This is a genomic window from Sporomusa termitida (genome assembly GCF_007641255.1).
Taxonomy (GTDB): Bacteria; Bacillota; Negativicutes; order Sporomusales; family Sporomusaceae; genus Sporomusa; species Sporomusa termitida.
On sequence record NZ_CP036259.1, the window covers coordinates 3,967,573 to 4,082,915 of the forward strand.

General features: G+C 49.2%; 106 protein-coding genes, 1 pseudogene and 1 CRISPR repeat array (2 of these 108 only partly in view). Of the genes and pseudogenes, 25 read left to right on the forward strand and 82 right to left on the reverse strand.

What is annotated here, in order from left to right:
- The 7 genes from cas3 to SPTER_RS18640 form a co-directional block, all read right to left on the reverse strand.
- Positions 1–2,162: the 5' portion of a CRISPR-associated helicase Cas3' gene (gene cas3, locus SPTER_RS18610; protein WP_144351760.1), read on the reverse strand. The gene continues 499 nt to the left of window position 1, outside the view; only the first 2,162 of its 2,661 coding nucleotides appear in the window; the start codon lies at positions 2,160–2,162; its stop codon lies off the left edge, out of view.
- Between the two features lie 58 nt (positions 2,163–2,220).
- On the reverse strand, positions 2,221–3,018 hold the full coding sequence (cas5b, locus tag SPTER_RS18615) for a type I-B CRISPR-associated protein Cas5b (protein ID WP_144351761.1): 798 nt from the start codon (positions 3,016–3,018) through the stop codon (positions 2,221–2,223).
- Between the two features lie 2 nt (positions 3,019–3,020).
- The gene (locus tag SPTER_RS18620) at positions 3,021–4,001 is read right to left on the reverse strand and encodes a type I CRISPR-associated protein Cas7 (protein WP_246105357.1); all 981 of its coding nucleotides are present in this window, start codon (positions 3,999–4,001) and stop codon (positions 3,021–3,023) included.
- The gene (locus SPTER_RS18625; protein WP_144351763.1) at positions 3,973–5,817 is read right to left on the reverse strand and encodes a hypothetical protein; all 1,845 of its coding nucleotides are present in this window, start codon (positions 5,815–5,817) and stop codon (positions 3,973–3,975) included. Before SPTER_RS18625 ends, SPTER_RS18620 begins: the two co-directional genes overlap by 29 nt.
- Before the next feature lie 21 nt (positions 5,818–5,838).
- The gene (locus SPTER_RS18630) at positions 5,839–6,543 is read right to left on the reverse strand and encodes a CRISPR-associated endoribonuclease Cas6 (RefSeq protein ID WP_144351764.1); all 705 of its coding nucleotides are present in this window, start codon (positions 6,541–6,543) and stop codon (positions 5,839–5,841) included.
- A 759-nt stretch (positions 6,544–7,302) separates the two neighbouring features.
- A complete protein-coding gene (locus tag SPTER_RS18635; RefSeq protein WP_144351765.1) occupies positions 7,303–8,532 on the reverse strand; it encodes an ATP-binding protein in 1,230 nt (409 codons plus the stop codon).
- A gap of 245 nt (positions 8,533–8,777) precedes the next feature.
- A CRISPR array of direct repeats spans positions 8,778–9,911; the repeat unit is 29 nt; unit sequence GTTTCAATACATCCATGTTACGGTCAAAG.
- Between the two features lie 480 nt (positions 9,912–10,391).
- Entirely contained in the window at positions 10,392–10,943 is a 552-nt protein-coding gene (locus tag SPTER_RS18640; RefSeq protein ID WP_144351766.1) for a hypothetical protein, read from the reverse strand.
- A gap of 426 nt (positions 10,944–11,369) precedes the next feature.
- Between SPTER_RS18640 and SPTER_RS18645 the strand changes: the two genes are divergently transcribed.
- Complete coding sequence (locus tag SPTER_RS18645) at positions 11,370–12,620, forward strand: NAD(P)/FAD-dependent oxidoreductase (protein ID WP_144351767.1); 1,251 nt, start codon at positions 11,370–11,372, stop codon at positions 12,618–12,620.
- 333 nt (positions 12,621–12,953) lie between these two features.
- Here the strand turns inward: SPTER_RS18645 and SPTER_RS18650 are convergent, their stop codons facing one another.
- Positions 12,954–15,191: a TonB-dependent receptor gene (locus SPTER_RS18650; RefSeq protein ID WP_144351768.1), complete on the reverse strand. Its 2,238-nt coding sequence runs from the start codon at positions 15,189–15,191 to the stop codon at positions 12,954–12,956.
- Positions 15,192–15,609: 418 nt separating this feature from the next.
- On the opposite strand from SPTER_RS18650, the gene SPTER_RS18655 reads away from it, so the two are divergent.
- Positions 15,610–16,425, forward strand: a complete 816-nt coding sequence (locus tag SPTER_RS18655) for a helix-turn-helix domain-containing protein (protein WP_144351769.1) — start codon at positions 15,610–15,612, stop codon at positions 16,423–16,425.
- 297 nt (positions 16,426–16,722) lie between these two features.
- Here the strand turns inward: SPTER_RS18655 and SPTER_RS18660 are convergent, their stop codons facing one another.
- From SPTER_RS18660 to SPTER_RS18670, 4 genes are all read right to left on the reverse strand, one after another.
- A complete protein-coding gene (locus SPTER_RS18660) occupies positions 16,723–18,261 on the reverse strand; it encodes an ATP-binding protein (RefSeq protein ID WP_144351770.1) in 1,539 nt (512 codons plus the stop codon).
- Positions 18,262–18,834: 573 nt separating this feature from the next.
- On the reverse strand, positions 18,835–19,002 hold the full coding sequence (locus SPTER_RS24865) for a hypothetical protein (protein WP_170233324.1): 168 nt from the start codon (positions 19,000–19,002) through the stop codon (positions 18,835–18,837).
- On the reverse strand, positions 18,974–21,223 hold the full coding sequence (locus SPTER_RS18665; protein WP_144351771.1) for a heavy metal translocating P-type ATPase: 2,250 nt from the start codon (positions 21,221–21,223) through the stop codon (positions 18,974–18,976). Before SPTER_RS18665 ends, SPTER_RS24865 begins: the two co-directional genes overlap by 29 nt.
- A 149-nt stretch (positions 21,224–21,372) precedes the next feature.
- Positions 21,373–21,999 carry a hypothetical protein gene (locus SPTER_RS18670; protein ID WP_144351772.1) on the reverse strand — a complete coding sequence of 209 codons (627 nt, stop codon included), beginning with the start codon at positions 21,997–21,999 and terminating at the stop codon, positions 21,373–21,375.
- 293 nt (positions 22,000–22,292) lie between these two features.
- Between SPTER_RS18670 and SPTER_RS18675 the strand changes: the two genes are divergently transcribed.
- The 7 genes from SPTER_RS18675 (at position 22,293) to SPTER_RS24870 (ending at position 32,383) form a co-directional block, all read left to right on the forward strand.
- Complete coding sequence (locus SPTER_RS18675) at positions 22,293–23,060, forward strand: hypothetical protein (RefSeq protein ID WP_144351773.1); 768 nt, start codon at positions 22,293–22,295, stop codon at positions 23,058–23,060.
- A gap of 302 nt (positions 23,061–23,362) precedes the next feature.
- The gene (locus SPTER_RS18680; RefSeq protein WP_144351774.1) at positions 23,363–24,316 is read left to right on the forward strand and encodes a DUF362 domain-containing protein; all 954 of its coding nucleotides are present in this window, start codon (positions 23,363–23,365) and stop codon (positions 24,314–24,316) included.
- Positions 24,317–24,318: 2 nt separating this feature from the next.
- Positions 24,319–25,677, forward strand: coding sequence for a 4Fe-4S binding protein (locus SPTER_RS18685; protein WP_144351775.1), 1,359 nt, complete (start codon positions 24,319–24,321; stop codon positions 25,675–25,677).
- A 284-nt stretch (positions 25,678–25,961) separates the two neighbouring features.
- Positions 25,962–26,582, forward strand: a complete 621-nt coding sequence (locus SPTER_RS18690; RefSeq protein WP_144351776.1) for a ferritin family protein — start codon at positions 25,962–25,964, stop codon at positions 26,580–26,582.
- A gap of 215 nt (positions 26,583–26,797) precedes the next feature.
- Positions 26,798–27,031: a hypothetical protein gene (locus SPTER_RS18695; RefSeq protein WP_144351777.1), complete on the forward strand. Its 234-nt coding sequence runs from the start codon at positions 26,798–26,800 to the stop codon at positions 27,029–27,031.
- 96 nt (positions 27,032–27,127) lie between these two features.
- Positions 27,128–32,191 carry a heavy metal translocating P-type ATPase gene (locus SPTER_RS18700; RefSeq protein WP_144351778.1) on the forward strand — a complete coding sequence of 1,688 codons (5,064 nt, stop codon included), beginning with the start codon at positions 27,128–27,130 and terminating at the stop codon, positions 32,189–32,191.
- Between the two features lie 39 nt (positions 32,192–32,230).
- On the forward strand, positions 32,231–32,383 hold the full coding sequence (locus tag SPTER_RS24870) for a hypothetical protein (protein ID WP_170233325.1): 153 nt from the start codon (positions 32,231–32,233) through the stop codon (positions 32,381–32,383).
- A gap of 37 nt (positions 32,384–32,420) precedes the next feature.
- Here SPTER_RS24870 and SPTER_RS18705 read toward each other — a convergent pair whose 3' ends face one another.
- From SPTER_RS18705 to ddlA, 4 genes are all read right to left on the reverse strand, one after another.
- On the reverse strand, positions 32,421–32,960 hold the full coding sequence (locus tag SPTER_RS18705; RefSeq protein ID WP_211367323.1) for a hypothetical protein: 540 nt from the start codon (positions 32,958–32,960) through the stop codon (positions 32,421–32,423).
- A 128-nt stretch (positions 32,961–33,088) separates the two neighbouring features.
- On the reverse strand, positions 33,089–34,582 hold the full coding sequence (locus SPTER_RS18710) for a flotillin lipid rafts scaffold protein FloT (protein ID WP_144351779.1): 1,494 nt from the start codon (positions 34,580–34,582) through the stop codon (positions 33,089–33,091).
- On the reverse strand, positions 34,579–35,121 hold the full coding sequence (locus SPTER_RS18715) for an NfeD family membrane protein (RefSeq protein WP_144351780.1): 543 nt from the start codon (positions 35,119–35,121) through the stop codon (positions 34,579–34,581). Before SPTER_RS18715 ends, SPTER_RS18710 begins: the two co-directional genes overlap by 4 nt.
- 255 nt (positions 35,122–35,376) lie before the next feature.
- Complete coding sequence (ddlA, locus tag SPTER_RS18720; protein WP_144351781.1) at positions 35,377–36,474, reverse strand: D-alanine--D-alanine ligase; 1,098 nt, start codon at positions 36,472–36,474, stop codon at positions 35,377–35,379.
- Positions 36,475–36,870: 396 nt separating this feature from the next.
- Here ddlA and SPTER_RS18725 point away from each other — a divergent pair, with 396 nt between their 5' ends.
- Complete coding sequence (locus tag SPTER_RS18725; protein WP_144351782.1) at positions 36,871–37,500, forward strand: flavodoxin family protein; 630 nt, start codon at positions 36,871–36,873, stop codon at positions 37,498–37,500.
- Between the two features lie 78 nt (positions 37,501–37,578).
- On the opposite strand, the gene msrB is transcribed toward SPTER_RS18725, so the two are convergent.
- From msrB to SPTER_RS18745, 5 genes are all read right to left on the reverse strand, one after another.
- A complete protein-coding gene (gene msrB, locus SPTER_RS18730; RefSeq protein WP_144351783.1) occupies positions 37,579–38,079 on the reverse strand; it encodes a peptide-methionine (R)-S-oxide reductase MsrB in 501 nt (166 codons plus the stop codon).
- A complete protein-coding gene (locus tag SPTER_RS24875) occupies positions 38,037–38,213 on the reverse strand; it encodes a hypothetical protein (protein ID WP_170233326.1) in 177 nt (58 codons plus the stop codon). The genes msrB and SPTER_RS24875 overlap by 43 nt, the downstream gene beginning before the upstream one ends.
- A gap of 10 nt (positions 38,214–38,223) precedes the next feature.
- On the reverse strand, positions 38,224–38,586 hold the full coding sequence (locus tag SPTER_RS18735) for a hypothetical protein (RefSeq protein WP_144351784.1): 363 nt from the start codon (positions 38,584–38,586) through the stop codon (positions 38,224–38,226).
- 81 nt (positions 38,587–38,667) lie between these two features.
- Complete coding sequence (locus SPTER_RS18740) at positions 38,668–38,967, reverse strand: YtxH domain-containing protein (protein ID WP_144352980.1); 300 nt, start codon at positions 38,965–38,967, stop codon at positions 38,668–38,670.
- A gap of 482 nt (positions 38,968–39,449) precedes the next feature.
- A complete protein-coding gene (locus tag SPTER_RS18745; RefSeq protein ID WP_144351785.1) occupies positions 39,450–40,256 on the reverse strand; it encodes a D-alanyl-D-alanine carboxypeptidase family protein in 807 nt (268 codons plus the stop codon).
- Positions 40,257–40,472: 216 nt separating this feature from the next.
- On the opposite strand from SPTER_RS18745, the gene SPTER_RS18750 reads away from it, so the two are divergent.
- The 8 genes from SPTER_RS18750 (at position 40,473) to SPTER_RS18785 (ending at position 49,154) form a co-directional block, all read left to right on the forward strand.
- Positions 40,473–41,405, forward strand: a complete 933-nt coding sequence (locus SPTER_RS18750) for an ABC transporter permease (RefSeq protein WP_144351786.1) — start codon at positions 40,473–40,475, stop codon at positions 41,403–41,405.
- Between the two features lie 3 nt (positions 41,406–41,408).
- Positions 41,409–42,320: an ABC transporter permease gene (locus SPTER_RS18755; protein WP_144351787.1), complete on the forward strand. Its 912-nt coding sequence runs from the start codon at positions 41,409–41,411 to the stop codon at positions 42,318–42,320.
- 3 nt (positions 42,321–42,323) lie between these two features.
- Positions 42,324–43,328 carry an ABC transporter ATP-binding protein gene (locus SPTER_RS18760; protein WP_144351788.1) on the forward strand — a complete coding sequence of 335 codons (1,005 nt, stop codon included), beginning with the start codon at positions 42,324–42,326 and terminating at the stop codon, positions 43,326–43,328.
- The gene (locus SPTER_RS18765; protein WP_144351789.1) at positions 43,318–44,295 is read left to right on the forward strand and encodes an ABC transporter ATP-binding protein; all 978 of its coding nucleotides are present in this window, start codon (positions 43,318–43,320) and stop codon (positions 44,293–44,295) included. Before SPTER_RS18760 ends, SPTER_RS18765 begins: the two co-directional genes overlap by 11 nt.
- A gap of 242 nt (positions 44,296–44,537) precedes the next feature.
- The gene (locus SPTER_RS18770; protein ID WP_144351790.1) at positions 44,538–45,317 is read left to right on the forward strand and encodes a serine hydrolase; all 780 of its coding nucleotides are present in this window, start codon (positions 44,538–44,540) and stop codon (positions 45,315–45,317) included.
- Between the two features lie 12 nt (positions 45,318–45,329).
- Positions 45,330–46,931 carry a peptide ABC transporter substrate-binding protein gene (locus SPTER_RS18775; protein ID WP_144351791.1) on the forward strand — a complete coding sequence of 534 codons (1,602 nt, stop codon included), beginning with the start codon at positions 45,330–45,332 and terminating at the stop codon, positions 46,929–46,931.
- Positions 46,932–47,048: 117 nt separating this feature from the next.
- A complete protein-coding gene (locus tag SPTER_RS18780) occupies positions 47,049–47,999 on the forward strand; it encodes a S66 peptidase family protein (protein ID WP_144351792.1) in 951 nt (316 codons plus the stop codon).
- A gap of 30 nt (positions 48,000–48,029) precedes the next feature.
- Positions 48,030–49,154 (forward strand): amidohydrolase, encoded by a 1,125-nt coding sequence (locus SPTER_RS18785; RefSeq protein ID WP_144351793.1) that lies wholly within the window; start codon positions 48,030–48,032, stop codon positions 49,152–49,154.
- Between the two features lie 377 nt (positions 49,155–49,531).
- Here SPTER_RS18785 and SPTER_RS18790 read toward each other — a convergent pair whose 3' ends face one another.
- From SPTER_RS18790 to SPTER_RS18815, 6 genes are all read right to left on the reverse strand, one after another.
- Entirely contained in the window at positions 49,532–50,368 is an 837-nt protein-coding gene (locus SPTER_RS18790; protein ID WP_144351794.1) for a class I SAM-dependent methyltransferase, read from the reverse strand.
- Between the two features lie 51 nt (positions 50,369–50,419).
- Positions 50,420–51,499 (reverse strand): ABC transporter substrate-binding protein, encoded by a 1,080-nt coding sequence (locus SPTER_RS18795; RefSeq protein WP_144351795.1) that lies wholly within the window; start codon positions 51,497–51,499, stop codon positions 50,420–50,422.
- A 42-nt stretch (positions 51,500–51,541) separates the two neighbouring features.
- A complete protein-coding gene (locus SPTER_RS18800; RefSeq protein ID WP_144351796.1) occupies positions 51,542–53,545 on the reverse strand; it encodes a TonB-dependent receptor in 2,004 nt (667 codons plus the stop codon).
- Positions 53,546–53,575: 30 nt separating this feature from the next.
- Positions 53,576–54,391, reverse strand: a complete 816-nt coding sequence (locus tag SPTER_RS18805) for an ABC transporter ATP-binding protein (protein WP_144351797.1) — start codon at positions 54,389–54,391, stop codon at positions 53,576–53,578.
- 21 nt (positions 54,392–54,412) lie between these two features.
- Positions 54,413–55,444 (reverse strand): FecCD family ABC transporter permease, encoded by a 1,032-nt coding sequence (locus tag SPTER_RS18810; protein ID WP_144351798.1) that lies wholly within the window; start codon positions 55,442–55,444, stop codon positions 54,413–54,415.
- Between the two features lie 126 nt (positions 55,445–55,570).
- Positions 55,571–56,263 carry an energy transducer TonB gene (locus SPTER_RS18815; RefSeq protein WP_144351799.1) on the reverse strand — a complete coding sequence of 231 codons (693 nt, stop codon included), beginning with the start codon at positions 56,261–56,263 and terminating at the stop codon, positions 55,571–55,573.
- 480 nt (positions 56,264–56,743) lie between these two features.
- On the opposite strand from SPTER_RS18815, the gene SPTER_RS18820 reads away from it, so the two are divergent.
- Positions 56,744–56,992 (forward strand): hypothetical protein, encoded by a 249-nt coding sequence (locus tag SPTER_RS18820; RefSeq protein WP_170233328.1) that lies wholly within the window; start codon positions 56,744–56,746, stop codon positions 56,990–56,992.
- 161 nt (positions 56,993–57,153) lie between these two features.
- Here the strand turns inward: SPTER_RS18820 and SPTER_RS18825 are convergent, their stop codons facing one another.
- The 4 genes from SPTER_RS18825 to SPTER_RS18840 form a co-directional block, all read right to left on the reverse strand.
- Positions 57,154–57,699 (reverse strand): hypothetical protein, encoded by a 546-nt coding sequence (locus tag SPTER_RS18825; protein WP_144351801.1) that lies wholly within the window; start codon positions 57,697–57,699, stop codon positions 57,154–57,156.
- A 64-nt stretch (positions 57,700–57,763) separates the two neighbouring features.
- Positions 57,764–58,882: a [Fe-Fe] hydrogenase large subunit C-terminal domain-containing protein gene (locus SPTER_RS18830; RefSeq protein WP_246105358.1), complete on the reverse strand. Its 1,119-nt coding sequence runs from the start codon at positions 58,880–58,882 to the stop codon at positions 57,764–57,766.
- Positions 58,825–59,346 carry a hypothetical protein gene (locus SPTER_RS18835; protein ID WP_144351802.1) on the reverse strand — a complete coding sequence of 174 codons (522 nt, stop codon included), beginning with the start codon at positions 59,344–59,346 and terminating at the stop codon, positions 58,825–58,827. Before SPTER_RS18835 ends, SPTER_RS18830 begins: the two co-directional genes overlap by 58 nt.
- A gap of 51 nt (positions 59,347–59,397) precedes the next feature.
- Complete coding sequence (locus SPTER_RS18840) at positions 59,398–61,347, reverse strand: TonB-dependent receptor plug domain-containing protein (RefSeq protein WP_246105359.1); 1,950 nt, start codon at positions 61,345–61,347, stop codon at positions 59,398–59,400.
- Between the two features lie 150 nt (positions 61,348–61,497).
- Between SPTER_RS18840 and SPTER_RS18845 the strand changes: the two genes are divergently transcribed.
- Positions 61,498–62,181 (forward strand): Crp/Fnr family transcriptional regulator, encoded by a 684-nt coding sequence (locus SPTER_RS18845; protein ID WP_246105360.1) that lies wholly within the window; start codon positions 61,498–61,500, stop codon positions 62,179–62,181.
- Between the two features lie 67 nt (positions 62,182–62,248).
- On the opposite strand, the gene SPTER_RS18850 is transcribed toward SPTER_RS18845, so the two are convergent.
- The 6 genes from SPTER_RS18850 to SPTER_RS18875 all read right to left on the reverse strand — a co-directional run bounded on the left by SPTER_RS18850 (position 62,249) and on the right by SPTER_RS18875 (position 69,452).
- Positions 62,249–62,596 carry an MmcQ/YjbR family DNA-binding protein gene (locus SPTER_RS18850; RefSeq protein ID WP_246105361.1) on the reverse strand — a complete coding sequence of 116 codons (348 nt, stop codon included), beginning with the start codon at positions 62,594–62,596 and terminating at the stop codon, positions 62,249–62,251.
- 423 nt (positions 62,597–63,019) lie between these two features.
- Positions 63,020–63,490: a universal stress protein gene (locus SPTER_RS18855; protein ID WP_144351805.1), complete on the reverse strand. Its 471-nt coding sequence runs from the start codon at positions 63,488–63,490 to the stop codon at positions 63,020–63,022.
- A gap of 116 nt (positions 63,491–63,606) precedes the next feature.
- Positions 63,607–65,157 carry an HAL/PAL/TAL family ammonia-lyase gene (locus SPTER_RS18860; protein ID WP_144351806.1) on the reverse strand — a complete coding sequence of 517 codons (1,551 nt, stop codon included), beginning with the start codon at positions 65,155–65,157 and terminating at the stop codon, positions 63,607–63,609.
- Positions 65,158–65,220: 63 nt separating this feature from the next.
- Positions 65,221–66,762, reverse strand: coding sequence for a BCCT family transporter (locus tag SPTER_RS18865; RefSeq protein ID WP_144351807.1), 1,542 nt, complete (start codon positions 66,760–66,762; stop codon positions 65,221–65,223).
- 429 nt (positions 66,763–67,191) lie between these two features.
- Positions 67,192–68,850, reverse strand: coding sequence for a sigma-54 interaction domain-containing protein (locus tag SPTER_RS18870; RefSeq protein WP_144351808.1), 1,659 nt, complete (start codon positions 68,848–68,850; stop codon positions 67,192–67,194).
- Between the two features lie 47 nt (positions 68,851–68,897).
- A complete protein-coding gene (locus SPTER_RS18875) occupies positions 68,898–69,452 on the reverse strand; it encodes a helix-turn-helix domain-containing protein (RefSeq protein ID WP_144351809.1) in 555 nt (184 codons plus the stop codon).
- Positions 69,453–69,614: 162 nt separating this feature from the next.
- Between SPTER_RS18875 and SPTER_RS18880 the strand changes: the two genes are divergently transcribed.
- Complete coding sequence (locus SPTER_RS18880) at positions 69,615–70,319, forward strand: AzlC family ABC transporter permease (protein ID WP_144351810.1); 705 nt, start codon at positions 69,615–69,617, stop codon at positions 70,317–70,319.
- Positions 70,316–70,621 (forward strand): AzlD domain-containing protein, encoded by a 306-nt coding sequence (locus tag SPTER_RS18885; RefSeq protein ID WP_144351811.1) that lies wholly within the window; start codon positions 70,316–70,318, stop codon positions 70,619–70,621. Before SPTER_RS18880 ends, SPTER_RS18885 begins: the two co-directional genes overlap by 4 nt.
- A gap of 21 nt (positions 70,622–70,642) precedes the next feature.
- Here the strand turns inward: SPTER_RS18885 and SPTER_RS18890 are convergent, their stop codons facing one another.
- The 16 genes and pseudogenes from SPTER_RS18890 to dapF all read right to left on the reverse strand — a co-directional run bounded on the left by SPTER_RS18890 (position 70,643) and on the right by dapF (position 86,708).
- Complete coding sequence (locus SPTER_RS18890; protein WP_144351812.1) at positions 70,643–71,926, reverse strand: nickel pincer cofactor-dependent isomerase, group 22; 1,284 nt, start codon at positions 71,924–71,926, stop codon at positions 70,643–70,645.
- A 144-nt stretch (positions 71,927–72,070) separates the two neighbouring features.
- Positions 72,071–73,360, reverse strand: coding sequence for an MFS transporter (locus SPTER_RS18895; RefSeq protein ID WP_246105362.1), 1,290 nt, complete (start codon positions 73,358–73,360; stop codon positions 72,071–72,073).
- Between the two features lie 138 nt (positions 73,361–73,498).
- Positions 73,499–74,185, reverse strand: coding sequence for a hypothetical protein (locus SPTER_RS18900; RefSeq protein ID WP_144351813.1), 687 nt, complete (start codon positions 74,183–74,185; stop codon positions 73,499–73,501).
- 46 nt (positions 74,186–74,231) lie between these two features.
- Positions 74,232–75,533 carry a (Fe-S)-binding protein gene (locus SPTER_RS18905; RefSeq protein ID WP_144351814.1) on the reverse strand — a complete coding sequence of 434 codons (1,302 nt, stop codon included), beginning with the start codon at positions 75,531–75,533 and terminating at the stop codon, positions 74,232–74,234.
- 3 nt (positions 75,534–75,536) lie between these two features.
- Positions 75,537–76,919: an FAD-binding oxidoreductase gene (locus SPTER_RS18910; protein ID WP_144351815.1), complete on the reverse strand. Its 1,383-nt coding sequence runs from the start codon at positions 76,917–76,919 to the stop codon at positions 75,537–75,539.
- A 14-nt stretch (positions 76,920–76,933) separates the two neighbouring features.
- The gene (larAH10, locus tag SPTER_RS18915) at positions 76,934–78,229 is read right to left on the reverse strand and encodes an NPN-dependent 2-hydroxyacid racemase, LarAH10 family (RefSeq protein WP_144351816.1); all 1,296 of its coding nucleotides are present in this window, start codon (positions 78,227–78,229) and stop codon (positions 76,934–76,936) included.
- 58 nt (positions 78,230–78,287) lie between these two features.
- On the reverse strand, positions 78,288–79,580 hold the full coding sequence (locus SPTER_RS18920) for an MFS transporter (RefSeq protein WP_246105363.1): 1,293 nt from the start codon (positions 79,578–79,580) through the stop codon (positions 78,288–78,290).
- Positions 79,581–79,846: 266 nt separating this feature from the next.
- Entirely contained in the window at positions 79,847–80,398 is a 552-nt protein-coding gene (locus SPTER_RS18925) for a 2-oxoacid:ferredoxin oxidoreductase subunit gamma family protein (protein WP_144351817.1), read from the reverse strand.
- Complete coding sequence (locus tag SPTER_RS18930; protein ID WP_144351818.1) at positions 80,398–81,147, reverse strand: thiamine pyrophosphate-dependent enzyme; 750 nt, start codon at positions 81,145–81,147, stop codon at positions 80,398–80,400. Before SPTER_RS18930 ends, SPTER_RS18925 begins: the two co-directional genes overlap by 1 nt.
- A 2-nt stretch (positions 81,148–81,149) precedes the next feature.
- Positions 81,150–82,217 (reverse strand): 3-methyl-2-oxobutanoate dehydrogenase subunit VorB, encoded by a 1,068-nt coding sequence (locus tag SPTER_RS18935; protein ID WP_144351819.1) that lies wholly within the window; start codon positions 82,215–82,217, stop codon positions 81,150–81,152.
- Positions 82,218–82,232: 15 nt separating this feature from the next.
- Positions 82,233–82,436, reverse strand: a complete 204-nt coding sequence (locus SPTER_RS18940) for a 4Fe-4S binding protein (RefSeq protein WP_144351820.1) — start codon at positions 82,434–82,436, stop codon at positions 82,233–82,235.
- An 80-nt stretch (positions 82,437–82,516) separates the two neighbouring features.
- A complete protein-coding gene (locus tag SPTER_RS18945) occupies positions 82,517–83,860 on the reverse strand; it encodes an acetyl-CoA hydrolase/transferase family protein (RefSeq protein ID WP_144351821.1) in 1,344 nt (447 codons plus the stop codon).
- 336 nt (positions 83,861–84,196) lie between these two features.
- Positions 84,197–84,373, reverse strand: coding sequence for an FCD domain-containing protein (locus tag SPTER_RS25975; RefSeq protein ID WP_144352985.1), 177 nt, complete (start codon positions 84,371–84,373; stop codon positions 84,197–84,199).
- Positions 84,374–84,444: 71 nt separating this feature from the next.
- Positions 84,445–84,933 (reverse strand): annotated as a pseudogene (locus SPTER_RS18955) (FadR/GntR family transcriptional regulator); the annotation flags it as partial.
- 332 nt (positions 84,934–85,265) lie between these two features.
- Entirely contained in the window at positions 85,266–85,751 is a 486-nt protein-coding gene (locus tag SPTER_RS18960; RefSeq protein WP_144351823.1) for a GNAT family N-acetyltransferase, read from the reverse strand.
- Positions 85,752–85,925: 174 nt separating this feature from the next.
- Entirely contained in the window at positions 85,926–86,708 is a 783-nt protein-coding gene (gene dapF / locus SPTER_RS18965) for a diaminopimelate epimerase (protein WP_211367324.1), read from the reverse strand.
- Here dapF and SPTER_RS24880 point away from each other — a divergent pair.
- Positions 86,697–86,891 (forward strand): hypothetical protein, encoded by a 195-nt coding sequence (locus SPTER_RS24880; protein WP_170233329.1) that lies wholly within the window; start codon positions 86,697–86,699, stop codon positions 86,889–86,891. The two genes, dapF and SPTER_RS24880, sit on opposite strands and share 12 nt — an antisense overlap.
- 134 nt (positions 86,892–87,025) lie before the next feature.
- Positions 87,026–87,934, forward strand: a complete 909-nt coding sequence (locus SPTER_RS18970; protein WP_144351824.1) for a LysR family transcriptional regulator — start codon at positions 87,026–87,028, stop codon at positions 87,932–87,934.
- Between the two features lie 95 nt (positions 87,935–88,029).
- Here SPTER_RS18970 and SPTER_RS18975 read toward each other — a convergent pair whose 3' ends face one another.
- The 28 genes from SPTER_RS18975 to SPTER_RS19110 all read right to left on the reverse strand — a co-directional run bounded on the left by SPTER_RS18975 (position 88,030) and on the right by SPTER_RS19110 (position 113,272).
- Entirely contained in the window at positions 88,030–88,845 is an 816-nt protein-coding gene (locus SPTER_RS18975; protein WP_144351825.1) for an ABC transporter ATP-binding protein, read from the reverse strand.
- 11 nt (positions 88,846–88,856) lie between these two features.
- Entirely contained in the window at positions 88,857–89,876 is a 1,020-nt protein-coding gene (locus tag SPTER_RS18980; RefSeq protein WP_211367325.1) for a taurine ABC transporter substrate-binding protein, read from the reverse strand.
- Between the two features lie 84 nt (positions 89,877–89,960).
- Positions 89,961–90,773: an ABC transporter permease gene (locus tag SPTER_RS18985; protein WP_144351827.1), complete on the reverse strand. Its 813-nt coding sequence runs from the start codon at positions 90,771–90,773 to the stop codon at positions 89,961–89,963.
- Positions 90,774–90,978: 205 nt separating this feature from the next.
- A complete protein-coding gene (locus SPTER_RS18990) occupies positions 90,979–91,368 on the reverse strand; it encodes a thioredoxin family protein (RefSeq protein ID WP_170233330.1) in 390 nt (129 codons plus the stop codon).
- Positions 91,369–91,402: 34 nt separating this feature from the next.
- Positions 91,403–93,412 carry an alkaline phosphatase family protein gene (locus SPTER_RS18995; RefSeq protein WP_144351829.1) on the reverse strand — a complete coding sequence of 670 codons (2,010 nt, stop codon included), beginning with the start codon at positions 93,410–93,412 and terminating at the stop codon, positions 91,403–91,405.
- A 307-nt stretch (positions 93,413–93,719) separates the two neighbouring features.
- Positions 93,720–94,475, reverse strand: a complete 756-nt coding sequence (locus tag SPTER_RS19000; protein WP_144351830.1) for a response regulator transcription factor — start codon at positions 94,473–94,475, stop codon at positions 93,720–93,722.
- The gene (locus SPTER_RS19005) at positions 94,472–95,671 is read right to left on the reverse strand and encodes a histidine kinase (protein ID WP_144351831.1); all 1,200 of its coding nucleotides are present in this window, start codon (positions 95,669–95,671) and stop codon (positions 94,472–94,474) included. Before SPTER_RS19005 ends, SPTER_RS19000 begins: the two co-directional genes overlap by 4 nt.
- Positions 95,672–96,102: 431 nt before the next feature.
- Positions 96,103–96,393 (reverse strand): ethanolamine utilization microcompartment protein EutM, encoded by a 291-nt coding sequence (gene eutM, locus SPTER_RS19010; protein WP_144351832.1) that lies wholly within the window; start codon positions 96,391–96,393, stop codon positions 96,103–96,105.
- A gap of 21 nt (positions 96,394–96,414) precedes the next feature.
- Positions 96,415–97,056 carry a phosphate propanoyltransferase gene (locus SPTER_RS19015; RefSeq protein WP_144351833.1) on the reverse strand — a complete coding sequence of 214 codons (642 nt, stop codon included), beginning with the start codon at positions 97,054–97,056 and terminating at the stop codon, positions 96,415–96,417.
- A gap of 1 nt (position 97,057) precedes the next feature.
- The gene (locus SPTER_RS19020; RefSeq protein ID WP_144351834.1) at positions 97,058–98,539 is read right to left on the reverse strand and encodes an acetaldehyde dehydrogenase (acetylating); all 1,482 of its coding nucleotides are present in this window, start codon (positions 98,537–98,539) and stop codon (positions 97,058–97,060) included.
- A gap of 78 nt (positions 98,540–98,617) precedes the next feature.
- Positions 98,618–99,289 (reverse strand): BMC domain-containing protein, encoded by a 672-nt coding sequence (locus SPTER_RS25980; RefSeq protein ID WP_211367326.1) that lies wholly within the window; start codon positions 99,287–99,289, stop codon positions 98,618–98,620.
- A complete protein-coding gene (locus SPTER_RS19030) occupies positions 99,290–99,991 on the reverse strand; it encodes a cupin domain-containing protein (RefSeq protein WP_144351835.1) in 702 nt (233 codons plus the stop codon). It lies immediately after the preceding gene.
- Positions 99,992–100,049: 58 nt separating this feature from the next.
- Positions 100,050–100,598 carry a BMC domain-containing protein gene (locus tag SPTER_RS19035; RefSeq protein WP_144351836.1) on the reverse strand — a complete coding sequence of 183 codons (549 nt, stop codon included), beginning with the start codon at positions 100,596–100,598 and terminating at the stop codon, positions 100,050–100,052.
- Complete coding sequence (locus SPTER_RS19040) at positions 100,591–101,928, reverse strand: 4Fe-4S dicluster domain-containing protein (protein WP_144351837.1); 1,338 nt, start codon at positions 101,926–101,928, stop codon at positions 100,591–100,593. The genes SPTER_RS19035 and SPTER_RS19040 overlap by 8 nt, the downstream gene beginning before the upstream one ends.
- A gap of 21 nt (positions 101,929–101,949) precedes the next feature.
- Positions 101,950–102,210, reverse strand: coding sequence for a EutN/CcmL family microcompartment protein (locus SPTER_RS19045; protein ID WP_144351838.1), 261 nt, complete (start codon positions 102,208–102,210; stop codon positions 101,950–101,952).
- Entirely contained in the window at positions 102,207–102,518 is a 312-nt protein-coding gene (locus SPTER_RS19050) for a BMC domain-containing protein (protein WP_144351839.1), read from the reverse strand. Before SPTER_RS19050 ends, SPTER_RS19045 begins: the two co-directional genes overlap by 4 nt.
- Before the next feature lie 19 nt (positions 102,519–102,537).
- Positions 102,538–103,380, reverse strand: a complete 843-nt coding sequence (eutJ, locus tag SPTER_RS19055) for an ethanolamine utilization protein EutJ (RefSeq protein WP_144351840.1) — start codon at positions 103,378–103,380, stop codon at positions 102,538–102,540.
- Complete coding sequence (locus SPTER_RS19060) at positions 103,368–104,039, reverse strand: cobalamin adenosyltransferase (protein ID WP_144351841.1); 672 nt, start codon at positions 104,037–104,039, stop codon at positions 103,368–103,370. Before SPTER_RS19060 ends, eutJ begins: the two co-directional genes overlap by 13 nt.
- An 85-nt stretch (positions 104,040–104,124) precedes the next feature.
- Positions 104,125–104,580, reverse strand: a complete 456-nt coding sequence (locus tag SPTER_RS19065; RefSeq protein ID WP_144351842.1) for a EutP/PduV family microcompartment system protein — start codon at positions 104,578–104,580, stop codon at positions 104,125–104,127.
- Complete coding sequence (gene eutS, locus SPTER_RS19070) at positions 104,577–104,930, reverse strand: ethanolamine utilization microcompartment protein EutS (RefSeq protein WP_144351843.1); 354 nt, start codon at positions 104,928–104,930, stop codon at positions 104,577–104,579. Before eutS ends, SPTER_RS19065 begins: the two co-directional genes overlap by 4 nt.
- Before the next feature lie 41 nt (positions 104,931–104,971).
- Complete coding sequence (gene cutD / locus SPTER_RS19075; protein WP_144351844.1) at positions 104,972–105,955, reverse strand: choline TMA-lyase-activating enzyme; 984 nt, start codon at positions 105,953–105,955, stop codon at positions 104,972–104,974.
- 35 nt (positions 105,956–105,990) lie between these two features.
- Positions 105,991–106,281 (reverse strand): hypothetical protein, encoded by a 291-nt coding sequence (locus tag SPTER_RS19080; protein ID WP_144351845.1) that lies wholly within the window; start codon positions 106,279–106,281, stop codon positions 105,991–105,993.
- A gap of 2 nt (positions 106,282–106,283) precedes the next feature.
- Complete coding sequence (locus tag SPTER_RS19085; RefSeq protein WP_144351846.1) at positions 106,284–107,294, reverse strand: DMT family transporter; 1,011 nt, start codon at positions 107,292–107,294, stop codon at positions 106,284–106,286.
- A gap of 78 nt (positions 107,295–107,372) precedes the next feature.
- Positions 107,373–109,841, reverse strand: a complete 2,469-nt coding sequence (gene cutC, locus SPTER_RS19090; RefSeq protein WP_211367327.1) for a choline trimethylamine-lyase — start codon at positions 109,839–109,841, stop codon at positions 107,373–107,375.
- Between the two features lie 113 nt (positions 109,842–109,954).
- Positions 109,955–111,091 (reverse strand): 1-propanol dehydrogenase PduQ, encoded by a 1,137-nt coding sequence (locus SPTER_RS19095; protein ID WP_144351848.1) that lies wholly within the window; start codon positions 111,089–111,091, stop codon positions 109,955–109,957.
- Between the two features lie 13 nt (positions 111,092–111,104).
- Positions 111,105–112,604, reverse strand: a complete 1,500-nt coding sequence (locus SPTER_RS19100) for an acetaldehyde dehydrogenase (acetylating) (protein WP_144351849.1) — start codon at positions 112,602–112,604, stop codon at positions 111,105–111,107.
- A gap of 49 nt (positions 112,605–112,653) precedes the next feature.
- A complete protein-coding gene (locus SPTER_RS19105) occupies positions 112,654–112,944 on the reverse strand; it encodes a BMC domain-containing protein (RefSeq protein ID WP_144351850.1) in 291 nt (96 codons plus the stop codon).
- 28 nt (positions 112,945–112,972) lie between these two features.
- A complete protein-coding gene (locus SPTER_RS19110) occupies positions 112,973–113,272 on the reverse strand; it encodes a BMC domain-containing protein (RefSeq protein WP_144351851.1) in 300 nt (99 codons plus the stop codon).
- 550 nt (positions 113,273–113,822) lie between these two features.
- Here SPTER_RS19110 and SPTER_RS19115 point away from each other — a divergent pair.
- The gene (locus SPTER_RS19115; protein ID WP_144351852.1) at positions 113,823–114,737 is read left to right on the forward strand and encodes a phosphotransferase; all 915 of its coding nucleotides are present in this window, start codon (positions 113,823–113,825) and stop codon (positions 114,735–114,737) included.
- Positions 114,738–114,984: 247 nt separating this feature from the next.
- On the opposite strand, the gene SPTER_RS19120 is transcribed toward SPTER_RS19115, so the two are convergent.
- Positions 114,985–115,343, reverse strand: the 3' portion of a protein-coding gene (locus SPTER_RS19120; protein ID WP_170233331.1) for an MFS transporter. 808 nt of this gene lie beyond the right edge of the window; the window shows 359 of its 1,167 coding nt (coding positions 809–1,167); its start codon lies beyond the right edge, outside the window — the gene reads right to left on this strand; it ends in the stop codon at positions 114,985–114,987.

A 115,343-nucleotide genomic window follows, 5' to 3' on the forward strand; every position in this document is an offset into this window, starting at 1 on the left:
CCGCTAAAGTCCTTGTCCTGCAACATTTTCTGACAGCTCTCGGTTTGCAGATCATAGGCCGTACGCTGGTCGTCGCGATAGATCAGTGTTGTTTTTACCATATTAAAAAAGTAAGCGTGGCAATCCGGACGCAGGCAGGAACGGTTGATCCGCCCCAAAAACTGCTCTTCACTGTCAAGCATGGAACTATCCTTGAAGCCAATATCCATATCGATATCAACACCCGCTTCAATCACCTGCGTGGCCACAACTATGACATCTGGCAAATGAAAAATGCCTTTTTCATCCTTGCCAAGCTGTTTTAAAACCTCTTTTCGCAATAAATTGCTGTCATCACCTGTCAGCTCAAATAAAGGGCTGTCCAGCTTCGCTGACTGCAGGCAGCGATAAAAACTTCTTGCAGCAGCCTTCGTAATAAATTCAATTAGTAAACGGGTAGATTTTCCCTGATCGCGCCGTTCTTTGAGTCTTTGCAGTACTTCTGCCAGCAATTCCTCTTCCGTTATTACTTTTTTCTGGAGAAGTTCAAAATGCAGCTGCACCCGCTTGCAAAATAACGGGTGTTGAAAGTACAACTCCCGCTTAGCAACCAAAGAGCAGGTGTCGCTTTCTCCTTCTACCAGCGAATCCCAATTGGGCAAAGTGGCTGACATGATGATGACTTTCATATTTAACAGTTTAGCAAAGGATTGCAAAAAATGAATGATTTCCTTCCAGATTGCATTTTTATAGCTTTGGATCTCATCTAAAATAACAACACTGTTGCACAAATGCGTAAACGCCAAATTTGACTCTCTTCCCAGCCCGAACAAATAATTAAAAAAGTTGACATGAGAAGTCAGCATCACCGGATATTGCAGCATTTGCCGCTGCAGCAATACCGACTTATAGTCAAAGTCCGGCTCCGTTTCTCCATTGCCAGTTTCAGCAGTCTCTTCCTTTTTGCTTATAATCGGGGTTATTGAATTGATTACAGGCATGGGATATTGGTTGCGCAGCTCATCAGGAAAAATCTTATCTAAGATCAGCTTAGTCTGCTCAATCAATGCATTAAAGGGAAACACATAAATTAACTTATTAAGCCCTAATTCGCTGTTCAGCAATTTTAATCCTAAATTAATCGACATATACGTCTTGCCCGAGCCTGTAGGTGCCTCCAGATAATATAACTGCTTATCCAGATTGCGCAGCAGCTCTGTTTCTGTATCTAAAAACAAAGCTGACCGCAATCGATTAATAGAACTAAGCGTTGTAGTTTGCGGATTATTGCGCAATGCTTGTACACCGCGATAGATTGCGGTATTATAAAAGGTCTCAAGTACAGGCCGAAGTTCCTGCTTCTTGCTAAAATACTGAAACTCCAGACTTTTTTCTGCATCATAGGCATAGGTTGCATAAAAATCACAGGCGGCCATTGTGGAATATAACAATTTCGTTAACACATAAAAAGGGAAAGGCGAATGTGTATCAGTGAACCGTTGATATCTGTTCTTTAATAGCTCTCCAGTGATATCTCTGCGCCCGGCCGAATCGCGGGAACAGACTCTCTCTTTATACCGGTAGTAATGCACATAGCCAGGATAGCGCTGAATTTTTTTCTGCAACAACTGCAGTTGTTTTTCAAAACTGGTTTCCTCACCATCCGCATCTTCTGCATTCGCCAGATATGTATGGTGTCGCGAAATAACATAGGCAAATACGTATAGCACGTGCTTCATAAAACTGCCTATCAGCGCATTGTCTCCGGGAAACTCAATTTCATCAAGCTCGGCAAGATAAATATCCAGGTACAGCAACGCCGATAGGAGTGCGTGATTAGAATCACCTGGCAGAGATAGCTTTTCTATTTGCTGATTGCCCATTTTTTTCTTTTGAAAGACGGGATTGATTTTACCCAAATCATGTAAATATATGGCTTGCCGAAAACATTTGACAATCCAATACTGGGCCGCAAGAGGCAGCGGTTCGTCCTGCACGGTCAGGTTTGCTACAGTTCTCTGAATGGCCGATGATAATCCGTTGTGCTCAGAAAGCTCATCCACATAGTGGAGCACTAAATCGGAATGCTCCACCAGTGATTCCGCTTGTTTTCCCGTTCCCTTCTTCGCCGTATGCGCCAATAATATCTCAGCGCCGTCAATCAGATAGTCTCCAATTCCCATAGAGGAAACTCCTTTCTAAAGTAATATCCGGGATGCCGCATTACATCCCGGATAACCGTTATATAAAATATAACACACGCTCCCCGTCACAATACAAATTACGATAATCGTCTTCACTAATGGAAGCTTGATCAATCTCATGATTGGTTACTACCAGGGAATGGAAAACATACCCGTTGTTTTCTGCATTTAGGGCAACTGGCATAAGTTCTTTGAAAAAGCTTTTGCCTTGACCAGGCTTTATTTCTCCCCTCACTTTATAAGCAAGAGCATCACTGCGGTGCAGTGAGTCAATAAACTTCACCTGTCCGGCCTGACTAAGCTCCACCAGCGCCGGCTCTGTTATCGCTGCCGGATGATCGTTTTTTCCCAGATACGGCATATATACACTTTGCGACTGCAGTAAGGATTCGGCCAGCTTCTTAAAAATACCGGCTGCCAGCCCAGCATCATCGGCTACATAAATTGTCCAATGCGGTTTTTCCAGCCATTGTTCCCGCACATTTAAGACTTTGCCTTCTTCCTGACTGGCATAACCGACCGTATTATTGAAGATCTGAAGCTTTTTAGCAAAATAGCCGCGATCGCCATGAGGTACGATACTGATCCTGGCCTGCTGAAATACTTCGTAAAATTCGGGAAACACTTGAACTTCTTTTGCCTGTTTGCGATTAGTAGTTAACGGATAATTAGCATCATACTGCTGCATATAGCCACCATGACCGAGTATTGCCCCCAGCAGCCCGAACAAGGCTATTTTATGGATATGGCTATACGTAAAATAGGCATAACTATTGACGTCTGGTTTCTTAAAAAATGCCGTTTCGCCTTTTAATTCAAACCGAAGTGCCCGCATGGTTACAGCGCCGCCCTCGTAATAATATTGTAACGCTTGAGGCCGTCAAGCTCTAAAAGAACTTCTGCTGCATAAGGATTGATGTAGAGTTCAATTTGCTCAACCTGCTCCTGAATGCCTGCCACTATCGGGGCGATTGCCGACAGATCATACATTGTTTTATCCTCTTTTTTACATACCGTAACGTAAGGGTCCAGATTAGGCAGATAGGCTAGCGCATTCTCCTTTAATACAATAAACAGGCTAAAAGCATTTTCGCTGCCGGACTTACTGTTTGTCTGCAGGGCAGTGGCCCCCAGCAAAGCGCCCTCTTTGAAGGCGGCGTAAGCCTCCTGGGTATAGCCCTGAAATTCATCTAACCCTGGCAACCCAATATAACTTTCATAATGGTTCGGACTTACTGTAAAAGGATAAATATAATGCGCTTCATCGACCATGATTTTTTTGCCAATCGAAGTGGCATCCTTGTCCAGACTCTTCTCATTGGAGTTGCGAAAGGGTGATAAGATATCCTGTACTTCCACATTGGTCTCCTCATACTTATTAAAACCTTGTCCAATTTGCACGGCACCGGTTAAGCCAATATTCTGTCCTTCCACCGCAAACGTAGCGCCGAAATTCATAACGTCAACGCATGCGAATAATCGTTTCAATACAATCGTCGAATCCTTGGCCACACTTTCACCAAATAATTGCTGATATCGCTCCTGCAAATCCCGGGGCTGCAGTTTTTCGCCTTCTTTGCCCTTCCCTAATTTGTAGGAACGAATATACAGCACCTTTTCTCCGTTTAATTCCCACAAACGCTTTATACTATATTTCAAGGCTTTATCGCTGCCGAAAATATTTCCGTCACTCGTTGTCTTCGGTAATCCCGTAAAATCAGCATTCCAATTGGCCATTCTGCTGACAATACCGATTAAGCCAATAACGCGCTGCTTCATTTTTATCATCTCATTCCACTCCCTTAACTGTTTTTTCAAACAACAAATTATATGCAAAAATCCCTGCCAATAACAGTTCCCGGGCACTGCCTTGATTATCGGTTTCCGGCACATAACCCAGCACTAGGGAAAAGGCCTGATTGAACCGGTGATAACCGGAAAAAATCTCATGCTTATAAAGCATATACGCTTCTTCCAGGCGTTTCTTCAACTGGTGCCCATTTTTTGCCCGCAAGAAAGGCTCATACATCTCGCCGGTTATTTTTTGCGCCCTGGACTGACTAATTAAATAGTGAGCCAATTGGCCGGCCATAAAATAAAACTCTTCATCATTTGCGCATACAGCAAGCTCCTCACTTACCAGCTTGTTACGCAACGCCTCCATTGTGCCTTTAATGCGGTCTGCCATTACTTTTCCTCCCTTATCATCGATTGCCATTTGGATAGATAAACGCAGATTGAAAGCATCGCCAAGCTCTGCCATACGTGATGTTTCCACATGGACCAATTGCTCGACCAGCAACCGCAACGTCACTTTGGCAAAAATCCCCTGTAATGAAATAGTTGTCCCCTTATAAAACCAATCATGAAACGCCTGTCTGCTTTGCAAATACAAAGCGGCCATAAGAGCGGTAAACTCCCCGGCCTTTACATCCGGCTCGTTGAATATAAACGAATTATTCATGCGGCCACGAAAGAATCTACTGCTAATCGTTTTTTGCAAGGCTTCCGCATCTTGAATGGTTCCGTAATATTTTTCATCACCAGCAGGATCTTTTAGCTGCAAAATATTAAGCCACTCTACTTGTACCGTTGTCGTTGGCGGAAAAGGAACATTCTCAAAACCGTAGAGTTCATTATACTTTCCATCCATATAGACATGAAAGGTACCTTCCGGTGGTACATAACCGGTTGGCGGAATAAACCCTGACTCATAGCCGATTTTATTGGTGGCATAGGGGGGCTTAGCCGCTGCCAGCCATTCGGTAGTCTGCTTGGCCAGCGTTGCCTGCTGCAGGGTAACCCGTTCAGGGGCCTGGCTGCCCATTGTTTTGTGCTCCAGAAAGGGCTTTTTACTGTTCATTGTCATATCAATGTTTGGCAGCCCGACAAGTTCTCCAGCTACCAATTGGTTATAGTCGTTGCTGTTAAAAATCTTGGGGATGGTATACAGTACATATTCAAAGGCATACATTCGCTCACAAGCAAGGGTTGGGGCCGATGAATCGAAAGTAAAAAACAGTTTCACATAATTTTTAAAAGAAAGTTGTCCGATATATTCCGTTAGTGCTGCAAGATTGGAGTAATACCACTTCGTAATTTCTTCGATTAACTGCAGCCGTTCAGAACTCTCCAGATAAGTCAGCATGACTGCATATTCAGAAGCCTGAAAGAATTGACGATTATCTTTGTCATTTTTGTTTTTCGGTATCATTTCCAACCATTTTTGACGCACCGGGTCGCGGCCGGCGGCTAGTAAGTAACGATTTATATTTTCTTCTGCAGTATATTTACCGCCCTGTTTTTCTCCCAGAAAAACCTCCTTTTTCATAAAAAGAGCAAAGGGATTATTGCTATGTACTTGCTTCTTGGGATCAACCGGCTTATTCATGTCCACTAAGGAAGATAAATAATCCCGGCATTTAAACCAATTGAGCAGTTCAATATTTTGCGGTTCTTCCTCTTTACGGACAATGGTTACATGATTTTTCTCGAATGCGGCTGACTGACTTTCCCAGTCCTGCTTCAGCTTCAACCGGATATAAACACCCTCTTTTAGCTTATAGTTATCCTGAATGATCGCGGGAAACTTCTCCTGCGCTTTTTGAAAGCCCACCGCCAAATCTCTGATCAAAAAAATTCACCTCCTTTTGCTTCATTTGAGGTATTTCGCTAGACAGAAGCCTGCGCCAAGAATCGATCCCTTCTCTGCTAACCCGGAACCCATAACTACGTTGGCTAATTTTTGCGCATATTCATCCTCATGAATAAGCAGATGCAGCTTATTGCCCAACAATTTGCGACCTTTGTAAGCAGTCGCCAGTGGCTTGCGGTTCTCAATGGTAATGCCTTGAATAAAGGTCTGCCCCGCTTGTACCAGGGTGTCAGGATAAAGTGATTTAAATTTCTTTTCCGCATTAGCCTCAAGCCGCTGGATCAATAATTCAATATTGTCTTCCGGTGTCCAGGGCTTTTGATTCTCAATTGTCACAATCGCCGGTGTAATCGTAAGCAGTTCCGTAATGTGCCCTAGCCGTCTTGTTCGCTGTTCACAGGCAACAAGTTGAAAATAGTCGCTTTCCCGGCATTTTTTCAGGCACTGATGAATACGGTTTAAGGTGTCTTCAATTGAACTGCGAATCGTCAGGACGTATATCCGCCCTTGCTGGTAGATCCCGTCTTTTTCTGTGGGATAAAGGTTGCTAAATACAAAATGCTTATAGATTTTGTCATAATGGGTTTGTTTGAAAAGAGGATCGGTTAGCTGGGCCTGACTAATCCAGTTCCCAATCGGTTCCTGCATCTGTAAATGATGTGTTGATTTTTTCAGCAGTACTGTTAGCTTTAATTCGAAAAGCAAATTCTCTCCTCCTTATCTAAATTTAATTTCATTATATTTAGGTTTTTAAAATTATATTATTATAATAGCAAATATACCATAATTTAGCAATACAATTTTCTGATTTTTCTTTTTCTTATTATAAAAAAACTCCTATATAGCGAAAGTTCGCCACACAGGAGTTTTTAAATTAACATTTAAAACAATACACTACGTGTTACGGTTAATAGCAACAATATTACCTTATCCAAACCTACTTATAAGTTTCAATACATCCATGTTACGGTTCATTAATACGCATATCTGAAACTGCTCCAGCCTCACTGCGCTTATACCAATCTTATCAAAACCACGGTATAGTGTAAATGGGATGAGCGCACACTCATCCCAAACTGAATAAGGAGGTGAATACCGTGTGGATTTCTCCACGAGTGATTGCCTGGTTAATTATCGCCATAACGATAATGTTACTTAAACCATTAGCACTCACAATTTGGCTCAGGTAGCCTCCCTATTTCAAAGGCAAAGCGCGCCTGTTAGCACCAGGGGCATTTTGCTATATTAATCTTTGTCTATTATACCCTATTTATGTGAGATGTAAAAGTAATTTCAAGACGGCGCACATTCGCAGCATTCTGGTGAGTAAATACTGGGAAGCAAAAAGAACGTCCCCACGCTTCGTCTACGCTGTTTTTAGAACAGGGTTATACATTTTATAGTACCCCTAAAAATTGGGGTACAACGTCTTGATTGTGAGAGTAAATACCGCAATACTTCAACTTATATCCCCCAAATAGGCACAATCAAATTTTGGCTGTCAAACGCCGACAGTCGATCAGTAGTACAAAGCACAGCTCCTATTCCGCGCTCCAAAGTAGCCTTGTCAATCACCCCAAACACACGAGTGAGCTGGCTTTGCGGCGTGGCGGTTTTCTTGATTTCCATGGGGTATAGCTTGCCGCTGTCCTCTAGTAGAAGATCAATCTCCTTAGTGTCCTTATCCCGATAGTAATAAATAAAGGCCTCCCAGCCGCAGTTCTGATAGCTTTTGACAATCTCAGATACCGCAAAATTCTCAAGAATCGCACCACTCATGGCACCGTTCATCAGGGTATCACTGTCACTCCATTTGGTCAGGTAGGCCACCAACCCGCAGTCATAGAAATAGAGCTTTGGCTTGGTTACCATGCGTTTAAGCATATTGCTGGAATACGGGTGAAGATAGAATACAATGCCCAGTCTCTCTAAAATCCCCAGCCAGTTTTTGGCGGTAATCTGGTCAATCCCGGCAGCGTCAGCAATGGTCTTGTAGTTGAGCATCTGTCCGCACAGGGCTGCGGCGGCCGTGATGAAATCCATAAACTTGAGCGAATCAATGGCACCGGAAAGCTCTTTTACATCCCGGTCTATATAGGTACTGATGTAGCTGGAATAAACTGCTCGATAGTCGCTATGCTGCCCGCTGATGAGGGCAGGCATGCCGCCTCTGAAAATACGCTCATAAAGTGCAGGCGTATCAATCGGGGTGCGCTCCTTTATTCGCTGTGACAGCTGCTCCAAAGCCAGCACAAAAGGTGCAGTGGCAGCACCATAGATCTCCGCCTGTGACAGGGGAGCCATATGCAGCAGGCAGACGCGCCCGGCCAGCGACTCCTGTATCCCCTCCATCAATTTGAATACCTGCGAACCAGTCAACCAAAAGTCACCGGCCCGTCGGTTCTGGTCAACGTGTATTTTGATATAGGTAAACAGCTCCGGTGCATACTGTACCTCATCGATATACACCGGCGGCTTGTGGATTTGCAGGAACATCTTCGGGTCATTCTTCGCCATTTGGCGCTCCGTCAAATCATCCAGTGTCACATACTCCCGTCCTATGTTTTCCTCCGCAGCTAGTTTTTGCAGCATGGTTGTCTTGCCAACCTGCCTTGGACCGGTAAGTAGCAGTGCGGGAAACTCCTTACTAAGGTGGAGAAACGTATCCTCCATTGCTCTATGTATATAATTCATGAAATCACCTCATCGTCTAAAAATAAAGTTTATTACATTATAGCCGAAACACGTCTCGTGGTCAATGAATTTTCGGCTATTGGTAAGCGCATAACAAGAAAGTGGCTAGACAAAAAAATAAAACCGGCTTCTCATTTGCCGGTTTTGTTCGAAGATTTGCAAACTGTACCTTCTGTAAAGCAGTTTCAATACATCCATTACGGTCAAAGAGGCCATTTGGAAGTACATAATCCGGGAGATATCTAGTTTCAATACATCCATGTTACGGTCAAAGTTATAAACATAAGCATTGCCCCACGGATCAACAATGTTTCAATACATCCATGTTACGGTCAAAGCTGTTTCTGCCGTTAGGTTATATATCGATATCTCCGGTTTCAATACATCCATGTTACGGTCAAAGACAACTGAGTGGCCCTATACTTTTGCCATTTTTAAGTTTCAATACATCCATGTTACGGTCAAAGACGTGGTATCCCGTAATTCATTCACTCCTTTCCGCAGTTTCAATACATCCATGTTACGGTCAAAGAACAGTCGGCTGCCCCTTGAGAGATGATTTTATTGCGTTTCAATACATCCATGTTACGGTCAAAGATATCGGCAGGTGATGAAAATGTACGGCGAACACTGGTTTCAATACATCCATGTTACGGTCAAAGGAATTTTAACCCATCCATTGACCGGAGTTTAAACAGTTTCAATACATCCATGTTACGGTCAAAGGCCTACTTCGATTAACATATAATCACTCCCATGCCTTGTTTCAATACATCCATGTTACGGTCAAAGAAGTTAACACGCCATTTTTAATGGATATTTTAATGTTGTTTCAATACATCCATGTTACGGTCAAAGATGTTTTTCATGTAGACCACTGCCGAAGTCGCCATAGTTTCAATACATCCATGTTACGGTCAAAGTTTGTTCGCCGATGCCGAATGTTCTGGCAACTTCCTGTTTCAATACATCCATGTTACGGTCAAAGCTCTATTTCCCATTCCGGATAGGCTTGCGTGCGGAGGTTTCAATACATCCATGTTACGGTCAAAGAAGGATGACAAACGGCTCTCTATCCCAATTCAGCCGTTTCAATACATCCATGTTACGGTCAAAGCCATTAATCAGTATCCCCTCAGTAGAAATATTGATTGTTTCAATACATCCATGTTACGGTCAAAGTCGAACGATGGTTATATCCATTGTGGTTGAGGCTGCTAGTTTCAATACATCCATGTTACGGTCAAAGCATACCACCCATTCCCGGACAACCGCCAAATCGCTCGTTTCAATACATCCATGTTACGGTCAAAGTTGGCCCTGACATATTGGCGCTGATCCAAATAGAGAGTTTCAATACATCCATGTTACGGTCAAAGACTAGTAAAATCAAGCTTTGTCAAAACACCTATAGCTATACAATACAATGTTTACAAGGGTTTAGCAATATTTTCCCAACCGGAGAGCAACATTTAATCAATTGCTTCAAATTGCGCTTCATCCCTTATAGCTCTTGGACGCAAGCCTTGCCTAGAGATTAGGCCGGTTGGGAAAATTATTACAGTAGCATTGCTTCTTGATTATGGAGACGAACGCCAATAACTTCTTCATCAAATACAAATCGACGGTCATTTTAAAAGAGCTACAAAATCTACTTTTTTATCAATGACTTTTTGAAGTTCACTTCAAGTTTAATTATGGGTGCATTGGGGTCAGGCTTAACTTATTTCATATAATTGACTTATTTTATTTAATTTACTGACTGTCAATCATATTTTAATAAATTGTTGGCAAACCGCCGCTTGGTTATATACCATTCATTTAGGCACAATGTACCGTCTGTTAAATAGCCAGCTAGCTTACCTCCATAAAGCAATCCAAACAAATTCACCATCATAATCGCTATAAACAATCTCAGCTACGACCCGGATTTCTTTATCATAATAAATATGCTTGATTAAGCGTTGTTCGCGGTCTTCTGTTTTTGCCAAATAGTTTTCACCTAATAAGCCGCTTATTTCCTCTATTGTGGATATATCTTTATTTCCATTTATGTTTAACAGCACATCTTCGTCAAAAGCAAAAATGTAGCTTACCTTATTATCATCGACATCCAATATCAGTTCATCAAAATAGTAGGCATGGTCGCCACCGCTATTACGAAAGCGATTACTTGCCTGATATGCCGCTAAGTCAACATCCTCAAGGTTGGAACCAATTCTTATTGTGTCAACGGTAATATTAGATAAATCTGTAGTCGCCAGCCGGCCTATCTCCCAATTCCTGTACTGATTACCGATAAAACTGAACATAGAACCGAACGCAGAATTAAATATCAAAACCAGAGCAATAACCGTGCAGACTATAACCGCTACGGCAATTTTAATCTTAGTGCTTTTCTTTTTATTCAATGCATTATTACCTTCTTTTTCGTATCGCTTTCCCCAAACGCCAGCATTGACCTTGTGATTTTAATTTTTGTCCACTTTCCTTTTGGTCTCTCGTACAGAGAGCCTTTTTTTATTATACGTGCAGCTAATGCCTTAGACAACATGCGCGGGCAATACCTTCCATAAATAACAGCGTAAATATAAGTCAATTTTTGCCATAACGCAAGCCTGACCCCATGCCCAACTGACCCCATGCCCAACGATTGTTAGAAACTATCATATCATATATAATAAATATTATTTATTTGTCTTTATCCAGCTTATAGTAGAATAGAGCGAATAATGCTGTTAAATTATCCCCAATTATAATTAATTAACGAAATAGCACCTACTACCATTAGCCGGACTATCTGCAACAGTTACTATTAAGTGAGGGGAGATATTGTTATGCAGGAACAACCAAAAACAAAACATATTGTCATCATCGGGGCCGGTTTTGGCGGCATCCGGGCCGTTCGGGCTTTAAGCAAAGCCGATGTCCGGATAACCTTAATCGACAAGCATAATTATCATTTGTTTCAGCCGTTGCTGTATCAGGTATCAACAGCCACCTTATCCATTGATGATATTGCCTATCCGGTGCGGGCTATGATAAAGCAGCAAAAAAATGTTCATTTCCGGATGGGCGAGGTAAACACTATTGATTTTGAGCGAAAATCAGTGATACTTGCTACCGCGGCGGTAGCTTATGACTATCTGATAATAGCTACAGGCGGCGTTACCAATTATTTCGGGCTCAAAGCTGTGGAAAAGAATAGTTTTGGCATGAAAAACCTGGATGAGTCAGTAACAATCCGCAACCACATTCTTCATCAATTTGAATTGGCGGCCTATGAACAAGACCGGGACAAGCGCCGGGCACGCTTAACCTTTATCATTGTCGGGGGCGGGCCAACCGGTGTCGAATCTGCCGGTGCCTTATCAGAATTAATCTATTTAGTCATGGCCAGAGAGTACCATACCCTTAACTTTAAAGAAGTTCGCATTGTATTAGTTGAGGCTTCAGATAAAGTATTGGCAGCAATGCCGGCGGAATTACAGGAAACCACTGTGGAAACACTAATTCGCAAGCATGTTGAAGTCCGTCTTTGCGTGCAGGTCACTGATTATGATGGTGAGCGCTTATCGCTCAAGGGTGGTGAAGTAATCCCCACCCGTACAGTCATCTGGGCAGCCGGGATAAAGGCGGCGCCTCTTCTGGATACCTTGCATATTGAGCAGGATCAGGCACGCCGGGCGGTTGTAAATGAGTTTTTACAATTGCCTGCTCACCCGGATGTTTTTGTTATCGGTGATGCTGCCCATTACGAGTATGCCGGGCGGCCTTTACCAATGATTGCACCGGTGGCAATCCAACAGGCAGATGTTGCAGCTAAAAACATTAAACAGCTTATGGCAGAAAAGCCCTTGGAAAAATTTACGTACAAGGACGTAGGCAGCATGGCAACAATTGGCCGGAATGCGGCCGTTGTTCACATGGGACATCTTAAATTAAAAGGGGTTGCCGCTTGGCTAATCTGGTCGCTTGTCCATATTTTACGCTTGATTGACTTCCGCAATCGCTTTGTTGTATTTATGAAATGGGTCTGGGAGTATATGTTCTACGACAGGCTTGTCCGCATTATTACCCGTCAATAGAGTTTCTTTACGAATTGTGCCAACGCCACTAAAGCTTGACGAGTGCTTCATCTTTCTTAAAACGATGGAATAAGCAGGGTCCCCCAAAAACTTAAAACATCATCCCTGTCCGCCTTCGCCTATGAAAAAATCGCCCTATCAAGGTAATGTAATTTCATAAAAAAGAACCGGGTACGTTTTTTCTCGTACTCGGTTCTTTTTGGGATTTATCTTTTTTGCTTTAACTCAAAAACAGGCAGAAAAGACAGCGAGAATCAGTTCCCCCACACAGGCCCGTTGCGACAGCCGTCAGGGCGTTTAAGGGCTAAAGTGGTTATACGGCGACATACTCCGTTAAAGATCAATGGTCGTCGACAGTTTGAAGGTACGGCCGCTGCCAAGCGTGAGATAGCCGTCAGAGAAGCAGCCTGACCAATAATTTTTATCAAGCACGTTTTCTACAGTAAACCGGAAAGCGACCGGTTGGCCGTTGACTTTAGTCACATATCTGGCGCCGACGTCATAGCGGATCCAGCTTGGAATTTGCATTGTATTGGCGGAATTACTATATTGCGGGCCGGTATAAACGGCGCGGGTGGACAACGTCAGGCCGGAAACATTGGGCGCATCCCATTCGAAGCCCAGATTACTTTGCCATTTTGGTGTGCCAAAAGCTGTGTTGCCGTCATAGGTGCCGTTGGCAGTATGCGTTGTCACACCGCGGAGGAAGCTCACGCCGCCCAGAATGCGCCAATCTCGGTTGATTTGGCCGAATACGTTCCACTCGACGCCGCGGTTACGCTGCTCTCCGTCCTGTTTATAAGTTGTGACACTGGTGCTGCGGTCCGCGATGACGCTTGGTCTGGTAATTTGGAACAAGCTCAGGGTATGGGCATAATCGCCTGCGTCCCATTTTACCCCTGTCTCAATCTGTTTCGTTTTGAAGGGGGCAAAGACGTGACCATAATTGCTGGCAGTCGTATCGGTAACGGTGCTGCCTGAACTTAGCCCTTCGATATAGTTTGCATATAAAGACACCGGCGCGGCCCACGGTTTGACGACAAGGGCAATTGCCGGGGTGACGGCGCTTTTGTCGTAACGGGCAGTTATCGCGCCGGTGCTGCTGTTGAAGTTTTTGGTGTTCACCCGTTGATTGCGGACCCCCAGCGTGAGCCGGTATTTATCCTGGCTGAAGGATAAGGTGTCAGTCAGCGCCACACCAGTGAGATCAGACTCCGCGACTTTGGACGGCGAACCCGGATCAGCGGCAAAAACGAGAGTGGCCGGATTATAGATATTGGAAGGATATGCGGCGCCTTCCTTGAAAACCTGCCCTCTTTCAAGGCTAAGCGAAGTCGCGCTTAAAACGACCTGGTGGCTGACCGCCCCTGTTTGGAAACGGCCGCGCAGCCCCGCCTCGGCCGATACGATGTCGGTGTAGCCGGTAGTATAGGTGGTGACGGCGCTATAATTCCCCAGCGCGTCTATGCCTTTTGCATGCGTCGACATCATATAGCCGGAAAAATCGTAATTTGCTGTTCCCAGACCGGCATAGGCAGTCAGCTTGTCATTAATGTCATATTCGCCGCGCGCCGCCACGCCCTTGTTTTCTATCCAGCCCCAGGTTCCGGCAAATAAGTTTGTGCTAGGATCGGGGGCTGAGGGAACGGAAGTGATGTCCGTGTTGAAATAGTAATCCGCCAACGTTCCGCCGCTGGAATTTTCTTTGCTGTAATAGGCATCAAGCGAAGCGCGCCAGCGTTCTCCGCGGTAGTCCAGGCCCACCGCGCCCAGTTCGCGTTTCTTTGACTGCCCGGAGATGTCGGTATCGCCATCCCGGTAGACGCCGTTGACCCGTATCCCCCACTCGTTGTTTTGGCCGAAGCGGCGGCCGATATCCAGATGGGCGCCGAGCTGAGAGTCCGATGTATAATCCATTGTGAAACGGGTCAGCGGCTCCTCCGCAGCGCGCTTGGGAACAAGATTGATCGTTCCGCCCAGGGAGCCGTTGGGCGGCATACCATAGAGTAAGGCGCTCGGCCCTCTTAGCAATTCCACCCGTTCAAGGAATTCTGTCGGCACATGGCTTATAGGCGCCAGGCCAAACATGCCGTCAAAGCCCAAATCGTAGGAATTAACGGTAAAACCGCGAATTCTGAAATTTTCTATTGTGTGGCCGTTGGAAGTTGCATCACGCACCGACGCATCATTGGACAAAACCTCGGAAATAGTGCGGGCTTGCCGATTTTCAATCATTTGCGCCGTATAACTTGTAATGCTGAAGGGAGCATTCATGATGTCAACGTTGCCCAGCAATCCAAGCCGCGCTCCTCTAGCCACCTGACCGCCGGCATAGACCGACGGCAGATCGCGGCTGCGCATGGCGGTCACTTCAATCATTTCCAGGGTGAATTCCCGCTTGCCGGCGGTTGTTTCCGCGGCAGAGGCCGCTTGGGGATCGGTCTGGCCGGTAGCGGTAACTGCTCCCGCCGTATCCTCGGCAGACGCAATTGCCGGCGTGTGCCAGAACAGGCTGCTGCCGATCAGGGCGTAAAGCAGCCGTTTTCTGGCAAGGGACAAATTGTTCTTCATGTTGTCAACTCCTCGTATAATAAGTTGTAATTTTTCTTAATTTCAGCCAGAAAGGTGGTGTATTGATAATAATTATCATTAATTTGTTTTTATCAGTATAACAAACTGCAAAGCACAGGCAAATAGAGGTTTTTCCAATGATCCTTGATATTTTTCAAAATTAGCGATAAATAAATTTGATAATTACTGGTAATAGTGATAGAATGATAGTGATAATTATTATCATTTGATTTTTATAAAAAAACTACCCTTCAGGCGGAATTTCTACCCCGGCAGAAAGTTAGTCGACCTTAGCCAGAGATTTTAGCGTTCTTATCCCCCGCTGAGGCATGCAGGAAGTTTCAGAACGCTTGGCAGGGGAGCATTATAAACAATAGCGGTCTTTACAGACTTGTTGCCGCTTAGGAGGATACGAAAAATGAAGGTGGATATCAACGATCTATCCGGCTATTTTGCCAAAATAAACTTTAGCATAGTTGATATAAGACGAGCGGTTATCGAACCTGGAAGTAAACTTTTCGGCATAACGACTTCACCATTTCCAGGGATGATTTTTCCGCTGCGCGGCCGGTCAAGAATGTCTTTTGACGGCGTTCCCTATGACATGGAGCCTGGCAAAGTATTCCACGGCGGGCCGAGTATGCCCTTGGATAAAGAGGTTCTGGGACAGTCAAATTGGGATTATATGGTCGTACATTACCAGGTGCACGGCAATACCCGGGGGACGTTTCCCTATGCATTGTCGCATTATGAACTCAGCCCGGGCTATAATCCCCGGATAAACGACACGCTGCACCGGATGTACCATATCTGCAAAACACCGGGTAATCTGCCGGCGCTGAAAATTAAATCCCTGTTTTTCATCATTTTGGATGAAATTCTAACTTTCGTCAATTGTAACGACAGCCGCGAACTGGTGGCAGAAGCCGCTGAATATATGAAGAATTACCATATGGAACCGCTCACCATACCGGAATTAGCCAGGCAATATGACCTGACCAGCAAACAGTTTGCCTATTTGTTTCAAAAGCATACGGGTATGAGTCCGAATAAATTTCTGATTGAGTACCGAATGCGGCGGGCGAAAGAACTGCTCTGCACCACAACCTTCTCTGTCGCGAAAATTGCCGAGTACGTGGGTTATTCCGATCCTTATTATTTCAGCCTGTTATTCAAGAAGCGAATGGGCTTGTCTCCCAGTACGCTGCAGGCATTTAAAAAAATAAAAATTTGATTTGCAATTAAAAATTATTTTAAAAACACGGGGACAGGGATTTTGTTTCAACAACTAACCCTGGAATTATGTTATCGCAGTTTTGCGAGGATCGCTTACATTGTATCGCAGCCATTTCAATACACCAGTGTTGCGGTGTCATTAGACCATTGTCTCAGCTGCGCAAGCCTTCACTGCGCTTACCAGGCTGACCAAAAAACACGGTATAATGTAAATGGGACGAGCGCCTACCCGTCCCAAACTGAATAAAGCGGTGAGTCCCAGGTGGATTTCTCCGTCCCTGCTATAACTAAGGGGTTATTCTACAACCTTAAACCGAACAAAAAATGTTGTTCCCCGTGAAGAGGTTTCAACCTCAATCCTTGCCCCATGACTTTCAGCGATACGGTAGCAAACCGATAATCCCAGACCGGTTCCCCCCTCTTTGGTAGTCAGGAAAGGTGTGCCGATTTTGGGCAAAATATTTTCCGGAATACCAGGTCCGGTGTCCTGGACAGCTAGTGTTATCGCCTGATTATCGGCATAGGTCCTAATCGTTACTGACCCGCGGGAATCCATGGCCTCCATGGCATTACGCACTAAATTCAAGATAAGCTGCCTTATCTCTTTATCATCATAGCAGGTGGGGGGGATATCGCCGATATCAGCCTCAATCTCATGGCCAAAACGAAAAGCATCGGCTTGTAACAAAGGAAATAATGCGTGAATGGTCCCGTTTAAATTGCCTGGTTTGGGTTCAATCCGCTTATTTTTGGCCAGGGATAAGAATTCGGTAATAATTAAATTTGCCCTGTCCAGCTCCTCAATCATGACCATTAGCTGTTCATGATCATCGGCATACTTTTCTTTACGCTGGAACAGCTGTAAATAACCGCGCACAGTTGTCATCGGGTTCCGGACCTCGTGGCCAATGCCGGCCGCCATTTCCCCGACCAGATTAAGGCGGTCCAGGCGGGTCATTTCATGGACAAGCAGGCATTGATCAGTTATATCGGTTAAGGTGACAACATAGCCGATGAGGTTATCATCCGCTTCATTCGCATTGAATTGACCGGCATTAATAAGTAAGTTGAAGGCTTTGCCGTCCTGCCTCTCATATTTGACTTCGATACCACAGGACAAACTGGAATCAGCAGCCTGGTTCAAGCCGATCCTTACGCCATTATCTTCACGAAACAAGGGGATTACTCTATCAAAGTCATGCCCAACCAACTGACCGCCCACCATGGCCACAGCGGCAGGATTGGCCTGAATAATCTGTCCGTTTTTGTCACAGGCGATAATCGGTTCTTTAGCCTGATTAAATATCATTTGGGTAAAACGCTCGCTGCGCCTTTGTTCTGTCAGGTCGGTAATGACCAGGCAGGTAAGAGTATCCCCGCCAATGGCAATATTGCTTGCAGATAGAATCACTGAGGCACAGAATTTATCGTTGATTTCAAAGCTGCACTCTGTATAAAAACGGCCTGTGCGGGTTGATATAAAAAAAGCAAAGGCCTCCCTGTCCTTTGGCTTTAAAAAGTTATATATGGACAACCCTATGACTTTTTCAAACGGGGTTTTGACGATATCGGCAAAGTTTTTATTGCAGAACAGGATTGTCCCGTTGGCGGCAATTGTTGCGCAGCCTTCCTGCATTTCCTCCACTAAAACGCGATAAATGTGATTTGCACCCTTTAGGATATAATCCTGGCCGCCCGCAGCCTCCGCAACCAGCAAGGCGTCAATGTCGCCAGGCTTAATAGCGTCAAGGATACGACGAGCTTCCGCAAGCTGCTGACGCAGTTGTTTATTCTCCTTTAATAGAGCATTCACTGAACGATATTTGCGAATCATTTTAGTCCTCACTCTTCGGTAACTATGAATCTAACTGGCAAAAATAGTGTTCGTATAAGACATATATATGATTTGCCGGCTCTGCGACTGCCTGTTCAACTTCGCACGCCTTATTGGTTATCCCGGCCGTTTTGGAACCTCCTAATTAGGCTCTATACTGAGTCCCACCAGTACACGTTTGTTCAGCATTGGCGTTCATGATTCACCTCCCCCAACCTGGCTATTGGGTAACATCAATTGGCGCATAACCGCTAAGTGTTTCCTGTTTTCATCCGGAGCTGCTATTGAACTGCTTCCTGGGTAATATCCCCTCCAGTTCATAATGATCGCAACAATAGACAGCTTAAGGATACCGCATAAAATAAATGATATTCTTATCATATAAGAAAATTAAAAATCACGCAATTTATTTTCTTACTAAATGAGTAATTACTAGTATAATTTTACAATCAGGCTACTATACGGTGCTGCTGCCCTGATAAATCTTTAAATCTAAGGGGTTAGGTGCACCTATAATACAAAAGGGGCTGTGTAAGAACACAGTCCCTTTTCGCTTGCTGCAACAAGGCTCCCTTAGGCCAGCTCATCCATCAATAAAGACACCTCAACAGTAGCCAGCGGCTGCCCAACCAGCGTGGTACCGGCCAATGGCGGCAGCGAGTTTTCAAACGCCCTGCGTGTGGCCCGGTAAAATACACCGATAAGAATTTTACTAATCTGGCTCAGGCAATTCCGGGTCATAGGCAAGGGTGTATTGATCACATGCAGCAGGACTTAGCGTTCGCGGCTTGCTCAATTGAGCAGGGGCATAGGAAAGCAGCCGTGTGGAATTAAGCACCACCGCCAGAGTACTGGCATTATGCAAAATCGCTGCCAGAAAAGGCGAGATCAATTTGGCTGATCCCAGTCCTAAGCCAAGGATATTGGCCCCAATGGCAAACAGGAAGTTCTGTCTGATCACGATCAAGGACTGTTTCCCCAGGCGGATTACTTCCACAATCTTCTCAGGATTGTCTTCACGCAGCACAATTCCGGCTGTTTCAATGGCCGCATCGGCTCCCCCTACCCCCATAGCTACCCCAACATCGGCCAGGGCCAGGGAAGGGGAGTCGTTAATCCCGTCACCAACCATCCCCACCACATGTCCTCTAGCTTTTAAAGACTTTACTAATTCGAATTTATCCTGGGGAAGCATAGTAGACCAGACTGTCTCTACCCCCAGTTGATTTGCAGTTGCCTGGACAACGGCCTCCGTATCGCCACTGACAATCCCGATATTGATAATCCCCTCTGCTCTAAGATCGCAAATAGCCTTGACAGCATTGGGCCGTACCGCATCCTGGATGACAATAACCCCTACCACCTGAGTCCCGCTGCCGACATATACCAGTGTTGAACTTTCTGCGAAATCGCGGATTAACGCCGGAATGCGCGGCGACAGCTTAACCCCCATCTCAGTTAAGTACCGGGAGTTGCCAACATGGATCGCCTTGCCATTGATCATGGCCCTAACCCCACCCCCCACAGTCATTTCACTGTTGGGAATTACCGGGAGGGTTATTCCCTGTTTCTCAGCAGCCTCTTTAATGGCATTGGCCAACGGGTGATTGGCATTAGCCTCAGCGGCAGCGGCGAGCGTTAAAATAGCAGCCGTATCATATTTCTGATGAACGGGGATTACTTCGACTACCGCAGGTTTTCCCTCCGTTAATGTGCCTGTTTTATCAAATAAAAGAAAATCGACCTTGCCTGCTTCCTCAAGATAACGGCCGCCTTTAACAAGGATACCCCTGCCGGCGGCATTGCCGATGGCCGCACTGAGAGCTGTCGGGGTTGCTAATCCGGCCGCACAGGGACAGGCAACAATCAGGATTGTCATGGTGCGCCGTATATCTCTCGTCAATAAAAATACAATAAAGGCCAGGAGGAAGGAGGCGGGAATGATCCGGGCAGAGTATTGGTCAGCCAGCCTCTGAATGGGTGCTTTGGAATGGGTTGCCTGCTCAACAAGGTGAATAATACGGGCTACAGAGGTTTGATCGCCTACTCTTTCCGCCCGTATATAGAGAGTGCCTTGCTCAATGGTAGAGCCTGCCAGCACTTGATCACCCGGGTGTTTATACACCGGTATCGGCTCGCCTGTTAGAGCAGCCTGATTGACAACGGCTGCGCCTTCAACTACGGTCCCATCCACCGGAATTTTACTGCCTAGTTTTACCGATACCGTATCAGCTTGCTGTAACTGGGTTATTGGAATTGATAGCTCCTGCCCATTCACAACAATCCAGGCACTTTTCTGATCACCTTCCAGCATTGTGCGAATCGTACGGCGTGATCTGTCCAGTGTTAATGTTTCTATTAAGGTACTCAGGTTAACCAACCAGACAACAACTAACCCGGTGGCGCCTTCCCGTAATAATAACGACAGGAGCGTTGCTGCACCGATCAAAATTTCATTGTTTAGTTTTCTTTGTAATATAATACTTTCCAAGCCACTACGCAGTATGGGTAAAGCTGTAATCAGGGTGATCAGACTTGCTATCCTTTCCATACCAATAGAGATAGGACTATAGCGGCAGAAATACTTAACTACGTAGTATAGCAGGGTAACGCCGCCAAGAGCAACCAGGCCAATTTGAGTAGGAATGGCCATATCTTCCAACTCAAAGGGCTTGCTCTTTTCGCTATTTTTTTTGTCTAAATCAGCTTTTGGGGGACTTGTCCCCGCATAATCGTATTGCCGGAGTAAAAGACATACCATCTGCTCAGACAGCCTGGTTCGGTCATATAGGATTAATATCCTGCCTGATTTTGGGTTAGCCCTGTATTCTTTAATCCCTGGTTGCTGCTGTAGAAATGCTTCAATCTGTAAGCCAAAACCAGGATTACATCTAAGCTGCGGGCAATACAGGCGAATGCGTCCCGGTAATTTGTGGACAATATGTAGGGGTCCTGTAGACAATTCTGTTCCTCCTTTGAGGTCATAGGATAAACGTAAAAATCGCTATTGTCTTATATTAAAAACAAAAATAAAAATAATCCCAGACACTGGGATTATTGTGCCTAGCGAAACCAATGCCCGCTAGAGTATTATATGGAAGATGCTGTTGTTTATACGGCGGCTTCTGAAATAGGCAAAGGCAAATTTGTCTTGTACAATAATAGCTGTTCCTGAACCTGCTCAATAAGTAAAGCCTCACAGGCAAACAGAAAATTAATAATGCTGCCCCTGATCCGCTGCGTAAGATCAGCCAGAACAACTGACCACTGCTGTTTAGCCGAGCAGCCGCAAGCATCCAAGGCCCAGGTTGCAACATGAACATGAACAGGCATCAACCTTTTCCGGACTGGCTTTAGGGCGTGATCCCAGATCTTATTGCCCAAAAATTCAATACATCCTGCCATACGTAATGTGGTACGGTGTTCCTCAATCACAGCCTGCAAAGGTCTGAGTGAGAATGAGGGAAAAGGGCCTCTGAAAACCAACTCTGTTTCGGCTGGAAAACCCTGCCGCCGGAGATGAAAATTCAGATGCTTTAACAACCGGCTATGCAGCTTGCCTTTTTGCAGCTCATACAATGCGCGGGGCCACTCCGGCGGGGTCTTGTGAAGCAGACCTTCCGCTAACCGCTGAACCTCTTCTGGCCGAATCCGCAAATATATTTGATGGAACTCCCACCGTATATCTCTTTTGCATTCTGCTAATAGCGAATCTATTGGCTGTACACATGCTGACATAGAGTAGAAGCCTCCTTTAAAGATAGCGATAATCATTATCATCTAATCTTATTATAGTATATACTGGCCTACCTAGTCAATATGTGTGCAGCGCCAAAAAATTTTTAATTAAGAATTTAATTCCCGTCGGTACCGTAGCTGCTAAAAATAACAAAAAGTTAATATTGTTTTAACCAAGAAATTGGTCAAGCACGCTATACTAATAATAGAATAGTTCATGAAAGTCGGTGAGATCAATGAGCCTGGCCCGCCTACAATCTCAGAGACACGACTTCTATTCCTCAGCTAAAAAAGTGCATTTTCGCTATCATAGATTTCAGAAGACCCTGTTTTTCGGTGAAAAAATTTTCATTAACCGCCATAAGGTAAAGCTGCTGGCCGCAGCAGCCAAAGAGCGGAAAAAAGAATGGCCAGCCGTTAATACAGTATTGACTTGCAGTCAGTTTGTCAATCAGTTATTGAGTAATTCCTTAGCAGTAGCCCGCACTAACCTTCGACCGTTTATCAATGATGTAATTTCCGGGGCCGAACCCTTCAATTCGGAATCCTTTTATCGTAGAATAGTGAGCCGTGATGAGTTGCAAAGGCTCCATCTACAGATTAGCCGGCACCTAAGTACTGCCTTGCTGCTGCCTGTCGAGCATTGTTCAACTGTGTTAAAAGGGAGTTGCCAAGATCCTGTGTCTTTTTTATCCTCCACCGGGCTTATCGAGCAATATAAGAGTACGGTAGCGATTACCAAGGGCATCGCCCTGGTTGCAGAAGCCATTTATGATCAAAGCCTTGCTCAGCTTCAGCCTCACTGGATCATAAAAAAGCTTATAAACAAACTTAACGTAAGCACTGCATTGCTTGCGGCAACAGATTGTCACCCTGTTAACCATGAAAAAAGATGCCTGGCTGAGATTGAGAGCTGCCTGGCGGGAAGTATCGAAAGCTTCTACCATCAGCTTCGCCACCACTATCTAAGCAAGACTGCCACTCTGATTTATTCCTTCCATGATGCGCACAGGCAAATGCCGCCCCGGCATTTATATCTCGTAAAAAAGCCGTCTCAATAGGAATCGAGGTGGCTTTCACAATTTTCAGATAAAATAAAGCTGTTATTTTAATTCACTAAAATGCAAAGGTGTGACTCCGAATAGGCTAAAGATCTATTCGGAGTCACACCTTCTTCTTCCCGCTTCCCTGCCATCCATCTCCGGCAGCATGAGCGCCAAGAGAATCAGGTCGAGGTTTTTCAGCAAGAAGGTATATGTTGACAGGAAGAAGAAATCCTCTGCAAGAAACCTTTTCTATTGGCAGGCCAGAGCAGGGTATCCCTGGCAGATCGGAAATGAATGATTAAAGGGAGTGCTGGACAGTGGAAAGACGTCAGTTTATCAGCGGGCTTGGCTACGGGTTACTATCGTTAGGCTTGGCAGGCTGCGGCCTGCGGTTTTCCGGAAAAAGTGCCGATCCGGAAGAAAAGCGTGGTGCTACGGACAACAAGCAAACAGCAGCTCCGGCGGCCGGCGTGTATGATCGCGGCAAACTTATTGTCGCGGAGGGCACTGACCCCAACTCGCTCATCGAAAAAGGGTTTAAGGCTCTTGGCGGCATTGCCGCATTAGTCCGCAGCGGAGCTACCGTGGTGATTAAGCCGAATTTCAGTGTACCCAGAAAACCGGAGGAAGCAGCAACGACCAATCCGCTTTTAGTTGCCGCTGTGGTAAAACAATGTTTGGCAGCAGGGGCCAAGACGGTCAAAGTAATTGATTATCCCTTTAGCAGCCCGCCGGTATGTCTTGTCAACAGCGGTATAAAGGCGGCAGTAGAAGCTGCCGGGGGCAGGGCATTTGCCATCAATGCGCCAAACTTCTACACGCAGGTTGATATGGGCGGCAAAATTCTGAAAGATGTGTTGTTTTCTAAGGATGTGCTAGAGGCGGACGTATTTATTAACTTTCCCATACTGAAGCATCACAACGCGACCAAGCTGACTCTGGGGCTGAAGAATATGATGGGGCTGGTATGGGACCGCGGCTATTTTCACCGGACAGATCTTCTTCAGGGAATTGCTGAACTGGCAGCTTTTCGCAGACCGCACCTTACCATTTTAGACGCTACAAAGGGCATTACCGGTAATGGCCCTGTCGGGCCGGGACCCATTCGCGCATGGAACCAAGTGGTTTTTGGTGTCGATCCTGTTGCCGTTGATGCTTACGGAGCGACGTTGTTTGGTCTTAAACCGGCGGAAATCGGCTATGTGCCGCTGGCCGCGCAATTGGGTGCAGGCGAGCTGGAGCTGCAAAAGCTTACGGTTGTGAAGGTGTAGGCGTGCGATCTAAGCAGGGATCTTCCTGGCGATATATGCTGCAATTGATCTCGGTTGTTGCGTTTGTAATGCTGCTTGCCAGCTTATCGTATCCTCCCGGCCGGGAAAATTGGTTACTCCAATGGGCTTCCCGGCTTGATCCCTGGCTGTTGCTGAGCCAACTCCGCTGGCAGCAGGCGGTGCCCGCCTGGGTGTGGTTGCCGCTGCTGACTGTGACGGCAACGTTGCTGTGGGGGCGGGTGTTTTGCGGCTGGTTGTGCCCGTTAGGTGCCATGTTAATGTGGACAGATAAAATCGGCAAAGCAGCCTTTAAAAATATGTCGCCGGTCAGAGTACAAATATTGCGCACCGTCCAGCCAATACGGTATTACTGGCTGCTTGTCTTACTGATTGTCTTTGCTCTAGGATCAAACTGGGTTATTTTTTTAACCCCGTTTGCGCTGTTTAGCCATGAGCTGGCAAGGGTGTTGCAGGGGTATATGCCGTGGCTGCTCATTGGGATTATGGCCGGTACCCTGCTCTTTTCCCGCCTCTGGTGCAGTGTGCTATGCCCAACCGGCGTACTGCTGTCATTGGCAGCCCGGCTGCGGCTGTTCGGCTACCGGATTGCCGGAAACTGTGTGTATTGCGAGCAATGTGCGAGCGCCTGCTCAGTCGGCGCCGCATCGGTGGATACGGCGGTTGCGCAAGCAGGCTGTTTAGCCTGCGGGGACTGCCACCGGGTTTGCCCTGCCAAGGCAATTAGCTGGCAACACCGTTGGCCAAGTGGTAAGGACAGTCGTCTTGTTCCTGCGGACGGTGGGGCAGCGGCAAAGCGGCAAGGGTCACGACGGCAGTTTTTAAAAGCTGCTGGCGCCGTTGCTTTGGCGGCGGCTTTTTGGGAAAAAACGGTTGGAGCAGCAGAACCAGTATTACGTCCGCCCGGGTCTCTCCCGGCCCCGGACTTTACCGCGGTTTGCAACCGTTGCGGGCGGTGTATTCAGGTCTGTCCCGGTAAAGCACTACAGCCAATGCCAATTACAGACGGCCTGACAAATTTTGCAACACCTTATATTATCCCACGTCAAAGCCGCTGTGATTTATGCCTGTCGTGCCAGGAGGTATGTCCAACCGGAGCGATTGTTCAGGTGCCTCTGGACAAAGTCCGGATGGGCAGGGCAATTCTGGATAAGTCTCGTTGTATAGCCTGGGAGGAGAATAAATTATGCTTCATTTGTGGTGAACAATGCCCGGTCCTGGCAATCACAGGCGATGAATACCATCGGCCAACCATTCTATTGGATAAATGTGCGGGCTGCGGCTCCTGTGAAAACGCTTGTCCGGTGGCTGGAGAAGCCGCCATTCGCGTGCTTCCCCAATAGCTGGCTTTTTCCGTTGAGTTTCCTTAGCAGCAGTGGCCTAAGTAATTCGCTATAAAAATGGTACACAGCCTGACAATGGCTGTGTACCATTTTATTCAACAAACCGGTACTGTCAGGTTAGATAATGCCTACGCATAGCTGGTTAGCTGCGCTTCAAAAAAACTATTTTGCAATAATTACCACTTATTTTAATATCACTTGAAAAATATGAATACTATGGTTAACTATGGAAAGAATATTCTTGTCTAGGACAATATACATAAAAGCGACAAAGGAGGGATATAATGCCTAACATAGAGTCATCACCGGCAGACGGGTGTGAACCACGGCCAGCAGGCAAACGCGAAGTAAGATCTGAGCCAAGGTACAGCCGCAGGCAGCGCATGCGCGAACGGGCCCTGGAAACCAGCAACGAAGAAACGGTCACCGGATTAGAACAGGTATTTGAGGCTAAGCTGGCTGCGATACGGACTTACGAACAGCGATTAAGCACGATCACTGACCCATATGCCCGCAGGTCGTTACAGCAAATGATCCGTAAAGAGCGGAAGGAGTTACTCCACTTGGCTGATCTTACCGATTTAGTGGAGCAAAGCCCTGAGCTGAATGGCCTGACACGGACCCAGCGCCGTTTTAACCATGAGGTCAAAATGCATACAGGCCAGGACCTGACCTTCTGGTTAGGAGCTGCAGTTGTCGGCGCAGTCCTGCTGCCAAGTGTAAGAGAAAAACTACGACCTTTGGCCGTAAAAGCGGTCCAAGGCATAGTCGGGTTGACCGAACAGGCGCAAGGGGTATTTAGTGGTGTCCGTGAGGATATTGAAGACTTGGTCAGCGAAGCACAATTTGAGCGCTTTAAAGACTCGCTTGAACCAGTGGCTGAAGAAGGACCGGCTGAGCCGTAAACTAGTGTCTTGACCACATTATCTTTTTAGTTTGATGACGGCCAAAATGGCAAATGGCGGCGTCAGCCCCTCCTAGCAGACCCCTGCCAGTATGCGTCGTCGGTGCTTCCTTGCCCTTTACCATTTTGTCTCGCCCTAAAACTAACATATAACATGGTCAAGACACTAAGTACAGGCTGATGCTATTTTCTTACTGAGTGTGTCAGGAGGAGCAAGTGGCAACTATTGAATTATTGCAACAGAAAATCGTAAATGCCAGCAGGGAACTGAATGAAGCCATTGACATGAGTGTCGAGCTAAGGCGCCACTCACCCCAGACGAAAACAGAAGTGATGAAAATCTGGGAAGAATTTTTGGGGCAGTTTTTCGGCTATATCAAAAAGAAAAGTAAAGAATCGAAAGATAACTTGCTTGCGGGTATCTCCTGGACGCGTTTAAAACTTTTTTAAGCCGTGTCTAGTCCCTCCCACTTGAAATTAACAGCAAGGAGCCAATCCTTGCTGTTAATTTTTTAACCATTACTTACTAAAGGGGGATGCACTCTATTGGCTACAGCAGGCATTGCAGCAAATGAGTACAGGTTAATACCAGGACGTTTACGGATAGTGATCAAAGGGCTCCGCCGGAACGCTGCGTATGCTCAGTATATAGTTGAACAATTGCTGGCGAAAAAGGGGATCCGGACAGCCACTGCCAACCCGCTTACCGGCAGGGCGCTTATTCACTTTGACCAGACCCTGATCGGATTACCCGAAATTCAACAGGTGATTCATACTGCCAGCCAGGCTTATGCCCCGGCTGCGGCCAATTCTCAGCCGCTAATCGCCCCCGCTGTTCATAATGCGCAGGAATTAGGCAAGGCACAATCTATATATGCCTTGGTAACAGGCGGAATGTTAGCTGCCTTAGTGCTAAAGCGGTGGTTAATCGGAAAATCAGCTTTTTCCTCCTCTCCCCGGATATTTAATCTTGCCGCACTTATAACAATTGTGGGCGGGTATCCCATTTTATATAATGGCTGCGAATCATTAGCTAAACGTAAACGGATCAATCATGACGTAATGCTGTTTTTAGCCACACTGGTTCTCCTGGCCCTGCGGGAAAGCATCACCGGACTATCGGTTCTCTGGCTGGTGCATCTGACCAATTTATTTAGATCCACTATGCAAATTCGTGCCAACAGGAACATTGGCAACCTCCTGCTGGACAAGCAGCAAAAGGTATGGCGCTGGGAAAATCGGCGAAAGACGCTGGTACAAAACCACGATCTTCAGGCCGGGGATATTGTTCTTATCCATCCGGGTGAAACCAGCCCTGTTGATGGGCAGATTGTAGCCGGGAAAGCCTGTGTCCATCAGGCTTCCCTAACCGGAGACTATCAGTCCCAGCTTAGGGCTGCAGGCGATATGGTCTATGCCGGCATGCAAGTGCAGGCCGGTTCGATAAAGGTTAGAGCTGAACATGTCGGCAATGCAACATCACTGGCTCAGATGGCCTGCTTGGTAGCAGATGCTCAGGCTAAAGAAATGCGAAGCCGCCCACCGGATCAGTATACTGGCAAGGTTATGAGTTGGGCCCTGGCCATTGCCGGAGCTGTCTTTTTCCTGACCCGTGATTTCACGCGCAGCCTGGCTGTCCTGCTTGCCGGCTGCCCGGCTGCCATTGCCATATCGCGCAACACAGCCCTCGGCGTGGCGGCTGCCGAAGCGGCGGGACAAGGAATTTTTGTAAAAGAAATTGCTGCTGTCGAACGCACCGGGCAAATTGATACGATATTATTTGATAAAACCGGGACATTAACAACAGCCTTGCCCAAGGTTGCCGAGATTATTGCGCTGACCCCGGACTACAATGAAGCTGAAGTCTTAACGCTTGCCGCTTCAGCGGAAAAATCCACCTGCCACCCCCTGGCCCGAATGCTGCTAAGTGAAGTCAAGCAACGGAATCTTGCTTTACTGCCTGCAGCTAGCCAGGGATTCCTGGGTTATGGCATACAGGCAGTCATTAACGGGAAAAAAATTATTGTCGGCAACTTGTTAGCCATGGAGCGGGAAAAGGTGCCGGTCTTCCGGGCGCGGTCTAAGGTCATGCGGCTAGAGCAGTTAGGCAATAGCCTTCTCTATGTCGCAGTAAACCGGCGCCTCATCGGCGTGATTGGCGTAAGCGACAGGATCAAACCTGAGAGCTATGCAGCGGTTGACCGGCTTCGTTCCTTAGGAATCAGGAATATTGGGGTTATTACCGGTGATTCTTCCGGTGCGGCTGAGCATCTGGCTGTTGAACTCAGCCTAACAGAGCAGCGGCATGCAATGCTCCCTGAGGATAAAATGCACAGAATTCTGGAACTACGGCGTACAGGCAAACGGATTGCCATGATCGGCGACGGGACAAACGACGCTCCGGCATTTGCTGCCAGTGAGGTAGGCATTGTCATGGGCCTGAGTGGAACGCCGCAGGCAATTCGTGCTGCTGATATCGTTATTGCCAATGATGATCCACGCCAGGTCGCCGCGACGGTACGGCTCGGTAGACACACCAACGAAGTGATTAAACAAAATTTAGCAATGTCTGTCGGCTTTAACATGGCCGGCATGGCCCTGGCCGCTGCAGCTTTGATATCGCCGGTGACAGCAGGACTACTGCTGAATGCGAGCACGTTGGCAGTCATTGTTAATTCAGGTCGCTTGCTGTCGCGCAAAAAGCCGGCCAAACATTTTGCCCCCATGGATCTACAGCGGTTTGCCAAAAAAAATGCTGAGGATAAGGCCTGCCTGACCTCGACAAATAACCTGCTATCTTTTCCCGGCAGCAATAACGGCTCTGCGAATTCCACGAATACACAGCAGCAGCCCTGGCATGTTCAAACTCAGGCCGGCGTGTGTGACGTACTGGCAACCTCCCATCATTTTGGTCTCACTGAGCGTGAGGCGCAATTACGAATTGCCTATTATGGAAAAAACGCCCTGCAAGAGGCGGAGAAGCCTTCTTTTTGGAAGCTATTGAGAACTCAATTTAAAGATTTTATGGTGCAGGTTTTACTGGGAGCGGCAGGGCTTTCCTTTGCTCTCGGCAAAGCGAAAGATGCGCTGCTTACAGTTGGGATCGTAGTGGCCAATGCTGCCATGGGGGTTGTCCAGGAACGGAAAGCAAGCAGTTCTCTTGATTCACTAAAAATACTAACCGCTCCTCAGGCGCGTGTGATCAGAGGGGGACGAACCTGTAAAATATTGTCTGCAAGCCTGGTTCCCGGAGATATTATTGTGCTTGAGGCCGGCGACCATATCCCTGCGGACGTAAGACTGCTAACCACAGCCCGCTTTGAAGTGGAAGAATCTGCCCTAACAGGAGAATCACTACCAGTACGAAAAGAAGCTAACATGGTCTACCCCCGGGAGTATGCTTTAGCCAATAGACATAATATGGCTTTTATGGGTACTAACGTGACCCGGGGCCGGGCGACGGCTGTTGTCATTGCTACCGGCATGGCCACAGAGATGGGAAACATTGCCTCGTTGATTCATAATCACGAAGAAGGCACTACGCCGCTGCAGAAGCGGCTTGAGGAACTGGGCCGAAGTCTGGTCTGCGGTTGTCTTGGCGTGTCAGGCCTCATATTTTTAACCGGGCTGCTGCGAGGCCAACCAATTCTCAGCCTGCTCCAGACGGCGGCCAGTCTGACGGTAGCCGCCATTCCTGAGGGCTTAGCAGCGATTGTCATTATTGCCTTAGCCATGGGCGTTCAGCGCATGAGCAAGCGCAATATTATTGTCCGCAAGCTATCTTCCCTTGAAGCCCTTGGCTGCGCGACGGCTATTTGTTCAGACAAGACCGGTACGTTAACGCAAAATAAGATGACAGTCCGGGAGATATATACCCTGGGCCGGACTTGGCAAATAACCGGTGAAGGCTATAGCCCCGAGGGTAATTTCCAGCTCGGCAATACAGCGATTGACGCTGCCGGCAATGCAGAGTTGATGAGCACGCTCAGATGCGGCCTGCTGTGCAACAATGCCCGGCTGGTGACAGCATTGCCCTCTGGCAAAGTAATTCCGATTAATAAAAAAAATCAACCAGGCTGGACCATTGAGGGTGATCCCACGGAAGGAGCCCTTGTCGTCCTTGCCGCCAAAGCAGGACTAAAGCAGGTCCAATACGAAAAAAACTACCGCCGTTTAAAAGAAATTCCTTTTGAGGCCGAACGGCGGATGATGTCGGTTGTGTGCCAGGAAAAACAAGCGCTGCCAGCCCTCTATTGTAAGGGAGCAGCGGATAAAATCTTATCTATTTCCACCCATTATGTCAAAGATGGCCAAACTCTGCCTTTAGATGCTATGACCCGGAAAAAGATTGAACAGGCAAACCGGCATATGGCCGGCAAAGCAATGCGGGTGCTCGCCTGTGCCTACCGGGATCTCCCGTATTTTCACGCTGAAGAACCGGCTGATTCTTTAGAGGACCAGCTTGTCTTTTGCGGGTTAGTGGGAATGATCGACCCACCTCGCCCTGAGGTGGCGGCGGCGATCATGAAATGTAAAGCTGCCGGCGTCAAAGTTATCATGATTACTGGTGATCATCCCCTGACTGCCAAAGCCATCGCCTGTGAGGTAGGTATGATTGATAAAAACAGCGCTGTATGTATCGACAGTCAGTTAGAGCAACTGTCTGATGCTGAACTTGAAGAAATTGTGGCAGATACCTGCGTATATGCGCGGACTTCGCCGCAGCAAAAGCTGCTTCTTGTCAAAGCCCTGCAGAGAAAAGGATTTGTTGTGGTCATGACCGGGGATGGGGTAAATGATGCACCGGCGGTACAATGTGCGGATATTGGCATCGCTATGGGTATTATGGGTACAGATATCACCAAACAGGCGGCAAGCATCACCTTAGCGGACGATAACTTCGCTACCATTGTGCGGGCAATGGAGGAAGGACGTTCTATCTATGCCAACATCCGTAAAGCTATTCGCTATCTGGTAGCAACCAATATTGGCGAGGTTGTCCTGATGCTGCTGGCGGCAGTGATTGGTCTGCCGCTGCCGCTACTCCCGCTGCAACTCCTCGCGATCAATCTGATCGGTGATGGCTTACCGGCTATTGCCCTCGTTAATGACCCGCCGGCCAAAAATATTATGAAGCAACCGCCGAAAACTGCAGACCAAAGCGTATTTGCCGGTGGGCTGGGCCGCAAAGTCATCAGCCGCGGACTAATTATCGGCATTGCCAGTTTAGCACTATTTACCTGGAAACTGGGCAGGACAGGCAACCTCTTGCTTGCCCGGTCTATCGTAATTGCCCAACTGGCGCTCAGTCAATTCTTTCATCTGTTCGATTGCCGGCTCGAACGGGAAACTGGCACTGTTGGCATGTTCAGCAATCCGTGGTTGTTTGGTGCGGTTTCACTCTCGTTGGCTATGGTTGTTGCCATGCTCCACCTGCCTTCACTCCAATCAGTTTGCAGTACCGTAGCCCTGCCAGGCAGCGACTGGTTAATCGCCGTGCTGTTAGCAGGACTTACCGCTGTTGTAGATTTTGGTATCGAAAAAACTGTGGCAAGGGATCGTTTATTGCCTCTTCCCGTTCAGATTTGCCAACCATCGCTGCCGGAATAGATTTATTCGTGTTGTAGATACTACCTTCAAGGAGGTGGTGTGATGCATTGGTTTTTCATGCGTCCAGTACTGGGCTGGGGCACGTTCCTGCTTGTCCACGCCATTGGAATTCCACTTGTTTACGGTTTAGGTAAGACCTGCGGGGCAAAGGAAGCTAACAAAGAAAGCCTTCACCACCAAGAACTTCAATAATACTAAAACCCTCCGCTTCGCCGGAGGGTTTTAGTATTTATTCGGGAGCTTTTTTGGAGGAGGCGGAATAGCCTTTGCGCGGCGAAGCGGGACCAATGTCTTTCATTGAGGCTTCAAGTCCATCATGAGGTATCTCAGTACCGGTTATTTCTTTTTCCGGGTCTGCTTGGTTTGCTCCGCGCCGCTGCTTGGCTTCATCGACAATATCCTTAAAGTCGTCACGGACAGACTTGGCTTTCTCTTGCACACTCAGTACGCCCGCAGTCGTAGCAACAGCAATTTGCCGCCCCTTAACTTTGGCCGAAGACCGCAGCGATGTAAGCGCAGCCCCGGGGCAAGGACAGCCACCGCGCTCACGGGCCTCGACTACGATGTCGGAAGCCTTGTCTCGCAGCTTTGCGGTTAAGTTCTTTACCTCATCGCCAACAATCAAGGCCCCTTTTGTTGCTTGCACAGCAGCCATCCGCAAACCTCGCCGCACCGGGGGCAATGTCAAAACCAGTGCAGCACCGCCGGCAAGCAATAATGCGGGCGCACTTCTAGTGAGTATTCGTGCTCCCATACGTAAAAAGTTCATAATGCACTACCTCCTTATACTTATTTTAATTTTCCCGTAGTAAGGAGGTTTATGTACCCAAATCGGGATTTGGGCGGTATAGCAGCCTGTTTATTATCTAATTTTATGTGTTTTTACCCGGCCAATGATCACATTCCCTCTTTAGCGGCAGTCTTGTCGCTAACATCAGCGACAGGTTGTTTAACCAGACCTTTGATGATTTGCGCAAGATCAACCCCGGAAACATTCTTCAGCATTTCAGGTGCCGTTGCCATCAAGGAGGTCACATACTTGCTAACCCGCACAGCACCATCGCCATTGCCGGCATCAACAACCGTAAGTTTATCGATAGACTGCAGCGGCTCGGCTATTTTTCCTGCCAGTTCGGGCAGCATCTTGATAATAATATCCAAAACTGCCGCCTCACCAAATTTTTCAAATGCTTCGGCCAGTTTTTCTTTTGCTTCCGCCTCGGCTAAACCTTTTAGGCGGACAATATCAGCTTCCGCAGTACCTTTGGCCCGCTCCGCGTCAGCAACGGCCAACCCGTCCAGGCGCTTCTGCTCGGCATTTGCTTTCGCTTCAGCCTCAATGCGATACTGGAGGGCGTCAGCTTCCCGCATCTGCCTGGCTTTGGCAGCTTCAGCCGCTTGCTCGACCGCATACCGGTCTGCATCCGCCTTTTTTTTCACCTCGGCATCAAACTGCTTTTCCCGGCGCAGAATTTCCTTATCCTGCACATCAATTTCCCGTTCTTTACGGACAATCTCAATCTTCATCTGCTCTTGTATTACCATTTGCTCTGATTTGGCTTGTTGGATATTATACGCCTGATCGGCCTCGGCTTTGGCTGTATCCTGTTCCTGTTTAAACGCAGCAATTTTGAGTTCTTTCTCTTTTGTAGCCTCGGCAACATTGGTATCACGCAATAGCTCCGCTTTTTGTCCCTGTTCCTCTGCCTGGGCCTTCTTGATCCGGGAATCCCTTACAGCCTCGGCTTCGGCAATCTCGGCATCCCTTTTTACGGCAGCAATGCGCGGTTTACCAAGCGCTTCAAGATACCCCTGCTTATCACGGACATCCTTGATTGTAAAAGATACAATCTGGAGGCCCATCTTTTTTAAGTCTCTGGCAGCCACCCCCTGAACCTCCTGGGCGAATTTGTCCCGGTTGCGATACACCTCTTCGACAGTCATCGTGCCCAGGATAGCCCGCAGGTGCCCCTCTAATACCTCCTGCGCCTCCCCCTGCACGGCTGCTGTCGGCTTACCCATAAACTGCTCGGCCGCGGTTGCGACATCCTCAATCGAACTGCCAACCTTAATAATTGCCACCCCATCGGCCATTACCGGCACCCCCTGCTCGGTATATACCTCAGGCGTAGAAACATCCAGCTTATGCGAAAGCAGCGATAACGTGGCTGCTTGTTGGAAAATTGGCAGGATGAAGGCGCCGCCGCCTCTCACAATTTTAATTTTCCGCCCCGAGTCGTCGGTAAGCACATCTTTGCCTACTAAAAATGAACCGGTGACAATCATTGCCTCATCGGGTCCTACGGTTTTATACCTGGCCCAAAAAGCCAGGCCTAAAACGACAAACACACTCATTATTATTACAGGAATCGTTAAAAAAGCTACATTCATATTGTTCCTCCTCCTTGTTTATCGGCGCGGCATACATATAAAACCCCTGCACGAACTTCGGCCACGATGACCTGCGTACCGGCAGCAAGCTCCACCTGATCACGGCTTGCCGCAATCTGATTTGTATTGCCGGCACCAATTCTCAGCAATACCTCCCCTACACCAGCGGCCGGGATGAGTACAATCACTTCTCCTGTTTTGCCAATAAGATCGGTCATAAAAAAACCGGCTGAATTTTCACAGTTCCTCATCGGTTTTATGTAGATGAAATATACAAGGCCGGACAGCAAAACAGCTGCAAGGAAGGAGTACAGCATAACCTCAGAACCTGTAAATTCCGCAGCCCCTGTTAGCAGCACTCCGGCTCCGCCAAAGCTGGTTATCCCCCCGACAACAACCATAGGCTGCAACCAGGCTAAGTGATCGCCAGGGAACTCCAGGGAGAAGCTCAGTGCCTGTTGTAGAACCTCACCGAATAAGAGAGTGACTATGGCCGAGAATACGCCAAAGATCAGACAACCCCAATATAAGTCCAGCATACACTCCTTCCTTTCACAGGTAATCCGAAGATTGAGGTAAATTAAGCCTTGAACCGGCTAATACTGTATAATTTCTTCCCTAACACCGCCATTCCTTTAATAAGCATAAAATTTACCTTCTTTGTCATTTTTTAATAGTATTACAGGATGTATTACCATTCGTTAGGGGGTGTATAATCCTTGAGCCGACTCTTTGACAATGCAAAATAGCGCTCATATCTGTTACAACAGACATGAGCGCCACCGAAGAATTACTTAGATATACGATGTTTTTAAATGCTGCTCCCTGGCATGCCGCGCCAGCGCCAGCTGGATGAGTCTGTCAATAAGCGCGGGATAGCTTATGCCGCTGATTTCCCAAAGCTTCGGGTACATACTAATTTTAGTAAAACCGGGAATGGTATTGATCTCATTAATTACCGCTTTATTAGCCTGCGTTAAGAAAAAATCAACTCTGGCCATTCCTTCGCAGCAAAGCACTTTAAAGGCCTTGATCGCAATAGCCTGAACTTCTTTCTCCACCTCAGGCGGGATCTTAGCGGGAATTTCCAGAATAGCCCCGTTCTCATCGATATATTTTGCTTCATAAGAGTAAAACTCCTGCTGGGCGATAATGGCGCCAAGCCGGGAGGCTATCGGGGTCTCATTACCTAAAACAGCGCACTCCACTTCCCGACCGGCGATAAACTCTTCAATTAATACCTTCGTATCAAACCTAAACGCCAGTTCAACAGCTTGTAAAAACTGTTCTTCACTCTTCACCTTACTAACGCCAACAGAGGAGCCGGCGTTTGCTGGCTTAACAAAAAAGGGTAAGCCCAGAACCTGCGCAATCTCATTAAAGTCCAACTGGTCCTGCTCCCACTTATAAACAACCCGGAAATCAGCGATCGGAATACCTGCATCCCGCAGCAGCCGCTTGGTAACATCTTTATCCATGCCAACAGCTGATCCCAATACCCCAGCCCCGACAAAAGGAACATTCGCCAGTTTCAGCAGCCCCTGAACCGTTCCGTCCTCACCAAAAGGGCCGTGCAGAATGGGAAAGATCACATCAATATTGCCGCCGGCACTGCTGTCGGTAATGTGTAAAAGTTTCTCATTTTCCTTGCCCGGCACCAAAACAACATCTTTTCCTGTTTTACTTAACGCAATAGATTTAGGATCATGACTATTTAATAAAAACTGCGAGCTGTCATTTAAATGCCATTGCCCGGTTTTATCTATGCCAATAAGGGTTACCTCGTATTTTTCCTTGTCGATGGCATCAATAACATTTTTTGCCGACTGCAGGGAAACTTCATGCTCAGCCGACTTGCCCCCGAACAAAATTCCCACATTAACCTTCTTCACAAGACCATCTCCCATTCCGCTTATTACCTTAATTTATTTCATCTTTACAAAGATTATCCCTGCTCCTTTTCAGAAAAAAGGTGAATAGTGATTATGCCCCAGGACCGCCTCGTCTTATAGACAAAAAGGTCTGTCTCCACAGGAATTGCCAAGCCCCGTAACCTGAAGAAAATACGGCAGGCAGGTCCTTTCCGTGTAAAATTAAATTTTTTTTCTGAAAAAAGGGTGGGTTAGTAAAATAATTAACAGCTTGTTGGCAAGTTATGGAGTATTCTGTATAGTAGTACCCATAATTAATTTAAGGAGTGAGGAAAATGATAGGTTAGTCTCCGGCGGCAAATAAGCACACCGCTTAATGAGTTTGCTCTGGAATAAAAATTTAAAAGGGGTGATGTCTTGATATTAGGAATTAGTGCCAGCGGGAGAAAAGATGGTGTTACTGCTGCAGCTGTGCAAGCAGTACTCGCAGCGACCGAATTAAAATACCAGTACATTTCTTTGTCCGGGAAAAAAATTAATGGCTGTACCGGCTGTACTCTATGTGCTAGTGATAATTGCTGTGTAGAGGCTGATGACTGGAATGAAATCGGCGAACTTATGAAGCAGGCAGATGCCATTGTCTTTGGCGCTGCAAATTATTTTGATCGTATGAACGCACTTGGCCATGCATGTTGGGAACGCACATTTTGTTTTCGTCATCGCGAAATATTTGATTTAGCCGGAAAACTGGGGGTTAGTGTCAGTGTGCAATTTGAAGGCGCAAATTCTGTGCAGCCGGAAATTGAACACTATATGAAATGGAATTACATAGTTCCGGTAGCTACCGTGTCCGTCTGTGGGCACGGCCAATGCTATACCTGTGGCTACGGTCATGATTGTGCAGTGGGTAAAGTAGTTAGGGATCACGGCTTTCTCGAAAAAATTTCTCCAGATCAATTTCCGCTTCACTTCAACGAGCAGGCTCTGCCAAAAGTTGAGGCCTACAGGGCAGGCAAGATTTTGGGCTCAATTCTCCGGAACAGATAATTATGTCTAAGCCAAAAGGGCTACCGCTTAGGTTCAATAAACCGGTAAGCGGTAGCCCTTTGGCTTAGTATCGTTTTTTTATCTTTCCTGTTCAAAGAGCTTCACATACTCCCCATAGCCTGCCTGGACCAGCTGTTCCTTAGGAATAAAGCGCAGGGCGGCTGAATTTATGCAGTAACGCAAACCGCCGGGGCCGGGTCCATCCGGAAAAACATGGCCGAGATGCGAATTGGCCCCGGTGCTCCGCACTTCAGTCCGGATCAGCCTGTGACTGGTATCGGTTTTTTCCTGGATTTTTTCCCGGGCCAGGGGCTGGGTAAAGCTAGGCCAGCCACACCCGGAATCGAATTTATCCTTTGAACTGAATAACGGTTCCCCTGACACAATGTCCACATAAATGCCCTCAAGTTTATTATCCCAGTACTCATTCCGGAAAGGTGGTTCGGTGGCGTTTTCCTGCGTCACTGCATACTGCAGCTTATTTAATCTTTTCTCCAGGTCCTGGGATGTATAGTCTTTAGTTCCTTTGCCGTCCATTAAAGCACCCTCCAAATGATAATTGGCTGATAACTCTTCCATAATTCTGACCTGCCGCTTTCTTGTTCTGCCCTATCTAACGGCAAATCATACTGATAACAGACAACATCTTTCTCCATTCTGCCGGTAAAGTCCTGCAGCAGTGTTAATTGCAGCAGGCACAGCCACCGTCCCATTGTCTTGTTGTTATTTTGCAAACACCGCTTTGATGACCTCTCTAATAATCCGGGCATAAAGAGCAAAGGTCTCGAAACTTTCCCGCAAATCATCTACCGTATCAGTAATTTCATTGGGAATTGACCGCACGGCGCTAGCAGTCTGAGCAGTCGCTTCCTTTAAGCTCCCTGTAAGCTCATTGATATTGACGAGCGTTGCCTGAAACAGAGAAATGGTTTCGTGAATCTCGTCCTGATGGTCATTTAGAACTCCGTGCACCAGGCCAAGCACGCCTAACGCCCGCCGTAAAACGGCGATTAAATAGCCGGCACCGATAAGCAGCACCACAAATAGGATAAAAAAAGCCAAATCATATAATGAGATATACATCATTATCCCCTCTTTCTCCTTAATTAATCAATGACGGGCAGGCATTTCTGCCCGCCCGCCGCCATGCTTTCCCTGTCGCAAACGTTATTGTTGGCCCTCTGCCGCCACCGTGGAATCCTTCTTGTCGGCGATTGCCTTCTTCGCATCTTCAACCTTTTCTTTGGTTTTTTCCACAATTTCTTTCGCCTTCGCCGGCAGCTCCTTAGCAGCCTGGGCGATGTCGGCCCGCGTCTCCTTGCCGGCCTTCGGTGCCAATAACAGGCCAGCGGCTGCGCCAACAGTCACGCCAATAGCAGCACCAACCGCCGCATTTTGCAAGGTTCTCTTTCGTTCCTTTAGCTTACGTTGTTGCTTCCCTTTTTCAATAATATCAAAAATCGACATGCAAACCACCTCCAGAATCATTAGCTTAATTTTACTATACTTTACCAATTCGACAAATAATGGTAAAACTCCTGCGGATAAAATACATCTATTAATAAATATTTTCTTAATCGCACCTGCTTGCTGTAAAATTCATTAAAGCCGAAGTGATTGCTATAAATTCTCCCTGCCGGAAGCCCGGGAAGCCAGGCGTTGCGCTTTGACATAATGCATTTACGCAACATATGTTTAAAATCGAATCAGGCAGTCCCCTCAGCAGATCTCGGATCATGATTGTGCGGATAAAAACCACCCGTCATACCGGTAACAGAGCTGTTGGTAAATTCACAACATATTATGGAATGTATCGGGTACGCTAAGGTTGTATATTGCTAAACGCAATCAGGCTATCCTTTGCAGTATAATAAACCCCTAGAGCATTAAGCTTCTAGGGGTTGTTGATAGTTTTAACCAGTATAGGTAATCTCTTTTGTTAGAGAACTTTATAAGCCCAGCTGCTGAAAGCCATAGTTTAACAGCCGGGTTGCATCCTCCCAGCGCTTGTCGCTGTTCAGCACAACGGCAATCAGCTGCACTCCGTTCCGTTTGGCGGCGGCGACCAGACACTCGCCGGCCGCATTGGTAAACCCGGTTTTTACCCCATTAGCCCCCGTATAGGTACCAAGCAGCTTATTGGTGTTCCGGGCATGAGTGCGGCCGCTGCGGCTGACAAAATGAACATCATATTCCCGGGTGGACACAATACTGGCAAACACCGGATTTTGCAGCCCATACGCAGTCATCAGCGCCAGGTCGTAGGCTGTGGTAAAATGATTGGGGTCCGGCAGCCCATGCGGATTGCTGAACTGGGTGCGAACGGTGCCAAGCTGGTCCGCCTTGTCATTCATCAGCCGGACAAAGGCCGGCACCGAACCGGCAACATTCTCGGCTACGGCTTCCGCCGCGTCATTGCCGGACACCAGCATCAAGCCATATAACGCCGCCCGCAGTGTCAGGCGGTCACCGGCCCGCAATTCCAGACTTGAGCCCTCACAGCCGGCCGCCGCCGGACTGACAACAACCACACTGTCCGGATCACCCTGCTCCAGGGCTGTAATCAGGGTCATGATCTTGGTCGTGCTGGCCGGATACATAACGTTATCCAGGTTTTTCGCATACAATACCCGCTTGTCACCAGCCCGCATCACCACTGCCGCTTCGGCCTCCACCTGGGGCAGCACCGCCGCCAGCACACCATTGGCGCACCCCAGAATCATAATAAACACGGCAATTGCTGCCTGCCTTCTCATTACCAACATGCTCCTTTAGCCATCAAATTAAAATATAACCTATTTGTACTGCCGTAATCGCGGCTACACGCCTTCTATTCTACAACAAATTGCCAACTCCTCCCGTTAAATTGCCCAATTATTTACTTTCTGTGAGGTTGCTTGCCGGTTATAAAGAGGGATCAAGGGGCCGGGAGCGAATATAATCTTATCTGCACGCGAAAGGGGTGCCCGCGTTTGTTCCGCTATATGGCCAACCGTATTGTCAGCGCTCTGCTGGTTTTATTAGCCATCATTTCCATTACGTTTCTGTTAATGCATGCCATTCCCGGCGGACCTTTCACCAATGAAAAGAACCTCCCCGCCGCCGTCCTGAAAACAATTGAAGCCCATTACCGCCTGCATGATCCCCTCTGGCGGCAATACATAGATTATTTAGCCGGCTTAGCCCGGTTTGATCTGGGCCCGTCCTTTAAATATGCCGGCCGCTCGGTTAATGATATCATCAGCGAAAGTTTCCCCGTATCCCTGCAGTTAGGGGCTGTAAGCATCGGCCTCGCCATCCTGCTCGGTATCCCGGCCGGCGCGCTGGCAGCCTTACGCCAGAATAAATGGCAGGATTACGCCACCATGCTGCTGGCAACAGCCGGGGTGTCGGTTCCCAGTTTTGTCCTGGCCACCGTGCTGGTCTATGTACTGGCCATCAGATTGGGCTTATTGCCAGCCGCCATGTGGGGCGGTGTGGAATATATCATTATGCCGGCCCTGGCTTTGGCGGCCCATCCCATGGCGTTTATCGCCCGCCTGACCCGCGCCAGCATGCTGGAGGTCCTCGCCCAGGATTATATTAAGACAGCCCGGGCCAAAGGCCTGCCGCCAACAGTGATCCTCTACCGGCACGCTTTAAAAAACGCCCTGATCCCGGTCATTACCTACATCGGCCCGATGTCGGCCTCGGTTTTGACAGGCAGTTTTATCATCGAAAATATCTTTGCCATTCCCGGTTTAGGCCGCCATTTTGTGACAAGCATCTATAACCGGGACTACACTGTCATTCTTGGGGTTACCATTTTTTACAGCCTATTAATCATTGCCCTGAATCTGCTTGTTGATCTGATCTATCCGCTGCTGGACCCCCGTATAAAACTAAACGGAAAACAGGAGGGCTGAACCATGCGGCTGCACAGCGATTCCTTTGCCCCTCTCCTTCGCAACAGCCCGGCCGAAGCTAATTTCCCCCCCAGCACCACCTACTGGCAGGACGCCTGGCAACGCCTGCAAAAAAATAAATTGGCTATAATCGGCCTGTATACCCTGGCCCTGATTGTCGTCATAGCGATTATAGGCCCGTGGCTTTCCCCATTTTCTTACTCTGATCAGGACCTCAGCCAAACCAATCAGCCACCAAGCGCCGAGCACTGGTTTGGTACCGATAATCTTGGCCGGGACTTATTTATCCGGGTCTTGTACGGGGCGCGGGTGTCCCTGGCCATCGGCGTTGCCGCCAGTTTGATCAACCTTACCATCGGTGTTGTTTACGGGGGCTTGGCGGGGGTCTTAGGCGGCCGTACCGACAGGATCATGATGAATATTGTAGATATCCTGTACGGCATCCCGCTGCTGCTGTATGTCATTTTACTGATGGTTGTCCTGAAACCGGGCTTAACCAATATTTTTATCGCTCTCGGTATTGCCTACTGGCTGGGTATGGCCCGGATTGTCCGCGGCCAGATTCTGAGCCTCAAGGAACAGGAATATATTCTGGCCGCCCGGACGCTGGGTGCCGGCACCTGGCGGATACTATTGCGTCATCTTATCCCCAACAGCCTGGGGCCCATTATTATTACGATGACGCTCGCGATTCCGGAAGCCATCTTTGCCGAAGCCTTCTTAAGCTTTATCGGCCTGGGGGTGGCGGCACCGATGGCCAGTTGGGGCGTGCTGGCCTCCGAAGGGGTAACCAGCTTACGGTCTTATCCCTTCCAGTTATTCTTTCCCGCGCTGGCGATCAGCCTTACAATGCTGGCCTTTAATTTCCTCGGGGACGGCCTGCGTGACGCCCTTGATCCCCGTGTACGGAGGTAAGCCATGAAGCCATTATTGGATATCCAGGAGCTGGCCGTCTCCTTTGCCACCTACGCCGGTGAGGTAAAAGCCGTGGACAACGTTAGTTTTCAGGTATTTCCGGGAGAGGCTGTCGGCATTGTCGGCGAATCAGGCTGCGGCAAAAGCGTAACCGCTCACGCCATTATGCAGCTGATTACCACCCCGCCGGGGAGATATAACCACGGTAAAATTCTGTTTGCCGGGGTCGATCTCTTGCAGCAGCCGGAAGCTGAATTGGAAAAAATCCGGGGTAATGATATCAGTATGGTATTTCAGGACCCCATGACTTCCCTGAATCCCGTCCTTACTGTTGGTCTGCAGATTGCCGAATCCTTACAGCAGCATCAGCAGCTGGGCAAAGCCGCCGCGTATGCCCAGGCTGTCGAATTGCTGCATCTGGTGGGCATCCCCTCGCCGGAGCAGCGCAGCAAAAATTATCCGCATCAGTTCAGCGGCGGCATGCGCCAGCGGGCCATGATCGCCATTGCGCTGGCCTGCAAGCCCAGGCTGTTGCTGGCTGACGAGCCGACAACAGCGCTTGATGTAACCATTCAGGCCCAGATTCTCACGTTGCTGAAGGACCTGCAGGCCAAGCTGCAGATGTCCATTCTGCTTATATCCCATGATCTTGGCGCCATCGCCGGCGTCTGCAGCCGGGTTATCGTCATGTATGCCGGCAAAATTGCCGAGGCGGGTACCGCCGAGGATATCTTTCATAATCCCCGGCACCCCTATACCTGGGGCCTCCTAAAATCGGTACCGCGGCTGGATGTTAACAAACAAACCTTAACCGGCATTGAGGGCCAACCGCCGGACCTGCTCAGGCCGCCGGCCGGGTGCCCTTTTCATCCCCGCTGCCGCCAGGCCATGCGTATCTGCGCCGAGTATTATCCCGCCACCACCCGGATTACCAGGCTGCACAGTGTAAATTGCTGGCTGCAGCATCCCAGCGCCCCGCCGCCGGAGGTGCAGACTGATGGCAACTAGACCGATTTTGGCAGTACGGAATCTTAAGAAATATTTTACCATACAGACCGACTTCCGGGGACGGCCTACAGCCTGTCTGCAAGCGGTGGATGACGTCAGTTTTGACATTGCCGGGGGGGAAACTCTCGGCCTGGTTGGCGAAAGCGGCTGTGGCAAATCCACAACCGGCCGCTCGATCATCCATTTATACAAGCCCACAGCCGGTGAGATCATCTTTAACGGCCAGACCATCAGCAGCAGGAACGACGAACAGCACTTACGCCGCAACATGCAGATGATCTTTCAGGACCCCTATGCCTCCCTCAACCCCCGCATGACTGTTGGCGACATCATCGGCGAGCCCCTGGATATCCACAAGCTGGCCAGCGGCCGCCGGCGGACCGGGCGGATTGCTGAACTGCTGCAGCTGGTCGGGCTCAACCAGGGACATGCCGGCCGTTTCCCCCATGAGTTCAGCGGCGGCCAGCGGCAGCGGATCGGCATTGCCCGGGCCCTGGCGATTGAACCAAAATTCATTATCTGTGATGAACCGATTTCGGCTTTGGATGTTTCCATTCAGGCCCAAATCGTCAACTTGCTGGCAGACCTTCAGGCCAAGCTGGGACTGACTTATTTATTTATAGCCCACGACCTGGCGATGGTGAAACATATCAGTAAACGGGTGGCGGTCATGTACCTGGGGAAAATTGTTGAAATTGCCGGCAGCGCCGAGTTATACGGCAACCCCCGGCATCCTTACACCCAGGCCCTGTTGTCGGCTATCCCCATCCCGGATCCGCGCCTGGAGGCCAGCCGGCCGCGCCTGCTGTTGCCAGGTGACAGCCAGAGCCCCATCAATCCCCCCGCCGGCTGCCGGTTCCGCCCCCGCTGCCGCCAGGCCCTGCCGCGGTGTGCCGAACAGGAACCGGTGCTCGCAGACCTTGGGGCCGGCCACAGGGCCGCCTGCCATTTATATCCCGGCCCCTGATTTTTACCTCATATCACCGGGTCTGCACCGGCCGGCTTTTTCGCGGTCTAGTGTCTTGACCACATTATCTTTTAAGTTTGATGACGGCCAAAATGGCAAATGGCGGCGTCAGCCCCTCCTAGCAGACCCCTGCCAGTATGCGTCGTCGGGGCTTCCTTGCCCTTTACCATGTTGTCTCGCCCTAAAACGAAAATCTAACATGGCCAAGACACTTGTACCTTACCCGGCCAAAGGAGTTCACTATGGAAAGGCTGCATACAAAGATCCAGACCCTTCTGGCTCAGTATTCCTGCCGTTCAGCGGTTATCGTTAGGAATGAAAGCACCGGGAATGCCCTAGCCATCAATCCGGCGATGGTATTCCCGGCAGCCAGTATGATTAAGATCCCCATTATGATTGAAGTGATGCGGCAGGCGGCGGCAGGTAAGCTGCCGCTGGCTAAAACAGTGGCAATAACCAGCCAAATGCAAACCGGCGGGGCCGGCATTCTAAAAGAACTGCAGCCCGGCATAAAAATGACTGTAGCCGAACTGGTTACGCTGATGATTATCCTCAGCGACAATACGGCTACGAATGTCCTCATTGACCTCGCCGGTATGGCAGCGATCAATGCGGCCATAACCGGTCTGGGCTTACGGTCCACAGTCCTGCAGCGTAAAATGATGGATTTCGCCGCCGCCAAAGCAGGCCGGGAAAACCTTACGTCAGCCGCCGACCTGGCTCGCCTGTTTGCCGGGATTGCCGGCAGCACTCCCGCCGTCCCGCCCCCCTACAACGCCATGATGCTGGATATCCTGAAACGGCAGCAGATCCGGGACAAATTGCCCTTTTACCTGCCGGCAGAGGTTATTATCGCTCATAAAACAGGGACCCTGGCCGGGGCTGAACATGACGGCGGCATATTATTCGCCCCCGGCGGTCCGTATATCATTTGTGTGCTTACCGCCGAACTTACGGCCAATTATGAAGGGCTGCAGCTGGTGGCCATGATTGGCAAAATTATCTATGAATACATAGCATAAGGAGGAATAACCATGACGTGTAAAAAACTCTGTGCCGCCTTGCTGCTGCTGGCAATGCTGGCCACGCTGGCGGCCGGCTGCGGCAAATCCGGCGCCGGCACCAATGAGCAGGTGTTTCGCTATGCCCTCGAAGCCGAGCCTGCAACCCTGGACCCGGCCAAGTCCACCGCCATTCCGGAGTCATTGGTGGAACTGCAGATCTTTGAGGGCTTAACCCGGCTTGATGCCCAAGACCAGCCGGCACCCGGCGTAGCGGAAAAATGGGAGGTATCCCCGGACGGACTAACCTATGTCTTTCATTTACGGGCCGGTGCCAAATGGGCTAACGGCGAGCCTGTTACCGCCCAGGATTTTGCCTTTGCCTGGCAGCGGGTCTTAAATCCTGAAACAGCTTCAGAGAATGCCTATATGTTATTCCCGGTCAAAAATGCCCAGGCCTACAATGAAAAAAAACTGCCGGCCGAGCAGCTGGGCATAAAAGCCCTGGATGAACTGACGCTGGAGGTTACACTGGAAAAGCCTACCGCCTATTTCTTAAGCTTAGTTGCCTTCCATGCCTTTTATCCGGTTCATCAAAAAACAGTAACGGCCAGCCCTGATAACTGGGCGAATGAAGTGGCCACTTTAATCGGTAATGGTCCCTTCAAAATCAGCCACTGGACCCATAGCGGCAAACTTGAATTTGTCAAAAATGATCAGTACTGGGATACCACGGCCGTAAAGCTGACCAAAATGGAATGGCCGATCAGTGATTCGCAAACCACCCGCCTGGCCATGCTGGAAAACAATCAGGTGGATATGATAGTCGAACCCCCTGTCGTTGAGCATGACCGTCTCACCCAGGCCGGACTGCTTAAAATATCGCCTTATCTCGGCATCTACTACTATGTCTTTAATACCCAGGCCGCCCCCTTTGACAACCCCCAGGTCCGCAAGGCTTTTGCCCAGGCGGTTAACCGGGAGGCCCTGGTCAAGAACGTAATTAAGGGCGGCAAAAAACCTGCTTATGCCTGGGTAGCCCCCGGCCTCATCAACCCGGCCAGCAGCAGGGATTTCCGGGAAGAAGGCGGTAACTACGCCGTTGAGGATGCAGGTCAGGCCAAAAAACTGCTGGCTGACGCCGGCTACCCGGACGGCAAGGGCCTGCCGCCTGTTACCCTCACATTTAATACCAGTGAACTGCACAAATCAATTGCCGAGGCCATGCAGGAAATGTGGAAACAAAACCTGGGTATAACCGTCAATTTAACCAACCAGGAATCAAAAGTATTCTTAGAGGCCAGAAACCATGGTGATTATCAGATCGCCCGGGCTTCCTGGGTTGGTGACTATGCCGATCCCATGACCTTTATGGATGTCTTTAAAGATCCTGATAATGACGCCAACTACACCAATCCGGCCTATAACCGCCTGGTAGAGCAGGCGCAGTCCACACCTGACCAGCAGGTCCGGATGCAGGCCATGCATGCCGCGGAGAAAATCCTCTTTGATGACGCCGTAATTATCCCCATCTACTACACCACCCAGCCATTTATCAGCAAACCCTATGTTAAGGGTTATTTCTGGTCAGTATTGGGCTTAGCCGACTTTAAAACAACCTATATTGAGAAATAAGTCCGGTCACCCTTCTTCTCCCCTCTCAGCCACAACCAGTGTTCAGCACCAGCCGGGGACGTGCCGTTATTCACGTGCATATCCCTTGCTGCTGAGACTTTGCAAGGAGTTGATACTATGGATAGCAAGCCCCGGCTCAAACCCCGCCGGCTTCGGCCGGGCGCCACGCTCGGCGTCATTGCCCCGGCCGGCCCGGGCAACCAGGAACAGACCGCCGCCGGCATTGCCTGGCTGGAGCAGGCAGGGTTCCGGATTAAACCGGGTACTACCGTCAGTCAGGAACTGGGCTATCTGGCGGGCCCGGACGCCCTGCGCGCCGCAGACCTGCAGGCGATGTTTGCCGACCCGGCTGTGGATGGAATCATTTGCCTGCGGGGCGGGTATGGCACCATGCGGTTATTAGAGCTGCTGGACTATGATCTCATCCGGCAAAACCCCAAAGTATTTGTTGGCTATAGCGATATTACCGCCCTGCACACCAGTATTGGCCAGCGTGCCGGCCTGATCACCTTCCACGGCCCAATGGTGGCATCAGATATGGGTAAAGAATTGCCCCTGTATACCTGGGACTACTTTCTGCAGGCCGTTACAGCGCCGGCACCGCTGGGCCTGATTGCTAATCCGCCGCTGGCCCCCGATCCCGCATTTATCGTGCCCGGCACCGCGGCCGGCCCCCTGACCGGGGGTAATCTCAGCCTGCTTGCCGCCACCCTGGGCACCCCCTATGAAATTGATACCGCCGGCAAAATCCTCTGTCTGGAGGAAGTGGGCGAAGCGCCCTACCGTATTGACCGCCTGCTGACCCAGCTGTCGCTGGCCGGCAAGCTCCAGGCTGCGGCCGGCATTGTGTTCGATGTTTGTGCCGACTGCGAAACAGAAGCCAAACCGCCCAGTTTTACCATCGCCGAGGTATTGGCTGAACGGTTGGGCAGCCTAGGCAAACCGGTACTGATTAATCTGCATTTTGGGCACACTGCCGACAAAGCGACCCTGCCCCTGGGGGTTAACGCCACCTTACGGCCGGAAGACGGCGGGCTCGTAATCACAGAAGCGGCAACCACCGCATAAACCGGCAGATCTGTGCAACAGGAGGGAAAAATGGATAAACACAGCCGCAAGGAGCAGGCGATTGAGTTTATAAATAACATGGCGCCCGAACTAAAAAACATCAGCCGCTTTCTCCACACTAATCCTGAGCTGGGCCGGCAGGAATACCAGGCCGCCCGGCTCCTTACCGAAGCTGCTGCCCGCCAGGGCTTTGCCCTGGAGAAAAATATCAGCGGCTATGAAACCGCCTTTATTGCCAGTAAAGGGATCAGGGGACCAAAGATTGCCTTTTTGGCCGAATATGATGCCTTGCCCGGTCTGGGCCATGCCTGCGGCCATAATCTTATCGCTGCAATGAGCTGGGGAGCGGCGGCGGCCTTTGCCGCCGTGGCTGCCGGCCAGGCAGTGTCTTATCTGATCGGCTGCCCGGCCGAGGAAACCAGCGGGGCTAAAGTGGCCATGGCCGAGGCCGGTATTTTTGACAACCTGACAGCCGCCCTGATCATCCACCCGGCCAGCGGCAACAATGTCGGCGGCACCTCCTACGCCACCCATCCGCTGCAGGTAACCTTTCATGGCCGCCCGGCCCATGTGGCCGGTAAAACCGATAAAGGGGTAAACGCCCTGGATGCCCTGGTTATGTTCTACCAGGGGCTGAAGCCCTTACAGCAGACCTTCACCCGGCCAACTATTCTCGGCGGCATTATTACCAAAGGCGGCACCGCCCCTAATATCATTCCGGCCGAGGCCGAGGCCAGACTCACCGTCCGGGCCCTCTCCTCCGACTTCCTGGAAGAAACCGTGCTGCCGGCAGTGCGCCGACTGGCGTCAGGGGTGGCTCAGGCTACAGGCACTACCGTAACGGCCGTCCATTATGAACCCTTGTTTAAAGAATTAATCAATGCTTCGCACCTCATGACCCTGTTCCAAAACAACATGGCCCAGCTGGGCGAAACAGTGACCGTACTGCCGCCGGCAGACGCCGGCGGTTCAACTGATGTCGGCAACGTCAGTCACAGGGTGCCCACCCTGCATCCGGATATTGGCATTGGCGGCGGGCTTGTTGCCCATACACCGGAATTTGCCGCTGCCGCCGGCTCTGACTACGCCCAGGAGCGTCTGCTGGTGGGCGCTAAAGCGATGGCAATGACCGCGATTGATTTGCTGCCTGAGTAAGAAACTTTGAACTTTCGGGGTCAGGCCTTACTGTTTACACTAATGATAAAATATGATAGTATGGCCGCAAAAAGAGAAAGGCAGGATGTGTCCGGCTGGCAAGACGCCATCAGGGAATAACCATGCCCACCTGCTAGGGGAGTTGCAGCTGAAAGGGTACAACAAAGTCGTTGACAGAACTGAGCTGAAACACCTGGCAAAAAAGATTAGCAACAATTTGTGCAAAGTGTAAGGCCTGACCCCGCGCACTCCCCCGTGCCGGGCACACGACCAAAAAAAAGGTTAGAGCAACAGAATTTTTTCTGTTGCTCTAACCTTTAAACATACCCTGCGGCCACAGCCAACAATGGCGGCCGTCAGGAGTGCCAATACGGGTTTTATGCGCTCACTTCGTCCGGCCGCCACCACAGAACAAAGGTTTTGGTCTTCCTAAGCAGCTTGAAGCCGCCGTCTGGCTGTGGTATTAAATAACGGTCAACGTTGCTGCGGTATTGCTCTTCAAATTCCGGGCGAATCTCGCCGACAAACCGCAGGTCTGCGTAGGCTTGTTCGCGGGAAACATAATCACGCTCAAAACCGTCCTCCACAACAACAATATTGGGATTGGCCCCCATGTCGTACACCATGTTAAACATCATGTTGTAGCCGAACATGCGGGCATCGGGATCATGCGGCACTTTTTCCTGTCCAATGCCCTCAAGAAAGTCTAACTGGATTTCCCGGAGACTGGGGGCATTGGCCCAGCCCAGAATAAAGACATACTTTCTGGCAATCCGGTTGATTTTCACTAAATCGGCAAAGCCTACTGACCGTGAGGCAATGGCAATATCATATTTGCCAACGGTTTCAACTGCGTCCTCTGCCAGCCAGTTCGCTCTCATCGGCGTAATATTGTGGACGCCTTCGCGCCTGGCATTTTCCATGCATTTCGCCAGCATCGCCTCGGAAACATCCAGAGCAGTGACACTCTTTACTTTTTGGGCTACCGGAACAGACAGTCGTCCCGGTCCACAGCCGATGTCGATTACCGAATCCTCGGCCGACAACAGCATCTGCCCCACCTGTTTTTTGGTAAACTCTTTTTCCAGCTTCGCCATTCCGTCATACATACCGGCAAAACTGCCCCATTGCTTTGCTTGCGCCGCCTCGTCCATATTGGCAAACGGCAATTTCTGGTACTTTTGCAAAGCTTCCCAGTTAATTAAGCCCTTCATCTTTACACCTCTTTACCAGCAGCCGCTTTATATTTTTGAACTTACCCCTTATCATGGCCGGACCGGCGGTTTCCCGCTGATGATTCTGCTTGCCTCTGCTGCCGACAGATCATAATGTAAAAAAGTCCGGTAAAAATAACGGGTTTCCTGAACGATGTCAATATCCTGAAACTTATCTGGATGCAAAACCTTGGCCGCCCACTGAATTTGCAGCGCTACCTCCGCCCCGTACCGATCCCAGAAAAAAGCCCCCTCCGGATTAATATGCACATTCCCTGTTTGTACCGCCTGCAAGCGCCGCCACTTTTCATCCTGCAGGATGTTGTTCAGAGCTTTTGCTCCGTCCTCCACTCCGTTCAAGGCCAGTGCCGTATTGCCAAATATAATCACGTCAGGATTCCAGGTTATCAGCTGCTCCATCGCTACTTCACCGCCGGTATCGGCGGCATTGATTCCCCCGGCAACCCTTATCCAGGCATCAATAATTGTATCTTTTCCGTCTACCATTAATGGTGCAAGCCTGGTAATATGGATCACTTTCGGTTTTTGTTCCCGGGGAATCCCCGCAGTTATCCCGGTTATCCGGTCGAGGTTGTGATCCAGATAAGCGATATATTTTTCCGCTCTCGGCTTTGCTTCCCCGCCCAGAATGACACCGGTTAGCCGGAAGCATTCTTTCAAGCTGTCAAAATCGTTAAACATCAATTGCACAACCGGGATCTTTACATCAGCTATTTTGCGGGCGCTTTTATTATTCAGCGGCGTAAACACAATGTCCGGTTTAGCGGCCATAAGGGTTTCCAGATTTACACCGCTAGCGTCAAAAGCCGTGACCGCCTGGTTCATTTGCGGATTAACGACCTTCATCCAGGGCCGTTGCGCCGCCGCCGTCGTCGTCGCAACGATTTTATCCCCCGCTCCCAGCATGCACACCACCTCATTGTGAGCAGGCCAGGCATCTGCGATCCGTTGAATCCGGGCCGGGATTGCCACTGTGGCTCCACTGGCATCGGTAATCGTGATCTGGTTGGGATTTGCTGCCGGTTGAGCCTTAAAAGCGTTCTGGCAGCCGGCTAGGAAAATGAATAAGCTAAAAATGCCGCCCCATATGATATATTTTCCTGTTTTCATCGCATCACCCCCTGTTCTTGCCTGCCCGGCACCTGCTCGGTGTTAAAACTTCTTACTGACCTCTATCCCGTATTCGGCGCCGGCATCATAATAGTTCATGCCTCTGCCATAACGCCGGTCGGTAATATTGCGCCCGTACAGGGTAAGCTTGGTCGTTCTATCCAGGTCCTTGCTGATGTTGGCGTCGATGGTGGTATAGCCGCCTAACTTAGTGGCATCTCCCATCGAACTTGCAAACCGGCTGAGGTACAGGAGGCTGATATTGGCCGCGATATCGGCCTGCCTGTAGTTCAGCGCCAGATTGTAGCTGCTATGCGGTATATAGCTGTCATCCAGGGCGTCGCTCGAAGTAAAATAAGAATACCCGGCTTTATAGCCGAGGGGGCCGGACAAACGGCCATGCACCGACAGTTCCAGGCCCTTGCGCGTCAGATCCCTTCCGGTATAGGTCGTTACATCCATGCCAGTCTCCGCATCGTAATACGTTTTTCCCGTAGAAACCCGGGCATCGTTGATATCATATAAAAATGCCGTCAGCGAGGCATTGAGAGCCTTGTTATAGCTGGCCGTAACGCCTGTTTCATATTTATAACGCACTTCCGCATCAAGCAGCTCGTTGTTTTCCGTAAGCAGATACCTGCCCGCGGGCTGACGCGAGTAGGAGAAACGCGAAGACAGCTTATAGACCGGGTCCAGCTGATAAGCGGCTCCCAGGGAAAAGCTAACGGCTTCTTTCTCCCAAAATTCCCCGTATGTCGCGTCGTATTGGATGTTGCTGCCGCCGCCCGCGAAATATTTGGCGACGCCCTTGGTAATATGTTTTCTGTCCAGCCGCGCCCCGGTATCCAGCGTCAGTTTATCATTGACCCGCCGCTCCCCGTACAAATAGTAGCCGTACAGTTCCTCCTGGCGTTCATAGCCGGCCTGCCCTGCAACCCCGGTCGGCGAATGCCACCACATGGCCTGGACGCCGAATTTCAGCGTATCCCGGCCAAAATTCAAGGTATGCGCCAGGTTTACTTCGCGCAGGTATTCATTTTCTTCCCAGTGCGATTTTATTGCCGGCGAGTAGACCAGCGCAATCCGGCTGGACCGCACCGAGCTATAGCCGAAGCTGAAGGTTGTCGTGCGGTTTTCATCCCATAGTTTCGCCGCATTCGTTGTAAACAGCGTCGTATTAATGGGATCCCATTTGCCTAGGCTGCTGGTGCGATTCAGGTAGCTGCCGTCTTCGTTAAACAATACCTGCTGGCCACTCCAGCCATTGTTGACAATCAGGGTCATATCGGCAAACCAGTCTTCGCCTTTATCCCCGGCCTTTAGAAAATACGTATCAAAATTTCGGCCGTTAAACCAGCCGGACCTACCGTCGCTCCGGTCTTTGGCGTATCCCAGCGCATAATAAGCGCTGTCACCGGGTTTATCGCCATGCAGGAGGCTGAATTTTTCCGTATCAAAAGTACCGTAACTCAGCTTGGCTTTATCGACAGGCCCGGTTACTTTCAGGGTTTCTATGATAATGAAACCCTGGCTGGGAGAGCCTCCCTTGACAAAATTGGTGGCAAAATTGGCAATAGGACCCAGTGTCAGGATGGAGGCGTCCCGGACAAGGGTGATGGATTCGATCAGGTCAACCGGCAGATTTGCCAAAATACGCGAGGCCTGCGTGTCGGGCAAATAGACCCCGTCAATGATGATCCCGATATTATCGCCGCCGCGCGCCTGGACTTTGTAATAGCCCTTTTGACCCCAGCGCGTACCTACAATCCCGGTGCCGCGTTCAAGTATTTCCAGCACATCCTTGGGATGCATGGCCTCAATATCTTCCCGGGTAATGACTTCCGTCGCCGCCTTGCTGCTCTCCGGAATCGCCAAACGGCTGTATACCGGTGTTTCCGCCTCTGCCTTTTGGGCCTTGACCACGACTGTTGACATTTCCGGGTCTTTAGCGGCAGCTGATTCCTCCGCCCAGGCAGGCACTGCCGCCCCGACCAGAGTAGACAAAACAAGCGCAGCCACTGTTTTTCCCATCTTACTGTTTTTCACACCGCTTCCCTCCTGTTATATAATATATCTTTATCCCGTCTTTTCCGCTGTGGAAGCTGTCTGGGTAGACAACGGGATGCAAGCAGACGCAACCTGTCCATCACGTAACTGCAACTGAACAATCTGCACATTCACACCATAGGTATCTTGTAAATATTGTTCGGTAATCACCTGCCGGGGCGCGCCGGTTGTAAGACTGCCGTTCTTGCCTATGGCCGCCACCTTCGACCCATACCGCAGCGCATGGTTGGGATAATGGGTGGTCATTAGCACGCCGATGCCGGATTTGGTGACCAGGTCGCGGATATAGTCCAGGACCCGTATCTGGTTGCCAAAGTCCAGACTGGCAGTAGGCTCATCCATAATCAGAAATTCCGGCTGCTGCGCCAAGGCCCTGGCAATCAATACCAATTGCCGTTCACCGCCGCTGATACGGGTATAGATGCTGCTGCGTAAATAACCTATTGATAGTGTCTCCAGGGCCTGGCCGGCTATTTTCATATCGGCAGGCGACGGCGAGCCAAACAGTCCCAGGCGGGCGCTCCGGCCCATCGCGACCACATCAAGCACGGTAAACGGAAAGGGCGGTGTGTGGGCCTGGGGAACATAACCGATTTTTGCCGCCAGCTGTGGCTGGGACCAGTTGGCAATATTTTTTCCATTTAGCAATATTTTCCCGGACTGAATTTTCAACAACCGTAAAATAGTTTTAAACAACGTGGTTTTCCCCACGCCGTTAGGCCCCAGCAAACACATGAAATCGCCGGAATGAATTTCAAAGGATACCCCGCTAAGGACCGTTTGGGCCCCATAGCCACAGGCAATATTGTCGACTGTAAGGATCATGCTGCCACTCCTTGCCGGCTGTTAAGCCCAGCCTTTGCGTGTATGTAAGAGGAGATAAAGGAAAAACGGCGCTCCGATTATGGAGGTCAGTATACCCAAAGGGACCTCCACTGCAAACATCGTCCGCGCTAAATCATCTACCAGTAACATAAATATACTCCCCATAACGATGGCAACCGGGAGTAAAATCTTATAATTAGGCCCCACCAGCAGCCGGGACAAATGGGGCACCACCAGGCCCACCAGACCGATGACGCCGCTAATGGCCACGGCCGACGCCGTCACCATAGTGGCGCAGACCACAACAATAATCCGCAGCCGGACGGTATTTATCCCTAAGGCTTTGGCCTCTTCGTCGCCAAAGGACATCACATTCAAATTCCAGCGCAGCAGTGTCAGCACAAACAGTCCGGCCACAATCGGAACAGCGGCCAGATACACATCACGGTTATTAACAGCAGCCAGGCTGCCCATCAGCCAATAGGTAATAGCCGGCAGTGCGTCGTTGGGGTCGGCCACATACTTAATCAAGGAAACAAATGAGGTAAACAACGTGCCGATAATAATGCCGGCCAGGATCATGATCAGAATCGTCTCACCTTTTTTTCCCAGCCAGAGGGTAATCAGGTAGGTTGCCGTCACGGCCAGTAAGCCAAAAGCAAAGGCCGCCAATTGAATGCCAACAGCATTGAGAGACAACAGAATTGCCAGGGCGGCACCAAAACTGGCACCGGCCGTCACTCCTAAAATTCCGGGGGAAACCATTGGATTGCGGAACATCCCCTGGTATGCGGCCCCGGAGGCGGATAAGGCTGCCCCCACCAGAATAGCGGCTGTAATTCTCGGCAACCTGATCTTCAGCATGATAATTTCCATATCCTCTGTCCAAAAAGGTGTCAGGTGAATGATTTTTGACAGAAGAATCCCCAACGCAATATCCGGGGCAATCGGATAGCGTCCTATCAGGAAAGACAAAAAAAATATAGCGACTAACACCATAATTAATAGGGAAAACTTTATTGACGCCACGGACTGCTCAGTTATTTTTGCCATGTTATCCCCTTCAATCCCCTACAACCGTTATGGACATACACCGGCGTCATCACAGTTGTTCAACTATCCTGACCGTTTGGCTGTTCATATCCGCGCCCATACCGGGCTGCCTGCTGTCTTTCTTCATTATTCGAGTTGAAAAACAACAGGTACAACAACCCAGGCCGGAACCGGCCTCCCACCTTGATAAGCCGGGCTGAACCGCCAGCGGCGCAGGCCGCTGACAGCCGACTGATCCACGCTGCGATAACCCGAACTCTGTACAATTGCCATATCGCCGACAGTTCCTTTTTCCAGGACTAAAACCCGGACACGTACCGTTCCCTCCCAGCCGCGCAGCCTGGCTTCTTCTGGATAGGGCGGCGGCGGACCTTCAATCACATAGGGAAGCCGGCCGGCCCCGCCATATGGTGAACTCCCCTGGGCGTCATGGCCGTGGCCGCTGTCAGACTGGCTGGCCGAACCAGTGCCATTGCCGGCCTGGCCTGCTTTTTCCTGCACCGGCATTTTTTCCTTTACAGCTTTAGGAGCAGCAGTGGGAGCAGTATCGGCAAAAACCGGAGCGGACTCTGGCGCAAGCCGGCTGATAGCAACTGGTGCAGGCCGGCTCGGCCGCGGATTGGGCGCGGCCGCTTGTACCGGCGCATCAGCGGGATCGTCCTCCACGTTATATTCACCCAATTCCACTTCTATCGGCAGCAGCGGTTCCGCCAAAGCCTCCGGTTTATCCCGCAAATAAAAAAAACTAATGCCGGCAACAAGCATCAGATGGACAGTTGCTGACAGGCAAAGTGCGATTCCCCAGCGTTTTTGCGTCATTGCAGCCACTTTTTATTTTTTACAGCCATTACTATTGGAACAATGTCAGCCGTGTTACTTATCATCGCCACTTCAGGTATCGGCATTTCCCCACCTCCGCAATGATCAGAATACCTATGCCAAACCCCTTCTGAGGGTTAATATAAAATGAAATCAAATGGAAAATTTACCATATTATACTTATTAAGTTATTACATAAACTAACATAAGTCAACAGATTTATCGAATTAAATTTATTTTTGTTACTTTTTATCTATTTTTGTTTGTTTTTTCATTGCTTTTCGGGGTCAGGCCTTACTGTTTACACTAATGATAAATATGATAGTATGGCCGCAAAAAGAGAAAGGCAGGATGTGTCCGGCTGGCAAGACGCCATCAGGGAATAACCATGTCCACCTGCTGAGATGAGTTGCAACAGAACCACTTTCTAAAATCATGACGGGGATTAGCAAAGCTACACCCAATATTATAATCGTAAATATGACAGAGTGGGAAACCCTGTTGACCAGTCAGCTTGCATGTCCGACTGGAAACAGCAGTATCGTGGATACAGAATTTATATTATCCATGCTTGCCAATAACAAAACGAAGGCGAACGAGAAGTATATGGAATATATGGGAGTAAAACTGCCGGAGATTCAGCAAGCCGAGACTTTTGAGCATCTATATACCCTGAGTATGAGCGGATTATTAGAGAGTACAACAAAGTCGTTGACAGAGATGAGCTGAAACACCTGGCAGAAAAGATTAGCAACAATTTGGAAGTGTAAGGCCTTAAGGCCTGACCCCGCATATACAAATTAGCCCCCGATAATAGACACTTATAAAAGTCCATTATCAGGGGCTTAGTTATATATACCCAAGCGATTTTGACAGTATGTAACCGCTTGCTACTCAGGCTGCGGTACTTCCATAACATCGAATAATGCTGCGGCCGGCCTGGACAGGAGAAATCCGGCAATTTCCTCTTTGAGCAGGGCCAGCCGCGTTGCCTCGGCGGCAGTCAGGGTGCCATCGTGGGTTTTATAGGCCAGGGTGATAAATTCCGCCGGCAGCAGCCCGTGTTTTAGCGAGTATATACGTTGCCTGTGATGATACGTAATTTCAAAATAATAGCGGCCGCCACAGCCGTCGGCGGCATCGGGCGCCGCTTTGGTACTGGCCGTCTGCGGATCAACAAGCATCGCGGCCCGCGATTTCGCCCGGGTGACCATTTCCAAACCATCAATAATCCCCGGACCCTGAACGCCAATCAGAATAGCAAATTTCTCCCGCGCCGGGGGCTCAGCCGGCGAAAGCTGGCTGAAGGCCAGCTCCAGCAGCTTAAAGGCCAGCGCCACCCCCCCGATAAACTCCCGCCCGTGATATTTGACCATATCCTGAAAGGTAATGGCAAGCACATCCTGGTGGTCTTTAACTAACAATACCGGCTCCATAGCTCCTCCTTTACGCTCATTCTATTAAATAGATGCTAACCTGGGTTGCAGCAAGCCGCACCGGTTAGATCCGGATAAAATCCGCTACATTTAATTCGCGGTCAAACCTGCTAAAAATGGCTGCCGCCGTTTGCGCCTGATTTTGATCAGGCTGCCGGCCGCCTGGCGTTTCTATATTGCTCAGATAAGCGCCCACTCCGGTCCCGCGGTCACAGCCGCCCGCACAGTTATAGACTTCGGTCAGCGTCGGCAAAGGATATTTTTTTGCCAGGGCCTGCTGGTAGTCGGCCAGAAACGGGTAAACTGAGCCGGTGCCGCTGATTTTTTGATAGCTCCCTGGCGGCAGATGGCCGGCCAGGCATTCGCAAATTCCGCCATAAGCACCGAGCGTCTGGCCGTTGCCTTCACCGGCATCAGTAAAATCCACCGGGTCATAGCGGTTCAGGTCAATGCCGGCCGCGTGGAGGTACTGTTGCAGGCGACCGATGGTGACACTGTATTCGATCCCGTACGGCTGCGGCCGGTTCAGGCGGATCTCGCCGCGTTTGGCAATACAGGGCGATAAGAAAGCCAGCTGCTCCCGGACGGCGGCATATTTTTTCAGATAGATAGCCGCACACTGGAGCGGGCTATAGACCGGCAATAAATGGGCCTGTAAGCGGGGGGCGTGTTTAATAATATAATTGTTGACGGCCGCACAGGGCGAGGAAATGTAGGGCGTGCCCCGATTGCGCCGCAGGATGTGGACATAGGCCCAGATCGTGATGTCAGCGCGCAGCAGGACATTGTAAAAGGCGGTAACCCCCAGGGTTTGCAAATAGCCGAACAGTCGCCGGTAAGCGGGAAAATGCCGTTGAACTGCCGGGGCCACCAGCAGGGCTAAGGGTTTACCGGCAGTTAATTCAGCCAGAAAGGCCTGAATATCATCCTGGTAATCAACCGCCTGATGCGGGCACCGCCGGAAACAGGCGCCGCAGGTAATGCAGTCCTGGCTGACAATCGGCTGTACCGACAAACAGCCGGGCCGGCTGCGGCCGCTGCTGAGCGGGCAGGCCTCGAGACAAAGCCGGCAGGTGCGGCACCGGTGGCCGGCAAGCGTGATTTCCGTCTGCCGCTGCGGCCGGGTCATAGCCCGGCTCGCCGCCCGTTGCCGCCCTGCCGTCTTGCTAATACCACAAAACATATGATTCCTCCTGTGACGCCGGTGATAAGCTGAGGCCAGCTCAGCATCATTTTGATCATGACTGCCAGGTTCGCCGGTATATTGACGAAGGTTAACAGCCAGGCCACGGCCACATACAGGCCGGCCATTTTAAGCCCGGCCGCCGCCGCAACCGCCAGCCAGCGATTGACCGGCAGCAGCACTTTATAACCGGCAATATAGAAGATATTGGCGGCAATCACCGGGATAATCAATACCGGCACCGGCAGGGCCTGCTGCAGACAGGCAATAACGGGGGCCGCAAGCCCCAGCAGCAGGGCCGCCTGCCAGCCGGCGGTTTCCACCGCCGCCAGCAGGCAGGCATTGACGGCACTGCCGATAACAAACATGGAGACAAAGGCCGGCACCGGCAGGAACAGGCGCAGGGACTGAAATATAAACATCAGCGCCAATAGCAAGGCGGCTCTTGTCATAGTGCGATACATGGTATCCTCCTGTTTCAGTGATACTTACGCCGGGTTACCCCGGCCGGCTGCTTAGAATTTCAGCCGGATTTCACTGTATACAAAGGCCCCCTGCAGGGACAGGTCCTCATCTTTCTTGTTGAGCAGGTTTTCCACCCCGACGCTGAAGGTGTAATTGGGGGTTAGCGCTTTTTCCAGGTTTAGGTTCCACAGGGAATAGGACTTATTCTTGCTGGCACCCGCACCGGCATCATACAGAAAATCGCCATAAAATTCGCACCAGAGACTGGCCCGGACCGAGTCGTGATCATCATAGGCCAGGCGGGAGGCCAGCTTATGGCGGGCCCGGTTTGTCAGCCGTGAATTGTTCTGGTCATCGGTGGCATCCAGGTTGGTATAATTGGCTGTCCACGCAAGGGTCGCCGACAAGGGATAGCTCAGCTCGGCCTCCACCCCCTGCAGGGTGGCCTTGTCGATATTTTGATAGGTAACTTGACTGCTGGACAGCCAGTCTTCTTCAATCATATTGTCAAGCTTGTTGACAAAATAGGTCAGCTTGCCGGTAGCCTTGCCCCAGTCCTGCTCCAGTGAGAGCTCATAGGAATTCGACTTTTCGGACCGGAGCTGATCGTTGCCAATTAAGGTTACAAAATCATCATTGCGTTTCACCGATGAGCTGATATAAAGCTGATTAGGGGTGGGAGTGCGGAAGCCCTTGGCAACGTTAAGCTTAAGCCGCGATTCCCCGCTGGCCTCGTAGGTGAGGCCCAGCTTGGGGCTGAGATTGCTTTCAAATCGATTGCTGTCGTCATAGCGGAGGGAGGAAACAGCCAGCAGCTTGGGCGACACCTGCCACTGGTCCTGAATATATAACGCGGAATAATCGAGATCAATGCCCGAACCTGTGAGAACCTTGCCGCCATGGTTCACAGAAAATATTTTCTGACCGGTTTTGACTGCGGTCCCGCGGAATTTTTCCGGCCGGTATTCACCGCCGTAGGTCAGGATATGCCGGTCTCCGGCCGCCCGGGTCAGGCGGGCTTCAAAACCGGGCAGGGTGCGATGAGAGTCGCCAAAATTCATGAACTGTCCGGATGCGGCATTATAGATATCACTTTTCTTATAATACTCGGATAAATAGGCCCGCAGAAAAACACTGTTGGTGGCCGTCTCCTGTTTGTTGTAGCTCAGTGAATAATCGTAGCGCTTATTCTGGTCATGAATTCTCATTCTGGTGTTTCCCGCCGGCGTTTCTTTATAAGCATACTCCTGCGTATCCTCACTCATATAGGCCGCGGTCAGGGTAATGGTTTCGTCTTCTGTCAGCCGGTAATCCACGCTGGTGCTGATATTCTCCCGCTCGCCATACGGCGCATAGGTAGTCCCGTTGCTTTTGAAAGAGGCGTTATTTTCTAAGCGGGAGCCGGATAGGGTCACCCCGGTTTTGCCCTGCAGCCCCGAATCATAGGTAAAATGATAGCGGTCTTTCCCGCCCCGGTCGCCGCGGCTGTTGGCTCCGTGGCCCAGGCTGGCACTGAAGGCCGGTGCGGCTGCCCGCTTAGTGATAATATTGACCACGCCGCCCATTGCATCGGTGCCGTACAGGGAGCTGACAGGCCCGCGCACAATCTCAATCCGCTCCACATTCGCCAGCGCGATCCGTTCCAGTTCATAGCTCTGGTCAATCTCCGAGGAAATCCGTTTGCCGTCAATGAGGATCATTGAGAACCACGACTCAAACCCCCGGATGGAAACGGCATCGCGGCCGGTTGAGCGGATCATGCTGACACCGGCGGCCGTACTGATAATATCTTTTAGCGTGTGCGCCCCCCGGGCATTAATATCCTCCCGGGTAATCACCTCAACAGAGGCCGGTACTGTTTTTTTCTTCATATCGGTCTTGGTTGCCGTAACCACGACCTCCTCCAGGGCAAATTCCTCAGGGTCCACCGCCTGCGCATAGGTAGGGGCTGCGGAAAATGCTAAGGCAGTCAAGGCTACAATGGCTGTTTTTTTCATCATGTCTCCTCCTCGTATACATCAGCATCGCTTGAATAAAAACCTCAATGAACGATAATGAAAACCTTTATCATTTGTGTTTAGGTGTATTATAATTAAATTAAAAAATAAGTTGTGTATCCCAGGTTACACACATTGGAGATGGAGCTAAAAATGGAGAATTTTTTCCCGGCGATCGCCAGTTGCCCGCTGTTTAAAAACTGCAGCCGCTCGGACCTGGAGCGGTTTCTGGAACAGGCCGGCTACAAAATCGGCAATTATAGAAAAAACCAGTTCATTTTCAGAATGGACCAGCCGATCACCGATGTGGGGATTATCCTCAAAGGCAGTGTCGAGGTGCAGAAGATCTTCCCGTCAGGCAAGGTTGTTAACCTGATCTGTAAGGAAAAAGGCGAATTATTCGCCGAAGGCACGATATTCTCCAGCCTGCCGGCCTATCCGTGCCAGGTCATAGCCCGGGCCACCACGGACGTTATGCTGCTTCCCAAACAATATCTGATCAGGGCCCTGGCTGACAACAGCGTGCTGCTGGCCAATTTTCTGGCCCTTATGGCCGACAAGCTTGTTTTTTTGAACAAAAAAATTGAGCTGTTGTCCTATTGCTCAATTCAAAGCAAAATTGCTTATTCGTTAGTGCATTGTATTGCCACCGCCGGCAATGCCGGCGTCATCAAGCTGCCGTATACGCAAAAAGCGTGGGCCGAGCATTTGAATGTGTCGCGCCCGTCCCTGTGCCGCGAGCTGAAAAACCTGTGCCAGGCCAAGATTCTCCTGGCCGACAAAGGAACAATCACCATTTTGCGGCAGGACAAACTAGAGGCACTGCTAAATGAATAAGCTGCAATAATAACACCGGCTTGGGCAAAATCGACGGAAACCTGGCCGCAACCGACGGCAGCCAGCATTATTTGCCAGTCCTCTTGCTCCGGCCCCGTGAGCTGAATACCAGTTCATACGAATGGTCGATCAACCCTTTGGTCTCCGCCGCGGGTATAGTTCCATTAAGCAACAGTGTGTTCCAGTGGCGTTTATTTAGGTGATACCCGGGAATAACGGCCGGATATTGCTGTCGCAACAGCTCAGAATAGTTGGGCTCGCATTTTAACGACAGAATATCCTGCCCCTGCCAGCGTGACAGCAGGGCAAAAATTTTACCGGCAACTCTGATGACAATGATGCCGGGGCCAAAAGGGTAATCCTCAATGGCTCCCAGTTTAGTCAGGCAATAGCAATAACATTCTTTAGAGTTCACAATTTCTCTCCTTTCTGCGGTTTGTCAGACTGACCCGCTGGCCGGGTTAAATCAGGGCTTTTTCCGCCGGCAGCGAGAAAAATGGGTGAGGCAAAACAAAAATCCACCCTATCCGATGATTGTGGATACGGCTGATTTGTGTTTTGCCTCTGTGATAAAGGTCCGTCCTCACTCATAGGATTAGCCGGTTTCATTAGCCTGTATGATAATTATAATCCTTTTTGGCGGTGATTAACAGTATTTTCAAATACAGAAGGTTATATCCCGGCCAACAAAACAAGCTGATATTGGAAAAAGCTCTCTGAACAAGAATCCGTTTCTGTTCAAAGAGCTCAGGCACCCAGAGTATTAATTTATGTCAATATGAAATTAACTGTTTTGTTGCTAGGCGCTGCCCTATAATACAGCTTTCCGCTAATGCAGCTATTCCGCACAAGAGTAAGGTACAATGGTTACCGGGCAACCGGCAGCGTTGACCACCCCATAGCTGACGCTGCCCAATACCCCGCCCAGCACCGGATGCATGCCCCGGGACCCCATAACAATCATCCGCATACCGGTGGTGGCACAGCCGGGCAGAACCGTATTGCCGGCCATTGCTTCCAGGCAAATCTGCTCTTTGGCATCACCGATCCGTAACCGGAGCTCATAGTCTATACCGGCCTCATCCAGTATCTTTCGCGCCGGGGCGGCAGTCTCTTCAAACAGCTGCTCCTGATACTCGCGGATTGTATTCTCTTTGAAAAACATTTTCGTATGGACGGTCTGAAAACTAGGCTGAACGTTGAGGACAATCAGTTTTTCCTGCAGCAGTTTCGCCATAGTAATTGCCAGTTGCAGCGCTTCGGTGGCATTCCTGGACCCATCGAACGGAACAAGGATATCTTTCTTCATAAAAACCTCCCGCTTTCCAGTCTCTTGTTTTATGGTAATTCGCCGCAGCCGCCGATTCTCCTTTTTGGCAAGAAACAGAAATTGAAACGCTGAGAAATTATAATTAATGTTTCGGCTTATAATAACGTTCCAATCCTATCTTCCACCAGCTCGACTATTTTTTGCGAATGGATCAGATTCTTCAAGGTATTGATATGAGGGTAAAGGTAGATATCTTCACTCATAACCGGCACGGTAAGGGCAATCTCCCCCAAGACAGCCTGAGCTGCAGTGGCCGGCAGTCTGTCCCCGTCTATGAATTGATGCGCCTGATATACAGACAATAGTTCAATTGCCAGGATAAATTCCAGTTTTTCCACAACCTGTCGCGCTTTCTTAACCGCATTATAGCCCATCGCCACATAATCTTCCTGATTGCCGCAGGTTGGTATCCCGTCAATGGTTGCCGGATGGGACAGGATCTTCATATCATTCAATAAGCCCGCCTGGGTATACTGTGGTATCATCAACCCGGAATTAAGGCCCGGTTTCCTGATAAGAAACCAGGGGTAGCCGGAGAGACTGCCGTCTACCAGCCGGTTATTTCGCCGCTCGGACATCTTGGCAAGAACGGTGGCGGCAATGCAGGCTGAGTCCAGTTCAATGCCCACATAGGAGGAATCCGCGTTGCAGCCGGAGATAGCTTCGCCGTCAGCGCCTTCGGGCCAGAGAATCGGGTTATCACAGCAAGAATTTATTTCTATTTCAATGGTTTTTAACGCATCTTTCAGAGTTTTCTTGGCAGCCCCGTGCAGTTGAGGTATACACCGCAGCGACAGCGCATCCTGCAAGCGGTAATCCCGGAAATGCGCCGCAATCTCCGAATCCTGCAGCACATTTCTTACATTAGCCGCTGTGCTGCGTTGGTCCTCATGCGGCCGGACGCTCATCAGCCTGTCATCAAAAGCGCGCGTAGTCCCTTTCAGGACTTCCAGCGTCAGCGCACCGATGATATCCGCGCTTTTTGCCGCATTTAGCATGTCATATAAGGCCAGCGAACCAATGGCCGTGACGCTGGTTGTGCCGGAAACCAGCACTAAGCCTTCCTTGGCCGCCAACACGGTTGGGGTAAGCCCTACCCGCCGCAGCGCTTCCTTGGCCGGCAGTAGTTCTCCGGCCACATAAGCCTGCCCTTCACCAATCAGCACCAACGCCATATGTGCTTCCGGGCTGAGATAACCGACAGATCCCTCCCCGGGGGCGAACGGTGTCAGACCAAGGTTTAGAAATTGCCGGTACAGCTCTACGGTTTCCAGCCGCGCCCCACAAAAGCCCTGGCCGACATTTTGCAAGACCATAAACATAGTCGCCCGCACTTCTTCCACTGATAAGGGCGAACCCACTGAGGTTGCGTGTGATATGACAATGTTTCTTTGCAGCTGGGCCGTTTCCGCCGGTGAAATCACCTGGGTGCAAAGGGCCCCGAAGCCGGTGGTGATACCATACATCACCCGGCCCTCACCGATCCATTTTTCCACCAACCCCCGGGCTTGGTTTACTCGCTGACAATACGCCTCAGAAAACTCCACCCTGGCACCAAAACGGGCAACCGCCACCAATTCTTTCATGGTCACCCGGCCGCCAAGAACCACTGTTGGCGTATTACGGGCATCTTTTTTTTCCACCATGTCTACTGCCTCCAGTGAAGGGGAAAAAACTGCCGTCTTTCCCCCTCCCATAATGTGCTGATCCTACTCTTCTACTTTATCGATGAAAAATACTTTAATAGCCGAAATCACTTGCAAAACAAAGATAAACAGTACCATAAACCCGCCGGCTGCCGCCAGGAATTTAACGCCGTCAACCCCCTGGGCGCCGCCGGCATAGGCAACCATAAAGAAAGAAATGGCTCCTATCGAAATACCCCACAGGCATTTTTGCCACAACGGCGGTTCTTCATCATGCTTGGAGTTTTTCGTGCATATCGACGCAATAGTGGTTGTCATTGCATCAGCGGCAGTGGAAAACGAAATGATAAGTGTAATCATAACTACCGGTATAAGAATAAAACCTAACGGCAAATTGGCCAGGAAAGCCCACAAGCCGGCCACCGCCCCGCTGGCTTTAATTGTGGCGATCAGGTCCACTACGCCTTTCATCTGCCATTCAATGGCTGTCGAACCCCAGATCCCGAACCAGACCAGACCAAAAACAGACGGCAGTATCCAGTTGATAATCATAAACTCACGAATGGTTCGTCCATAGGCAATCATAGCCAGGAAGATGCCTATCAGCGGCGCGTAGGCAATCCATATGGCCCAGTCATATAAGGTCCACCACATAACCAGCGCTTCGCCGCCGATATCACCCGGATCAAGGCCCCATAGCCAAAAGTTCTGCAGCCAATAAGCCAGGCTGGCTACCGAGTTTCGGCAGATATACAGCGTAGGTCCGACAACCACCAGAAATAGCAGGATACAATAAAATATTTTGGAGTTGAAAATAGCCAGCCACCTGATCCCTTTATCCACCCCCAATGCGGAAGCAATGGTAAACGTAGCTGTCGTAACTACCGCCAGGGCCAGCCAGATCACGGTTCCCTGTTTAATGCCGTAAGAGAGCTCTAAGCCGGATGCTACCAACGCAATCCCTGCTCCCAGGGAAGAAGCCAGACCCAAAGCAATAGCCAGCAAGGACAGTGTGTCAATCACATTTGGCCAGATTCCCTTAGTTATTTTTTCCCCGAACAAAGGGATCAAGGTTGAAGTCACCGATAACGCTTTCTTCTTGTTGAAGTACATATAGGCCACAAGCAAGCCGCAAAGAGAATACATTGCATAGGGTATAAACGACCAGTTATAAAAACAACGGGCAATCGCATAAATTGCGGCCAGCGGTGTTCCCGGCGCCACACCGGTCTGGGCCATTTCGCCGTATATATTGCCAAAATAAATGATTGGCTCATTGGCGCCATAAGTAATTACCCCCGTGGCAATCCCTCCCTGCAGCGCCATGGCAAACCAGGCCATAAACGGATACTTAGGCTTGGCATCTTTCCCGCCTAAACGGATACTGCCAAATTTGGAGAAGGTAACAATGGCCACAACAACTAAGGCTATAATGGCAATAACCTGATATAGCCAGCCAAATGTTCTTAATGACCAGAGAAATGAGTTCATGGCCACATCTGTCAGCAGCTTATTATCGACAATGCCGACTAAGGCAGCTCCCCCCACAACCAGAAAGGATGGCCAAAAAACACCTTTACGTATTTTCTTTGTTTCTACCGACACCTGAGTTTCCTCCCCTGCTTTTTGTTACGTCACCTGCTTAAACCGAAAAATCCCAGCTGCATTCACCTCCGCTTTATTTTCCATAAGAATATTCCATAAGATTACTATCGCAAAAATTATGCCAACTCTCAACCACGTCTCCCCTCGGCAGGACAATCCGGCCTAATATGCAGAATAAAAATGCTTTTCCTGCTACTTATGCTCTTAAATAAAACAATCGTTTGCAATTTTATAAAAAATTGCAAACGATTTAGGGTGAGTTGCTATATAATCTTGCCTAAAAAATTCGATTTTTAGTATTTGTATATTTAAATTGATATATATGCAAATTTTTTTTGCATCAATTGGGCAAAATTTAGACTAAAACTGCGGCAGCAGCAGACAAAATGACTGCCAAATAATCCGGCACCACTGATGAAAATTTTTGCGCTAGCCGCCGATACTTAGTTTCTTCATCCGGTACTGCAAGCTTTGCCTGCTTATCCCCAGCTGCTTGGCGCTGTTGGTAATATTCCCCGCTTTGGCTGTCAGCGTCCTGCAGATTAAGTCGTACTCGTACCGTTCCATACATTCAGCAAAAGTCCCGGCGGCTTCAGGCCTGGCCGGCTTCCCACCCCCTCCCGGCGCCGTTAGGGAGCTGCTCCCTTCTAATAGTAAATAACCAGGGAGACATTCCATTGTCAGGATGCCGGCGTCATCGGCCGTACGGTTAACGGCATATTCAAGGACATGGTGAAGTTCCCTTACATTTCCCGGCCACTCGTATTGTTGAAGCACGGCCAGCACTTCGGCCGCAATAGCCAGTGGTTCCCGCTGATACTGCCGGCACAACCCCTGCAGGAAAGTTCGGGCCAGCAAACTAATGTCCTGGCCCCGGTCTTTTAAGGCAGGCAGATCAATTCTGATGGTTGATAGCCGGTAATAAAAATCCATGCGGATTTTTTGCTGCTGCATCAGGCTGTTGAGATCCTCATTCGCGGCCGAGATGATCCGCACGTCACATTGGATATATTTACTGCCACCCACCCTTTGCAGCCGCTTTTCCTGCAATACCCGCAAGAGCTTAGCCTGTATCTCCGGACTGATGGAATTGACTTCGTCAAGAAAAATTGTCCCGCCATTCGCCATTTCAAACAGGCCGGCCTTGCTAAGGCTGCCTGTAAAAGCTCCTTTTTCAGTACCGAAGAACATGCTCTCAAACAGATTGCCCGGCACGGCGCTGCAATTAACATCTATAAAGGGCTTATACCTTCTGGCGCTAAACGAGTGTAGGCTCTGCGCCACAAGTTCTTTGCCGGTTCCGGTAGCCCCCACCAGCAGGATGGACGAATCAGTCAGCGATACCTTTTTGGCAAAATGAATCATATCTTTCATATTTTCGGCCTCATGCACAATATCATCAAAGGTATACAGGGCCGGCTGCTGCCCAGGGTCGGTACTGCCGATGTATGCTTCCAGATTAAAAGTCCTGGTTTTAAGCTGCCTTAGTACAGATATATCACTTTCAAAAACAACGGCGCCATATAGAGTGTTGTCAATAATTAAAGGATAGCCGGAATTAATGGTAGTCAGGATTGTCCCGTTTTTCATCTTAAAACGGTCGCACCGGTTGGCAACCGGTTTTTTTGTGCGCAAAATTGTCAGAACCGTGCTGTATTCTTCATTCACATCGTAAATATCAAGCAAGTGCTTGCCCAGATAATCACAGCTATTATATCCCTCCAGGGCCTCACTGGCGGGATTGGCAAACAGGAAATTCCCGTTGCGGTCGTAGATTTGCACGCCCTCGGCCAGATGCCCGTAAATCTGCTTGTAAAAATCAAGCAATACGCCGCTATTGCTTAAATATAACACGCTTCCATCCGGTTCGGCGACACACTGATAGCGAAAAAACTTGTTATTAAGCTCCACAATCCCCTGCTCTTTTAGCTCAGCCCCCAACACATGGTTGATTGGCTGATCGATTAGGCCGGCACAGATACCGTCTGCCAGCAGCGCCGGAGTATTCCCCACCGGCTGCACTGCCTTTATTCGAAAATCAGCATTAAGTGTAATGATCAAATCAAGCACCGCTGTGCAGACCCCCATTTCTCCTGTTTCTCAGCCGGACAACAGCCCCGGTATTAGTATATTTTTTATAATGAGTAGTGAATAACCATACTTAACCGTACGAGCCCGGTACCGGGGTTATGATAGGTATGGCGCTTATCAGCCCGGAAGGTTACCGAGTCGCCTTTCGGAACAATATATTCTTTATCGTTCGTCAGTAAAGTCAATTCGCCCTCGGCAACAGTAATAAACTCCTGGGTCTTGTCGCCATGGGTATCTGTGCTCAATCGCCCGCCCGGCTCTATTTCCACGATATACATTTCAAACCGGCGGTCATCCGCATAGGGGAAAACAGGGTACACCTTACAGCGGCCGTGATCCTCAACAAGCGGATCAATCTCAGCCTTATGCACAACCATTGCCTCGTCCTGGGGAGAATTAATGATTGAAGTAAAAGAGACTTTCAGCCCTGTGGCAATTTTCCAGATGGTGTTGATTGTGGGACTGGACTCCCCCCGTTCGATCTGCCCCAGCATTGATTTGCTGACCCCTGTAATGTCCGCAGCCTTCTCAAGGCTTAATTTCTTCTCCGCTCGAATCTGTTTCAGATTATTGGCGATGATCAAATTTAAGTCCTGCAAAATTTACCCCCTCTGCCTTGTAATCTGCCGATTCTATGTTATACTATCTATAATACGTTATATGGATCATATTATACGTTATAACGCACAAGGTGATCTTGTTTATTTTTAATTATAGCATATTGCGGAATGTTTTTACTATTGCTCTGACGGAGGGGAAAAATGAAAAGCAAGGTCCACAGCTTCCAGGAGGGGTTGATCGCCGGCCTCCCCCTTGTTATTGGTTATTTCCCGGTAGCCATGGCCTTTGGCCTGCTGGCCAAAACAGTCAATATTTCCCTGTTGGACAGCTGCCTGTTTTCCCTGCTGGTCTTTGCCGGGGCCAGCCAGTTTATGGCGTTAGACCTTATTAAAGCCGGGATTGCTATGGGCGATATTGTGCTCGCGACCTTGCTGCTTAATCTGAGGCATGCCATGATGAGCGCCTCGCTCGCCGTACGCCTTACAGACGTAAAAAAGCGCTGGCTGCCATTGCTGGCTTTTGGTATTACTGATGAAAGTTTTGCGGTGGCCGCTGTACAGCCGGGCAAACTGAGTGTGCCTTTTTTGCTGGCTTTACAGGGATTTAGCTATATGTCCTGGGTTGCCGGCACTGTCGCCGGCTATCTGCTGGGCAGTGCCCTGCCGGTATCAGTGAAGACCGCGCTGGGAGTGGGCCTTTATGCCATGTTTACGGCAATCCTGGTGCCTGAGATCAGGAAGTCGGCCAATATTCTGTGGTTAGCGCTACTGGCAGGAATGATCTATGCAGCCAACCACTTCTTTACCCTGCTTCCGTCCGGCTGGGGCCTGATTGCAGCGATTATCCTGGCTTCACTGGCCGGCCTCTTGTTATTACCCGGCAAAGCCAGGGAGGAACAGCCATGACGAGCCATTTACCGTTAATCCTGGCCATGCTGCTTGTTACCTTCGGGCCCAGGCTCCTCCCCTGGCTGCTATTAGCAAAGCGGCCGTTGCCGCCTTTATTGCGGCGGTTTCTTCTCTATATCCCCTACACGGCGCTGGGCGCGTTAATTGTCAAGGGAGTCCTGGAAGCACCGGCGGCAATGACGGCAGCAACCCTGGCGGGCATAGCCGCAGCGGCCGCCTGTTCCTGGTACCGGGGCGGCCTGGTATCCTCTGTCTCAGCCGCAATCATTGCCGTATTCCTGCTCCTGTCGTATCAATAGAGCTCAGTCTTTTTCATTTAGCTACCCTGCTGATATTTTAAGGATGTTTCCTGACTCATCGAACTGCATGGGTTTCTCTTCTGTCAATAATTCTAAATTAGATCTGACTAATACTTCTGGAAGCAGGCTTGCAGAGACCTCAATAACCTCAACCTCATTCGTATTGCGAATATGGACAACTCTGGCGTTTTCCGGCTTAGTAATGCCAATGCAGGTTAACGCGGCTCCGATACTTTCCTTTTCGGTAGCAAAATATATAGGTAATCTCCCTTTTTCGGGAGACTGGGCTGTAATACAATTAAAGTAAGTAGACCATAAATCCAGTTTATCCACCAGTTTTTTGGTTGTAAAGTCTGCCAGACCGATACCGGTAGCCATGCCATGACTTTCCACGGTGGTATCCAGTACAACAATTCGCTTTATGACCGGTTTCTCCGGTTCTTTCTGACCAAAAACCTGAATGCGGCCGATAACGTTGGCATCCATGCCGGAACCGCTGATGTTTTTACCCATTTCCTCAACAATAAGCACATCGATTGCTTCGAAAGGTATCTTGCCCAGGCTCGCCTTTGCCAGCTTTAGCAATTTTTTTTCCGCCTCCATAATTTCATCAGGCAGCATAGCTTTGATATGCGCTGTTTCGTGATAATAGTTTTCTACCGTAGCGATGGCAAAGGCTACCGGCAACTGCTTTATGATATAGGCACCCACCTCGGTAATCGTTTGTTCATAACCATAATCCAGCGAATACTGGTGTACGGCCAAAGCCCCCTGCGGGTTTCCGATCCCGATTGCGCAAATTTTATGGATGCCGCTTTCGATCTCGCCCTCAAATTCGGTATGTTCCTTGACCCGGTTAAAAAGAATGAGTTTATCTAGTTGCCCTGATAGTGTTATATCATTAACATACACAGGTATTCCCTGCTTAGTCGTTCCTATTTGACTGGCTTTATCACAGGCAAGGACCGGAGCATTAAGCGCTTCCGCCCTGATCCCCAGCGAATTTAGCATTTCAACCTGCCCGGCAGCAGTACCGCCGCCATGTGAGCCCATTGCCGGTAAAATAAAAGGTTCGCCGCCAACTTGCTTCACTGCTTCAATTATCACTTCCACGATAATTTTCAGATTGGCTACCCCCCGGCTGCCAACAGTTATGCCAACCTTTTCTCCAGGCTTTATCCGGCCAGCCACGTTGATTGATTCTAATTCTTCCCTGACTGCACCTTTAATATCGTTAATGGCTGTTTGCGCTATAATTTGTTTTACCCTCGCCATTTTAGGAAACTTAACAGTTTCTGCGTACATAAATTTCCTCCTAGCAAATTACTTATTTACAGGTGTCCCCTTTTATAGTACCACCATGGAACTGGAGGAGAGTCAAGGAACCGTCCCTTGACTCTCGCAGACCAGAACCTTTCATTTTTTTGATTATCTTGAATATTTAGTATATTACAGGCAGGTAGAAGGAGCCCCGTTAGGTTTTGCTTCACCACGCTTAAGCGGGATATCCGGCTTAACAAACAGCCAAGCGATAATTCCAATTACTGCCGATACCGCGGTTACGATTATAGCCGCCTGCCAGCCATAATTAGTGGCTATCCAGGCTGTGAGCAGCGGGGCTATTACCCCACCAATATTCCCCCAGAAATTCATCCAGCCGGAGACAGAGCCCGAGAATTTCCCGCCAAGATCAATACAGGCTGACCAACTGGCCGGGAATGCCAGGCCCAGCGATCCTAATGACAAAGTGAGCAAAAAAACATTCAGCGTCGGATTCGTGGCAATGGCCCCCAAATAAAGGAATAATGAACAAAGCACTAATCCGGTTATCCCCAGGTAAGATCTTGCCTTAGCTTTGGAAGCGCCTGCTGCCACCAGCCGGTCGCTGAATGCACCTACCGAGAGGGTCACAATACACAATGCCGCCCACGGAAACGAGGCAGCAATACCCATTTTGGCCAGCGAAAAATTCTGAGCCTCCATAAGATATAAGGGCAGCCAGGCAAGATATACATACATGATATAATCCACGATGAAATATTGAATCCCAATAGCCCAAAATTGCGTTGAAGTTATAAAGCTTTTCCACGGCGCAAGCTCTTTCTTATCCTCCTCTGCTGCATTGCGGCCTTCATCAATGTACTTTAATTCCTCGGCCGACACATAAGGACTTTCTTTCGGGGAATTTTTGGCAAAGATCATCCAGGCGACGGCGATAAGAAGACCGGCCACACCAAAGATGACAAATACGGAACGCCAGCCAAAGGCCAGCATCAAAGCTACGGTTGCTGCCGGTCCAAATACAGGACCAACGAAAGCACCGCTAAGCATAATGGATGATGCTTTCCCTTTTTCAGCCGGATTAAACCACCGGGCGATAAACGTACTGAGCGCCGGATAAACAGGACCTTCACCTAAGCCAAACGCCCCCCTGACAATTACCCACTGGGAAAATGTGCTGGCTGCGGCAGTAAGAGCTGTAAACACAGACCACCAGGTAACGGCGGCCACAACAACGATCCGGTGACGAAAATACTCCGCCAGTATGCCTCCGGGCACTTGCATAGCAGCATAGCCCATAAAAAAGACTGTTTGAAAAAAACCAATATCCATCTTGGTAAAATTAAATTCCCGCATAATTTCTGGTGTGGCCACCGATAGATTGACCCGGTCCATATAAGACATAAAGGTTATAAGGAACATTAATACCGCTAATACCCATCTGAAATTTTTTTTCACTTTTTGGCCCCCTTTTTCCATTTCACACGAATGCAATGACTAATCCCCGTCTTAGCTAAATTACCGTGTTCTGTGAAGGGACACTCCATAATAAACGAAGGTATCGTTACTACCTGCGGCGTTCTTTCACTGACTTATCTACACCATCCACGGATACTGGGTATATGGTTTGAGGACAAAAATCGGATAGTGCGTGCTTACCTTTCCAGCCAGCCACTCCGGTATTACAACACTATGAATAGGCACTGCCAGCTCCGCGGACGCAGCCTCGGCGATAGCCAATCCAGTTTGAATATGTTGCTCGTTGGTTCCACCCGCCAGATTGGTATTACTAATAATTCCGGTTATTTTCAACCTGGATGCATGTTCAATACAGTGAAATAACTCTACGATAGCCGCCACCGTGCTCGTGAAAGGGCGGCATGTATTTACGACCAACATCGCCTGATATGGATTACTGGCAAACAACTTGCTAAACTGTCCTAGAACAATAGCAGCTTTCCCTCCACCTACATCCATTACCACTTGGTAATCCTGTTGACTTAGTACTCTAGTCAAATTATGTGGCAAAACCGGAAGATCAGCATTTTCCAGGCGCTGTTCTGGAGCTACGACCTCTATTTCATTTTTCTCTAGCAATTTTCGATTTTCCCGGGTACGAAAGCAGGGTTTTACGAGATCAATATCTACTATTGCTGTTTTACAACCCAGTGCTTTGATTTGCAATGCATAGTTTACAGCTAGTTCGGTCTTGCCACTGCCAAATTCACCAAGAAATATTTTTACTCTCGCCCCTTGCAGCAACGGACTATCGACAGCTTGCATGAGATTTCACCTTCCGTTTCTTAACCTGTAAAAACCCTGTTTATACTTATTTAGCAGGTGTACTCACCTTACCAGCCTCATATGCTTTCGCCAGCAGTTGTACGACATGAACGCAGTCCTGAGTTTTGCCATTCTGCACCAGTCCGTCAATAATGTGCATCCGGCAGGAACCGCAGCTGGTTGCGACGGTATCGGCAGCGGTAGCTGCTATGTCGGCAATTTTGCGGTCATTAATTTTCCGGGCAACCTCATAATGAACCAAACTGAACGAGCCGCCGGCGCCACAGCAGCGGGCAGGTTCTTTCATTTCTATGAAGCTTACACCAGGGATAGCAGCAAGAATTGCCCGTGGTTGGGTAGTTACCTTAATCCCCCGGGCCATATGGCAGGGGTCATGCATGGTCACTGCGGCGTTTATCGGCCCCAGCTTATCCTTGCGGAATTTGACGATATCCACAAGAAATTCACTGATTTCATAGGTCTTAACTGCTAATTTTTTAGCCCGCGCTTGTAATTCGGGGTCATCGTCAAACAGTTCCGGGTACTCAATCTTAAAGGCTTCGGCGCAGGACCCGCAGGCGGCGACGATATAATCGGCATGGGCCCGCTCGAAGGTCTCGATATTGTGTTTCGCAAATATTTTAGCTAATTCGACATCACCGGCCATGTAAACAGGGGTACCGCAGCAGTGCTGCCTGGCCGGCATGGTGATCTCCGCATCGTTGGCCTTAAGCACATTGATGACGGCCCGGCCAATGTCGGTGTATACATAGTTAATGGTACAACCAGTGAAGAAAGCCACTTTCATCCGCGGCTTCTCTATGGGCATGGTTTCAGGAAATTGACTGCGTAGCGGCGTTGACGCAAAGGGTGCCAAAACACGCCGCCGGTCCAGACCGGGCAGGGGAAAGCGGGCAACAACAGCCAAATGTCCAGGCAGTTTTTTCATCTGCAGCGGACCAAACAGGCCGGCCATACGCAGCGCCAGGTCAAAGAGGGTTCGATTAGCCAGCAGCTTAAATATCTTTTTCTTAATAGGGTTTAGACCGCGGGCTTTAACCGCCGCCTGGCGGCCGCGTAAGATAAGCTCGTCAGCTTTAACGCCGCAAGGGCATTTGGCCGCACAGGCTTTACAGGATACGCACATAGCCATCCGCGCATCAAAACCCTCAGTGATCTGGGCATTACCGCTCAACACCGCCTCGATCAGCGAAATTTTTCCCCGGGCCACCGCCGCTTCGCTTTGAATCTCCTTATAGACCGGACATACCTCCATGCAATTGCCGCATTTCATGCAGTTGGCGATGGCATCTTCGATATCTGCCAATAATTGCTTATCCTTGTTCATACCTTAACACTCCCCGACAAGCTTGCCTGGATTAAGGATGCAATTAGGATCCAAAGCTTTTTTTATAGTACGCATAGTGCGTATACCTACCGCGCCGAATTGATCTTCCATGTATTTTAGTTTTCCGAGACCAATGCCATGTTCACCACTTAGCGTCCCCCCCAGTCTGATAGCAGTAGTGAAGATTTCATCCATGGCCTGATAGACCCGCTCCATCTCCGCTTTATCGCGCAGGTCGCAAACAATCGTCGGGTGCAGATTACCGTCGCCGGCATGGCCGAAAGTACCGATGGTCACATTATATTTGGCAGCAGCCTGGTTTACTGCCCGGATCATATCCGGCACTTTACTGCGCGGTACAGTAGCGTCTTCCGTAAAGGTAGTGGGACGCAGTTTGGCCAGGGCCGGCAGCGCCGCCCGCCGGGCCGCCCAGATTTTATCACGTTCTGCGGCATCTTGGGCCACCTGGATTTTATCAGCATGATTAGCCTTAAGCACTTCAGTTACTTTAGCAGCTTCTTTTTCTACGACTTCGGGAATGCCGTCTACTTCAATAAGCAAAACCGCCTCAGCCTCGATAGGAAGCCCCACTTTGGCATAATCCTCGACGGTACGGATAGTAGCGTTATCCAATATCTCCAGGGTTGCCGGAATGACTTTACTGGCGATAATGGCGGCTATGGCCTTACCCGCGTTGTCCAAATTTGAGAAAATCGCCATCATCGATTTTTTAGCCTCCGGCGCCGGGACCAGTTTTACAATAATCCTGGTAATAACCCCCAAAGTCCCTTCTGCGCCGGTAAATAGCTTGGTTAAGTCATAGCCGGCGACATCTTTTACATTTTTGCCACCGGTTTTGAGAATACTGCCGTCGGCAAGAACAACTTCCAATCCCATAACATAATGTTTTGATACGCCATACTTAAGACCACGCAGGCCACCCGCGTTTTCCGAAACCGTGCCGCCAAGGGTTGCCGTGGTTACTGTACCGGGATCAGGCGGATAAATCAGCCCGAATTCTTCGACCGCCTTGTTAAGCTCGGCAACGATAACCCCCGGTTCAGCGATGGCAACCAGATTGGCATCATCAACCTCAATGATTTTGTTGAACCGGGTCATAAGCAAAACAATACCACCCTTGGTGGGGACCGTACCCGCACTCAGATTCGTACCCGAGCCCCGGGGATAGACTGGTATCTTTTCATTATTGGCCAATATCAGCACTCGCGAAACTTCGTCTGTGTCAGCAGGAGATACGACGGCTTCCGGCATATGGGAAAAACCTGGTGTGGCGTCGTAGGCGTAGCATAACAGATCTTCTTTACTTGTTAGAATATTTTGCTCGCCCACAATTTTTTTCAGGTCATTTATTAGTCGGCTTTCCATATCTGTCCTCCTTGTTATTTCAATACCGGCACAGTATTTGCCGCAGCCGCCATTACCGTAATAGTGTAATCATCACGCCCCAGCTTCTCTTTAGCCAGCGCCAGGGCTTCGGCGACAGTAGTCGCCGGAATCATGCCTGCTTTGCTGATAAACCCGGCATTCTCCTGCCTGGTAACAATGATCAGCGATAATTGGCGGGCTATATCTAATAATCTATAGGCCAGAAATCCGGGAATTGTGAAATTAGCCCTTAGCGCCATCTCATGCTCTAACATTGTTGGATATTTAAACCAGTCGCTAAACTCAGCCGGTTCCGTAATATCGGGCAGTTCCAGGCAGCAAATAACGACTCCGCCTGGTTTGGCAGCCATATAAGCATTGTCAATTGTCTTTACACCCTGGTATAGGTTAATATCTTTCGGGAAGCCGCCGGCAGACGAGACTACCAAATCAGCCTGGGCAGTAATGGGAATACCATATATTTCATCCACCATTTTCGTACCGGCCAGCCAGGCTTCGTACCAGTGGCCGGCAACAAACCGGGCAAACTTATTCTCTGGCGTAAACACGGCATTAAGTAAAAAGTCCGGCCTCGCCAAAGCAGCCTGCTCAATCATATCTTCATTCATTTCATTTTCCTCAAGCTTACCGGCAATACAGTTTGGGTTCAGACCCTTGCCAACTTCTTTATTCATGCAAAACAGATGATTGCCCTGGATGGTCTTAAAGCCGCTGATCCCCGGTAATATTGCTTTGCGCCCGCCACCGAAACCAGCCATTAGGTGGTGAACAATGCCACCAGTCAAAATCATCTTGTCGGCCCCGGCCACTCGCTTATTAATGTAACAATCGACGCCGCCTTTGGTCTTACCGGTATACACCAGTTCCTCTTGCTTGTGGCAGTCGTGGTTATAGACAGCAACCCGATGACAGACCTTCTCCCCGCAAAGTACAACAAACTCTGCTTGCGTATTCAACCGGTGGGCACCGGGAGCAATGATGATAAATATGTTCTGATCAGGAACGCCGGCATCATTCAATTCATCAAGCAAGACCGGGAGAAATTGATCAAAGTTAACCCAGGCCCGCGTAATATCACTGACAACCACGGCAACCTTATCACCAGGTTTAACAACCTCCTTAAGCGGCGGGGTTCCGATCGGATTGCGAAGCGCCGCGCGTACCGCCGCCGGCACATCAACAATGGCCGGGCAAGGCTTGCCCAAAACATTGTTGATAATTTTTTCAGCAGGCAGGCTTACCTGTAGCTTGCTATTTCCATAACCAAACTCAAATACTGTTTCCGCCATAAAAAATACCTCCTACACTTAAATTTGATCTGATCTCTACGTTACCAGGGGCTGTTCACTAGTACTTTTTTAGCGATAAGATGGCCATGCAAAACGCTCCCAGAACTGCTACTCCCACTAAGAACATCAGTCCCCCCACATATCCGCCGGTTACACTAATAAAATAGCCAATCAATACCGGGGCAAACGCTGAGCCGGCATTGGCCAGACCGTTCATCGAACCAGTAGCCGCACCTACCGCTTTAGAAGGAACGATTTGCTGTAATATCGTCCAGGATTGCGGTAAGGCCAGAGCAATTGAGGCGATACCAGCGGAAATCATTAAAGCTGCCGTAAGATTGTCCGGGGCATGAGCGCCAAAGTAAATCCCCAGAGCAGCACCAATATGGCCAAAACAAATGAACGGTGCTCTTCGGCCCCATTTATCTGCCAGGTGACCAAAAACCAGTAGACTTACCCCCCCCAGCACATACGGCAGTGCAGCAAGTGCCCCCATAGCATTCCAGGAGAAGCCCCGCGCCTCTTTGAGATAATTGGGCAGCCAGGCCATTGTTCCCCACCAAATAGATGCTACGCAAAAATAATTGACGGTCAGCAGCCAAAAGCGATAGTCTGTTGCAAAGCTCTTAATGCGTTGGGCCAGGGTTTCGGTAGCAATCCCTTTTTGCTGTTCAGCCTCAGCCTTCAGTCCACTTTCAATCCAGTCAAGCTCTAACTTATTTACCCGTTTATGCTGGCGGGGGTGATCAGTAACGTAAAACCATATAATCAGCAATGGTATCATGCCTAAGATGACTAATGAGAAGAAGGTGCCACGCCAGCCCCACGCCGCTAGAACCCAGCTAAAGAAAGGCATTGCCAGAGCCGGTCCTCCCATAAGGCCAATAAGCCATACTGCATTGGCTTTGCCACGTTCACCTGGCGGAAACCAGTTTTTAACAAAACTGCTTTGCATTGGCCAGTGCATCCCTTCGCCGATACCCAAAATAACACGCGACACCAGCAGCGTTGTGAAAACTGCAGCAAAACCACCGATAGCAACTGACACTGTCCATAACAAAATAGATAACGACATTGCTTTTCGCGGCCCCATCCAGTCTCCCAGGGGGCTAAGCAAGATATTCGCCAGCCCGTAAGCGATAAGAAAGAGCGTCATAATCAAGCCCATCCGGACTGGATCACCTTTGATTCCCATTTCCGTGAGGAAGGCATTATCCGCTAAAAGTATCGAGACATTCACCCGATCCCAATAAGCAATCAGTAATGTCAGTAGCAGAATAAGTACTAATACCCATCTTTCCTTGGTTGGCTTGACACCCGCCGTCTGCCGCGCGTCGTTTATGGTACTCACATATAGCCCCTCCCAATTATAAAGTTTTGCGCCTGGGGAAAATCTAAAACCTCCTCTCTCATTTCTATTTTCCTGGAAAATAAAAGAGCATTGCGGCTCAAGGCTTACCTTGAGCCGTTTTTATTTTTCCACCAGCAAAACCTTGAATAATAATTAGGTAGAGTGCCAACGTTTTGTTGGGGAACAAATCAAAAGTAGACGGAACATATTAGATGCTTACTATTCTTAATCTTCAATTAATTAAAGCGATAATCCTTTGCCGGTTCTCAATGCGTTTGCTTGATCTGCATCACAAAATCGTAGCCCCGGTTAAGGGCTTCCTGGTTGGCAGGCACCATGCCGGGCTTGGCGGCAAACTTTTTGGCAAAGGCATTCATCAGCGATTCTTTCTCCACCACAGCTGTGGCAGCCAACAATGCACCTAAAGCTACCATATTAATCATCTTTACACTACCCAGCTCACTGGCGATTTCATTAATAGGTACAAGATAAGCCTTGATATCATTGCGCTGTGCCGGTTTGTTAACCAGTGAGCTGTTGATTATCAGCGCGCCGTTTGGCTTGATTGTCGCCTCAAATTTGTCCAGTGAGGGCAAATTCATGATTACAGCTGCCGTTGGCTTGGTAACAATGGGAGCACCTACAGACGCCTCTGCGATAATAACCGAGCAATTGGCGGTTCCGCCCCGCATTTCCGGACCATAAGACGGCATCCAGGATACATTCTTATTCTCCAGCATTCCCGCATAGGTTAAAAGCTGCCCCATGACCATAACGCCTTGCCCGCCAAAGCCTGACATAATAATTTCGTGTCTCATTATTGCACCCCCTCAATATTTTTATAGACGCCGAGAGGGAATTGCGGCAGCATATTTTCTTTCAGCCATTTCTTTGCTTCTACCGGAGACTTACCCCAGTTTGTGGGACAGGTGGCCACTACTTCCACTAATGCAAAACCTTCGCCGCGAATTTGCACTTCAAAAGCGGTTTTAATTGCTTTTTTGGCTTTAGTCATATTAGCCGGATCATTAACGGAAACACGGGCAATATACTTGGCCCCGTCCAGGGTGGCCAGCAACTCCGACAAACGAATCGGTGAGCCGGCAGATGAAAGCTGGCGGCCATAGGGAGATGTGGCTGTTACTTGATTTACTAGCGTTGTCGGCGCCATTTGACCGCCGGTCATGCCATAAATAGCATTATTTACAAATATCGTCGTTATTTTTTCGCCCCGGGCAGCGGCATGCACGACTTCGGCCATACCAATCGCCGCAATATCGCCATCTCCCTGATAAGTAAATACTACATTTTCCGGATGCACCCGTTTAATACCGGTAGCAACTGCCGGCGCACGACCGTGAGCTGCCTGCTGCGAATCTATGTTAAAATATTGATCTGCCAATACCGAGCAGCCTACAGGCACAACACCGATCGTCTTTTTCTGTATCCCTAATTCATCAATCACTTCTGCCACTAAACGATGAATGATTCCATGCTGGCAACCGGGGCAGTAGTGTGAGGACACGTCTACCAGCGATTGCGGTCTAGCAAACAACTTTTCCGCCATTGTTATTTGCCCCCTTTTGTTGCAAATATTTTTACTATTTGGTCGAAAACATCCTGCGGGCTCATCATCATGCCGCCGGTGCGGCCATAGAAGTGAACTGGCTTGGAACATCTGATTGCCAGATTAACATCTTCAACCATTTGCCCGGCGCTGAGCTCCAGCGTTAAAACAGCGGCGGCCTTATCAACCGCCTTTTCCAAAGCCGCTTTCGGGAAAGGCCACAGCGTAATAGGCCGGAACAAACCTACCTTATAGCCTTTTTCTCGCGCTAATTCCATTGCGGAATACGCAATACGCGATGATATTCCGTAAGCTACAAGCACCAGCTCGGCATCGGCAGTGAAGGTTTCTTCCCAACGCACTTCCCGTTCCTGCAGTAATGCATATTTTTTCTGCAGCGTGTTGTTGACCTCTTCCAGTTTCTCAGGGTTAAGACGAAGTGTATCTATCTGGTTAGGTTGCTCACGCTCACCCATGCCGGTTGTAGCCCACGGCTTCTCCACCGGAATTACCGGGAGATCATGAAAGTCAACAGGTTCCATCATTTGACCAAGAGCACCGTCGCCTAAAATCATTACCGGATTACGGTATTGATCTGCAATGTTAAAGGCGTGCACTGTTAGTTCAGCCATTTCCTGTACGCTATTGGGCGCCACCACGATACAGTGGTAATCACCATGACCGCCGCCTTTGGTTGCCTGAAAATAATCGCCCTGCCCCGGCTGAATACCGCCTAGTCCGGGACCGCCCCGCATAATGTTCACAATTACACAGGGCAATTCGCCGGCAGCAATATAGGAGATCCCTTCTTGTTTGAGACTCACTCCCGGGCTTGATGAGGAAGTCATAACCCTGGCACCGGCACCGGCGGCGCCATAGACCATATTGATTGCCGCAATTTCACTTTCGGCTTGCAAAAATACCCCTTGGACTTGAGGCAACCGTTTGGCCATATATTCAATTAACTCTGACTGCGGTGTGATAGGATAGCCAAAATAATACCTGCAGCCGGCGATGACAGCAGCCTCACCGATCGCTTCGTTACCTTTCATCAATACCTTTTCCGACATTTTTCCACTCCCCTTTTATTCGTAAATTTCAATTACTACATCCGGACAAGCCCTTGCACACAGAGCACACCCAACACATTCTGAATCGTCGGGACAAGTAGCAGGATGGTAGCCTTTGGCATTAAAATCCGCCGACATAACAATAATGTTTTTGGGACACGCATCGAAACACAACTCGCAGCCCTTACACCTTTCTTCACGAAAAACTGGTTTTGGCATCCTTCATTCCTCCTTAGGTTTTAATATTATCGGCAACATTAGCAATGTGACCTCACAGCATCTATAAATCAGGTACCTGCTTATAGATGTTTATTGCTCTGCCGCCAGATTCCCAATTGTTCAGCTGCCCTGATTAAATCCTCCCGAAACGCCGGGTGGGCAATATTGATAATACGCTCAGCCCGTTCCCAGGTAGAACGTCCTGCCAAATCAGCCACGCCCCATTCAGTCACAAGATAATGCGCCTGGGTGCGGGGATTGGTAACCACTGAGCTTAAGGGCAGATTCTTCAATACTCTTGATTTCATTTGTCCAGTCCGTTTGTCCGTGAAGGTGGACGTAAAACAAATGAAGCTTTTTCCACCCTGTGAAAGATAGCCGCCCGTCAAAAAATCAAGCTGTCCCCCGGTGCCGCTAAGCTGACGGCTACCGGCTGTCTCGGCTGTCACCTGACCCAAAATATCGACTTCAACACAATTATTAATTGTTACAAGGTTATCGTTTTTGGCCATAGTATGCGGGTCATTGGCGTAATCAATGGGTACCGAGATCAGGGCAGGATTGTCATTAGTCCACTCGTATAAATCCTTACTCCCGGCGCAGAAGGAAAATACGCCTTTCCCCTTGTTAATATTTTTTAGGGTATTGGTTATTTTTCCGGCCCGCGTCATGGTCATATAAGCATCAACTAACATCTCAGTATGCATACCTAAATTTTTTAAATCTGACTCGGCAATCATCGTCCCCACTGCATTCGGCAATGCGCCAACCCCTAATTGAATAGTAGACCCGTCTTTTATTTCCCGCATGATAAATTGCGCAATCTTCTTATCGGTATCAGAAACCTGCACCGGATTAATAACCGGCAGTTCAGGATTATCGCCTTCAACAATATAATCTATCTCACGGATATGAATGCCCTCTTCCTGTCCGCCGGTTATAACGGGAAGTTGTTTGTTAATCTCCAGAATAACTATTTTTGCTTGTTCAGCAATGGCTTTAGATGCCGAATTGGTAAGGGAAAAATTGAAATATCCATCTGAGCTCATCGGGGCAACAGTAAACATCGCCACATCCACTTCCAGACTTTTACGATAAAACAGCGGCATATTCCGGTAAATCATAGGGATATAATTACACAGTCCCCGGTCACTCAATTGTCGCTCATAAGCACTAAAGTGCCAACTGTTATAACAAAAATGCTCTCGGTTGGGATCAATCTCAACGACTTCTAACGGAGTTAATCTCATACCGCCTCTAATTTTTACATCCCGCAGTTCGTCTTTGCGGGCTGCCAAAGCCTTATCCAGTAGAACAGGCTGAGACAAAACAAAGTTATAATCAACCCAGTCTCCCGCTTTAATAACCTTGACAGCTTTTTCTGCAGAAACTAATTTAGATCGATATTCCTGCAATAAATTCATCAAATCTCCCCCACTAAGATACTCACTGCTGCTAAAGTTCCTAATGAAATTACAGAGCTATTAATAAGTGCGTCTTTAAAAAGTATTCTTAAACAGCCTTGTTGTGCTTAAAATGGCAAACCAGTTATGTAATTATATTTTTAATATTTTGAATTTTTAAAAAAGTTTTAGGAGGAAATGGTCGGACTGGTATGACAAGATAAGCACAAAACTCTTATATCTAATAAAGAGCTGCGTACCATAACTGGTATTACTGGTATGACAAGTTGGCTATAATAATGTGCTGAATCAACCCCTAAAGTAACCTGAACCTCCTTCCCGCTGCCATCATTCATTCTACTCATTATTAAAAATTTTTTCACCCGAGAAATTCCCGAACCATTCTGTTACTTCTGCCAAATGCGCTTGCATCAATTTTTCAGCATCCTCCGGATCACGGTTTTTAAGCGCATTAAGTAACTCCCCGTGGGCTGTAAAGACTCGCTGGGGAGTCCCTGGCCGCTCATAAAACAGGGAACAAAGCCAGCAAACAAGTTAAGTAAAGGCCACATCATAATGACAAGCACAGGATTGCCGGTGGCTTCTGCCAAACGACTATGAAACCTTTTGTCAGCTTGAAGATATTTTTCGGGAAAATCTAAAAATTTGACCATATCACGGCAATCTTGCTCCAGCTTAACAATTTGCGCTTCAGTGACATTAAGACTAGCTACTTTGGCAACCTCGGGTTCAATAATTGCCCTGGCCTGCATTAGGTTTCCTAATGTAATTGATCCATCTCTCATTAAGCGCTGCACAGGCTCAATGACGGTTCGCAGCCCTGGTTTTCTAATATAGGCGCCTTTGCCCTGAACCATGGTTATTAACCCTTGTGATTCAACGACTCTTAGCGCCTCCCGCAATATCGAACGACTTACACCGAGTTGTTCTCCGAGTTCACGTTCTGACGGCAACTTATCACCTGCACTCAGAATCCCACTATCAATAAATGTACGCAAACGCTCTACAGTAACATCAAAAATATTACCACGCAACATGCCTTCTCTGTCGTGGAACAGGTGATTAGTACCCATTAAACCGCCCTTTCACAGTGGTCCTGTATTACTGGTATGACAGGATATTTCATGCCAGACACATTGTGTAAGTATTCTGTGTTTTCAGTTTAATGTACTAAACCCGATCTGTCAATCTTTTTTTTTTGGAGGCTCTGTCACAACTTATGGTCGAAATTATTTATTTGGGAGCAGAGCTAATAATTCTCGCTCAATTGTTATATTTAGCTCGCTTTTATGAAAGATTGAGAATCACTCCGCTTCTTCGCTTAACGCTTATTATGTTCATGTTATAAACAATTATTATATATAACCTCGTGGTAAGGGAGATCCTCTGTAAATGCATAAACTTACTATAAAAAATATACATAATCTATGAGTTCACCAATAAAATCTGCAATGTTTTGATTCTTCTTTTTTTGATATATTGTGAACCCAACACTCTCATACATTCGTTGCGCAGGGATTAGGTCATCATTCGTGGTTACAATGATTTTTCTCACATCATTTTGGGCGATTCTATTGACCGCTGCTTGCAGCTGTATTTTACCATAACCATTGCTTTTATGTTTTGAAGCAATGCAGTTATGGCCAATTTCCGCATACTTAGGCATGTTTCTCGGGTCCCAGGAAATAAAGCCGATGGCTTCCTCGTTTAGTGTTGTGATAAACCCATATTTATCTGCAATTTGCAAATTGCCAAAGAAAAAGTTGTCAAAAACTTGCCAGTCAGAATTATAACTTTGTTCATATCTGCAATCAAATGAATACGCATCTTTCAATAATTCAAAGAGTATTCCTCGATTAAAGCCGCTCACTTTTTTAAATTCAATACCCATGCTCTAATAACCCCCATTTCTTACTAACTATAAATGATTAAAAACAGGTCCCAATAATTCCAAAAGGAAAAAAACAGAGACGACTGCGTCGTATCCATAGAGCTCAGAACCCTGTCCTGCTGGTCCATAGCTCCTCAGAGAAAAAGCCGCGGCCAACCGGGCTGACTGAGCCTGTCATAAGAATGTGTCCGCTGGGCCGGATATCGATTTTAATAATTCCCCCGGCATATGGACATTAATTTCATTATCAACCAGCCCGAGTTTGTAGGCCGCACTGGCGGCCGCACAACTGCTGCTGCCGGAGGCCAGGGTATAGCCGGCCCCGCGTTCCCAGATTTCAATCCGGATATTATTGCGGTCCAGCACTTGCAGGAACTGAACATTAATCCGGTTAGGAAATAAACTATGGGTTTCAATTAGAGGTCCCAGCTTCGCGGCGGTCGCCGGTGAGGGTTCAGCCAGTACTACGCAATGCGGGTTGCCAATCGACACACAGGTAACAGCTAAAGGCCGGCCCTCAATCACCAGTTCTTCATTAACTACCGCTCTTGCCGGTCCGGTGACCGGAATACTCTCACTCTGGAAGGTTACCGTCCCCATATCGATCCGGATCTGTCCGCCCCGGTCATCGAGCAACTCGACATGAACACGGCCGCCCCGCGTCTCCAGGCTAAATTCCCGGGTTGTTATATAGCCGGCATCTACGAGATAGCGGGAAAAAATTCTAACCCCATTGCCGCTCTTTTCAGCCTCGCTGCCATCAGGGTTCAGTATCTGTAAACGAATTGCGCTACCCTCAAAGAAGGGGCCGGCCAGAATCCCGTCGGAGCCAATCCCGAAATGACGGTGGCAGATCAGCCGGATGTTTGCCGCCGTCAGGTCAACCCCGGCCTTATGGGGATCAATCACTATATAGTCATTCCCCAAGGCATGATATTTGTAAAAATGAAAATTCATCAGCTTTCCCCCCTGTTGTTAATGCTGCAGTTAACAGCCGGCCCCAACGATCTTTATCGGGGTTTCTATATGTTTCTTCATAGTATGCCGGGTATCCTGTTAAACCAGCATTACAGGCTTCTGGCAATATTGCAGCTTGCCGGCATAATTGACCTTGTATTTTTGTTGCTGTTTAAGTTATAATTATTGTTAATAATAGTAATATGCTGTGAGCCGACCAGACAACCGGAGGCCCTTCTGCACTTATGTGCAGGCGGGTCTTTTCTGTTTATGGTTGGCCGCTGTAGAATAAAGGCAGGCTGAGGAGGAGGCTGATTATGCGTTTAGAGCAATTACGTCACATCATTGAGGTTGCCCATTGCAAATCCATATCCCTTGCCGCAGAACGGGCCTTTATTTCCCAGCCGGCGCTAAGTGCTTCCATCACCAAGTTAGAGGTTGAATTGGGGATTAGTCTCTTTAAACGCACGAACCAGGGAGTATATCCGACCGAATTAGGTGAATCGGTGATCGAAAAAGCGCTGGAAATTGTAGACAAAATCGAAGAACTAAAAGAAATTACCAAAACGAATGCCCTGGCCTTGCATGGTACGATTAATGTCGCCGCCGACCCCAGTATCTGCAACACAATCATGGTCAACGCCTTAACCACCTTCAAATACCGGCATCCTAATGTTCATGTCATGCTGAAAGTAGGCGAATCCAACAATATTCTCCATGATGTGCAGGCCGGGAAAATCGATTTCAGCATTATCCTTAAAACCGATGAGCTGATTCAAACCAAAAACATTCATATAAAAGAGTTATTCCAGGACGACTTTATTATTCTTGCCGGGAAAAACTCACCCCTGGCAATAAAAAAAGCTGTATCCCTGGATACAGCTTTGCAGCAGCCCTTAGTGCTATATAATACCCAGTATGTGACTAACTGCGGCCTGTCGGAACTGTTAAGCAAACACGGGTTGTTAAACATAGCCTATCGTTTTGACGATTTTAAAATAATAGAAACCGTTGTGGCCTCAAGTACCTGCATTGCTTTTGCCCCCAAATTCATGTCCGACTATTATCGCCAAATCGGTTCCATCATCCCCATACCTATCAATAATAACCCGGTTAAAGCAGCGTTCGTCATTATCCGGTCCCGCAACCATCATTTGTCACTTGTTGAAAAAGAATTTATCAATACGGTTAAATCCTTGTGCTCCATGTGCGAGTTTATGGCCTAAACTGTCTGAGCTTCGGGAGGTAGCCGCAATAGTAAATAAATTCCGGGATTACCGGCAATAAACAGGAGCCGGCAATGAGCCCGGCAAACAACAGGTCAGCTATGTATCTGCCCAATCAGAAACTGGCGCATATCATTAAACTCTTTCGCCGACCGCAGCCGGCTAAAGGCTTGTTCCGGTCTGCGCAGCAGCGGATTGGGAAAATCGTTTACGATGCGGCCGGGATTAGGCTGCATAATGATAATCCGCTTAGCCAGCAACAGGGCTTCATCCACATCATGGGTAATAAACAACAGGCATTTACGGGTCTTGTGCCAAATATCATACAGATTTTTTTGCATGGTCTCCCGGGTAAAGGCATCCAGGGCACTGAATGGTTCATCCAGTAAGATCATCCGGGGATCGGTGGCCAGCGTCCGGGCAATGGCCGCCCGCTGCTTCATCCCCCCTGACAGCTGAAAGGGCAGGAGCTTGGCAAAGCCGTCCAGTCCAACCAACTGGAGATAATGGGCAACCAGCTCCTTACGCTGCTCTTTGCCTACCTGTTTCATTTTTAACCCGAACTCAATATTCTTCTCAATGCTTAACCACGGAAACAGGTTAGGATGCTGAAAAACCACCCCCACCTGCGGGTCCGGCTTGCTGTGTATATTACCGTCCACGGTAATTGTACCGGTTGTCGGCTGCAGAAACCCGGCAATAATGTTAAGTAACGAAGACTTGCCGCAGCCGGACGGCCCCAGTACACAAACAAAATCATCCCCGCTAAGCTCCAGGTTGATGTCTGCCAAGGCCTGAATATGTGCTGCCGACTGAGAGTAGCGCAAGCTAATGCCAGCCAGCTGAATCACCGGCTGCCCGGCCGGGAAATCAGTTGTCCGCTGCAGTAGGCTTTGCTCATTGCCAGGCATCGTAATCCCTCCTATTTGTTCCCCTCATACAGATCATTGCGAATAGCCTTCTGGTATATTGTTAAATCAGGGGCATTTGTGATCGTCTTTTGTTCAACCAGAAAATCAGCGGTACTTTTTAACAATTGCGCAAATTCACCAGGCTGACCAGGCGTTCCCAAATACTTAGCCTCGGTTTGCTGGGCAGCATCCAAAACAATGATCTCATTCATAGCCTTCAGGCTTTCTTCTGCCGATAACCCCAATTCTTTCGCCAAGGCTTTTGCTGACTCTTGCGGATGGTCCCGGTAATAATGCACTGCTTCATCAAGTACGGCAATATAGCCTTTTACGACATGGGGATATTGCTTGACAAACTCCGTGTAGACAATACCAAATTCGCCGGTTAGCCCCCCTTTATCGGCTACATCTTTAGAGGTAATAATGACCTTGCCGCCGCCGGCGATCAACTGGGCCTGCGTCGGCTGCCAAACATAACCGCCGGCAATATCGCCTCTGTGCCAGGCAGCCAGTAAATCCGGCATTTGCATATCCAGTATCGTTATCTCAGCCGGGTTAACCCCCTGCTGTTTCAACGCCGTCAATAGACTAAAATGGGACGTAGACCCAAAGGCGGTGGCAATTTTCTTCCCTTTTAGGTCCTGGAGACTGTTAATCCCGGCGTCTTGCTTGACCACCAGCGCTTCACTCACACCGATTACGTCATGTAAATAATACACCTGGTACGGCAGGCCTTTGGCAATACCGGCAGTGCCCGGCGGTGTGCCGATTAACCCAAAATCAATAGAGCCGCTGGCAATCGCCGTATTGATATCCCGCCCGGAGTCGAACTTCAGCCACGAAATTTTAACATCGGGGAACTTCTTTTCCGCCAACCCCAGCGCTTTCGCCAGCAATTCGCCATTCGGGCTCACCTGGTAGCCAATGCGGATCTCTTTAGGCAGGGTCTCCTTGCCTGCGGGGGCCGCAGCCTGCTTGTTATCACCGCTGTTTGAACAGCCGGCAAGCATCAGCAGGACCCCTGCCAACATTAGAATCAATAAACTCTGCCATCTTTTTTTAATATACATAATCACTTTCCTTTCCAGCGTAACGCTGAGACAAATTATACAAAATTATTCCTTACCAACCCACGGTGAAGTGCGCCGCAGCACCGCCCGGATGCAGCTGTCCAGCAAGATGGCTATCACCCCCATTATGATAATCCCCACATAAATAATGTCATTGCGCAGAAACTTGCTGGCATCCAGCACCATCCAGCCAACCCCGGAAATGGCGGCTACCATCTCGGCGGCTACCAGGGTTGAATACGCCACGCCGACAGAGGTTCGTAACCCTGTCAGTAGATCTGGCAAACACGATGGGAAAACAACATAAACAAGCAATCGCCAATTCGCTGCTCCCAGGGATCTCGCCCCATTGATTCGATCTCCCGGTATACACTGCACACTATATACCCCGGCAATAAACAGGGGCGGAAAGGCGCTTAAAAACAGGAGCGCCACCTTGGAAACATCGGTAATGCCAAACCACAACACCAGCAGGGTATAGTATGCCAGCGGCGGCAGCGGGCGATAAAACTCAATAAAGGGATCAAATAATGCCATCAGCAGTCGTGAACTGCCGCAAAGAAGCCCCAGCGGTATCGCTGTCGCCAAAGCCAGGACCAGCGCCAGAAACAGCCGCTGCAGGCTTGCCAGGATATGATAATACAGGCTGTGGCCTTTGTAGCCTTCCCGGAGAATATCGGTAAAAGCAGCCCACACCTGCTCCGGCGACGGTACAAAAACCGGATTAAACAGCTGAAAGCGGCTGCCTATTTCCCAAAATCCCAAAACAACCGCTACAGCCAAAACAGATACTCCTTTATACAGCCACGCCTGGGGCAATACCAGTCTGTTTATCAGTGAAGCCTTGTTTCTTTGCATTCTCTACCATCCCTTGTTAAAGCTTTTCCCAGACTGTCCCGGATACAATAGAAAAGACCTTCAGCATATTGCACTTTGCACAATATAAGAAGGCCTCCGGTCATCCAGTCAGCTTACTTATGATTTCTTTATAAAATATACTTTTCCCTGTCAGCCGTCAGCAGGTTGCCTCCCGTATTCCGGGTCAGACCTATGGCTGGTGCAATCAACAGGAGCAACACCCTGTACAATCGCTATGAATCACTCCTTTGCTGCCGGGTTCAGCAGTTGCACACCCGCTGGCCAGTACCCTGTCAATCACAGCAACTAATGCCTCTTTAGGATGCAGTCCGCCGATCCGCTCCCGCACCTCCCCTTTGCTAAAAAGCAGTAAATGCGGTATCCCCTGTAACCGGAAGCGCTGAAACAGCGGTTTATATTTATCTACATCTACCCAGCATACATTTAGTCTATGGGTATTTTCGTCCGCAATGGCCAGGATAACAGGGGCTAACTCCTTGCAGAGCTTGCAGCGTTTGGAGCCGAAAAAGACCAGCACCGCCAGACTGCTGTCAAACGTAAATTCATCGAAGTTTGCTTCAGTAACCTTCGTCATTACATTTCCTCGCATAAAAATGTCTCATCCTCTTTTAGTCTGTATACGATTCCTTCTCCCGCAAAGCCTGATAAATGACCCCGCCCTCGACATCCCGGGGCATGGGGGCTGCCGTCAAATGACAAATAGTAGGCACTACATCCACCATCCGTACCCGCCTGTGCAAAATTTCACCTTGTTTTACCCCTGCTCCCACCATCATAAACAGCGCCTTCATCGAGCACCCCAGCAGCGTATGATTGCTGAGTCCGTTCCCGTGGCACCGGGTAAACTCCGGTTCCAGAATATAGAAGATATCGCCGCAGTTAGGCCCGCCCAGACCAACAGCCTCCATATCGTTCCGGTTCATCGCAAAGGCAACCACCCGCCGGCCGGTATGCGGATCACGATAGCTGTATAAATCATCAATGATTTTTTCAACCAGCTTGTCATACTCGTCCGGCTCCACACTCCCCTGCGGGTCCCGGCCTTTCAGATTAATATAGATAAAGGTAGCCCGTTGCGCAACCGCTTTGGTATTGGCCCAGTCAATCTCAGGTTTCCCACTCACATCTTTCAGCCTGGTATACCCCAGCTGCCCCATAATGCCGACATTAATCCCCCACATATCGCCAATCAGAGGGTGCTCGGTGGCCGGGTTTTTGCCAACCCCGCCATGATCGGAGGTAATAATAATTGTTGTATCCGCAGCCAGCCGTTGCAGCATCGCCCCGACGAAATCATCACTGATTTCATAAATCTGCTCAATCAGTTCCTGATATCGCTCGTATTCTACCGAGGCTTCCGGGAAGATATAATCCAGATAGAAATGATTAAACATATCAATCCCGTGCATGTGGGTATAAAAAAGGTCCCACTCTTTATGATCCAACAGGTAATTTATCGCCTCAACATGCCATTGATACATCTCCCGGACCGAATCCAGCAGAATACTGTCAGCCAGCGGATTCAACCGGTCATAGTTTACCGGCTGCAGCATCGGTCCCACTTGCGCATACAGCTCCGGACCGATTTCAGCCGGGTAAAAATATTTACCGCCGGTCAGGTCCAGGACAAAGGAATAGTAAAAGGTCAGCGAGCTGCCGTCAGGGTTCATGGCAAGAACCCTGATTTTGTAAGCTACCGGCGTGTCTTTGCCATTCACGGTAAAGGTGTCATATATCCAGCCGCTCCACTCATTGGCCAAGGCCCCGCCCAAAGCCTGTTCGTCCTGTTTACTGCGGTAAATGCTGATCTGGTTATAGGTTTTGCCATCGGCGGCAGTCAGTAAGCCATAACGCCGGGCTTGCCCGCTATTCACCGGCAAAACGACTTCCCGCGCCCCGGCCGGGGCGTTTTTCCAGCCCGTGGCCGGTTTAATCGGTGTTATCACCTGATCGGCATTGGGGATATCGGCAGATAGCTCTCCATCCTCAACTGATGTTACAAGCCCTGGCTGGGTATAGCCATAACCTTCGTATTCATCCTTGCTGATCTCTGCCTTGAGAGAGGATATGTCGCCCTCCACCCGGCAATCGGTACCGCTGTTATCGATAACATGAGGAATCTCCCGGATCGGAAAATCCCCCGCTTGACATTCATACACTTTTTCATAATCGATATAGCCCCGTAAATTAGTATAGATACTTGTACCATCCACATAGATCGCCTGCTCGGTAGTCGGCGGCCAGGCGGTTGGATAGTTAAACAATATACTCTTCTTCCCGGCCCTGGCGAAAGCAGCCCACACCGTTTCCGCTTGCAGCAGCTCCGAATTCCAGCCATAATCCATCATATCCAGGGCATTGCCCAGCGTGTGATTCCAAAAGCAGGTAATCCCGTGCGTATTTGGCCAGGCGCCTGTTGCCAGGGTAGCCCAGTTAGGCGGAGTAATCGCCGGTAAGACACCCTGCATATCCAGTCCCGGCGTTGTTGCCCCCTGCTCGATCACCCTTTTTAAATTAGGCAGTTTCCCGGCGGCAATATATTTTTTAATTAAGGCCGGATCAGCTCCATCCAGCCCTAACAGCATAACCTTTTTTGCGGCTCCATAACTGCTTGCCATTGCTTTCCCCCCAGCTGCCACTCGTAATTATAGTTTTTTGTCTTAGGCCTGATCCCATTATAAAATCGATTGGCGCGCTTGTGAACTAGCGCTTCTCTATACCCCATATAAAAATATATTATAGGGCCTGGAAAAAACATAAAGCCCTGCCAAATCAACAGCATCCGGCAGGACTTTCACTTGTACCCAGGCAACCCCCGGCACTTCCGCGAACTAGAACTATACAATTAACCGGCAAGCAACAGCTTCATCTCCCTGCTGCCCTGGTCGGCAAGACGCAACCACCGTTCACCGTTCCTGCATCCTGTTATTTGGCGCTGTTACTTAGATGTTTTCGGCGGTAGGCTTTGGGGGGCATATTCATTTGCTGCACGAACACGCGATTAAAATAAGAGGGATCAGTAAAACCACATTCACTGGCAATGCGATAAGCGGGATAATTGGTCGTTTCCAGTAATTTGCAGGCATATTCAATCTTTAATTTGTTTACATAATCTATATAGTTGACCCCTACTTCTTTTTTAAAGATGCGGCTGAAATATTGAGGATTTACAAATACATAGGCAGCAACCAATTGCAGGGGTAATTTTTGTTTAAAATTCTCATTAATATATCTTATTGATTTTTCAATAAAATAGATCTGGTTGATTTTGGCCTCCATAACCTCTTCCTTGGCCTGTACCTGGCATGCAGCTACCGTAGTCAGCAAGGCATGGAATGCCTGTTTGAACACAGAGGGTTTGACAGGCTTCAGTAAGTATTCCTGAACACGCAGGCGAATGGCTGCCTGCGCATAGGAAAAATCCGAATAGGCCGATAGGATCATAACACATACCTGAGGGAGGAATTTCTTGATCTCCTGCAGGGCATGCAAACCGTCCATTTCCGGAATGAGGATATCCATCACGATGATGTCCGGCCGGTATTGCTTGGCCAGTTTGACAGCCTGAATGCCACTTTCACAGGTGAGTATTGTATCTTGGGGGCGAAGATCCTCGGCCACAACTAATTTGAGAAACTCTAATTCGAGTAATTCATCTTCCACAATTAAAACTACGCTCATCCCTGTCGCCTCGCATTGGGTTTGGTGGGAATGGAGATGGTGACCGTACTGCCACTATAATCTGATTTTACGATTGCCAGCCCGTAAGCGTCACCGAAATATCCCTTTAACCGCTTGTCCGTACTGCGAAAGCCGATTCCCACCTTATTCTCGGGTTGTTGCAGGCTTTGTAAGACCTCTTTGGGAAAACCATGCCCATTATCCATGACAAAAATATTGATGTCGTTTTTATATTTTTCTGCGTAAATTTTTATCCTGCCACCGTCCCTTTTGGGGGTGATACCATGAATCAGGGCATTTTCAACGATGGGCTGTATGATCATATTGGGTATTCGATGGTGTTTAATCGGGTCTGCAATATCAATATCATATTCCAGACGATTTTTAAATTTCTTTTTCTGAATATAGAGGTATTTCTCGATATTATCTATCTCGGCGCCAATGGTGTGCAACTCATCGTCTTGCTTTAAGTTGTACCGCAATAAATCGGAAAGGCAGTAAATAAGTTCTTCCGTTGTATGGGATTTTTCAAAATAGGCGATGCGGGCTATGGTGTTCAGGGTATTAAACAGGAAATGCGGGTTAATGACCAAAGATATATTTTTTGCTTCCAGGTCAATAATCTTTTTTTCCAGCATTTCTTTTTCAATAGACAGTCTTGCTATCGCCGTATCGGTAGTATTAATGCTTTCAGAAAAGTCATAGAAAATGTTTTTGGCAATATAGTTGCAAAGTTGTTCATGAATCTCAATTTTGTTTTCTTCGATGGTTTTTATCGCTGCAATTGATTTGGCAATAACTTCCGGTTCAAGGTTTTTAGCCTGGGCCAGATCCATGATATCGATCAGATATTTCTGATATTCACTGTCCGGTGAATAAACCTGGGCACCGGTGACATAGCCTATCGTTTGGTTGTTAATACCGACTGGTAAACAAATGTTTGTCAGCCCGTACCGGCAGGCAAACCGGTCTCCCTTACCTGGTTTTAAGCGGGAAATATAGTCTGGGCAGATTCGCGTTTCCTCTTGCTGGCAGATCTGTTTGCAAAAATCGGGCGACGGATTAAACTCAATCAGGATATCGCCATTGAGATCAATCAGCTGTAAAGAAATATTGGACAAGGATAACAGTCCGCTATAGCGGGAATACAGATTGGAATCCATTAAATGTCTTAAGGTTTTATCAGTCTTGTTCATGCTTTTCGCCAAAAATTCCTTTTCTATGATTGATTGTGTTGTGCTTGGCGGCTAACGTGAAGAAAAATGCCGGCAACCGGGCATTTCATAAAATATGTAATATTAACATAATATTGGGAAGCTATCGCAAAAAAGAAGGCATCCGGAGGGTATGTGACCAAACGCTTTACGTGGCTGAGACTAAAAAAAGCCGTCACAGATTCGGATGCAACCTTAAGCAAAATGTTAGTACTTTACAGCAAAAAATTGCATTTTATTTTATAATACAACACCCTTATACAATTGTAAATAGCAGCAAGCCGGGACCCCGGTTCAAGCACCGGCGGGCCAATTCAGCCTTTGTTGAATGCGGTATGGCTGCTAAGAAAAGACGAAGGCCAAAACCCCGGCTACCGGGATTTTGACCTTGTCGTATGCTGGTCTGATTAATGTTATATTTCTTTATTGGCCTGCGGGAGTATCAGTTCTACATCACCGTGGGGACGGGGGATAACATGAACGGAGATCAGTTCGCCAACCCGCTGGGCAGCAGCGGCACCGGCATCGGTTGCTGCTTTTATCGCCCCAACATCGCCTCTTACCATAACGGTTACGAGGCCACCACCGACAAACTCGCGGCCGATCAGATAAACGTTAGCGGCCTTGACCATGGCATCTGCCGCTTCAATTGCTCCTACCAGACCTTTTGTCTCAATTAATCCTAATGCTTCTGTTTTACTCATTGTTTGTTTCCTCCTAAAATTTTATTTTATAATTGTTATCGTTGAGTTTGGCCCAATGTTCATGGCATTCGCTTCTTCGGTGTCGATATGGCATTCAAGAGCCGAGGTGCCGCTGACCCGGATAGCGACATTCGAATAAGTTCCTCCACGCAGGCCGCCCACCTGGATGGTAACCAGCTCGCCATTGCTTACACCAAGGCGTTTTGCATCCTCCGGGGTCATATGAATGTGCCGCTGCGCAATGATCACTCCCTGCGTCAGCAGGATGCTGCCCTGGGGGCCAATCAGCGTGATGCCTGAAGTTCCCTGCAGGTCTCCGGACATTTTCACCGGTGCCGGTATGCCAAGTTTGAAACAATCGGCCTGGAGTATTTCTACCTGCGACTGGCTTCTGGCCGGCCCGAGAATGCGAACCTTTTCAATCGCCCCTTTGGGCCCGGCGATCGTCAGGGTTTCTTGGCAGGCATATTGCAGGGGCTGGGACAAATCCTTGATTTTAGTTAGTTGGTAGCCCGCACCAAACAGGGCGTCCAAATCTGTTTGGGAAATATGAACATGACGGTTGGAGATTCCTACCGGTATGGCAGCGGTGTCCTTTTTACCATCCCCCCCTTCTTTAATTGCTTCCAGCAGAAGCTCTACTAAAGTGTCATACTTGCCCATGTTAGCAATCACCTTTTTTTCTCAGCAGCGAAATCACCTCATTCACAACTGACATAATCTGGTCTTCACTGATGGCCCCAGTAGTGTCCTGCGCCCCGCAGCCTGCATAGGCGGTGGCTGTGCTGCCGGTGAAGTCTTTGATGCCATAGGCCACCCGTTTGATGTTGATCAGGTGCAGAGGGGTTACATTATCGGAGGTTGCACTGCCGCCCCAGGTACCGCACCCCAGGGTAAAGGCCGGGGAAAGGCCGGTGCTTGCTCCCACCCCCCCCTGGCTGGAGGAGGTGTTGACCAGTATCCTGAACACGGGCTTGCCCGCGAATTTCATGGTCATTTCGGGATTCTCCGTATGCAGGGAGAGGCTGTGACCCACACCGCCGTTATTTAACAATTTGATACACAGATCGCAAGCTTCCTGCCACTCTTGTACGGTATAAAACGCCAGCACGGTTGTCAGCTTTTCATAAGACAGGGGATAGGCTTCACCCACACCCTGTTGTTCACCCAACAGGACTTTGGTCCCCGGGGGAATCGTAATACCGGCACTGTCGGCAATGGCCTGGGCCGATCTTCCCACCATTTTCGCGTTCATAGCATGGCCGCGGACAAACAACTTGCCGGCAACCTGGTTTGTTTCCGCCGGAGTCATGAAATAGCCGCCCTGGCGTCTGAACTCTTCCATAACCTGATCACGAATGCATTCTTCGACAATAACCGATTGCTCGGATGCACAGATGGTGCCATTGTCAAAGGTTTTACTGGCAATAATATTTTTGACTGCTTTAGAAATATTGGCCGTTCGTTCTATATAGGCCGGCACGTTGCCCGGGCCTACCCCCAATGCCGGTTTGCCCGCGCTATAGGCAGCCTTTACCATAGCGGAACCGCCTGTCGCAATAATCATGGCGACTTCATCGCATTTCATCAGTTCATTGGTTGCATCCATCGAGGGTTTGGCGATGCAGCCAATAATATTGGCCGGGGCGCCGGCGGCTACTGCGGCATCATTCATCAGTCTGGCGGCCTGCAGCGTGCATTTCAGCGCCGAGGGGTGCGGGGAGAATACAATCCCGTTACGGGATTTAATGGCAATAATGGCTTTGTAGATGGCCGTGGAGGTGGGATTGGTTGAGGGAATAATCCCCATAAGCACTCCTACCGGCTCGGCAATCTCCATGACTTTGTTGATCTTATCCTCTTTGATGACGCCGATGGTTTGCATGGGTTGAATGAATTTATACAGTTCTGTGGAAGCAAAATGATTCTTGAAGACTTTGTCTTCGACTTTACCAAATCCGGTTTCCTCCACCGCCAGTTTGGCCAGGGAAACGGCATTCTCCTCTGCTGCTTTCACCATATTCCGGATGATTTTATCAATCTGCTCGCAATTAAATGTTGCCAGCTGAGTTTGCGCCTGTTTGGCCTGACGTGCAAGATTTCTGGTCTCTTGCACGGATTGTAAATCATAATCGAAGTTTTCCAATTTACTCTTTCTCCCTCCACTGTCGTATACCTATACCTGTACAGGCATACAAGCTACATATCAGGGCTTACGCCCAGGTTACTTTTCACGCCCCTTCTCGTAATATCCCTTTAGTTTCTGAATCAGTAAGTCTTTGTTGGCTTTGGTTATGGCTCTGCCTGCTATGCCAAGTTCGTTGTATCCTCTTGCCAAATGCCGGAGCTTTACCACGGAAAACGTTCTCAGGGCGTTCACGCTTTGTTCCAGGCCGAATTGCCGTACGAAGTCATCAACGCCCTCCTTGTGGAGCTCTTTCAGCGCTATTGGCCCGGAACTCAGGCTTTCCGGTGTGGACAGGACCGGTTCTGCCGGTCCGGTTGCTGTATCCTGGTTTGGCAAGAGACCGTTTATGTCAGGTGTTGGCTCAGAGCCCGGCAGGGAGCCTGCGGTCTCCGGTTGCGTCCCAGGGATTGGGTGCTCCGCAGCGGGCTTTGCGCTGACAACGACCATGCTATCAATATCAGGATGCGGTCGCGGGATTACATGTTGAGCAACCAATGACAAGTGACCAATCTTGGCAACCGCTGCTATTCCTGCGGCCACGGCGGCTTTAACAGCCCCCACATCACCGGTTACGGCAATTGTCACAAGGCCGCCGCCAACCAAGGTTCTGCCCAGAAGTTCCACCTGGGCCGTCTTAAGCATGACATCCGCACCTTCAATTGCCGGCAGAAGTCCCCGTGTCTCAATTAGGCCAAGAGCCTGCATCATTTACCTCCTGTTGTGGCGCCGTAAGTGTGGCGCCGTAAGCTCAGCCCAGTTTGCCGGGTAGGTTACGTAAAAGAGTTTGACATACCCGGAAGAACGCCAGGTTACTTTGGAGCCTTTGGGGACGAAAAGGACATCGCCCTGACAGGCCTCGTATGTCTCACCATTGATCGTGATGGACAGGCTCCCTTCGAGAATCATATCAATCTCTTCATAGTCCAATTCCCAGTCAAAGCTGGATTTTTCAATGGTCAGAAAGCCTGCGCTCATTTGGGAATCGTCTTTACTGACCACTTCCCGATAGGCCACGCTGGTGCCGGGATCGCCGGTAGCAAAGGGAGCGAGTTTGACAGTCCTGCCGCGCACTATTTTCAGCCCGCTTTGCGGGTTATAATCGGCAAGAAAGGGTGCTTCAGGCAGTGAGGCCGGGGCATTTACCAGCAATCTGCTGGCCAGTACCGCTTTTACGACCTGATAGATAAAGTCTTTATCAGGCTCTGTTTCCCGGTGATCTTTCCGCTGCCCGCCACCGTCTTTACTGCCAGAATTCGCTGCTGCCGCTGAGTCTGCGGTAAATTCCACCCCCAGTTCCCTGGCTGTATCCTTGGCTGCCGGTGTAATGATGGTTTTTAAGTCTACGCAGAATATTTTCTGCCCTTTTTCTGCGGCTGCCTTTACCTCGCTTGCACAAACAAGTTTTTTCAAGGTAACACCTCCTTTGGCCGGAATATTATCGGTAAGTGTCCTGGCCATGTTATTGACACTAGAACAGCGATGCCCACAATTTGTCGGACGGGGCAGGAATGACTTCGATATCCACCAGCAGGCCTTTTTCAAGAACAATGGCTTTGCCGGCTTCGATGCCTGCTTCTACAGCGGCAACATCACCGGTAAAGGTGAAGTAGGCTTTGCCGCCCAGCCCACTGCCCAACCGGAGTTCCAGGGCCTGTATGTCCGCAGCTTTGAGAGCCGCATCGGCGGCAATGATCATGGACGCCAGGGAAAAGGCCTCCATGATGCCCAGAGCCCCGGTTCCATCCGGCATGGTGGTGGCGGTGATAGCTGGAAAAACTGCCTGATGGACATTGGGCAGGATAAAGCTGTCTACCAGATATTCGCCTGCTGATTCGATGCCTGTGTTAATCGAGCTTTCTACCGCGGCGACGTCGCCCTGGACGATGGCGATATATTTCCCCGGACAGACAGGTGTCGCACTGACCACTTCCACATAGGCTGTTTTCAGCATCAGGTCTGTTGCATAAATTCCTCTTGCAATACTTGTAAGCTCAATCATACCGATTGCCCTATACATACGAACCCACCTTTATCACGATAGAATGTTCCGTGTTCCCGATAACAGTACCATCAAGGCTGGCGTGAACCGCAGCCCCGAGACTGTTGCCGGGGATGTCCCCAATCAGCTGCCCGGCCTTCACCTGTTCGCCGATGGCGACGACAGGGATTGCCGGCGCACCAATGTGCTGCCGTAAAGCGATGTGGATGGTTTCAGGCCGGAATTCAACCTGGGTCATAGGTGCCGGTTTATCGAAAGCGGTTAAGCCAATTTTGGCGACCAGGCGTTTAGATGGAATGAGGCGGTATTCCCTGGCTGATCGCGGCTGGAATTCCAGTTGTGTGGGCTGATACTTAATCCCTTGCTCTGACAGCTTTTGCTTATAGAGAATATTGACAGCTTTGGGGTGGAGATTAACCGGACAGGAGAATAATTCGCAGGCATTGCATTCACAGCATAGTTGGGCAATCTGTTGCTCTTGCCCGCCTGCCAGATTGTAGCTCAGGGCCCGCATGACTTTATGGGGCTGCATATTGTGGCCCAGGAGGTACCGGGGACACAGGTCGGTACACATGCGGCACTGCTCACAGGCGGTTCTGCCGATTACTCTGGCCTGATCGACGCTCACGGATTTTTTGCGGATGAGGAAATGATTTTTTTTGAGCAGTACATACCCTTTACTCTTTTTGGTGACATACCCGGCCACATTGTTCATAAGCGAACCCATCATGGGGCCGCCGTCGATAACGGCATAGTCATCGATATTCTCCACGCCGCATTGTCTGATTACCTCCCTGATGGCCATACCCACAGGTACTTTGACAGTCATGCGCCGGGGAATATCGCCGGCAATGGTGATATACGTTTGTGTGACAGGCTTCCCGGCCATAGCCTGCCAGATATTCAGCGCCGTTTCCGAATTGATGACCACACAGCCCACTTTTAGGGGAATAGAGACTTCCGGCACAATTCTTGCGGTCAGTTCATGCACCAGAACCTGTTCGTCACCGGCAGGATAGATATCCCGGAGCTCCATAACCTCCATGTAACCGGCAAGTCCCAGCGCGGCGATTCTGGCCCGCAGGCGGGCAATGACCTCTTGGTGTTTGCCCTTGATACCCATGATGGCTTTGCGGGCTTCAATCGTTCTTCCCGCTGCTTCCAGGCCTCTGATAATTTCATCAGGAAATTGTTCCATCAATTGCTGGTCCACTCTGAGCAGCGGCTCGCATTCAGCACCATTCAGCAATATATACTCGGCTTTAGAGGTTAGCTTGGCGTGAGTTGGAAAACCGGCTCCGCCCGCCCCGATAATCCCGGCCGCTTTGATTATGTCCTGTAGATCCAAATTCTGCCACCTCCGGGTTTCTTAAAACGTACAGTTTTCGTCAATGATGCCGACAATGGCGGCATCAAGCGGTACATCGTCCCGGTCCAGCATTTTGCGGGCCGAGCTGCCGGTACAGACCAGCACGCGTTCGCCAATGCCGGCACCGATGGTGTCGGCAGCAATCAGGAGACGGCCGGCATCAATACCGCCGAGGACTTCCACCAGCATGAATTTCAGCCCTACAAGGGAATCGGCTTTTCTTGTTGACCAGATATTATCAATTACCTTGGCTGCAATCATAACAGCTCACCTGTTTTTGCTGCTTTCAATTTGTACTGGATCTGCTGCAAAGCTGCCTCTACTGACGCCGTATCACCGAAGATGGCAATCATAATCAGATTTTGCGGGCAATGACCTTTAATGTCTTCCACGATCACCCCGGCCGCTTTTTCGGCGATATCGGCAGCGAAAACCATATCTATCAGCCGCCCCTGAACCAAACCTACCGCATCATAGCCGGCAATGGTGATAGTTGCCGCCGAGCCTTTTCGCCGCCAGAGAATATCCAGTGTCCCCCGGGAAGGGGATTTTATAATCCGGTACTCCATGGGTAAAACTCACTCCCGTCTAAAGGATTTCCGAGGTACAGTTAAGGGCAATACCCAAAGGGGTTACAAACATGGGGTTTTGCGGCTTATAAGTGGGAAGGCCGGTTTGCCTGGCAATCAGTTCTTCAATTCCTTGCAGGCAGCAGGTTCCTCCCACCAGATAGATTCCTTTTACCTCGTAGTGACTGATGTGATGGCTGATAATAGATGAGACTTTTTCAATAACCGGGCGTAATACCGGCAGCAATTCCCGATGGTTTTGGGGATCCTGCTTATATTGATCGGCATCATTAAAACTCAGTTTATAGGCGCCGGCAATGACAAGCGAAAAGTGAGTGCCGCCGGTAGGTTCATCAGCAACATAGATTACTTTACCGGCTTTTAGAATGGCAATCCCGGTAGTGCCGCCCCCAATATCGACGATCGCCCCATCTTTAATCCGGAGTGCGGCATTGGCTGCCGTCGGTTCATCAAGCAGGCTGGTGATCTCAAAACCAGCCCCCTGTACCACATGTTTAATCGCGCCGGCATCAAGCGTAAAGGTTCCCGGGGGCAGCGCGGCTGCCGCATAGGTCAGTTCTGTGTCCAGCTTCTGTTCGAGTTCCTGTTTTAATTCCCTGACGATCCGAATAGCCCCGACATAGTCTACGACCATGCCATCTTTGACAACATTGGCAAAACGATAGGCCCCGGCAACAGGCCGATAATGCTCATCAAGCACTGCCAGTACAATATAGGCTGTTCCCAGATCGACACCGGTGTAGTAGACGGCGGATTGATGCGCTATGGGTTTTGTAATGACTTTCTCAAAGTCATGAACAAGTTGCTCGCAATATTGAAAGGCTGAATTTACCGTTTCCATTTTTCTCCTCCCAGACACTTCCACATCATCATGCAGACTATGTTAATGATCAGGTTGACCGCATCAATCAGGTCGGCGCGCGAACAGATCTGATTTTCCTCATCCCAATAGGCTTCCAGGATCGCCGGTTCAATCTCCCGGAGGGAGGCGCGCAGGTGATTTAACAGGGCTAGCTCTTTGCCATTTTCCAATCCTACATGAATTTCCCCGACATCAGCGTATTTGCCCAGATGAGCGGAACGGTCGCTGATTTCTTCTGCCGACCAGCCCCAGAATTGAATCTTATCCGGGGCCTGCTGTTCCCGTTCAGCGGTTTGCATATTCCGGAAGCACTTGTCCAGGGCCATCACTTCTTCTGACAGGACAGCGTCGCCACAGCGCAAAAGTTCGGCCGCAGTGAGAAGAAATAAAGATTCTGTGCTGTCCATTCTGCCCTGCAATCTCAGGATACACCAGTTTTTCCGTCCCGGTGGCCGCTGCGGCCGGGCGGTGCCTGCCTGCTTGCCTTCATTGCCTTGAGACTGTGTTAGCGTGACCCGCCTGTCCGCAAGAAATTGGCGGGCTCCGGGCGTAATCTTTGTATCCGGTTCGAGAGCATAGGCAGCAAAAGGTTCTGTTTTATATAACGCCCGCAATTCCATTTCCGTAATGAACTTCATTGCCTCCCCCCTTCCCTAAATCTCTGTTAGCCGATTTCTTATCGCTTGCCTGCTTAAATAAAAGCAGCAGAGTATATGAAGAAACTCATTTTGTTTCCGAGGTTTCCTGTTTTCCCAGTAAATAGTCTTTCAGGTCGGCCACACCGGTATTGTCATGTAAGGAAATCCGGAAATACGGCCCGGCGATTCCGATCTTTTTCAGCTGTTGCCGGCACCAATCGGCATTTGCCGGCGTTACATCAATCTTGGTTACCACGCCAATAACAGGACAGGTAAAAGATTTGGCAAAACCGGGCGGATACACCGCAGCGGGCCTGGATTGATCAATAAGCAGCAGCACATGCGATGCGGCTTGGGCTGTTGCAATCAAATATTTGTACATGGAGGCGTTTTCAAGATAAGCGCCCGGTGTGTCAATGGTATTCTTTCCATAAATAACATCCTGGGTCTTTTTTAATGGTCTGGTGGCGCCATTTAATACATTGGCCAGGGTCGATTTGCCCGCTTGGCCGGGTCCTATGATCATAATTCTTTTTTTCATGTGCGGGTAATCCTGGCCGGCGTGAAACCCAGCAGCTTGGCCAGCGTATCGTTTATGGCAATCATGGCCGCTTCGACACTGGCCACATCGCCGGCTATGACCAGCGAGCCGGTAAAACGATCAAGAAAACCGATCTCTACATGCGATGCCTTGGTGGCAATATCGGCTGCGATAATTGCCGTCTCACACGGAGTGAGGGTGAATATGCCAATGGCGCCGCTTTCTTCAATGCCCAGACGTTCATAGATGTCCTGTACAGGTGAGGCTATAATGTGCGCCAGCGTGACCTGCTTGCCGGGCACATATTCCTGAATTATCCGTTTTCTGTCCAACCCATCGGCACCACTCATCAAATCCCCCCCGTCGCGGCCCGTTCACTATGGTCTCAGCTTTAATGCCTGATGATTTTAACCTGTAAGCTATCCTTTTTTATGAATGCTTCAATTTTTTCCAACTCTTCTTCTGTGCAGCTCAAATCCCCGGTGAGGGTGTAGTTTATAGCCAATTGCCGGTATTTGTTGATACCCAGTTTATGATAAGGCAGCAAGTCAACCCCCTGAAAATTCTTGTAATTGCTGAAGGGTTGCAGAAATTCCAGGGTTTTGCCAATGGTGTCTTCGCTATCATTCAGTCCCCTTAGGAGAGGCATCCTGACCTTGACAGTAAACCCGCGGCGGATGAGTTCTGCCAGATTATCCAGAATACGTTCATTGCGCACCCCTGTAAGTTCATAATGCCGCTCAGAGTCAATGTGCTTAAGGTCATACAGAAACAAATCGGTAAACGGTGCGATCATGAACAGGGAGGCCGGTTTTACATAGCCGCAGGTTTCAATGGCGGTGTGGATGCCCGTGCGTTTGCATTCTGTCAGCAGGTTAGCGGCAAATTCCGGCTGGGCTGTGACCTCGCCCCCCCCAAGAGTGACTCCCCCGCCTGAACTCAGGTAGAAGAGCGCATCTTGTTGGATGATTTCCAGCACTTCGGAAATGGTTTTGTCTGAGCCGGCAATGGACAGTGCCTGTTGCGGGCAGGCGGCTTCACATTGCCGGCAGCCCACACAATCAATGCTTCTGTTTACTTTATGCCGGCGGCGTTCCCCTTTACGCTGCAGCTGCCTGTCTTCTCCACCCGGGAAATCATGAATGCGGACAGGGCAAACAGGAATACAGTTACCACAATCGATGCACAAATCTTCTTTGAACATGACCTGATATTTTCGTTCAAGCCCCTCAGGATTTGAACACCATTTGCATCTTAGGGGGCAGCCTTTGAAGAAAATTAATGTTCTTATGCCCGGTCCGTCATAGATGGAATATTTCTGGACATTAAAGATTCTTGCTTTCCGCTCTAAGATGCTGCCAATTTCTGTATTCATTCCTGTACCCGTCCTTAGAAAATGCCTGCTAAAAGTTATTTATTCTGCCAGTGCTTGGGAAGATATTTTTTAAGAAGCCTTTTTCCCTCTTCGCTGATGGTGTAGTAAATGACCAGCTCGCCCTTGTCGTCAAGCATCACCTCATCATCGTCAATGACAAAATTGGCTTTCATGTCTAATAGGTGTTCGGCAAAGACTTCTTTGGTAAACTGCTTTTCCGTGCCGTATTCGGGCTTCAGCGCCTTCATAATCTCAACAACATTGGTTTTGTCAACAGTGGAAATATAATGAAGCATTCTAAACCGCAGTGGTAACAGTGCTGCCATGATTATGCCACCCCGCCTTTTTGGAAGAATTCTTTCGGGTTAATGGCCACAAGCGTAGCACCAATCAGTACCAGCATACTGCCAATAACCAAATTCTGCGTAAGCTCGGCGCTCATAAAGACCACCGACAGGATAACGCCCCACATGACATAGGTGCCGTTAAGAGCCATGCCTTTGGCAACACCGCATTTACTGTTGGCCGTATACCAGGCGAGATAAGATACGCCTGCCGCCAGGCCGGCAACGGCAAAGATGCCAAACGTTTCCGGCAGGACAACGATCTGGGAGATAACGGCCCAGCCACCGACGAAAGGAAGAATAAAGATAGCGATACACAAACCGGAAGTCAGCTCACGGATATTGATGGCAATTTTGGGGTCAATCATGGACATGCCGAAGACGGCCAGAACGGCTTCCGCACCCCAGCCTAAAGCCGCTAATGAGGCAAACATAAGACCAAGGTAAAAGTTCTCGCTGGTTGTACCCTCAGGCGGTACATAGGAGATAATAATCGCGCCGATAACAGACAGCAGCATGCCGGCCCAAACGCGGGGCAGAATGTGCTGTTTAAGGAATATCCGGGAAAGAATCGCGCCGACGACAGGATATAAGGCGGTAATTGTTAATGCATAGGCAGGTCCTGCCATCGAAATCCCCAGCAGATAGCCGCTATTAGCAATAGGTCCCCCCAGCAAAGCAGCTACACAAACCATCAGGCCGGGAACGGTCTTAAGACTGCGGATAATTTCCTGAAAACGTCCGGCCCAGCCGTTATAGATGAGCAGCCAGAGGCCCGCCAGGGTGTCATTCATACAAGCAGCGGCCAGAGGTATGGCATACAGCGCTGCATTGTCGCCCAAGGCAGGCACGAGCGTCAGGGCAATACCCAGGACCACATTGTTTATGCCCCAGGTGCCGCCGCTGAACAAACCGATTAATACACCTTTCCTGTCAAACTGGGCATCCAGTTTCCCTTTCATCGCCAAAGCGGTTTGATTGCCTGATAATTTCATATAATCGATGCTCCCCTCCTTATTCACGGAATAGCTGAAGAGCTTGCATTCCCAACTATTCCGTGTCACCAAATTTTTTTAAAAATGCTCCAGCATGGTCCTGCTGATAATTTCATCCTGAACTTCCTTGCACAGCTCTACAAAGTATGCACTGTACCCGGCGACACGGATGATCAGGTCACGGTACTTGTCAGGTTCGAGTTGGGCCTTCTTCAACACTTCATTATCAACATAACTGAATTGCATCTGGCCGTTGCCGAGAATAGATGCTGTTCTGAGCAGGGTAATCAGGCCATTTTCCCCCTCCGGTGTTTCCAGAATACCGCGCAGCAGTTTGAAGTTGTGCACCATGCCAATACTCATGGACTCATTACTCAGCTTGCTGATCGATTTAAGGATGGCTGTGGGCCCCAGCTTATCGGCCCCCTGGGTTGGGCTGATTCCGTCTGACAACGGTGTCCAGGCCGACCGGCCATTGGCTGTCGCACCGGTAATCTCCCCAATGGGCGTGTTGTTGGAAATGGAAAGGGTACCATGACTGAAGTGCGAAAATAGCATTTTGAAGGTGTTGTGGACCCGTTCAGTCCAGATGATAATATCTGCGGCAATTTCATCAACATAGTCATCATCATTGCCGTATTTGGGTGTATGCAGACAATCTGTCCGGAGGGCTTCGTAGCCGGCAAAATTGGCCTCCAGGGCGTCCCTAATTTGTTTCAGTGTATATTTTTTATCATCAAATACCAGCTTCTTAATCGCAGCCATCGAATCAGCATAGGTTCCCAGACCGGAGAAGATCAGGCCGGGACCGCAATTGACAAGTGCTCCGCCATTTGTGACATCAGTGCCTTTTTCCATACAACCTTCTACCAGCAACGACATGAGGGGTTTGGGAACAAGCTCTCTGTGCACCCGCTGACTGACAATGGTGCCAATGGCCGACAAGCGAATAATATGCTCAATCTGCTTTTTGCAGGCGGCATCAAATTCTTCATAAGTCCTGATATTGTCAAGGTCGCCGGTATCAAGGCCCTGCCTGGTACCATGCCATTTCATCAGGCCGCGGTTCAGAACAAACTCGATGGCAATGGGCCATTGTGTGTAACCGGTGGATGTCCACTGATAGATCCTGCCGGATTTTTGCGGCTCAACGCAGCCCATGAGGCAATAATCCCGCGCATCCTCAATCGAAAACCCCTTGGCAAGCATCATTTTGATATGAGTATCATCAAAGTGGCAGGCGGGGAACCCCAGCCCGGCTTTCACCACGTCGACAATTTTCTTCAGATATGCTTGCGGTGATTTATTATGAATCCGGCAGGCAAGGGACGGTTGATACATCTTGGTAAAACGAACGGCATCCATAATCAGATAAGTCAGATCATTAGTTGCATCGCCACCGGTCCGCTTTTGCCCGCCGATCGTGCAATTGATAAACGGCTGATAGCCGGCAAAATATTTTGCCCCCAGCTCACTGGACAGCCACATGACTTCCGAGCATTTAATAATAAAGCAGCTTAAGAGTTCAAAGGCTTCCAGCTTGTTCATCCGGCCGGCTTCCAGGTCGGCCTTGAACAGGGGATATATGTATTGATCCAGACGGCCGACGGAAATCCCGGTCTGGTTTTCTTCCACCACAAATAACGATTCCAGCGTCCAGACGGACTGGAGTGCTTCATGAAAGGTACGGGGTGGATTGGCCGGCACCTGTGTCAAAATGCCGGAAATCTTGTAAAGCTCTTGCTGCCGGGCTGGGTCATGCTCCCGGTCAGCCAGTTCTCTGGCATAATCAGAAAGCCGTGCGGCATAAGCCAAAATGCCGTCACAGGTCTCAATTTCCGCTTTGTAGAAATAAATCTTATCCAGGTCATCCGGATTTTCCATCGACAATTTACTCAGCCGGTCTACGGCTTCCTGCCTGGCACCATTAATACCTTTTTTAATCAATATGACATCATAACCGGGGCAGGTGTCACCACCGCCATTTACCTGGTGATAAGAAAGATCACTGACAAAAGCTTCGCCTGAGAATGACCATACGCCGGCCTCTTCATATTGTTGCTGACAGATTTCATCCAGGCTCCGGCCTTCCCAGTAAGGGAAAATCTCCTCCCGCAAAATCCGCTTGTCTTCCTCACTGATTTCAAAAGGATCCTGCGGTCTTGTTGACATGGTGTCCAGTTCGTCCCGGATCCAGCGCCAGGCAATATCCGGGGATACAGCCCCGGCCCGGGGCTTGCCGCAGGGATGCCCGACAACCAGTTCATCCGGTTGAATGACCAGGGGAGCTGTCTCGCAGGCTTTTCTGAAGCACTTGGCCCGGAGAAGAATCTTGGGCAAGCCGGCGTTTTCCCTGGTCACCTGGGTGAAAGCCCTGGCCCGGTAGGTACTGACACTGGGTTTTGCCTGTAAATAAGCGGCCCGCAATCTTTCCAGCCGCGGTGTCAGCCCGGTGATCTCCCCTTCATGCACCGGCGATTTTGCCTGGCGGTACGCTGCCGGACTGTTGGCGGACAGTTCCTTGGAAATGCCTTGGAACAGTTTCATAATGGCCGCCGTTTCTTCCGGGGACAAGTTTTTTGTTGCATCCGCAAATCTGTTGGAGAATTCCTGAATATTCAACTTTTTTGTCCTCTCTCTCATTTATTTACCAGGATTATTTAAAATGCTTTTTGATAAATACCGATCAGATCTTCCCGGGACGGTTGCCGGGGATTGGAGGGGGTGCACCGGTCCCGGAGCGCCAGTTCGGCCATATTACCCACTTCGTTCGCAAATTTGCTTTGCTCAATGCCCAACGTCCGAATACCGTCCGGAATTCCCAGAGATTTTTTCAATTCCTTGACAGCCTGCATGAAATTGATTGTTCCTTCCCGGTAAGTACGGGCAGGTAATTGCAAAACAGCAGCCAGTTTCGCGTATTTTTCCGCGACATGCCTGTCGGCACTGTTATTCAGGTTGGCGTTATATTCAATCACGGTACTCAGTAACAGCGCATTTGACCGTCCGTGGGAAATATGAAAAGTTCCTCCCAAAGCATGGGCCAGGCTGTGATTAATTCCCAGATTCGCATTGGTAAAGGCCATCCCCGCTATACAGGATGCATTTTGAATGCGTTCTCGCGCCCGGGAATCAGACACATCGTTGTATAAAGTCCTGAGATTGCCAAAAATTAACTGGACCGCCTTCTCCGCCAGTGCATCTGTGCAATCAGTTGCCTCAGTAGAAACATAAGCCTCAATGGCATGCACCAAAGCGTCGATACCGGTGTCGGCCACTACCGTCTGCGGCACGTGCTGAATGCAAGTGGAATCAAGTATAGCGATATCCGGGGCCATCCACTCATCGACAATGCACACTTTTTCGCCCTCCGCAGTAATGACGGAAAAATCCGTCACTTCCGAGCCTGTACCACTTGTCGAAGGAATCGCAATAAACAGTGGTTTCCTGAATTCCTCCCCGGCTGCTTTTCTGAACTGCCAGAGGGAGTATAAAATAGCCTTGGCAGCATCAATGACAGAACCCCCGCCCAATGCAATCATGGTATCGGCCTGAATCTCCAGGTAGCTCTTCATCCCGGCGGCAATGACTTGTACATCCGGATCAGGACGCACTTCTGTAAAAACAGCCGACTTTATCCCTGTTTCATTCAGATAATCGACCGTTTTTTGGAGATATCCCAACTTCTCCATAACCGCATCAGAAACAATAAACGCACAGGAGCCATTGATTTCTTTAAGAAATTCCATGGATCCCTCACTGAAATAAATCTTGGGTTTAATGACAAATTTTCTCATTACCGCCGTCTCCTCAAATCTTCTCGCCACGCGTAAGCTGCTCAAGTAATTTTTTCAGTAATTCATTCAAATCCGGCCTGCTTTCAAGCTGAGTGGAGCAGCAGGTTCCGCTTGTTGCCGCGGCTTCCCCGGTCTGCACACCCTTGGTTATAGCTTCCAGCCGGCGTACGCCATAACCGACTTTCCGGATATTAATCAAGTTCATTGGTGAAATATTATCAGAAGTAATCCCGCCGCCGGCTGCGCCGCATCCCAGGCTCAAGGCCGGGAAAAGGTTGGTTGTCGCGCCGATCCCCCCTAATGTGGCGGGAGTATTCACTAATATTCTGGATACAGGTTTTTTCAGGGCAAATTCCCGGATCACCTGCTCATTCCGGGAGTGAATGACCAGCGTATGTCCCCGGCCCTCATTAACCAGTAATTCTAGGCATTTTTCACAGGCACCCTGCCAGTCCTTTTCAACATAAAAGGCCAGCACCGGGCAGAGTTTTTCTCTGGCATACGGGTTGTCGGGCGACACATATTGTTGTTCGGCGATCAATACTTTCGTATCGCCCGGCACACACAGACCGGCTTGCCGGGCCAGCTCCAGCGCCGGTTTGCCGACAATTGCCGGGTTTAACCTGCCATCAGGCCGGAAAAAAAGCTTACTGAGCTGTTCCGCTTCCTGTCCTGACATGAAATAAGCGCCCTGCCGCCTGAGCTCCTGCCGCACTTCATCGGCAATACAGTCCTCAGCAACGATGGATTGTTCCGAAGCGGAAACAATGCCGTTATCAAAAGTTCTGCTGGTAATTATATCTGCTACCGCCTTTCTTATGTCGGCTGAACGCTCAATAAAGGCGGGCCCGTTACCCGGCCCGCCATAAATGGCCGGTTTTCCGGCTGTATAGGCCGCCCTGACCATCTTAGGTACACCGGTAACCAGAATGAGCGCGGTATCTTTGTGGTTCATCAACTCAACGGTACCGCCGGCCGCCAGCGTCCGTAGATAGCCGACAGCGCCGCAAGGCAATCCGTTTTTTTCCGCCGTCCGTATCAGGATATCCAGCACTTTGCCAATCGTTTTTTTGGCCTTGGGATGAGGGGAAAAAACAATCGCATTGCCGGATTTTATAGCAATCAGGGTTTTATAGATGCTGGTGGATACCGGGTTGGTCGCAGGCGGCAAAGCGACAATCACACCGACAGGTACGCCAATCTCCATGGTCTGGTTGGCCTTGTCCTCACCAATCACGCCGACAACTTTCATATCCCTGATTTTCTTATAGAGAAAGTCACTCGCAAAAACATTTTTGACAAACTTGTCCTGCCATTGGCCAAAACCGGTTTCCTCCTGGGACATAACGGCAAGTTCCCTGGCGTATTGATACACCGCTTCAGCCATATGCCCGACAATTTTATCCAGCTTTTCCTGGGGAAAAGTCGCCAGTATTTTTTGCGCCTCGCGGGCGTTTTCCACCAGAATCCGGGCCTCCTGAACAGAGAGCAAATCATTGTCAATTCGATTCATCTCTCACCACCGCCTTTCCCGCGTAGCAGCAAAGCTTACAACAACTGCGTTACCAGTCGATAACATATTTGGCAACAATCTTTTGTACGTCCGCATGCGGCCGGGCAATAACATTGGAACTATAGACCGGGCCCACCTTGCCGGCGGCTTTGATGCCGGCCTCTACAGCTGCTTGCACCGCGCCCACGTCCCCGCGGACCACAACGGAAATCAAACCGGAGGCCACATTTTCATAACCGACTAATTCCACATCCGCAGCCTTGCACATAGCATCCGCAGCCTCCAGTACCGAAACCAGGCCATATGTTTCTATGAACCCCAAAGCATCATTTCTCTCCACGCGGATTCCCCTTTCAACTAAGCACTGCTTAGCCGGCATCAATATCATGTTTAGAGACAATTTTCCCCACCCTGCTGACAGGACGCGGCATGACGTGGGCGGCTGTCATCTCGCCAATGGCGGCGGCCGCCGCCGCACCTTTTTCTACCGCCGACCGCACTGCCGCAACATCGCCTTTCACCATGACCGTGACCAGCCCGGAACCCACATTCTCATACGAAACAAGCACAACGTCAGCCGTTTTACACATGACATCTGCCGCTTGAATTGCCGGTACCATACCTCTTGTTTCAACAAGGCCCAATGCTTCTTCCCCAAAGTATTCCATCGAAACCCCTCCTCTTGCTATCGCGTTACACGTCCAGGGACAGCCACCGTATGGGTACCCTGCATATCTGCAATGATTAGCTTGCGATTATTTATTTGTCTAACCTTTAATAAACCGATAAATGCTGGTTTTCATGATATCACATGCCAAAAATTTTTTTTTGAAAAATCAATATACAAAATAGTACTATTGCAGCTAAACAAAATCCAATTATTGTACTAAAATGATTTTCTGGCAAAATTAGGACTAAATTTCAGCTGCTGCGCATACAGAATTCAAAATTCGAGGTAAAATAATACATTTTAAAACAATATAAAATTATGCAACAAACAGACCGGGAATCCGATGAACGGAAAAAAAACACCCCCGGTTTTTCTAATCTGCCGGTGATGTGCAGGGAAACATGCCTGGCCTGTGAGCTAAACCAGCCGAATTTTAGCGGCAGACTCGGATATCAGGTCCACATGCATTGATTTTATTAGTTTTTTTTGCTATAGTGAATTATCAAAAATTCTAAAATCCAAGTTTCACATACTTGGTGGAGCTAACTATGAGAATGGAAGAATTAGTACAAGAAAAGCTGCGCCATGTTTTTCATGATAAAAGCATGGTCTTCGATAAATCCCGCTTTGCCGGCGGCCTTACCAATTACAACTATATTATGGAGATTAAGGGCATTGAATATGTCATCAGGCAACCTGGCGGCATGACAGAACAGATTATTGACCGAAAAATAGAAAGGGTCAATAATAATATCGCCTCAGAGCTCGGCGTAAATTCTAATTGTATTTATTTTGATGAAAACAGCGGCATCAAAATCAGCATCTATATAAACAACAGCCAAAATATGGCCCACGCCGATCCCAGCCTACCACAGAATCTGACAGCAGTTTCCCGGTTAATGAAAAAGATTCACTCCCTGCCCCAACATTTTGCCAACCGCTTCGATTGGCAAACAGAGCTGCATAAATACGAACAGATCATAGAGCAGCTGCACGGCGACCTCTTCTTTGATTACACACGCTTAAAAGATCAATTAGTCAATTTTGTCCAAAAAAATGGCCAAAATGCAATTCTTGTCCCTTGTCACAATGATACAGTGCCTGAGAACTTTATCATCGACGACGCCGGCAGAACCTATCTTATTGACTGGGAGTATTCCGGCATGAACGATCCCTGTTGGGACGTGGCCGCCTACATGCTTGAATCCAGGCTATCGGCAGAAGCGATCGACTATTTAATCCAGGACTATTTCCACCGGCCACTGACCCCGGTGGAGGAATTAAGAATAAAAAGCTTTATGATGGCCCAGGATTTACTCTGGACAGCCTGGGCATTAATCAGGCATTACAACGGCGATGACTTTCTGGAATACTGCACTATCAGATACGAACGCTTCCGGAAAAATATCAAAACAATATCCAAATCACCCGCTTGCGCCATTGCCGGTATGGTCATGAGTTAGTTAACAGTACGCACAGCAGCTGGCATGGCTACCGTCTAGCCGTTCTTATGTCCACAGAATTTATTTATAAATTCTGTGGACCAATAAACCGAAGGTTAGAAAATCCGGCTCATATTGCCGGGTTTTTCAGCCTTTGTTTTATTTATGATCAGCCCCAAAATAGTTATTTTGGGGTTTGATTTGCTATGTCCTATTTGCAACTTAGATATTACTGCATCTGAGCCGAATCTCTTCTCGCACTTTCTTGCTAGCCCTTCATAATAGAGGACCCTGCAAACTGCCTGAAGGCCAGCTTGCAATACATTGTATACACCAGCAAACTGACTGTTGTTGCCGCCAGCATGACTTGCGCCCCGCCCGCCTCATACACCCAGCCCAGGCCAGCGGGACCGATGCCATTACCGAGAAATAAAAAAAAGGCAAACAGGGACATGCAGGTTGACCTGGCTTCAGGCAAAAGCTCGGTTGCGTAGGTCTGCAGGGTGGTATGAAGAACAATGAACCCCAGCCCCAGCAATAAAAAGCCTGCCAATAATGCACCCCAGTGAGGTATCAGCCATATAAGGCCAAACGCACAGGTAAGCAGGGAGGAACCTATTAACGGCA

Bases quoted from the DNA above. Each gene is read 5' to 3' on its own strand.
- cas5b (WP_144351761.1), bottom strand. From the start codon at position 3,018: ATGCGGGCACTTCGGTTTGAATTAAAAGGCGAAACGGCATTTTTTAAG.
- SPTER_RS18635 (WP_144351765.1), bottom strand. From the start codon at position 8,532: ATGAATTATATACATAGAGCAATGGAGGATACGTTTCTCCACCTTAGT.
- SPTER_RS18645 (WP_144351767.1), top strand. From the start codon at position 11,370: ATGCAGGAACAACCAAAAACAAAACATATTGTCATCATCGGGGCCGGT.
- SPTER_RS18650 (WP_144351768.1), bottom strand. From the start codon at position 15,191: ATGAAGAACAATTTGTCCCTTGCCAGAAAACGGCTGCTTTACGCCCTG.
- SPTER_RS18655 (WP_144351769.1), top strand. From the start codon at position 15,610: ATGAAGGTGGATATCAACGATCTATCCGGCTATTTTGCCAAAATAAAC.
- SPTER_RS18660 (WP_144351770.1), bottom strand. From the start codon at position 18,261: ATGATTCGCAAATATCGTTCAGTGAATGCTCTATTAAAGGAGAATAAA.
- SPTER_RS24865 (WP_170233324.1), bottom strand. From the start codon at position 19,002: ATGACCCGGAATTGCCTGAGCCAGATTAGTAAAATTCTTATCGGTGTA.
- SPTER_RS18670 (WP_144351772.1), bottom strand. From the start codon at position 21,999: ATGTCAGCATGTGTACAGCCAATAGATTCGCTATTAGCAGAATGCAAA.
- SPTER_RS18690 (WP_144351776.1), top strand. From the start codon at position 25,962: ATGCCTAACATAGAGTCATCACCGGCAGACGGGTGTGAACCACGGCCA.
- SPTER_RS18705 (WP_211367323.1), bottom strand. From the start codon at position 32,960: ATGAACTTTTTACGTATGGGAGCACGAATACTCACTAGAAGTGCGCCC.
- SPTER_RS18710 (WP_144351779.1), bottom strand. From the start codon at position 34,582: ATGAATGTAGCTTTTTTAACGATTCCTGTAATAATAATGAGTGTGTTT.
- SPTER_RS18715 (WP_144351780.1), bottom strand. From the start codon at position 35,121: ATGCTGGACTTATATTGGGGTTGTCTGATCTTTGGCGTATTCTCGGCC.
- msrB (WP_144351783.1), bottom strand. From the start codon at position 38,079: ATGGAAGAGTTATCAGCCAATTATCATTTGGAGGGTGCTTTAATGGAC.
- SPTER_RS24875 (WP_170233326.1), bottom strand. From the start codon at position 38,213: ATGGGACGGTGGCTGTGCCTGCTGCAATTAACACTGCTGCAGGACTTT.
- SPTER_RS18735 (WP_144351784.1), bottom strand. From the start codon at position 38,586: ATGATGTATATCTCATTATATGATTTGGCTTTTTTTATCCTATTTGTG.
- SPTER_RS18740 (WP_144352980.1), bottom strand. From the start codon at position 38,967: ATGTCGATTTTTGATATTATTGAAAAAGGGAAGCAACAACGTAAGCTA.
- SPTER_RS18745 (WP_144351785.1), bottom strand. From the start codon at position 40,256: ATGAGAAGGCAGGCAGCAATTGCCGTGTTTATTATGATTCTGGGGTGC.
- SPTER_RS18755 (WP_144351787.1), top strand. From the start codon at position 41,409: ATGCGGCTGCACAGCGATTCCTTTGCCCCTCTCCTTCGCAACAGCCCG.
- SPTER_RS18760 (WP_144351788.1), top strand. From the start codon at position 42,324: ATGAAGCCATTATTGGATATCCAGGAGCTGGCCGTCTCCTTTGCCACC.
- SPTER_RS18765 (WP_144351789.1), top strand. From the start codon at position 43,318: ATGGCAACTAGACCGATTTTGGCAGTACGGAATCTTAAGAAATATTTT.
- SPTER_RS18770 (WP_144351790.1), top strand. From the start codon at position 44,538: ATGGAAAGGCTGCATACAAAGATCCAGACCCTTCTGGCTCAGTATTCC.
- SPTER_RS18775 (WP_144351791.1), top strand. From the start codon at position 45,330: ATGACGTGTAAAAAACTCTGTGCCGCCTTGCTGCTGCTGGCAATGCTG.
- SPTER_RS18780 (WP_144351792.1), top strand. From the start codon at position 47,049: ATGGATAGCAAGCCCCGGCTCAAACCCCGCCGGCTTCGGCCGGGCGCC.
- SPTER_RS18785 (WP_144351793.1), top strand. From the start codon at position 48,030: ATGGATAAACACAGCCGCAAGGAGCAGGCGATTGAGTTTATAAATAAC.
- SPTER_RS18790 (WP_144351794.1), bottom strand. From the start codon at position 50,368: ATGAAGGGCTTAATTAACTGGGAAGCTTTGCAAAAGTACCAGAAATTG.
- SPTER_RS18795 (WP_144351795.1), bottom strand. From the start codon at position 51,499: ATGAAAACAGGAAAATATATCATATGGGGCGGCATTTTTAGCTTATTC.
- SPTER_RS18805 (WP_144351797.1), bottom strand. From the start codon at position 54,391: ATGATCCTTACAGTCGACAATATTGCCTGTGGCTATGGGGCCCAAACG.
- SPTER_RS18810 (WP_144351798.1), bottom strand. From the start codon at position 55,444: ATGGCAAAAATAACTGAGCAGTCCGTGGCGTCAATAAAGTTTTCCCTA.
- SPTER_RS18815 (WP_144351799.1), bottom strand. From the start codon at position 56,263: ATGACGCAAAAACGCTGGGGAATCGCACTTTGCCTGTCAGCAACTGTC.
- SPTER_RS18820 (WP_170233328.1), top strand. From the start codon at position 56,744: ATGACAGAGTGGGAAACCCTGTTGACCAGTCAGCTTGCATGTCCGACT.
- SPTER_RS18825 (WP_144351801.1), bottom strand. From the start codon at position 57,699: ATGGAGCCGGTATTGTTAGTTAAAGACCACCAGGATGTGCTTGCCATT.
- SPTER_RS18830 (WP_246105358.1), bottom strand. From the start codon at position 58,882: ATGTTTTGTGGTATTAGCAAGACGGCAGGGCGGCAACGGGCGGCGAGC.
- SPTER_RS18835 (WP_144351802.1), bottom strand. From the start codon at position 59,346: ATGTATCGCACTATGACAAGAGCCGCCTTGCTATTGGCGCTGATGTTT.
- SPTER_RS18840 (WP_246105359.1), bottom strand. From the start codon at position 61,347: ATGATGAAAAAAACAGCCATTGTAGCCTTGACTGCCTTAGCATTTTCC.
- SPTER_RS18845 (WP_246105360.1), top strand. From the start codon at position 61,498: ATGGAGAATTTTTTCCCGGCGATCGCCAGTTGCCCGCTGTTTAAAAAC.
- SPTER_RS18855 (WP_144351805.1), bottom strand. From the start codon at position 63,490: ATGAAGAAAGATATCCTTGTTCCGTTCGATGGGTCCAGGAATGCCACC.
- SPTER_RS18860 (WP_144351806.1), bottom strand. From the start codon at position 65,157: ATGGTGGAAAAAAAAGATGCCCGTAATACGCCAACAGTGGTTCTTGGC.
- SPTER_RS18870 (WP_144351808.1), bottom strand. From the start codon at position 68,850: ATGGGGGTCTGCACAGCGGTGCTTGATTTGATCATTACACTTAATGCT.
- SPTER_RS18880 (WP_144351810.1), top strand. From the start codon at position 69,615: ATGAAAAGCAAGGTCCACAGCTTCCAGGAGGGGTTGATCGCCGGCCTC.
- SPTER_RS18885 (WP_144351811.1), top strand. From the start codon at position 70,316: ATGACGAGCCATTTACCGTTAATCCTGGCCATGCTGCTTGTTACCTTC.
- SPTER_RS18890 (WP_144351812.1), bottom strand. From the start codon at position 71,926: ATGTACGCAGAAACTGTTAAGTTTCCTAAAATGGCGAGGGTAAAACAA.
- SPTER_RS18900 (WP_144351813.1), bottom strand. From the start codon at position 74,185: ATGCAAGCTGTCGATAGTCCGTTGCTGCAAGGGGCGAGAGTAAAAATA.
- SPTER_RS18905 (WP_144351814.1), bottom strand. From the start codon at position 75,533: ATGAACAAGGATAAGCAATTATTGGCAGATATCGAAGATGCCATCGCC.
- SPTER_RS18910 (WP_144351815.1), bottom strand. From the start codon at position 76,919: ATGGAAAGCCGACTAATAAATGACCTGAAAAAAATTGTGGGCGAGCAA.
- larAH10 (WP_144351816.1), bottom strand. From the start codon at position 78,229: ATGGCGGAAACAGTATTTGAGTTTGGTTATGGAAATAGCAAGCTACAG.
- SPTER_RS18925 (WP_144351817.1), bottom strand. From the start codon at position 80,398: ATGAGACACGAAATTATTATGTCAGGCTTTGGCGGGCAAGGCGTTATG.
- SPTER_RS18930 (WP_144351818.1), bottom strand. From the start codon at position 81,147: ATGGCGGAAAAGTTGTTTGCTAGACCGCAATCGCTGGTAGACGTGTCC.
- SPTER_RS18935 (WP_144351819.1), bottom strand. From the start codon at position 82,217: ATGTCGGAAAAGGTATTGATGAAAGGTAACGAAGCGATCGGTGAGGCT.
- SPTER_RS18940 (WP_144351820.1), bottom strand. From the start codon at position 82,436: ATGCCAAAACCAGTTTTTCGTGAAGAAAGGTGTAAGGGCTGCGAGTTG.
- SPTER_RS18945 (WP_144351821.1), bottom strand. From the start codon at position 83,860: ATGAATTTATTGCAGGAATATCGATCTAAATTAGTTTCTGCAGAAAAA.
- SPTER_RS18960 (WP_144351823.1), bottom strand. From the start codon at position 85,751: ATGGGTATTGAATTTAAAAAAGTGAGCGGCTTTAATCGAGGAATACTC.
- SPTER_RS24880 (WP_170233329.1), top strand. From the start codon at position 86,697: ATGAAAATTCATCAGCTTTCCCCCCTGTTGTTAATGCTGCAGTTAACA.
- dapF (WP_211367324.1), bottom strand. From the start codon at position 86,708: ATGAATTTTCATTTTTACAAATATCATGCCTTGGGGAATGACTATATA.
- SPTER_RS18970 (WP_144351824.1), top strand. From the start codon at position 87,026: ATGCGTTTAGAGCAATTACGTCACATCATTGAGGTTGCCCATTGCAAA.
- SPTER_RS18975 (WP_144351825.1), bottom strand. From the start codon at position 88,845: ATGCCTGGCAATGAGCAAAGCCTACTGCAGCGGACAACTGATTTCCCG.
- SPTER_RS18980 (WP_211367325.1), bottom strand. From the start codon at position 89,876: ATGTTGGCAGGGGTCCTGCTGATGCTTGCCGGCTGTTCAAACAGCGGT.
- SPTER_RS18985 (WP_144351827.1), bottom strand. From the start codon at position 90,773: ATGCAAAGAAACAAGGCTTCACTGATAAACAGACTGGTATTGCCCCAG.
- SPTER_RS18990 (WP_170233330.1), bottom strand. From the start codon at position 91,368: ATGACGAAGGTTACTGAAGCAAACTTCGATGAATTTACGTTTGACAGC.
- SPTER_RS18995 (WP_144351829.1), bottom strand. From the start codon at position 93,412: ATGGCAAGCAGTTATGGAGCCGCAAAAAAGGTTATGCTGTTAGGGCTG.
- SPTER_RS19000 (WP_144351830.1), bottom strand. From the start codon at position 94,475: ATGAGCGTAGTTTTAATTGTGGAAGATGAATTACTCGAATTAGAGTTT.
- SPTER_RS19005 (WP_144351831.1), bottom strand. From the start codon at position 95,671: ATGAACAAGACTGATAAAACCTTAAGACATTTAATGGATTCCAATCTG.
- eutM (WP_144351832.1), bottom strand. From the start codon at position 96,393: ATGAGTAAAACAGAAGCATTAGGATTAATTGAGACAAAAGGTCTGGTA.
- SPTER_RS19015 (WP_144351833.1), bottom strand. From the start codon at position 97,056: ATGGGCAAGTATGACACTTTAGTAGAGCTTCTGCTGGAAGCAATTAAA.
- SPTER_RS25980 (WP_211367326.1), bottom strand. From the start codon at position 99,289: ATGATGCAGGCTCTTGGCCTAATTGAGACACGGGGACTTCTGCCGGCA.
- SPTER_RS19035 (WP_144351836.1), bottom strand. From the start codon at position 100,598: ATGTATAGGGCAATCGGTATGATTGAGCTTACAAGTATTGCAAGAGGA.
- SPTER_RS19045 (WP_144351838.1), bottom strand. From the start codon at position 102,210: ATGATTGCAGCCAAGGTAATTGATAATATCTGGTCAACAAGAAAAGCC.
- SPTER_RS19050 (WP_144351839.1), bottom strand. From the start codon at position 102,518: ATGGAGTACCGGATTATAAAATCCCCTTCCCGGGGGACACTGGATATT.
- eutJ (WP_144351840.1), bottom strand. From the start codon at position 103,380: ATGGAAACGGTAAATTCAGCCTTTCAATATTGCGAGCAACTTGTTCAT.
- SPTER_RS19060 (WP_144351841.1), bottom strand. From the start codon at position 104,039: ATGAAGTTCATTACGGAAATGGAATTGCGGGCGTTATATAAAACAGAA.
- SPTER_RS19065 (WP_144351842.1), bottom strand. From the start codon at position 104,580: ATGAAAAAAAGAATTATGATCATAGGACCCGGCCAAGCGGGCAAATCG.
- eutS (WP_144351843.1), bottom strand. From the start codon at position 104,930: ATGAGTGGTGCCGATGGGTTGGACAGAAAACGGATAATTCAGGAATAT.
- cutD (WP_144351844.1), bottom strand. From the start codon at position 105,955: ATGAATACAGAAATTGGCAGCATCTTAGAGCGGAAAGCAAGAATCTTT.
- SPTER_RS19080 (WP_144351845.1), bottom strand. From the start codon at position 106,281: ATGGCAGCACTGTTACCACTGCGGTTTAGAATGCTTCATTATATTTCC.
- SPTER_RS19085 (WP_144351846.1), bottom strand. From the start codon at position 107,294: ATGAAATTATCAGGCAATCAAACCGCTTTGGCGATGAAAGGGAAACTG.
- cutC (WP_211367327.1), bottom strand. From the start codon at position 109,841: ATGAAACTGTTCCAAGGCATTTCCAAGGAACTGTCCGCCAACAGTCCG.
- SPTER_RS19095 (WP_144351848.1), bottom strand. From the start codon at position 111,091: ATGAGAAAATTTGTCATTAAACCCAAGATTTATTTCAGTGAGGGATCC.
- SPTER_RS19100 (WP_144351849.1), bottom strand. From the start codon at position 112,604: ATGAATCGAATTGACAATGATTTGCTCTCTGTTCAGGAGGCCCGGATT.
- SPTER_RS19110 (WP_144351851.1), bottom strand. From the start codon at position 113,272: ATGGAATACTTTGGGGAAGAAGCATTGGGCCTTGTTGAAACAAGAGGT.
- SPTER_RS19115 (WP_144351852.1), top strand. From the start codon at position 113,823: ATGAGAATGGAAGAATTAGTACAAGAAAAGCTGCGCCATGTTTTTCAT.